The 115,343-nt window shown below is 37.2% G+C and carries 107 protein-coding genes, 17 tRNA genes, 3 rRNA genes, 1 other RNA gene, 1 pseudogene, 3 riboswitches and 1 other annotated feature (1 of these 133 only partly in view); of the genes and pseudogenes, 80 read left to right on the forward strand and 49 right to left on the reverse strand.

Features of this window, described 5'->3' with window-relative positions; genetic code table 11:
- From AB9L17_RS01210 to AB9L17_RS01305, 20 genes are all read left to right on the forward strand, one after another.
- Positions 1–983, forward strand: a 16S ribosomal RNA gene (locus AB9L17_RS01210); it begins 569 nt to the left of the window's first position.
- Between the two features lie 181 nt (positions 984–1,164).
- Positions 1,165–4,092: ribosomal RNA gene (locus tag AB9L17_RS01215) — 23S ribosomal RNA — on the forward strand.
- Between the two features lie 222 nt (positions 4,093–4,314).
- Positions 4,315–4,430 (forward strand): 5S ribosomal RNA (rrf, locus tag AB9L17_RS01220).
- The 16S, 23S and 5S rRNA genes sit together here with 17 tRNA genes alongside, the layout of an rRNA operon.
- Before the next feature lie 10 nt (positions 4,431–4,440).
- Positions 4,441–4,516: transfer RNA gene (locus AB9L17_RS01225), tRNA-Val, on the forward strand.
- A gap of 4 nt (positions 4,517–4,520) precedes the next feature.
- Positions 4,521–4,596 (forward strand) — tRNA-Asp (locus AB9L17_RS01230).
- Between the two features lie 10 nt (positions 4,597–4,606).
- A tRNA-Thr gene (locus tag AB9L17_RS01235) sits at positions 4,607–4,682 on the forward strand.
- Positions 4,683–4,688: 6 nt separating this feature from the next.
- Positions 4,689–4,772: transfer RNA gene (locus AB9L17_RS01240), tRNA-Tyr, on the forward strand.
- Between the two features lie 5 nt (positions 4,773–4,777).
- Positions 4,778–4,851, forward strand: a tRNA-Trp gene (locus AB9L17_RS01245).
- 47 nt (positions 4,852–4,898) lie between these two features.
- Positions 4,899–4,974, forward strand: a tRNA-His gene (locus AB9L17_RS01250).
- A 9-nt stretch (positions 4,975–4,983) separates the two neighbouring features.
- A tRNA-Gln gene (locus AB9L17_RS01255) sits at positions 4,984–5,058 on the forward strand.
- A gap of 15 nt (positions 5,059–5,073) precedes the next feature.
- Positions 5,074–5,146, forward strand: a tRNA-Lys gene (locus AB9L17_RS01260).
- Between the two features lie 22 nt (positions 5,147–5,168).
- A tRNA-Arg gene (locus AB9L17_RS01265) sits at positions 5,169–5,245 on the forward strand.
- Between the two features lie 17 nt (positions 5,246–5,262).
- A tRNA-Pro gene (locus AB9L17_RS01270) sits at positions 5,263–5,339 on the forward strand.
- A gap of 16 nt (positions 5,340–5,355) precedes the next feature.
- Positions 5,356–5,431, forward strand: a tRNA-Ala gene (locus AB9L17_RS01275).
- Positions 5,432–5,445: 14 nt separating this feature from the next.
- Positions 5,446–5,538: transfer RNA gene (locus AB9L17_RS01280), tRNA-Ser, on the forward strand.
- Between the two features lie 5 nt (positions 5,539–5,543).
- Positions 5,544–5,619, forward strand: a tRNA-Phe gene (locus tag AB9L17_RS01285).
- Positions 5,620–5,624: 5 nt separating this feature from the next.
- A tRNA-Gly gene (locus AB9L17_RS01290) sits at positions 5,625–5,698 on the forward strand.
- 6 nt (positions 5,699–5,704) lie between these two features.
- Positions 5,705–5,781 (forward strand) — tRNA-Ile (locus AB9L17_RS01295).
- Positions 5,782–5,785: 4 nt separating this feature from the next.
- Positions 5,786–5,862: transfer RNA gene (locus AB9L17_RS01300), tRNA-Asn, on the forward strand.
- A gap of 1 nt (position 5,863) precedes the next feature.
- A tRNA-Glu gene (locus tag AB9L17_RS01305) sits at positions 5,864–5,935 on the forward strand.
- A gap of 136 nt (positions 5,936–6,071) precedes the next feature.
- Here the strand turns inward: AB9L17_RS01305 and AB9L17_RS01310 are convergent.
- From AB9L17_RS01310 to AB9L17_RS01330, 5 genes are all read right to left on the reverse strand, one after another.
- A complete protein-coding gene (locus tag AB9L17_RS01310) occupies positions 6,072–7,205 on the reverse strand; it encodes a GerAB/ArcD/ProY family transporter (protein WP_068985835.1) in 1,134 nt (377 codons plus the stop codon).
- 21 nt (positions 7,206–7,226) lie between these two features.
- Positions 7,227–7,463, reverse strand: coding sequence for a hypothetical protein (locus tag AB9L17_RS01315; protein WP_068985836.1), 237 nt, complete (start codon positions 7,461–7,463; stop codon positions 7,227–7,229).
- Between the two features lie 84 nt (positions 7,464–7,547).
- Positions 7,548–9,116, reverse strand: coding sequence for a spore germination protein (locus AB9L17_RS01320; protein WP_083227085.1), 1,569 nt, complete (start codon positions 9,114–9,116; stop codon positions 7,548–7,550).
- Positions 9,117–9,529: 413 nt separating this feature from the next.
- Complete coding sequence (locus AB9L17_RS01325; RefSeq protein ID WP_068985838.1) at positions 9,530–9,643, reverse strand: YjcZ family sporulation protein; 114 nt, start codon at positions 9,641–9,643, stop codon at positions 9,530–9,532.
- Positions 9,644–9,852: 209 nt separating this feature from the next.
- Complete coding sequence (locus AB9L17_RS01330) at positions 9,853–10,473, reverse strand: hypothetical protein (RefSeq protein WP_375199945.1); 621 nt, start codon at positions 10,471–10,473, stop codon at positions 9,853–9,855.
- A 222-nt stretch (positions 10,474–10,695) separates the two neighbouring features.
- On the opposite strand from AB9L17_RS01330, the gene AB9L17_RS01335 reads away from it, so the two are divergent.
- On the forward strand, positions 10,696–11,742 hold the full coding sequence (locus AB9L17_RS01335) for a nitric oxide synthase oxygenase (protein WP_317853393.1): 1,047 nt from the start codon (positions 10,696–10,698) through the stop codon (positions 11,740–11,742).
- A gap of 31 nt (positions 11,743–11,773) precedes the next feature.
- On the opposite strand, the gene AB9L17_RS01340 is transcribed toward AB9L17_RS01335, so the two are convergent.
- Positions 11,774–12,982 (reverse strand): CynX/NimT family MFS transporter, encoded by a 1,209-nt coding sequence (locus AB9L17_RS01340; RefSeq protein WP_068985840.1) that lies wholly within the window; start codon positions 12,980–12,982, stop codon positions 11,774–11,776.
- Positions 12,983–13,157: 175 nt separating this feature from the next.
- Positions 13,158–13,335: riboswitch (Lysine riboswitch) on the forward strand.
- A gap of 86 nt (positions 13,336–13,421) precedes the next feature.
- Here AB9L17_RS01340 and AB9L17_RS01345 point away from each other — a divergent pair.
- The 5 genes from AB9L17_RS01345 to AB9L17_RS01365 all read left to right on the forward strand — a co-directional run bounded on the left by AB9L17_RS01345 (position 13,422) and on the right by AB9L17_RS01365 (position 18,830).
- On the forward strand, positions 13,422–14,885 hold the full coding sequence (locus AB9L17_RS01345; RefSeq protein WP_068985841.1) for an amino acid permease: 1,464 nt from the start codon (positions 13,422–13,424) through the stop codon (positions 14,883–14,885).
- A gap of 569 nt (positions 14,886–15,454) precedes the next feature.
- A complete protein-coding gene (locus AB9L17_RS01350) occupies positions 15,455–16,147 on the forward strand; it encodes a response regulator transcription factor (protein ID WP_223554771.1) in 693 nt (230 codons plus the stop codon).
- Positions 16,148–16,151: 4 nt separating this feature from the next.
- Positions 16,152–17,087 carry a sensor histidine kinase gene (locus tag AB9L17_RS01355; RefSeq protein ID WP_068985946.1) on the forward strand — a complete coding sequence of 312 codons (936 nt, stop codon included), beginning with the start codon at positions 16,152–16,154 and terminating at the stop codon, positions 17,085–17,087.
- A 137-nt stretch (positions 17,088–17,224) separates the two neighbouring features.
- Positions 17,225–18,148, forward strand: a complete 924-nt coding sequence (locus AB9L17_RS01360; protein WP_068985842.1) for an ABC transporter ATP-binding protein — start codon at positions 17,225–17,227, stop codon at positions 18,146–18,148.
- A complete protein-coding gene (locus AB9L17_RS01365; RefSeq protein WP_068985843.1) occupies positions 18,141–18,830 on the forward strand; it encodes an ABC transporter permease in 690 nt (229 codons plus the stop codon). Before AB9L17_RS01360 ends, AB9L17_RS01365 begins: the two co-directional genes overlap by 8 nt.
- 59 nt (positions 18,831–18,889) lie before the next feature.
- Here the strand turns inward: AB9L17_RS01365 and AB9L17_RS01370 are convergent, their stop codons facing one another.
- Complete coding sequence (locus AB9L17_RS01370; RefSeq protein WP_375199946.1) at positions 18,890–20,155, reverse strand: Nramp family divalent metal transporter; 1,266 nt, start codon at positions 20,153–20,155, stop codon at positions 18,890–18,892.
- Between the two features lie 486 nt (positions 20,156–20,641).
- Between AB9L17_RS01370 and AB9L17_RS01375 the strand changes: the two genes are divergently transcribed.
- The 8 genes from AB9L17_RS01375 (at position 20,642) to AB9L17_RS01410 (ending at position 29,313) form a co-directional block, all read left to right on the forward strand.
- Positions 20,642–21,337, forward strand: coding sequence for a response regulator transcription factor (locus AB9L17_RS01375; RefSeq protein ID WP_375199947.1), 696 nt, complete (start codon positions 20,642–20,644; stop codon positions 21,335–21,337).
- Positions 21,327–22,622: a HAMP domain-containing sensor histidine kinase gene (locus tag AB9L17_RS01380; RefSeq protein ID WP_068985846.1), complete on the forward strand. Its 1,296-nt coding sequence runs from the start codon at positions 21,327–21,329 to the stop codon at positions 22,620–22,622. The genes AB9L17_RS01375 and AB9L17_RS01380 overlap by 11 nt, the downstream gene beginning before the upstream one ends.
- Positions 22,619–23,290, forward strand: a complete 672-nt coding sequence (locus AB9L17_RS01385) for a PepSY domain-containing protein (RefSeq protein ID WP_375199948.1) — start codon at positions 22,619–22,621, stop codon at positions 23,288–23,290. The genes AB9L17_RS01380 and AB9L17_RS01385 overlap by 4 nt, the downstream gene beginning before the upstream one ends.
- A 169-nt stretch (positions 23,291–23,459) precedes the next feature.
- The gene (locus AB9L17_RS01390; RefSeq protein WP_223554753.1) at positions 23,460–23,987 is read left to right on the forward strand and encodes a PepSY domain-containing protein; all 528 of its coding nucleotides are present in this window, start codon (positions 23,460–23,462) and stop codon (positions 23,985–23,987) included.
- Between the two features lie 176 nt (positions 23,988–24,163).
- Positions 24,164–24,317: riboswitch (cyclic di-AMP (ydaO/yuaA leader) on the forward strand.
- Positions 24,318–24,499: 182 nt separating this feature from the next.
- Positions 24,500–26,323 carry an APC family permease gene (locus AB9L17_RS01395; RefSeq protein ID WP_068985848.1) on the forward strand — a complete coding sequence of 608 codons (1,824 nt, stop codon included), beginning with the start codon at positions 24,500–24,502 and terminating at the stop codon, positions 26,321–26,323.
- Between the two features lie 174 nt (positions 26,324–26,497).
- Positions 26,498–26,599, forward strand: a riboswitch (purine riboswitch).
- 133 nt (positions 26,600–26,732) lie between these two features.
- Positions 26,733–27,317, forward strand: a complete 585-nt coding sequence (locus AB9L17_RS01400) for a xanthine phosphoribosyltransferase (protein ID WP_068985849.1) — start codon at positions 26,733–26,735, stop codon at positions 27,315–27,317.
- Positions 27,317–28,615, forward strand: coding sequence for a nucleobase:cation symporter-2 family protein (locus AB9L17_RS01405; protein ID WP_375199949.1), 1,299 nt, complete (start codon positions 27,317–27,319; stop codon positions 28,613–28,615). The genes AB9L17_RS01400 and AB9L17_RS01405 overlap by 1 nt, the downstream gene beginning before the upstream one ends.
- A 176-nt stretch (positions 28,616–28,791) precedes the next feature.
- Positions 28,792–29,313 (forward strand): DUF2179 domain-containing protein, encoded by a 522-nt coding sequence (locus AB9L17_RS01410; RefSeq protein ID WP_068985851.1) that lies wholly within the window; start codon positions 28,792–28,794, stop codon positions 29,311–29,313.
- A 46-nt stretch (positions 29,314–29,359) separates the two neighbouring features.
- On the opposite strand, the gene AB9L17_RS01415 is transcribed toward AB9L17_RS01410, so the two are convergent.
- Positions 29,360–30,649, reverse strand: a complete 1,290-nt coding sequence (locus AB9L17_RS01415; protein WP_068985852.1) for a DUF2252 domain-containing protein — start codon at positions 30,647–30,649, stop codon at positions 29,360–29,362.
- Between the two features lie 218 nt (positions 30,650–30,867).
- On the opposite strand from AB9L17_RS01415, the gene AB9L17_RS01420 reads away from it, so the two are divergent.
- Positions 30,868–31,437, forward strand: a complete 570-nt coding sequence (locus tag AB9L17_RS01420) for a YitT family protein (protein WP_068985853.1) — start codon at positions 30,868–30,870, stop codon at positions 31,435–31,437.
- Positions 31,438–31,480: 43 nt separating this feature from the next.
- On the opposite strand, the gene AB9L17_RS01425 is transcribed toward AB9L17_RS01420, so the two are convergent.
- The 3 genes from AB9L17_RS01425 to AB9L17_RS01435 all read right to left on the reverse strand — a co-directional run bounded on the left by AB9L17_RS01425 (position 31,481) and on the right by AB9L17_RS01435 (position 33,866).
- On the reverse strand, positions 31,481–32,362 hold the full coding sequence (locus tag AB9L17_RS01425; RefSeq protein WP_068985854.1) for a DMT family transporter: 882 nt from the start codon (positions 32,360–32,362) through the stop codon (positions 31,481–31,483).
- A gap of 103 nt (positions 32,363–32,465) precedes the next feature.
- Positions 32,466–33,626: a PucR family transcriptional regulator gene (locus tag AB9L17_RS01430; protein ID WP_375199950.1), complete on the reverse strand. Its 1,161-nt coding sequence runs from the start codon at positions 33,624–33,626 to the stop codon at positions 32,466–32,468.
- A gap of 21 nt (positions 33,627–33,647) precedes the next feature.
- Positions 33,648–33,866 carry a hypothetical protein gene (locus AB9L17_RS01435; protein WP_139114468.1) on the reverse strand — a complete coding sequence of 73 codons (219 nt, stop codon included), beginning with the start codon at positions 33,864–33,866 and terminating at the stop codon, positions 33,648–33,650.
- 163 nt (positions 33,867–34,029) lie between these two features.
- On the opposite strand from AB9L17_RS01435, the gene AB9L17_RS01440 reads away from it, so the two are divergent.
- The 3 genes from AB9L17_RS01440 (at position 34,030) to AB9L17_RS01450 (ending at position 37,672) form a co-directional block, all read left to right on the forward strand.
- Positions 34,030–34,929 (forward strand): EAL domain-containing protein, encoded by a 900-nt coding sequence (locus AB9L17_RS01440; protein WP_223554746.1) that lies wholly within the window; start codon positions 34,030–34,032, stop codon positions 34,927–34,929.
- Entirely contained in the window at positions 34,889–35,845 is a 957-nt protein-coding gene (locus AB9L17_RS01445) for a GGDEF domain-containing protein (RefSeq protein ID WP_375199951.1), read from the forward strand. The genes AB9L17_RS01440 and AB9L17_RS01445 overlap by 41 nt, the downstream gene beginning before the upstream one ends.
- 498 nt (positions 35,846–36,343) lie before the next feature.
- Entirely contained in the window at positions 36,344–37,672 is a 1,329-nt protein-coding gene (locus tag AB9L17_RS01450) for an L-cystine transporter (RefSeq protein ID WP_302621809.1), read from the forward strand.
- Positions 37,673–38,006: 334 nt separating this feature from the next.
- Here the strand turns inward: AB9L17_RS01450 and AB9L17_RS01455 are convergent, their stop codons facing one another.
- The 3 genes from AB9L17_RS01455 to AB9L17_RS01465 all read right to left on the reverse strand — a co-directional run bounded on the left by AB9L17_RS01455 (position 38,007) and on the right by AB9L17_RS01465 (position 40,382).
- Positions 38,007–38,321, reverse strand: a complete 315-nt coding sequence (locus AB9L17_RS01455; RefSeq protein ID WP_068985859.1) for a hypothetical protein — start codon at positions 38,319–38,321, stop codon at positions 38,007–38,009.
- 135 nt (positions 38,322–38,456) lie between these two features.
- The gene (locus tag AB9L17_RS01460) at positions 38,457–39,011 is read right to left on the reverse strand and encodes a DUF1273 domain-containing protein (RefSeq protein ID WP_223554743.1); all 555 of its coding nucleotides are present in this window, start codon (positions 39,009–39,011) and stop codon (positions 38,457–38,459) included.
- Positions 39,012–39,212: 201 nt separating this feature from the next.
- Complete coding sequence (locus AB9L17_RS01465) at positions 39,213–40,382, reverse strand: DUF418 domain-containing protein (protein WP_068985861.1); 1,170 nt, start codon at positions 40,380–40,382, stop codon at positions 39,213–39,215.
- Between the two features lie 103 nt (positions 40,383–40,485).
- Here AB9L17_RS01465 and AB9L17_RS01470 point away from each other — a divergent pair, with 103 nt between their 5' ends.
- Both AB9L17_RS01470 and AB9L17_RS01475 read left to right on the forward strand, forming a co-directional pair.
- Positions 40,486–41,187: a response regulator transcription factor gene (locus AB9L17_RS01470; RefSeq protein WP_068985862.1), complete on the forward strand. Its 702-nt coding sequence runs from the start codon at positions 40,486–40,488 to the stop codon at positions 41,185–41,187.
- The gene (locus AB9L17_RS01475) at positions 41,184–42,827 is read left to right on the forward strand and encodes a sensor histidine kinase (protein WP_223554741.1); all 1,644 of its coding nucleotides are present in this window, start codon (positions 41,184–41,186) and stop codon (positions 42,825–42,827) included. Before AB9L17_RS01470 ends, AB9L17_RS01475 begins: the two co-directional genes overlap by 4 nt.
- 104 nt (positions 42,828–42,931) lie before the next feature.
- Here AB9L17_RS01475 and AB9L17_RS01480 read toward each other — a convergent pair whose 3' ends face one another.
- On the reverse strand, positions 42,932–43,834 hold the full coding sequence (locus AB9L17_RS01480; RefSeq protein WP_068985864.1) for a TetR/AcrR family transcriptional regulator: 903 nt from the start codon (positions 43,832–43,834) through the stop codon (positions 42,932–42,934).
- Positions 43,835–43,990: 156 nt separating this feature from the next.
- Between AB9L17_RS01480 and AB9L17_RS01485 the strand changes: the two genes are divergently transcribed.
- The 3 genes from AB9L17_RS01485 (at position 43,991) to AB9L17_RS01495 (ending at position 47,864) form a co-directional block, all read left to right on the forward strand.
- Positions 43,991–45,508 (forward strand): DHA2 family efflux MFS transporter permease subunit, encoded by a 1,518-nt coding sequence (locus AB9L17_RS01485; protein WP_223554739.1) that lies wholly within the window; start codon positions 43,991–43,993, stop codon positions 45,506–45,508.
- Positions 45,509–46,200: 692 nt separating this feature from the next.
- Complete coding sequence (locus AB9L17_RS01490) at positions 46,201–46,629, forward strand: DUF1641 domain-containing protein (protein WP_068985866.1); 429 nt, start codon at positions 46,201–46,203, stop codon at positions 46,627–46,629.
- A gap of 50 nt (positions 46,630–46,679) precedes the next feature.
- A complete protein-coding gene (locus AB9L17_RS01495; RefSeq protein WP_068985867.1) occupies positions 46,680–47,864 on the forward strand; it encodes an NAD(P)/FAD-dependent oxidoreductase in 1,185 nt (394 codons plus the stop codon).
- Positions 47,865–47,938: 74 nt separating this feature from the next.
- Here AB9L17_RS01495 and AB9L17_RS01500 read toward each other — a convergent pair whose 3' ends face one another.
- From AB9L17_RS01500 to AB9L17_RS01510, 3 genes are all read right to left on the reverse strand, one after another.
- The gene (locus AB9L17_RS01500) at positions 47,939–48,316 is read right to left on the reverse strand and encodes a hypothetical protein (RefSeq protein ID WP_375199952.1); all 378 of its coding nucleotides are present in this window, start codon (positions 48,314–48,316) and stop codon (positions 47,939–47,941) included.
- A gap of 195 nt (positions 48,317–48,511) precedes the next feature.
- On the reverse strand, positions 48,512–49,759 hold the full coding sequence (locus AB9L17_RS01505) for an MFS transporter (protein WP_375199953.1): 1,248 nt from the start codon (positions 49,757–49,759) through the stop codon (positions 48,512–48,514).
- Positions 49,760–49,826: 67 nt separating this feature from the next.
- Positions 49,827–50,091 (reverse strand) — a binding site (T-box leader).
- Between the two features lie 223 nt (positions 50,092–50,314).
- Positions 50,315–50,863, reverse strand: a complete 549-nt coding sequence (locus AB9L17_RS01510) for a helix-turn-helix domain-containing protein (protein WP_068985870.1) — start codon at positions 50,861–50,863, stop codon at positions 50,315–50,317.
- Positions 50,864–51,322: 459 nt separating this feature from the next.
- On the opposite strand from AB9L17_RS01510, the gene AB9L17_RS01515 reads away from it, so the two are divergent.
- The 3 genes from AB9L17_RS01515 to AB9L17_RS01525 all read left to right on the forward strand — a co-directional run bounded on the left by AB9L17_RS01515 (position 51,323) and on the right by AB9L17_RS01525 (position 54,987).
- Positions 51,323–52,324: a proline racemase family protein gene (locus tag AB9L17_RS01515; RefSeq protein WP_223554734.1), complete on the forward strand. Its 1,002-nt coding sequence runs from the start codon at positions 51,323–51,325 to the stop codon at positions 52,322–52,324.
- 94 nt (positions 52,325–52,418) lie between these two features.
- Positions 52,419–53,396: an ornithine cyclodeaminase family protein gene (locus AB9L17_RS01520; RefSeq protein WP_068985872.1), complete on the forward strand. Its 978-nt coding sequence runs from the start codon at positions 52,419–52,421 to the stop codon at positions 53,394–53,396.
- 376 nt (positions 53,397–53,772) lie between these two features.
- Positions 53,773–54,987 carry a dicarboxylate/amino acid:cation symporter gene (locus AB9L17_RS01525; protein ID WP_068985873.1) on the forward strand — a complete coding sequence of 405 codons (1,215 nt, stop codon included), beginning with the start codon at positions 53,773–53,775 and terminating at the stop codon, positions 54,985–54,987.
- A gap of 165 nt (positions 54,988–55,152) precedes the next feature.
- Here the strand turns inward: AB9L17_RS01525 and AB9L17_RS01530 are convergent, their stop codons facing one another.
- Positions 55,153–55,770, reverse strand: coding sequence for a hypothetical protein (locus AB9L17_RS01530; RefSeq protein ID WP_223554730.1), 618 nt, complete (start codon positions 55,768–55,770; stop codon positions 55,153–55,155).
- Between the two features lie 64 nt (positions 55,771–55,834).
- On the opposite strand from AB9L17_RS01530, the gene AB9L17_RS01535 reads away from it, so the two are divergent.
- The 3 genes from AB9L17_RS01535 (at position 55,835) to AB9L17_RS01545 (ending at position 59,737) form a co-directional block, all read left to right on the forward strand.
- Positions 55,835–56,803, forward strand: a complete 969-nt coding sequence (locus AB9L17_RS01535) for a quinone oxidoreductase family protein (protein WP_223554728.1) — start codon at positions 55,835–55,837, stop codon at positions 56,801–56,803.
- A gap of 414 nt (positions 56,804–57,217) precedes the next feature.
- Positions 57,218–58,675 carry an MBOAT family O-acyltransferase gene (locus tag AB9L17_RS01540; RefSeq protein WP_375199954.1) on the forward strand — a complete coding sequence of 486 codons (1,458 nt, stop codon included), beginning with the start codon at positions 57,218–57,220 and terminating at the stop codon, positions 58,673–58,675.
- Between the two features lie 18 nt (positions 58,676–58,693).
- Entirely contained in the window at positions 58,694–59,737 is a 1,044-nt protein-coding gene (locus tag AB9L17_RS01545) for a hypothetical protein (protein WP_375199955.1), read from the forward strand.
- A 67-nt stretch (positions 59,738–59,804) separates the two neighbouring features.
- Here the strand turns inward: AB9L17_RS01545 and AB9L17_RS01550 are convergent, their stop codons facing one another.
- From AB9L17_RS01550 to AB9L17_RS01560, 3 genes are all read right to left on the reverse strand, one after another.
- Entirely contained in the window at positions 59,805–60,617 is an 813-nt protein-coding gene (locus tag AB9L17_RS01550) for an EcsC family protein (protein WP_223554722.1), read from the reverse strand.
- A gap of 78 nt (positions 60,618–60,695) precedes the next feature.
- A complete protein-coding gene (locus tag AB9L17_RS01555) occupies positions 60,696–60,821 on the reverse strand; it encodes a hypothetical protein (protein ID WP_263297513.1) in 126 nt (41 codons plus the stop codon).
- Positions 60,822–60,997: 176 nt separating this feature from the next.
- Complete coding sequence (locus AB9L17_RS01560; protein ID WP_375199956.1) at positions 60,998–62,359, reverse strand: PLP-dependent aminotransferase family protein; 1,362 nt, start codon at positions 62,357–62,359, stop codon at positions 60,998–61,000.
- 95 nt (positions 62,360–62,454) lie between these two features.
- Between AB9L17_RS01560 and AB9L17_RS01565 the strand changes: the two genes are divergently transcribed.
- The gene (locus AB9L17_RS01565; RefSeq protein ID WP_223554718.1) at positions 62,455–63,051 is read left to right on the forward strand and encodes a GNAT family N-acetyltransferase; all 597 of its coding nucleotides are present in this window, start codon (positions 62,455–62,457) and stop codon (positions 63,049–63,051) included.
- Between the two features lie 482 nt (positions 63,052–63,533).
- Here AB9L17_RS01565 and AB9L17_RS01570 read toward each other — a convergent pair whose 3' ends face one another.
- The 3 genes from AB9L17_RS01570 to AB9L17_RS01580 form a co-directional block, all read right to left on the reverse strand.
- Complete coding sequence (locus tag AB9L17_RS01570) at positions 63,534–64,241, reverse strand: hypothetical protein (RefSeq protein ID WP_223554716.1); 708 nt, start codon at positions 64,239–64,241, stop codon at positions 63,534–63,536.
- 72 nt (positions 64,242–64,313) lie between these two features.
- On the reverse strand, positions 64,314–65,249 hold the full coding sequence (locus AB9L17_RS01575; RefSeq protein ID WP_375199957.1) for an ABC transporter permease: 936 nt from the start codon (positions 65,247–65,249) through the stop codon (positions 64,314–64,316).
- Positions 65,246–66,157 carry an ABC transporter ATP-binding protein gene (locus AB9L17_RS01580; RefSeq protein ID WP_068985882.1) on the reverse strand — a complete coding sequence of 304 codons (912 nt, stop codon included), beginning with the start codon at positions 66,155–66,157 and terminating at the stop codon, positions 65,246–65,248. Before AB9L17_RS01580 ends, AB9L17_RS01575 begins: the two co-directional genes overlap by 4 nt.
- Positions 66,158–66,358: 201 nt before the next feature.
- On the opposite strand from AB9L17_RS01580, the gene AB9L17_RS01585 reads away from it, so the two are divergent.
- A complete protein-coding gene (locus tag AB9L17_RS01585) occupies positions 66,359–68,149 on the forward strand; it encodes a response regulator (protein WP_375199958.1) in 1,791 nt (596 codons plus the stop codon).
- Positions 68,150–68,378: 229 nt separating this feature from the next.
- On the opposite strand, the gene AB9L17_RS01590 is transcribed toward AB9L17_RS01585, so the two are convergent.
- The 5 genes from AB9L17_RS01590 to AB9L17_RS01610 all read right to left on the reverse strand — a co-directional run bounded on the left by AB9L17_RS01590 (position 68,379) and on the right by AB9L17_RS01610 (position 72,701).
- On the reverse strand, positions 68,379–69,086 hold the full coding sequence (locus AB9L17_RS01590; protein ID WP_375199959.1) for an ABC transporter permease: 708 nt from the start codon (positions 69,084–69,086) through the stop codon (positions 68,379–68,381).
- Entirely contained in the window at positions 69,083–69,931 is an 849-nt protein-coding gene (locus AB9L17_RS01595) for an ABC transporter ATP-binding protein (protein ID WP_068985885.1), read from the reverse strand. The genes AB9L17_RS01590 and AB9L17_RS01595 overlap by 4 nt, the downstream gene beginning before the upstream one ends.
- 148 nt (positions 69,932–70,079) lie before the next feature.
- Positions 70,080–71,036: a LytTR family transcriptional regulator DNA-binding domain-containing protein gene (locus AB9L17_RS01600; protein WP_068985886.1), complete on the reverse strand. Its 957-nt coding sequence runs from the start codon at positions 71,034–71,036 to the stop codon at positions 70,080–70,082.
- Positions 71,036–71,626, reverse strand: a complete 591-nt coding sequence (locus AB9L17_RS01605; RefSeq protein WP_223554711.1) for a dienelactone hydrolase family protein — start codon at positions 71,624–71,626, stop codon at positions 71,036–71,038. Before AB9L17_RS01605 ends, AB9L17_RS01600 begins: the two co-directional genes overlap by 1 nt.
- 256 nt (positions 71,627–71,882) lie before the next feature.
- Positions 71,883–72,701, reverse strand: coding sequence for a methyl-accepting chemotaxis protein (locus AB9L17_RS01610; protein ID WP_068985888.1), 819 nt, complete (start codon positions 72,699–72,701; stop codon positions 71,883–71,885).
- Between the two features lie 563 nt (positions 72,702–73,264).
- Between AB9L17_RS01610 and AB9L17_RS01615 the strand changes: the two genes are divergently transcribed.
- Together AB9L17_RS01615 and AB9L17_RS01620 are read left to right on the forward strand one after the other, a co-directional pair.
- Positions 73,265–74,776: a DEAD/DEAH box helicase gene (locus AB9L17_RS01615; RefSeq protein ID WP_175401794.1), complete on the forward strand. Its 1,512-nt coding sequence runs from the start codon at positions 73,265–73,267 to the stop codon at positions 74,774–74,776.
- A gap of 17 nt (positions 74,777–74,793) precedes the next feature.
- The gene (locus tag AB9L17_RS01620) at positions 74,794–75,573 is read left to right on the forward strand and encodes a YqhG family protein (RefSeq protein ID WP_068985890.1); all 780 of its coding nucleotides are present in this window, start codon (positions 74,794–74,796) and stop codon (positions 75,571–75,573) included.
- A 41-nt stretch (positions 75,574–75,614) separates the two neighbouring features.
- Here AB9L17_RS01620 and AB9L17_RS01625 read toward each other — a convergent pair whose 3' ends face one another.
- Together AB9L17_RS01625 and AB9L17_RS01630 are read right to left on the reverse strand one after the other, a co-directional pair.
- Complete coding sequence (locus tag AB9L17_RS01625; RefSeq protein WP_068985891.1) at positions 75,615–75,935, reverse strand: ArsR/SmtB family transcription factor; 321 nt, start codon at positions 75,933–75,935, stop codon at positions 75,615–75,617.
- A complete protein-coding gene (locus tag AB9L17_RS01630; protein WP_223554709.1) occupies positions 75,932–76,357 on the reverse strand; it encodes an SRPBCC family protein in 426 nt (141 codons plus the stop codon). The genes AB9L17_RS01625 and AB9L17_RS01630 overlap by 4 nt, the downstream gene beginning before the upstream one ends.
- 174 nt (positions 76,358–76,531) lie before the next feature.
- Between AB9L17_RS01630 and AB9L17_RS01635 the strand changes: the two genes are divergently transcribed.
- Positions 76,532–77,170, forward strand: coding sequence for a LysE family translocator (locus AB9L17_RS01635; protein WP_223554708.1), 639 nt, complete (start codon positions 76,532–76,534; stop codon positions 77,168–77,170).
- Between the two features lie 390 nt (positions 77,171–77,560).
- Here the strand turns inward: AB9L17_RS01635 and AB9L17_RS01640 are convergent, their stop codons facing one another.
- Entirely contained in the window at positions 77,561–77,989 is a 429-nt protein-coding gene (locus AB9L17_RS01640; protein WP_068985894.1) for a HEAT repeat domain-containing protein, read from the reverse strand.
- An 891-nt stretch (positions 77,990–78,880) separates the two neighbouring features.
- Between AB9L17_RS01640 and AB9L17_RS01645 the strand changes: the two genes are divergently transcribed.
- The 3 genes from AB9L17_RS01645 (at position 78,881) to AB9L17_RS01655 (ending at position 80,398) form a co-directional block, all read left to right on the forward strand.
- On the forward strand, positions 78,881–79,375 hold the full coding sequence (locus tag AB9L17_RS01645) for a hypothetical protein (RefSeq protein WP_139114471.1): 495 nt from the start codon (positions 78,881–78,883) through the stop codon (positions 79,373–79,375).
- Positions 79,376–79,510: 135 nt separating this feature from the next.
- Positions 79,511–79,738 (forward strand): hypothetical protein, encoded by a 228-nt coding sequence (locus AB9L17_RS01650; RefSeq protein ID WP_223554705.1) that lies wholly within the window; start codon positions 79,511–79,513, stop codon positions 79,736–79,738.
- A 189-nt stretch (positions 79,739–79,927) separates the two neighbouring features.
- Complete coding sequence (locus tag AB9L17_RS01655; RefSeq protein WP_068985898.1) at positions 79,928–80,398, forward strand: NUDIX domain-containing protein; 471 nt, start codon at positions 79,928–79,930, stop codon at positions 80,396–80,398.
- A 112-nt stretch (positions 80,399–80,510) separates the two neighbouring features.
- Here AB9L17_RS01655 and AB9L17_RS01660 read toward each other — a convergent pair whose 3' ends face one another.
- Complete coding sequence (locus tag AB9L17_RS01660; RefSeq protein ID WP_175401795.1) at positions 80,511–80,654, reverse strand: hypothetical protein; 144 nt, start codon at positions 80,652–80,654, stop codon at positions 80,511–80,513.
- Positions 80,655–80,810: 156 nt separating this feature from the next.
- On the reverse strand, positions 80,811–82,124 hold the full coding sequence (locus tag AB9L17_RS01665; protein ID WP_223554704.1) for a short-chain fatty acid transporter: 1,314 nt from the start codon (positions 82,122–82,124) through the stop codon (positions 80,811–80,813).
- A 295-nt stretch (positions 82,125–82,419) separates the two neighbouring features.
- On the opposite strand from AB9L17_RS01665, the gene AB9L17_RS01670 reads away from it, so the two are divergent.
- From AB9L17_RS01670 to ytxJ, 6 genes are all read left to right on the forward strand, one after another.
- A complete protein-coding gene (locus AB9L17_RS01670; protein WP_223554702.1) occupies positions 82,420–83,310 on the forward strand; it encodes a LysR family transcriptional regulator in 891 nt (296 codons plus the stop codon).
- Positions 83,311–83,417: 107 nt separating this feature from the next.
- Positions 83,418–84,125, forward strand: a complete 708-nt coding sequence (locus AB9L17_RS01675) for a CoA transferase subunit A (protein WP_223554700.1) — start codon at positions 83,418–83,420, stop codon at positions 84,123–84,125.
- Positions 84,125–84,766, forward strand: a complete 642-nt coding sequence (locus AB9L17_RS01680) for a 3-oxoacid CoA-transferase subunit B (protein WP_263297512.1) — start codon at positions 84,125–84,127, stop codon at positions 84,764–84,766. The genes AB9L17_RS01675 and AB9L17_RS01680 overlap by 1 nt, the downstream gene beginning before the upstream one ends.
- A gap of 63 nt (positions 84,767–84,829) precedes the next feature.
- Entirely contained in the window at positions 84,830–85,450 is a 621-nt protein-coding gene (locus AB9L17_RS01685; protein ID WP_223554698.1) for a kinase, read from the forward strand.
- Between the two features lie 208 nt (positions 85,451–85,658).
- The gene (locus AB9L17_RS01690) at positions 85,659–86,072 is read left to right on the forward strand and encodes a VOC family protein (RefSeq protein ID WP_223554696.1); all 414 of its coding nucleotides are present in this window, start codon (positions 85,659–85,661) and stop codon (positions 86,070–86,072) included.
- A 236-nt stretch (positions 86,073–86,308) separates the two neighbouring features.
- Positions 86,309–86,638: a bacillithiol system redox-active protein YtxJ gene (gene ytxJ / locus AB9L17_RS01695; protein ID WP_068985903.1), complete on the forward strand. Its 330-nt coding sequence runs from the start codon at positions 86,309–86,311 to the stop codon at positions 86,636–86,638.
- 63 nt (positions 86,639–86,701) lie between these two features.
- On the opposite strand, the gene AB9L17_RS01700 is transcribed toward ytxJ, so the two are convergent.
- Both AB9L17_RS01700 and AB9L17_RS01705 read right to left on the reverse strand, forming a co-directional pair.
- Complete coding sequence (locus AB9L17_RS01700) at positions 86,702–87,157, reverse strand: hypothetical protein (RefSeq protein ID WP_068985904.1); 456 nt, start codon at positions 87,155–87,157, stop codon at positions 86,702–86,704.
- Between the two features lie 111 nt (positions 87,158–87,268).
- Entirely contained in the window at positions 87,269–88,453 is a 1,185-nt protein-coding gene (locus AB9L17_RS01705) for a Ger(x)C family spore germination protein (RefSeq protein WP_223554695.1), read from the reverse strand.
- 647 nt (positions 88,454–89,100) lie between these two features.
- On the opposite strand from AB9L17_RS01705, the gene AB9L17_RS01710 reads away from it, so the two are divergent.
- The 6 genes and pseudogenes from AB9L17_RS01710 (at position 89,101) to AB9L17_RS01735 (ending at position 91,988) form a co-directional block, all read left to right on the forward strand.
- On the forward strand, positions 89,101–90,282 hold the full coding sequence (locus AB9L17_RS01710) for a NupC/NupG family nucleoside CNT transporter (protein ID WP_375199960.1): 1,182 nt from the start codon (positions 89,101–89,103) through the stop codon (positions 90,280–90,282).
- A gap of 389 nt (positions 90,283–90,671) precedes the next feature.
- Positions 90,672–91,151: a DUF2975 domain-containing protein gene (locus AB9L17_RS01715; RefSeq protein ID WP_068985907.1), complete on the forward strand. Its 480-nt coding sequence runs from the start codon at positions 90,672–90,674 to the stop codon at positions 91,149–91,151.
- 8 nt (positions 91,152–91,159) lie between these two features.
- On the forward strand, positions 91,160–91,369 hold the full coding sequence (locus AB9L17_RS01720) for a helix-turn-helix domain-containing protein (RefSeq protein WP_068985908.1): 210 nt from the start codon (positions 91,160–91,162) through the stop codon (positions 91,367–91,369).
- Between the two features lie 25 nt (positions 91,370–91,394).
- Positions 91,395–91,613, forward strand: a complete 219-nt coding sequence (locus AB9L17_RS01725; protein WP_068985952.1) for a DUF3955 domain-containing protein — start codon at positions 91,395–91,397, stop codon at positions 91,611–91,613.
- 41 nt (positions 91,614–91,654) lie between these two features.
- A pseudogene (locus tag AB9L17_RS01730) lies at positions 91,655–91,744 on the forward strand (helix-turn-helix domain-containing protein); the annotation flags it as partial.
- A 25-nt stretch (positions 91,745–91,769) separates the two neighbouring features.
- Positions 91,770–91,988 (forward strand): DUF3955 domain-containing protein, encoded by a 219-nt coding sequence (locus tag AB9L17_RS01735; protein ID WP_223554692.1) that lies wholly within the window; start codon positions 91,770–91,772, stop codon positions 91,986–91,988.
- Positions 91,989–92,090: 102 nt separating this feature from the next.
- Here the strand turns inward: AB9L17_RS01735 and AB9L17_RS01740 are convergent, their stop codons facing one another.
- Positions 92,091–92,645 (reverse strand): delta-aminolevulinic acid dehydratase, encoded by a 555-nt coding sequence (locus AB9L17_RS01740; protein WP_223554690.1) that lies wholly within the window; start codon positions 92,643–92,645, stop codon positions 92,091–92,093.
- A 356-nt stretch (positions 92,646–93,001) separates the two neighbouring features.
- On the opposite strand from AB9L17_RS01740, the gene AB9L17_RS01745 reads away from it, so the two are divergent.
- Positions 93,002–93,142, forward strand: a complete 141-nt coding sequence (locus AB9L17_RS01745; protein ID WP_175401796.1) for a hypothetical protein — start codon at positions 93,002–93,004, stop codon at positions 93,140–93,142.
- A 984-nt stretch (positions 93,143–94,126) separates the two neighbouring features.
- Here the strand turns inward: AB9L17_RS01745 and ssrS are convergent.
- Positions 94,127–94,319, reverse strand: a non-coding RNA gene (ssrS, locus tag AB9L17_RS01750) — 6S RNA.
- A gap of 247 nt (positions 94,320–94,566) precedes the next feature.
- On the opposite strand from ssrS, the gene AB9L17_RS01755 reads away from it, so the two are divergent.
- The 3 genes from AB9L17_RS01755 (at position 94,567) to AB9L17_RS01765 (ending at position 96,665) form a co-directional block, all read left to right on the forward strand.
- The gene (locus AB9L17_RS01755) at positions 94,567–94,905 is read left to right on the forward strand and encodes a zinc ribbon domain-containing protein YjdM (protein WP_223554688.1); all 339 of its coding nucleotides are present in this window, start codon (positions 94,567–94,569) and stop codon (positions 94,903–94,905) included.
- A 235-nt stretch (positions 94,906–95,140) separates the two neighbouring features.
- A complete protein-coding gene (locus AB9L17_RS01760) occupies positions 95,141–95,671 on the forward strand; it encodes a sigma-70 family RNA polymerase sigma factor (RefSeq protein ID WP_375199961.1) in 531 nt (176 codons plus the stop codon).
- The gene (locus AB9L17_RS01765) at positions 95,664–96,665 is read left to right on the forward strand and encodes an anti-sigma factor (RefSeq protein ID WP_375199962.1); all 1,002 of its coding nucleotides are present in this window, start codon (positions 95,664–95,666) and stop codon (positions 96,663–96,665) included. Before AB9L17_RS01760 ends, AB9L17_RS01765 begins: the two co-directional genes overlap by 8 nt.
- Positions 96,666–96,719: 54 nt before the next feature.
- On the opposite strand, the gene AB9L17_RS01770 is transcribed toward AB9L17_RS01765, so the two are convergent.
- Together AB9L17_RS01770 and AB9L17_RS01775 are read right to left on the reverse strand one after the other, a co-directional pair.
- Positions 96,720–97,232: a zf-HC2 domain-containing protein gene (locus AB9L17_RS01770; protein WP_223554683.1), complete on the reverse strand. Its 513-nt coding sequence runs from the start codon at positions 97,230–97,232 to the stop codon at positions 96,720–96,722.
- A gap of 250 nt (positions 97,233–97,482) precedes the next feature.
- Positions 97,483–98,121, reverse strand: a complete 639-nt coding sequence (locus tag AB9L17_RS01775) for a YfbR-like 5'-deoxynucleotidase (RefSeq protein ID WP_083227086.1) — start codon at positions 98,119–98,121, stop codon at positions 97,483–97,485.
- Positions 98,122–98,296: 175 nt separating this feature from the next.
- Between AB9L17_RS01775 and AB9L17_RS01780 the strand changes: the two genes are divergently transcribed.
- Positions 98,297–98,737 (forward strand): hypothetical protein, encoded by a 441-nt coding sequence (locus tag AB9L17_RS01780; protein ID WP_223554681.1) that lies wholly within the window; start codon positions 98,297–98,299, stop codon positions 98,735–98,737.
- Between the two features lie 52 nt (positions 98,738–98,789).
- Here AB9L17_RS01780 and AB9L17_RS01785 read toward each other — a convergent pair whose 3' ends face one another.
- The 8 genes from AB9L17_RS01785 to AB9L17_RS01820 all read right to left on the reverse strand — a co-directional run bounded on the left by AB9L17_RS01785 (position 98,790) and on the right by AB9L17_RS01820 (position 108,490).
- Positions 98,790–100,634, reverse strand: coding sequence for an FtsX-like permease family protein (locus AB9L17_RS01785; RefSeq protein ID WP_223554679.1), 1,845 nt, complete (start codon positions 100,632–100,634; stop codon positions 98,790–98,792).
- Positions 100,624–101,385 carry an ABC transporter ATP-binding protein gene (locus AB9L17_RS01790; RefSeq protein WP_068985918.1) on the reverse strand — a complete coding sequence of 254 codons (762 nt, stop codon included), beginning with the start codon at positions 101,383–101,385 and terminating at the stop codon, positions 100,624–100,626. The genes AB9L17_RS01785 and AB9L17_RS01790 overlap by 11 nt, the downstream gene beginning before the upstream one ends.
- A 108-nt stretch (positions 101,386–101,493) precedes the next feature.
- The gene (locus tag AB9L17_RS01795; RefSeq protein WP_223554677.1) at positions 101,494–102,474 is read right to left on the reverse strand and encodes a sensor histidine kinase; all 981 of its coding nucleotides are present in this window, start codon (positions 102,472–102,474) and stop codon (positions 101,494–101,496) included.
- Positions 102,471–103,160, reverse strand: coding sequence for a response regulator transcription factor (locus tag AB9L17_RS01800; RefSeq protein ID WP_068985920.1), 690 nt, complete (start codon positions 103,158–103,160; stop codon positions 102,471–102,473). Before AB9L17_RS01800 ends, AB9L17_RS01795 begins: the two co-directional genes overlap by 4 nt.
- 15 nt (positions 103,161–103,175) lie before the next feature.
- Positions 103,176–103,403 carry a hypothetical protein gene (locus AB9L17_RS01805; RefSeq protein WP_223554675.1) on the reverse strand — a complete coding sequence of 76 codons (228 nt, stop codon included), beginning with the start codon at positions 103,401–103,403 and terminating at the stop codon, positions 103,176–103,178.
- Positions 103,404–103,774: 371 nt separating this feature from the next.
- Positions 103,775–106,816 (reverse strand): ATP-binding protein, encoded by a 3,042-nt coding sequence (locus AB9L17_RS01810; protein WP_223554671.1) that lies wholly within the window; start codon positions 106,814–106,816, stop codon positions 103,775–103,777.
- A gap of 317 nt (positions 106,817–107,133) precedes the next feature.
- Positions 107,134–108,255 (reverse strand): response regulator, encoded by a 1,122-nt coding sequence (locus AB9L17_RS01815; RefSeq protein ID WP_223554767.1) that lies wholly within the window; start codon positions 108,253–108,255, stop codon positions 107,134–107,136.
- Between the two features lie 70 nt (positions 108,256–108,325).
- Entirely contained in the window at positions 108,326–108,490 is a 165-nt protein-coding gene (locus tag AB9L17_RS01820) for a polyribonucleotide nucleotidyltransferase (RefSeq protein ID WP_263297514.1), read from the reverse strand.
- Positions 108,491–108,787: 297 nt separating this feature from the next.
- On the opposite strand from AB9L17_RS01820, the gene AB9L17_RS01825 reads away from it, so the two are divergent.
- The 6 genes from AB9L17_RS01825 (at position 108,788) to AB9L17_RS01850 (ending at position 115,128) form a co-directional block, all read left to right on the forward strand.
- Positions 108,788–109,597, forward strand: a complete 810-nt coding sequence (locus AB9L17_RS01825) for a 3D domain-containing protein (protein ID WP_068985924.1) — start codon at positions 108,788–108,790, stop codon at positions 109,595–109,597.
- Between the two features lie 187 nt (positions 109,598–109,784).
- A complete protein-coding gene (locus tag AB9L17_RS01830; protein WP_068985925.1) occupies positions 109,785–110,336 on the forward strand; it encodes a superoxide dismutase family protein in 552 nt (183 codons plus the stop codon).
- A 399-nt stretch (positions 110,337–110,735) separates the two neighbouring features.
- Positions 110,736–111,716: a TAXI family TRAP transporter solute-binding subunit gene (locus AB9L17_RS01835; RefSeq protein WP_139114473.1), complete on the forward strand. Its 981-nt coding sequence runs from the start codon at positions 110,736–110,738 to the stop codon at positions 111,714–111,716.
- A 207-nt stretch (positions 111,717–111,923) separates the two neighbouring features.
- Entirely contained in the window at positions 111,924–112,439 is a 516-nt protein-coding gene (locus tag AB9L17_RS01840) for a DUF1850 domain-containing protein (protein WP_375199963.1), read from the forward strand.
- On the forward strand, positions 112,436–114,475 hold the full coding sequence (locus tag AB9L17_RS01845; protein ID WP_375199964.1) for a TRAP transporter permease: 2,040 nt from the start codon (positions 112,436–112,438) through the stop codon (positions 114,473–114,475). Before AB9L17_RS01840 ends, AB9L17_RS01845 begins: the two co-directional genes overlap by 4 nt.
- A gap of 503 nt (positions 114,476–114,978) precedes the next feature.
- Positions 114,979–115,128 (forward strand): hypothetical protein, encoded by a 150-nt coding sequence (locus AB9L17_RS01850; RefSeq protein ID WP_223554669.1) that lies wholly within the window; start codon positions 114,979–114,981, stop codon positions 115,126–115,128.
- Positions 115,129–115,343 lie beyond the last annotated feature (215 nt).

The following is a 115,343-nucleotide window of genomic DNA, read 5'->3' on the forward strand; positions in this document are numbered from 1 at the left end:
TATTGGGCGTAAAGCGCGCGCAGGCGGTCCTTTAAGTCTGATGTGAAAGCCCACGGCTCAACCGTGGAGGGTCATTGGAAACTGGGGGACTTGAGTGCAGAAGAGGAAAGTGGAATTCCAAGTGTAGCGGTGAAATGCGTAGAGATTTGGAGGAACACCAGTGGCGAAGGCGACTTTCTGGTCTGTAACTGACGCTGAGGCGCGAAAGCGTGGGGAGCAAACAGGATTAGATACCCTGGTAGTCCACGCCGTAAACGATGAGTGCTAAGTGTTAGGGGGTTTCCGCCCCTTAGTGCTGCAGCTAACGCATTAAGCACTCCGCCTGGGGAGTACGGTCGCAAGACTGAAACTCAAAGGAATTGACGGGGGCCCGCACAAGCGGTGGAGCATGTGGTTTAATTCGAAGCAACGCGAAGAACCTTACCAGGTCTTGACATCCCGTTGACCACTGTAGAGATATGGTTTTCCCTTCGGGGACAACGGTGACAGGTGGTGCATGGTTGTCGTCAGCTCGTGTCGTGAGATGTTGGGTTAAGTCCCGCAACGAGCGCAACCCTTGATCTTAGTTGCCATCATTTAGTTGGGCACTCTAAGGTGACTGCCGGTGACAAACCGGAGGAAGGTGGGGATGACGTCAAATCATCATGCCCCTTATGACCTGGGCTACACACGTGCTACAATGGACGATACAAACGGTTGCCAACTCGCGAGAGGGAGCTAATCCGATAAAGTCGTTCTCAGTTCGGATTGTAGGCTGCAACTCGCCTACATGAAGCCGGAATCGCTAGTAATCGCGGATCAGCATGCCGCGGTGAATACGTTCCCGGGCCTTGTACACACCGCCCGTCACACCACGAGAGTTTGTAACACCCGAAGTCGGTGGGGTAACCTTTTGGAGCCAGCCGCCGAAGGTGGGATAGATGATTGGGGTGAAGTCGTAACAAGGTAGCCGTATCGGAAGGTGCGGCTGGATCACCTCCTTTCTAAGGATATTTTCGGAATACAAACCTAGGGTTTGTAAGATTACGTTTTGCGTTCAGTTTTGAAGGTTCATTCTTCTGAATGAAATACTTCAAAACTTGTTCTTTGAAAACTGGATAAAACGACATTGAAATTGTAACAAACACATTTATTTTTTAAGTTTTTTTATAGGCTTAATAACTTGGTTAAGTTATTAAGGGCGCACGGCGAATGCCTTGGCACTAGGAGCCGAAGAAGGACGGCACTAACACCGATATGCTTCGGGGAGCTGTAAGTGAGCTTTGATCCGGAGATTTCCGAATGGGGGAACCCACTACGTTTAATCGCGTAGTATCTTGACGTGAATACATAGCGTCTTGAAGGCAGACCCAGGGAACTGAAACATCTAAGTACCTGGAGGAAGAGAAAGAAAAATCGATTCCCTGAGTAGCGGCGAGCGAAACGGGAAGAGCCCAAACCAAGAGGCTTGCCTCTTGGGGTTGTAGGACACTCTATACGGAGTTACAAAAGAGCGAGTTAGATGAAGCGACTTGGAAAGGTCCGCCAGAGCAGGTAAAAGCCCTGTAGTCGAAAGTTCGTTCTCTCCTGAGTGGATCCTGAGTACGGCGGAACACGTGAAATTCCGTCGGAATCCGGGAGGACCATCTCCCAAGGCTAAATACTACCTAGTGACCGATAGTGAACCAGTACCGTGAGGGAAAGGTGAAAAGCACCCCGGAAGGGGAGTGAAAGAGATCCTGAAACCGTGTGCCTACAAGTAGTTAGAGCCCGTTAATGGGTGATAGCGTGCCTTTTGTAGAATGAACCGGCGAGTTACGATTACGTGCGAGGTTAAGCTTTAGAAGGCGGAGCCGCAGCGAAAGCGAGTCTGAATAGGGCGAATTAGTACGTGGTCGTAGACCCGAAACCAGGTGATCTACCCATGTCCAGGGTGAAGGTGAGGTAACACTTACTGGAGGCCCGAACCCACGCACGTTGAAAAGTGCGGGGATGAGGTGTGGGTAGCGGAGAAATTCCAATCGAACTTGGAGATAGCTGGTTCTCTCCGAAATAGCTTTAGGGCTAGCCTCGTGATGAGAATACTGGAGGTAGAGCACTGTTTGGACTAGGGGGCCATCCCGGTTTACCGAATTCAGACAAACTCCGAATGCCAGATATTTATACACGGGAGTCAGACTGCGAGTGATAAGATCCGTAGTCAAAAGGGAAACAGCCCAGACCACCAGCTAAGGTCCCAAAGTAATCGTTAAGTGGAAAAGGATGTGGCGTTGCACAGACAACCAGGATGTTGGCTTAGAAGCAGCCATCATTTAAAGAGTGCGTAATAGCTCACTGGTCGAGTGACGCTGCGCCGAAAATGTATCGGGGCTAAACGATTCACCGAAGCTGTGGATTGACATCTACGATGTCAGTGGTAGGAGAGCGTTCTAAGTGCGTTGAAGTCAGATCGGAAGGACTGGTGGAGCGCTTAGAAGTGAGAATGCCGGTATGAGTAGCGAAAGACGGGTGAGAATCCCGTCCACCGTATGACTAAGGTTTCCTGAGGAAGGCTCGTCCGCTCAGGGTTAGTCGGGACCTAAGCCGAGGCCGATAGGCGTAGGCGATGGACAACAGGTTGATATTCCTGTACCACCTCCTCACCGTTTGAGAAATGGGGGGACGCAGTAGGATAGGGTAAGCGCGCCGTTGGTTGTGCGCGTCCAAGCAGTAAGGCGTGTGTGTAGGCAAATCCGCACACTGTAACGTTGAGCTGTGATGGCGAGTCCGTATGGACGAAGTTCCTGATTTCACACTGCCAAGAAAAGCCTCTATCGAGGTGAGAGGTGCCCGTACCGCAAACCGACACAGGTAGTCGAGGAGAGAATCCTAAGGTGTGCGAGAGAACTCTCGTTAAGGAACTCGGCAAAATGACCCCGTAACTTCGGGAGAAGGGGTGCTCTTGAGCGTGCAAGCGCATGAGAGCCGCAGTGAATAGGCCCAGGCGACTGTTTAGCAAAAACACAGGTCTCTGCAAAACCGTAAGGTGACGTATAGGGGCTGACGCCTGCCCGGTGCTGGAAGGTTAAGAGGAGTGGTTAGCGCAAGCGAAGCTGCGAATTGAAGCCCCAGTAAACGGCGGCCGTAACTATAACGGTCCTAAGGTAGCGAAATTCCTTGTCGGGTAAGTTCCGACCCGCACGAAAGGCGTAACGATCTGGGCACTGTCTCAACGAGAGACTCGGTGAAATTATAGTACCTGTGAAGATGCAGGTTACCCGCGACAGGACGGAAAGACCCCGTGGAGCTTTACTGTAGCCTGATATTGAATTTTGGTACAACTTGTACAGGATAGGTAGGAGCCAGAGATCTCGGAGCGCCAGCTTCGAAGGAGGCGTCGGTGGGATACTACCCTGGTTGTATTGAAATTCTAACCCATGCCCCTTAGCGGGGCAGGAGACAGTGTCAGGCGGACAGTTTGACTGGGGCGGTCGCCTCCTAAAAGGTAACGGAGGCGCCCAAAGGTTCCCTCAGAATGGTTGGAAATCATTCGTAGAGTGTAAAGGCACAAGGGAGCTTGACTGCGAGACCTACAAGTCGAGCAGGGTCGAAAGACGGGCTTAGTGATCCGGTGGTTCCGCATGGAAGGGCCATCGCTCAACGGATAAAAGCTACCCCGGGGATAACAGGCTTATCTCCCCCAAGAGTCCACATCGACGGGGAGGTTTGGCACCTCGATGTCGGCTCATCGCATCCTGGGGCTGTAGTCGGTCCCAAGGGTTGGGCTGTTCGCCCATTAAAGCGGTACGCGAGCTGGGTTCAGAACGTCGTGAGACAGTTCGGTCCCTATCCGTCGTGGGCGTAGGAAATTTGAGAGGAGCTGTCCTTAGTACGAGAGGACCGGGATGGACACACCGCTGGTGTACCAGTTGTCTTGCCAAAGGCATCGCTGGGTAGCTATGTGTGGACGGGATAAGTGCTGAAAGCATCTAAGCATGAAGCCCCCCTCAAGATGAGATTTCCCATTACGCAAGTAAGTAAGATCCCTCAAAGACGATGAGGTAGATAGGTTCGAGGTGGAAGTGTGGTGACACATGGAGCTGACGAATACTAATCGATCGAGGACTTAACCAAAATGTTTGAAACATTCAATGTACGTTTATCCAGTTTTGAAAGAACAAAACCTTTCATATAAGGGTTTCAAGATACGATGTATATTGAAAACCGAAGAGAGCTTCAAGACACAAGTAGTACAAGGAAGCAAACGAGTGAATGAGGGAGCGTACCTCTGTACGTGACCGATTGAGCGAGAGAAGCTGACGCAGTAATACGCCGTGTATTGGAGGTCGACAATAGTCTAGTGATGATGGCAAAGAGGTCACACCCGTTCCCATACCGAACACGGAAGTTAAGCTCTTTAGCGCCGATGGTAGTTGGGGGCTTCCCCCTGTGAGAGTAGGACGTCGCTAGGCATTATACCCAGGAGGATTAGCTCAGCTGGGAGAGCACCTGCCTTACAAGCAGGGGGTCGGCGGTTCGAGCCCGTCATCCTCCACCATTATGGTCCCGTGGTGTAGCGGTTAACATGCCTGCCTGTCACGCAGGAGATCGCCGGTTCGATCCCGGTCGGGACCGCCATTTTTTTTTTGCCGGTGTAGCTCAGTTGGTAGAGCAACTGACTTGTAATCAGTAGGTCGTGGGTTCGACTCCTATCGCCGGCACCATCCCTTGGAGGGGTAGCGAAGTGGCTAAACGCGGCGGACTGTAAATCCGCTCCTTAGGGTTCGGCGGTTCGAATCCGTCCCCCTCCACCATTTTTAGGGGCATAGTTCAACGGTAGAATAGAGGTCTCCAAAACCTTTGGTGTGGGTTCGATTCCTACTGCCCCTGCCAGGTTTCGAGGTACTCGTTATCAAGAACTGCTGTGATTACATATAGTGGCGATTGTGGCGAAGTGGTTAACGCACCGGATTGTGGTTCCGGCATTCGTGGGTTCGATTCCCATCAGTCGCCCCATTTAATAATTGGGGTATAGCCAAGCGGTAAGGCAACGGATTTTGATTCCGTCATGCCTAGGTTCGAATCCTAGTACCCCAGCCATTCATTTCTTAGTTTGAGCCATTAGCTCAGTTGGTAGAGCATCTGACTTTTAATCAGAGGGTCGAAGGTTCGAGTCCTTCATGGCTCATCAAGTTTTTATACAAAATTATGCGCCCGTAGCTCAATTGGATAGAGCGTCTGACTACGGATCAGAAGGTTATGGGTTCGACTCCTGTCGGGCGCGCCAAAAAATCGTAATAGTAACGGAATGTAGCTCAGCTTGGTAGAGCACTTGGTTTGGGACCAAGGGGTCGTAGGTTCGAATCCTGTCATTCCGACCAGTTTTACTTAAATTTTGGGGCCTTAGCTCAGCTGGGAGAGCGCCTGCCTTGCACGCAGGAGGTCAGCGGTTCGATCCCGCTAGGCTCCACCATTTCTAAATATTTTGGAGGTATACCCAAGTCTGGCTGAAGGGATCGGTCTTGAAAACCGACAGGCGGGTAACACCGCGCGGGGGTTCGAATCCCTCTACCTCCTCCATTTCCGGGTCAGTAGCTCAGTTGGTAGAGCATTAGATTGAAGCTCTAAGTGTCGGCGGTTCGATTCCGTCCTGACCCACCATATTTGCGGGTGTAGTTTAATGGTAAAACCTCAGCCTTCCAAGCTGATGTCGTGAGTTCGATTCTCATCACCCGCTCCAAATAATGGGCCTATAGCTCAGCTGGTTAGAGCGCACGCCTGATAAGCGTGAGGTCGATGGTTCGAGTCCATTTAGGCCCACCATTATTCCGAAGTAGCTCAGTTGGTAGTAGCACCTGACTGTTAATCAGGTTGTCGCAGGTTCGAGTCCTGCCTTCGGAGCCACGGCCCCTTGGTCAAGTGGTTAAGACACCGCCCTTTCACGGCGGTAACACGGGTTCGAATCCCGTAGGGGTCATCAAGCATGTTGCACATTTGTGCAACATGCTTTTTTATGATTGCCATAGTTTTTGTATGTAAAAGAAGCTCAACTGGGATTAAAATGCAAAACTGCACACCCCATGTATTAGTTAGATTAATATTGAGTGTACAGTCTAGGTTGTTCCGGCATCTTTATTTTTTGATTTTTCATTTTCAGGGTTCTTAATGTTTCTCAATTTCGCGACAATAAGTAATAACAAAGGAAGAAAAAGGGCAAATATTCCAATATATAAGGGCCAAGTTTCTTGATTATATTTGCTAGAATGCATGTTATTTGGATGTACTATTTGAGAAAGTGCAACTGTAATCATCCCAAGTGGGAGAATTAATCGTCTGTGATCATTAATTTTAAGTATTTCTCCTAACCCCTTTACCGTTGCGTAAAAATACATGAAGGCTCTGACGAATATTGTGACCATCCAAATAAAAGCCATAATAACTTCAATACGTTGCAGGAAATTACCAATCGAAATTCTTTGCGCTAGCGTGTAACTAGGGAAGGTTCTAAGAGATGTATTTGTTACCCCCAATACTAAAATTGATAATGCTATAACAATTGTTAAAATTAATCCTCCTACTAATGTGCCAATATAAAACCCTTTCTTACCAGATGTATAGTTATTGATAGCTGATGGAAAAACCATTAATATAACGACTAATGGAAAAGAAAATAAACCCATAAAGTGTAAAATGCTATATATAAGAGGTTGTGCTGAAACTTCTAAAATTGGTTGTACATTTTTAATCTCTATTTCAGGGGTTATAAATAAAACAAAAATAATAAATATGAACAGAAAAGCAGGGAATAGTATTTCTAATGTACGCGCAAAAACTTCTATTCCTGAATAAGCTGCAAAAAGTATAATAAGGTTAAATAATATTGAAAATACAACGGGTGGCGTCTCTGGCATTACCTCTGTCTGAAGGAAATTTCCGATAAAATATAGTAGCTCGCCAGATGATAACAACGTTAAAATGACAAATCCAATGGTAACAATCTTCCCTAAAAAACTCCCCAATATTTTTTCTGTAATCTCTACAAAGGATAGAGTGGGCATCTTTTTTACTAAAGCCATAAACAGTGTTAGGATAGGTATACTTAATAAGGTACCTATAATGGCTACAATCCAAGCATCTTGTTTTACTTCAGTTGCGATACTTGCAGGAATAATTAAAATACTTGTCCCTACGGTAAAGAGAATTACAATTATTGTGAATTGACGTGAACTTATCAATTGCTTTTCCATAATATTCCTCCTTTCTTAAGATTATTTTTTTAATAACGTTGTTTTTAAAAAATCACTAACTGGATGGAAAATATACATAATTATATCCAGCGGACTAAATTGGATTGCTTTAAAACTTATAGCAATATTTAAGACTACACCAATCGTTAGCAAAAGGGAAAATGTCCAAACAGTTTTAGTATCTCCTTTTTTTAAACTTGGCAACTCAAAAAAAATAATACAAGCTGTAATAATTAATATTACTAATACCATAGCCATATAGATTACTCCTTTAATTGTGCGTTCTACATAGTCTCTAAACCTTGAGTTTTCACATTGACTTTGACAGTAGTTTTTTAATAGTTAATGAGCAGGTCGTTTCTTATTTTGTAATTGCTTATGTCCTCTAACATTATTAGTTTGGCTAATTAATCGCGGGCGAGTTAACAAAGATCGGCGTGGAAAAACGATTAGTGCATCTTTTTGATCCTTTGGAATTATTGGTGCAAAAGGGCTCATATAAGGTACACCAAAGGAACGTAAACTACATAAATGCATAATAAGAAACATCATTCCTATAAACACTCCAAATAACCCGAACATTGCTGCTAATCCCATTAAAGGAAAGCGTAAAATGCGTATGGAATTAGATAATCCATATGCAGGAAAAAGGAAGCTACATATCGCTGTTAATGCTACAATTATAACCATTGATGCTGAAACGATACCTGCTTGTACAGCAGCTTGTCCAATAATCAATGTTCCTACAATCGATATTGCAGGCCCTATCATTCTTGGCATACGAAGCCCTGCCTCCCTAAGTACTTCAAATGCAATCTCCATAATTAGAGCCTCAACAAACGCAGGAAATGGTACACCTTCTCGCTGTGAATAAATATTGATGAGCAAAGATGTGGGTATCATTTCGTGGTGAAAAGTCGTAAGGGAAATATAGAGAGAAGGAGCAACTAAGGCAAGACTAATCCCTAAAAACCTAATGATACGAATAAATGAGCTGATAAATGAATGTTGATAATAATCCTCTGCAGATTGCATGAAGGATGTAAATAATGCAGGTACAATTAAAACAAAGGGAGTACCATCTACTAAAATAGCAATTTTACCTTCTAATAATTCTCCTGCAATAACATCTGGACGTTCCGAATTATAAACAGTAGGAAATAGCGAGAATTTTGGGTCTTGAATTAGCGCTTCAATATAGCCACTTTCTAAAATGCCATCAATATCAATTCGATCCAATCGTTCAAAAACTTCCTGTACAATTTTTCCGTTTGCAATTCCATTTATATACATAACGGCAACATCTGTTTGAGTAACATCACCAATGACCCTAGATTTTATCCAAAGGTTTGGGCTTTTAATTTTACGCCGAATTAAAGCGGTATTAGTTCTCAAAGTCTCTGTAAATGATTCCCGAGGGCCTCTAATGACAGATTCTGTTGAGGGTTCTGTTACTGCTCTATCCTTCGAACTTTTTGTACTCGTAGCAATCCCTTTTGCCAGACCATCTAGTAAAATAACGGTGTCTCCATTTAAAATGGCACTAAACAATGCAGTAAAATCAACAATATCGTTAACATGTCCCACTGTTAAACAGTAATTCTTTAAATGTTGATTTAATTCATTGATTGTTGTTTCGGAAGTCTCCGTTAAATCAGATAAGAGAGGCTCTACGATAAAGTCTGAAATTACGGTTGTATCAGCTAAACCATCAGTGTGAATAATGGCGATTGATTGTTCCTTTAATTTTCCTATTAATGTTTCCCGTATAATAAGGTCACTACTGTTTCCGAAAGCTTCTTTTATAGTAGTAATATTTTTAGATAGTTTTATGTTTAGTAGTCCTTTTTGAATAAAATCATGGGAGATGTTAGTATTCTCGAAATCATTCACCTCAAATCTCCTCCTCATTAAGTTTTGAAACTATTAAGAGGATGTACAAATTTATATTTAATTAAACATAAAATTTTAGTTATTAAGAAAAAATCTTTTATCATATGTAAAGTTAGATTGAGATACTATATTTGGAGAAATGATTAGTAAATTTGAACAAATTATTTCAAATAATAGGGTAGGTTAGATGAAAACTAAAAGACGTAGAGTGGATTTTTAGGCATTTCATCAGGGGTGCTTTTTATTATGCTCGCAAAGTTAGATGGAAGTGTCAAATATACTTTGTGGGTTTGTAGAGGGATGAATACTTTGAAAGAAGAAAAATTAAAGGGGTCACGCGGAGGTTAGTGACCCTTATTAAATATTTGAAGGTGTAAAGGATAAGTTTGTATTATCCTAATCGTTATGAGCATTAGAGGTGTTACCGGGTATTAATAACATTTTGACATGAAACTAGCTCCAACGATAATCAGAAGAATGAATAGAACAACGATTAGAGCAAATGATGAACCAGACCCAGATCCATTACCATAGTCTTGAGACATAATTATTCCCCTCCTCTCTAAAATCTATAATATGAATATTTGTTAACAGGATTCGCGACATTCATCCACTAAAAAAATTTAACTTCTTTCAGCTGAAGTCTTATAGGTGGTGAGATGAATGCGTTTAAGTCACTTTTCAGCGCGTCCAAACATCCGTTAAAAGAAGTTCGGTGGATGTCACAAAATAGGAAAGGAGTGCTTATGGGATGTTAGCCTAAAACCATCGCATCCATGCGATAACGGCTAACTGACCTGCATCGTGTTGTTGCCGCTGCCGCTTTGCTTTCGCGCAGATAAAACCCTTTTGCCGCTGCCGCTTTGCTTTCGCGCAGATAAAACCCTTTTGCCGCTGCCGCTTTGCTTTCGCGCAGATAAAACCCTTTTGCCGCTGCCGCTTTGCTTTCGCGCAGATAAAACCCTTTTGCCGCTGCCGCTTTGCTTTCGCGCAGATAAAACCCTTTTGCCGCTGCCGCTTTGCTTTCGCGCAGATAAAACCCTTTTGCCGCTGCCGCTTTGCTTTCGCGCAGATAAAACCCTTTTGCCGCTGCCGCTTTGCTTTCGCGCAGATAAAACCCTTTTGCCGCTGCCGCTTTGCTTTCGCGCAGATAAAACCCTTTTGCCGCTGCCGCTTTGCTTTCGCGCAGATAAAACCCTTTTGCCGCTGCCGCTTCGCTTTCGCGCAGATAAAACCCTTTTGCCGCTGCCGCTTCGCTTTCGCGCAGATAAAACCCTTTTGCCGCTGCCGCTTCGCTTTCGCGCAGATAAAACCCTTTTGCTGTCGCTACGTTAGCACTACGCTTTCGCACAAAAACATTTGCAGGCCTAAGCACAAAGCCGATTCCGGACGACGCAATTATGTCGGGGCATAATTGATAATGAAAAAAGCTCACTTGCATAAGCTACACTTTTGGTATCTGATGAAATCACATGATGACCGTCTATAAATTTGAACAAAGTATTTCATATATGAAATATGTATGTTTTCCAACAGATATTTTCGTGGTGATTATAGTCCCATTCCTCTAATATGAGGGTAGATGGAGGAATTCGATATGAATTTACATGAGATACAGCAGTTTTTAGAACTTTATCAAGTAGAACAAAATGAGTCTAAAACATGGCTAGAAAATAAATTACAGCACATTAAAACAGCAGGAGAATATATACCGACTACGGAGGAATTAACCTTCGGCGCACGAGTGGCATGGCGTAATAGCAATAAGTGTATTGGACGTTTGTTTTGGCAATCACTACATGTTATAGATGCCCGTGATATTTTAAAAGAAGAGGCTGTGTTCACTGCTTTACTTGAGCATATACAATATGCAACAAATGACGGCAAAATTCGTCCAACAATAACCGTTTTTGCACCAGGGCGAGTGCGTATATGGAATCACCAGCTAATCCGTTATGCGGGCTATGAAACGGAATCTGGAATCATTGGTGATCGACATTCCGTTGAGTTTACAAAAATATGCGAATCACTTGGCTGGCAAGGTGAGAAAACAGCATTTGATGTGCTTCCACTTGTTGTGCAGGTGGATGGAAGAGAGCCGCAAATGTTTACAATCCCTGATGAATATGTACTTGAGGTTCCGATTCGTCATCCTGAAGCTCCTCAAGTTGAAAAGCTAGGATTAAAATGGTATGCGGTGCCAATGATTTCGAGCATGCGCTTCCAAATGGCAGGTATCGATTTTCAGGCGGCTCCATTCAATGGATGGTATATGGGCACTGAAATCGGAGCACGTAATTTAGCTGATCATGAGCGTTATAATATGCTGCCCGCTATAGCAGAAATTTTTAACCTCGATACAACAAAGCAGGCCTCTCTATGGCGTGATCGTGCATTAGTTGAGCTCAATATTGCGGTATTACATTCATTTAAAGAAGATGGTGTGAGCATTGTAGATCATCATACCGCAGCTCAGCAATTTAAATTGTTTGAGGAAGCGGAAGCAGCAACAAATCGTGAAGTTACAGGGAATTGGACATGGTTGATTCCACCTCTTTCACCAGCTACAACGCATATTTTCCATAAGCCATATGTCAATGTTTATAATACACCGAACTATTTTTATCAGAAACCAGCTTATTAATCGGAAAAAGGCAGTACATGAGCTGCCTTTTTTAATTTACATATTCATTTTTAGAAGCCCTAAAAGAACATAAGGAAAGTATCAATACTACGACAACAAAGAGCCATCCTACGATGTTCCAGCCGCCGAATACATCATGCAAGTATCCGAATAGGATTGGACCGATTGCAGCGAATAAATAACCTAAGGATTGTGCAAAGCCTGATAAATCAGCTGCTTCAAAAGCTGAACGGGTACGTAGTGTAAAGAACATCATCGCTAATGCGAATGAAGCACCCCCTGCTAAGCCGAGTAGCACCATCCACAGTACTGCGAAGTCTGTCCATTCCATCACTACCCCAATAAAGCCAACTATGTAAAATGACGTAAACATGAATACAAGGGGGCGTTGAGACGTCATTTTACTAGCAATAATAGGTACAGCTAAAGCCATCGGGACTTGTGAAAATTGCATGATGGAGAACATCCAGCCGGCACGATCTGCGGCTAAGCCTTGCGCTATGTATATTTCAGGAATCCAGGCAGCAGTTGTATAGAATAATAATGACTGTAACCCCATAGCACCTGTTACAGCCCAAGTAACAGGTGATTTCCATAAAGGTGTACGTTCTTTTGTAATCTTCAAAGTAGGCTCAGGCTTATTAAATTTCAACTGTGGAATCCAAATTAAAATGGTTAATCCCACTAGTACAAGCGAGATGGCCAGTGCACCTTGCCAGCCAAATGATGAATTGGCAATAGGATAGCTAATGCCAGCACCAAGCCCAGCTGTCAAATTCATCGACATTGTGAAAAATGCCATAAGTAAACCTATGTGATAGGGAAACTTCAATTTAAGCAATCCTGGAATAAGTACGTTACCGAATGCAATGGCGATACCAATTAGCACAGTACCAAACACGAGTAAAGTAGTTGTGCCAAGGGAGCGTATTATAATTCCTAATGCTAAAAGAATAGTAGATAAAAATAATGTTAATTCTAGCCCTAATTTACGTGCGACATTAGGGGCAAATGGTGATATGATTGCGAATGCTAGCAATGGGATTGTTGTTAGAAAGCCCGCGAGTACATTGGATATGCTGAGATCTTCACGGATAAAGGAAATAATGGGCCCAACAACTGTTAGTGGCATTCGTAATGTCGAGGCAATACAAATTACGCCGATCACTAGTAATAAGGTTGTTCCTCTCCAGCTGATTTTCCTGCTAAGATAAGTAGTCGAATGTTCATCAGTAGTCAAATAAATCCCTCCTGTTAGAACAATTATAATCGAACTACTATGCCATTGTATTAAATTATTTAAAGTGATGGAAAATTCGAAAAAAACGGAACATTAATCGAGTTATTGAAATGTCAAAGGTCGTATGTTAAACTAATACACATCATAAATTTAATAATTATATGCCTCAAGTTTGTATTGAGGTAGAGGTCGCGGTATTTAAGAGTATACTAATGGAAATGACAAGCATTAGAGATGTTAGTGGAAAGGAAATATCGCCGAAGTGTGAGGGGACTTGAAAACCTCATGCTGGGGCTGTCTCCGAAAGGAACAGAACTGTCACGTTTGGAACAACGTGTTGAGCTATCGTTTTTGAAAGAACTGAGGATTAACTTAGCCATCACTACGTTCATGTGATGGCATTTTTTTTGCCTCTTTAAAGAAGGAAGGAAGCTATATCGTGAGTGAAATAAAAGTGAATCAGCTCGGTAATAAAGCGCCGAAGCTGAAAAAAGAATTAAAAAGCCGTCATATTACTATGATTTCATTAGGCGGTACAATCGGTACAGGGTTGTTTTTAGCTAGTGGTGGTGCCATTGCGCAAGCAGGCCCTGGCGGAGCACTGCTCGCCTATGCATTAATTGGTATTATGGTGTACTTTTTAATGACGAGCTTAGGCGAAATGGCGGCTTATATGCCATCATCGGGCTCATTTAGTACGTATGCTACAAAATTTGTAGATCCGGCTTTAGGTTTTGCCCTTGGTTGGAACTACTGGTACAACTGGGCAATCACCATTGCGGCAGAGATTTCTGCTGTATCATTAATTATGAAATATTGGTTCCCGGATAGCTCATCAGCACTTTGGACTGCTTTATTTATCATTATAGTTTTAACGTTCAATTTACTATCGGTAAAAAGCTATGGTGAAAGTGAATATTGGTTTGCAATGATCAAGGTTGTAACTGTAATCATCTTTATTATCGTCAGTTTCTTAATGATTTTTGGTATTTTAGGTGGACAAGCTCCTGTAGGCTTTACGAATTTCTTTATTAGTGATGGACCATTCCACGGTGGTTTCCTTGCTACATTTGGTATTTTCTTAGCTGCGGGATTCTCTTTCCAAGGGACAGAGCTACTAGGAATAACAGCAGGGGAAACGGATGACCCTGGTAAAAATATTCCGAAAGCTGTTAAGTCTGTTTTCTGGCGAATTCTTTTATTCTATATTTTAGCGATTGCTGCAATTGGGATGCTGATTCCATTTACAGATGAACGTTTGTTGTCTGAGGATATCGCTGTATCACCATTTACACTAGTATTTGACCGTTTAGGAATTGCCTTTGCAGCGTCATTGATGAATGCCGTGATTTTAACGGCTATGCTGTCAGCAGGGAATTCAGGGCTCTATGCATCTTCTCGTATGCTGTGGCAATTAGCAGTAGATGGCCATGCACCAAAAATTTTCACTAAACTAAGCCGTCGAGGTATTCCCATTTATGCATTATTGGCGACATTAGCTGTAGGCTCCCTAGCATTTTTAGCTTCATTCTTTGGTGACGGTGTAGTCTATATGTGGCTTCTAAATGCCTCTGGGATGTCTGGCTTCATTGCCTGGCTAGGAATTGCATATAGCCATTATCGTTTCCGTCGAGCGTTCGAGGCACAAGGCTTGGATCCGAAATTGTTGCCATATAAAGCAAAGCTATTCCCATTCGGTCCGCTATTTGCTTTTACAGTTTGTATGATTGTTGTGATCGGTCAAAATTACACTGCCTTTATGGGTGACAAAATTGATTGGTACGGAGTCTTTGTTTCATATATTGGTATTCCACTGTTCTTACTGTTATGGCTTGGCTATAAAATCAAGCATAAAACAAAAATGCTTCCACTAGAGGAATGTGATTTAAAAGTAGAACAATAAAATTAAAACTGCCCTGTGAGTCATAGAAAATGACTTGCAAGGCAGTTTTTTAAGTTAAATAATAAATTTGTAACCCTAGAGTTCAAAATACTGCGAGGGAACGATTAATCTTTAAGCTCCAAGACCTCGTATCCCCATAATTGCAATCATCGATTCGTAGACTACAAGAATAAGCAAAATGATGAGTAATCCTAGTTAATTAAAAATACCTGTTTGTACTGGAGAGAAGAAGAAAGGGGACTTTAGTTTCTCAAATCGTCCTTCACTTTTGGTGCACAACCTTAATATGGTAAACTAATTGAGAAATGACACATCACCAAATTTCAGGTATAACATTTGTTGAAACGTATACCATGCATATAAGTTGATTGGAGTGGAGGCTGGGCGACTCCTTGGGGATTAGCGTCACAGATGAGACCCTGGAGCGAGCCCAGCGAGTGAAGCGGCTCATCGGACGCCCCCAGGAAAGCGCCCAGCTGGAACGGAAATCAACCCCTCTTTGTGGTGATGATCATAGTAATGACCAAGTCATATATAGACTGCTTTATATTAGGAAGAGGTGCATGAAAGTGCAAAACAATATATTACTAGTAGAAGATGACGAAGCCATTCGTGAAATGGTGGAAAACTATTTAACGATGGAGGGATTCCTTGTCACCTCTGCGGTAAATGGTGAGGAAGCATTACAAAATTGTTTAAACAATCCCTTTGATTTAGTGATCTTGGATATTATGATACCGAAACTTAATGGATTAGAAGTTTTAAAGATTATAAGAGAGCAAGCATCACTTCCAATTATCATTATGTCAGCCAAGGATAGTGATGTTGATAAAGCGTTGGGATTAGGATTAGGGGCAGATGATTATATCGCTAAGCCATTCTCTATGCTGGAATTTTCAGCACGTGTCAAAGCCGCAATTCGAAGAGCTACAAAATACTCCAGTCAAGTAGAGGAGAAGAAAGATACAGTAGAGATAGACAACTTATCAATCGACCTTGTTAATTTTTCAGCTGAGAAGAATGGACAACAAGTAAAGCTCACGTCAAAGGAATTTGCCATCTTGAAATTATTCGTGACAAATCGTAATCGCGTTTTTACAAAGCAGCAAATTTATCAACTAATCTGGAATGATGCTTACTATGGAGATGAAAACATTATTAATGTACATATAAGAAGATTACGCGAAAAAATTGAAGACGACCCATCCAACCCTCAATATATTATAACGCTTTGGGGAATTGGCTATAAATTTGAAGGATAAACAGATGATTATATTTCTACTATTTATAATTGTATTGCTCCTAGGTATTATAATTTTTCAGGTGAGAGCAAAAAAACAACAAGATGCTACTATTCAATACATGCATCAAAAACTGCAAGCAATCGTTGATGAACAATCGAGCGAGAAGATTTTAGTATCGACAGCTAATCAAGAAATACAGCAACTACTTATTGCGATGAATACCTTGTTGGATCACAATCAAAAAGTACTAGCAACACATCGAAAAATGGAAAGCTCTATGAAAAAGATGTTGGCGAATATTTCGCATGATCTTAAAACACCTTTAACAGTTGTATTAGGTTATACTGAAATGCTGCAGCTTAAGAACTCACTTTGTGAAGAGGAGCGGCAACGATTGCTTACTGGTGTTCATTCGAAAACATTGGAAGTATTAAAAATAATCCATACATTTTTTGACTTGGCAAAATTGGAGGCTGGAGATACAGATTATCCAATGACTAAAATCAATGTCAGTGAAATTTGCCGTAAAAACATTTTATCATTTTACGATATGGTCACCTCTATGGGGCTAGAAATTGATATTGCCATACCAGAGATATCCTTGAATGCACTTGGAAATGAGGAGGCATTAGATAGGGTTCTGAACAATTTACTGTCTAATGCTATTGCCTATGGGGCAGCTGGAAACGTAATCGGACTTTCAGTAAGAAATGATGATACTAACATCTTTATTGATGTATGGGATCGTGGTAAAGGCATTGACGAATATCATATTGATAATGTTTTTGAAAGAATGTATACGCTTGAGGATTCCAGAAATAAATCCTTCCAAGGTAGTGGCCTTGGCTTAACCATTACAAAACGTCTTGTAGAATTAATGGATGGCTCCATACAGCTCTCAAGTATTCCATATGAGAAAACCATTTTTACGGTTTCTTTAAAACGAATAATGTACTGAACAGTCATGCTTGTAGAGCATTTTAATTGCTTTACAAGCTTTTCTTTTGTGCTTAAGAAATTTGTAAGAATCCAGTAATAAATTTGAGAGTTTCGTTTTTTATAATAAGGTTAGCTAAATTTAAGGGAGAGATCTATATGACATATATTGTGAAAACAAATCAGCTTACAAAGGTGTATGAGGGAAAAGAAGTGGTTTCTGCCGTCAATATGCATGTGAAAAAGGGAGAAATTTATGGCTTTTTAGGTCCTAACGGTGCCGGAAAAACCACAGTCATGAAAATGCTGACAAATCTTACGAAGCCAACGGGTGGAGACATTGAAATCTTTGGTGAAAAATTAACTGATCAATCCTATGAAGTGCTGAAAAGGCTAGGTACAATTATTGAATATCCGATTTTCTATGAAAATTTAACAGCAAAGGAAACCTTAGAATTACATTGCGAATATATGGGCTATTATGACAAGAAAGAAATTACTCATGTCCTAGATCTAGTGAAACTGACAAACACAGAGAAGAAACGTGTAAAAGACTTTTCTCTTGGGATGAAACAGCGGTTGGGTATCGCGCGTGCGATTATTACTAAGCCGGAATTACTTATTTTAGATGAGCCGATTAACGGACTAGATCCTGTTGGAATTAAAGAACTTAGAGAGCTTTTCAAGATGCTTTGCAAAGAGTATGGAATTACAATTATTATTTCTAGTCACATTTTGGGTGAAATTGAACAAATAGCTGATACCATTGGCGTTATTAAGAATGGAAGATTAATTACAGAAGTCTCAATGGACGCTGTCAATCATAGTCAGGCAGAGTATATTGAAGTGATTGTTAACGATGGGAAAAAAGCAGCCTTTATTATAGAAAAGGAATTACATATTACTAATTTCAAGCTAATGGATGATAACTCTATTCGAATTTATGAATCAACAGCTTCTCAAAAGGTGCTAACTAAAACATTGATTGAGCATGATATTGAAATTGAGGGCATTAGCAAAAAAACAAGCTCATTAGAGGATTATTTCTTGAAGTTAATCAATGGAGGTGTCGTTAATGCTTAATTTAATGCGTCTGGAAATGAAAAAGTATCATTTAGGTTCCTATGTAAAACGAGCTATATTCGCAAATTTTGTGATATTAGGTGTCATGTTTATGCTTTTATTTATCACTAAAATAGAAGAAGATCCAGGTCTTGAAAATTATCAGATGGCACTAACCTTCATAGATGCAATGGTAAGAGCAGTATTTATCATTTTTGCATCTGTTTTAATCGCTAAACTTATTATTGGAGAATACAAATATAAAACGATCACTTTGGCATTTATGTATCCAATAAATAGAAAAAAATTGATTGCTTCAAAGCTAGCCATAGTTATTCTTTTTACCTTTAGTGCAATTATCTTATCAAATGCATTAGTAACGACGATTTTTTGTGTTATTACAGAAAGTTTTAGATTAATTCCGGATACATTAACGACTACTTTAATTATGCAGCGTATTCCAGTTGTATTAATGAATGCCGTGGCAGCATCAGGCATGGCATTGATCCCATTGTATTTTGGTATGAGAAAATACTCCATTCCAACAACGATTTTATCATCAATACTCATTGTATCGGTCGTATCCTCGAATACAGGGAACTTTTCATTGAATGATATTATCTTCGTTCCAATAACATTAGCAATAATCGGAATCAGCGTTGCCTATTTAGCGATTCGAAATATTGAAAAGGTAGATATATAAAGGGGCTTTTTAGAAAAAAGTAGATGCCAGGCATTCGAAATGAGTGCCTGGCATTTTTTCTAACCAAATATCGTTTCCCATATTAAATATATATTTAAAGCTACAACAAGTACGACTATACACCAGCCTAAAAATGTTGTAATACGATGGTTGACTAGGCTTCCCATAATGTCCCGTTTACTTGTAAACATAACAAGAGGTATAAGGGCAAATGCAATACCAAAGGATAGAACAACTTGACTTAGAACAAGGGCATAGGTTGCGTTAACTCCAGATGCAATGATAACTAGTGGAGGTAACATTGTAATAGCTCTGCGCAAATAAAGCGGTATTTTTCTTCGGATGAAGCCTTGCATCACAACGTCACCTGCTAGTGTACCAACTGAAGAGCTTGCAAGACCTGCGATGAGAAGTCCAAGACCAAAGGATACTGCTGCCATTGGACCGAGCGCCTCTTTTAAACCGTTATAAGCGACATCTAGATCCTCCACTACTATACCTTGTGTATGGAATACTGCTGCTGCAATAACTAGCATACTCATATTGATGGCACCAGCAATAATCATCGCAATCACAATATCAATAAACTCAAAACGGAAAATACGTCTTTTTTCATTGTCATTACGTCCAACAATACGACTTTGTGTTAATGAAGAATGTAAATAAATAGCATGTGGCATAACCGTTGCTCCTAATATTCCTGTTGCGAGTAACAGGGAATCTACCCCTTCAAATTGCGGCGTGAACATCCCAATTGTTACTTCGCCCCAATTTGGTTGTGCTAAAAACGTTTGGAATGCAAAGGCTAGTACGACAATTAGCACCATGCCAGAAATACCTGCTTCAAATGCTCTAAAGCCTCTGCGTTGTAATTCTAAAATGGCAAATGAACCGACTGCTGTAATAAGTGCTGCAGGTAACATTGGAATATTAAATAACAAGTACAGCCCTAGTGCTGCCCCAATAAATTCTGCAAGATCTGTTGCGATAATCACCAATTCAGCCTGTATCCATAAAAATATAGATGTTCTTTTAGAAAAATGCTCCCGTGCTACCTCGGGCAAATTTTTACCAGTCGCAATACCAAGCTTTGCTGACAAAGATTGAATTAACACCGCCATCAAATTGGAAAAGACAATTACCCAAAGAAGTAAATAACCATATTGTGAACCAGCTGTTATGTTTGTCGCAAAGTTGCCTGGATCAATATAGGCAACTGCTGCGATAAAGGCTGGACCAAGAAACGGTAAAATTCGTCGCCAGCCTGTTATATCTCCGTCTAAAACCGCCTCAGCAGACGGTTTTGTTAGTCGTTTGTAAACCATGTTGTTCCCTCGTTTCAAAAAGTATCGTAGAAGAAATAAAGTTTCCTTTAGGAAAATAGTATATTACTATTTTATAACTTGAGCAAAAAAATGTGAAGACTTTTGCCTGTTTTTTGTAACGCAATATTTATTCTGCATTAACTGCGGGTAAAAGTACGATTGGTTAGGGGCAACAGGATGTTGATCACACAAGCGTTTTCACAGGATGTGAAGGTTTTAGGTTTTAGCTTGTGTTCCTCTATCCAGTAGGGATAAAGAAACCCCCACTGATTACAGTTTCACTTTATGTAGTTAAAGTATGCATGGAACCAAGACTATCAGAAATTTTAAGTTAAGAAATTTTGTTGAGAGTATGCCTGTTGTTCCCTAAATGAGTAGTTTCGTTTTGGAGGTAGAAGCATATGTTTTATTCTCATCATTTTCTAATTAGACTTTCACCCCTTGTATCGTTTACGATGAGAAGAAAATGATGGGGAATGATTCGGCATGACCAAGCGAATTTTAATAATAGAGGATGAAGAGAATATTGCAAGGGTCCTACAGTTAGAGCTTCAATTTGAGGGTTATCAGGCTGACACAGTACATACAGGCACAGATGGTTTGCTTAAATACCGTGAGCAGCAATGGGATTTAATCTTATTGGATGTTATGCTCCCTGAGATGAGCGGGATTGATGTGCTAAAGCGTATTCGTGCAACAGAATCACAGACGCCAGTAATTATGCTGACCGCAAAGAGTGAGGTTGAAGATAAGGTAAAGGGTCTGGATCTTGGAGCGAATGATTATGTAACAAAGCCGTTTGATATTGAAGAATTACTTGCTCGCATTCGAAATGCTTTAAGATTTTCTCAAAGAAGTAACCACCAACAAGTTCAACCGGCATTTGAGCAATTATCCATTAATGAGCAAACACGAGAGGTTGTTTATTATGGGGAAGGGGTTCAATTGACACCTCGTGAATATGATCTTCTCTTATATTTATTGAAACACCCAAAGCAGGTACTATCGCGTGAGCAAATTTTAGAGGCTGTATGGGGGTATGACTATTATGGGGATACGAACGTTGTGGATGTTTATATTCGTTATGTTCGACAAAAACTTGAAGCTGCTAATGATACACCCATTATCCAAACGGTGCGTGGTGTTGGCTATGTGCTGAAGGAGCACAAACATGAGACTTAAAACAAAAATTCATTTGCTAACGACTTTATTAATGCTTGTTATGTTAGTAGCAACGAATAGTGGAATTTATTTTTTGTATGAAAAGTTTTCTTATAGTACCGAATATAAACAGCTCCAAGCACGAGCAAATGAGCTAAGTTCTACATTGAGTCAGTTAAATGAACAAACTAACTTACAGCAAGTTTTAAGAGCTTATATGCCAACAGATGGAGCAGTGTATATTTATGATGAACAGCACGTAATCATGAAGGTTCAGGCTACACTAGAGATGCCTGATGTCCCATACATTAGCTTCACTATGCCAGCTATTTGGATAGACGGAACAGTTGTGCAAATAAAATTAAAGCAGTCAGTGGAGGAAGTGGCAAGCACATTAGGTTTGCTGAAAGCGATATTGGTGGTTGTTTCAATTGTTGCAACAATTCCTATATTTTTAGCGAGTTTAGCACTTGGTCGCCTTATTCTATTGCCACTTGAACGCTTAAATAAAACGATGTTAAAAAGTACAACTACTGGAAAGTACGAAAAAATTGATATTCCCGACAAAGGCCGGGATGAGTTAACAAATATAAATCGTACTTTTAACATAATGATGGAGAAGCTTGAACAGCATTACCAAAAGCAACAGCAATTTGTGTCAAATGCTTCCCATGAATTAAAAACGCCTATTACTGTGATTGAAAGCTATGCAAAATTACTATTGCGCAGAGGCTTTGACAATAAGGAGGTAGCGCAGGAATCGCTACAAGCCATTGTGAATGAATCATCGCGCATGCATGAAATGGTGTTGCAATTGCTGGAGTTAGCCAAAAACAAGGAGCATCTTGACGTACATTTTGTTCAGTTAGAGCTTGCTCCATTCTTAAATAAGGTGGCCACGCAAATGCAACAGGCTTATCATCGCGGATTCATCGTCGATGCTGAAATGCCAAACTATATTTATAGCGATGAAAAAATGTTGAAACAGTTGCTCTTTATTTTACTTGATAATGCTCGAAAATATAGTGAGAGAGAAGTCCACATACATACTACAGACATTTCTGAGTATGTTCTCATTACTATTCAAGATTTTGGGGTTGGGATTCCAGCTGAGCATATTCCCCATTTATTTGAGCGTTTTTATCGTGTGGCGGAGGACCGCAACCGTAAAACTGGAGGCTCAGGCTTAGGGCTCGCTATTGCCCATGAACTTGCAGGGCAGCTTGGTATTACGATTGATGTTGAAAGTACAATTGGCGAGGGCTCAAGCTTTACCCTACGTGTACCAAAGGGGGAGCAACAATGAAAAAATGGCTATTGATAATTGGTGCCATCATCCTTCTCTGTAGTGGAACGCTATGGTTTGTTCAGTATCGCTTCTTTCATGTTGAGCCTCTTAGTAAAGAACAGGCAATTCATCATATTGAAAAAATCTACAACGGTCATGTAACAAAGGCTAAAAATCAAGGAAATGAGTATGAAATGCTATTTACACGAGATGGTGCAACTTATATGGTGATGCTAGATGCAACTACACAGCAAATTACAAATTTAAAATTGAAGGAAGTGGAAAGTAAATTACCGTTAACAGAAGAGCAAATACGACATATGGTTGAGAAGGATTATGGGGATATTAAGAGTGTCGTGTTAGTAGATAACATTTACACTGTACGTGTTGAAAAAGAGGATCAACAAAGGGATCTCACACTCGATGCCTATACAGGTGATGTCTTGTCTAAAAAAAATGTTCAGCCAGTTGGTCAACCAGAAATTGTCAATGTTATTTCTAAAGAACAGGCAATGAAGATTGCTCTCCAACAACTAAATGGTGAGGTAGATTCCATTGATTATAAGGAAACAGAGGATGGTGGCTATTATTTAGTTGAAATTGAAACTAAGAATGAAGAAGCTGTTTTCCAAATACATGCAATCTCTGGGAAGGTGATGTCCGTCACATGGGATGAAGATCATTAAGTAATTCTAATGAAATTCTAATGTTTCTCTTATTGTTCTATCATCTTCGCTTGATAAGCTAAGAATAGATAAAGTACAACCCCGCTTAACTTTTTGGTTACCTCAGCTGCTTGACTTGAGGGGCGTTCAGCCAGATGTATGCGGGATAAAACAAAGGAGAGATGAACAGATGAAGATGAAAAAAATCATTTTAATCCCAGCGTTAGTCGGTGTACTTGGCGTTGGAGCTGTTATTGGATCAACAACTTTATTAACAGGTAATGCCCAAGAAAAAAAGGTATTATCAATGCAGGAAATTGAGAAAAAAGCACTAAAAGTTGTCAACGGTACCGTAACTGATATTGAGTTTGAGCAGAATCAATACCGCTCAGTTTATGAGGTAGAGGTGTACACGGATACTGAAGAGCATGACTTAAAATTTGATGCCTATACAGGTGAGCTATTAAAGCAAAAGAAGGAACGTCGAGATCAAGATGATACGTATGACAAGATGACTGCTTCCACTACAACAACTAAAATCACAAAAGAGCAGGCTATTGAAAAGGCCTTAACAAAGGCAAAGGGTACAGTGACTAAAATTAAACTTGATGATGGGATTTACGAAATCGAAATCAGAAACGGACAGCAAGAATACGAAGTTGATGTTGATTCATCTACAGGTGAAATTATAGGCTTTGAACAAGATATTGAGGACTAATGTGCATAAGCTATCTTAAAAGTGGGACAATACTTTTAAGATAGCTTTTTTAGTTCTGTGAGTAATTACATACTACCTGAGAGAATATCTATGCTTTTCACTTATAATAATAAAAAATTTTCTTCTTTACTTTTTTTTAATACGAGCGTAATATGACATCATTATAAAGGTTTCAAATTTCTAAATCGCTGAAGCAACTGAACGCGGGGGACCCAGTTTTTACGGATTGTTTAACAATAATCCTTGGGGTGAATCTCTTCATTTTTTGAAGGGTAGGGCTACTCAGGCCCGAATCCGACAGCTAACCTCGTAAGCGTTAAGAGCAGAAAAGTTGGAGCTTGGCAGACGAATGAGCGTCTACAAGTCGTATTTAGTGATGACTTGTGGACGTTTTTTTATCTTCATTCAAAAACGAAAATAAGCCCCAGTGGACTACACAGATACCGATTATGCGAAGGTGTAATCGATTTAGAAATGCGAAACACATCCCATGAAACTAGAAGGTGTTGTATATGAAATCCTCATTAAAACGTTATGTTATCGGAAAACCGTTGAGATCCGATACATTGGGGGAGCAAAAGCTTAATAAAAGAAAGGCACTTGCCATACTGTCGTCAGATGCTTTGTCATCAGTAGCGTATGGACCTGAGCAAATTTTAATTGTGCTCATGACAGTAAGTACTGTTGCCTTTTGGTATTCTCTACCGATTGCTGCTGGGGTAGTTGTGTTACTGGCAGCACTTATTTTTTCGTATCGTCAAGTTATTTTTGCGTATCCACATGGTGGTGGAGCATACGTAGTTTCTCGGGAGAATTTAGGTGTCAATGCCGGTCTCGTCGCGGGTGGTTCATTACTTGTCGATTACATTCTAACCGTTGCGGTAAGTGTATCGGCCGGGACAGATGCGATTACTTCGGCATTTCCAAGTCTGCATCCTTATAACGTGTTTATCGCTGTGTTTTTTGTTATATGTTTAACGCTTTTAAATCTACGTGGTGTTACAGAATCTGCATCCATATTAGCGTATCCAGTATATTTGTTTGTAGCTGTCATGCTGATATTAATTGGAGTGGGGATTTATAATGTAGCAACAGGGCAAGTTCCAGCAGAGTTGAGTCCAAAGGTTGGTACACCCGTTGCAGGAATTAGTCTTTTTATATTATTAAAGGCATTTGCATCAGGAAGCTCAGCTTTGACTGGTGTAGAAGCTATTTCAAATGCTATTCCTAATTTTAAAGATCCAGGACCAAAAAATGCGTCTAAAACGTTACTTGCGATGGGCGGTATTTTAGCGGTACTATTTATCGGTATTGTGAGTCTAGCTTATTTTTATGGAATTGCTCCAAATGCAGAAGAAACAGTTGTTTCGCAAATTGCGGAGGCAAGTGTAGGACGCAATTTCTTTTACTATATAGTGCAGGGTACAACAGCAATGATTTTAGTACTCGCTGCAAATACAGGTTATTCAGCCTTTCCTTTACTAGCAGTCAATTTATCGAAAGACCGTTTTATCCCAAGAATGTTCCAAATCCGTGGGGATCGTCTCGGTTATTCAAATGGAATCTTGATGCTTGGTTTAGCTGCCATTGTCTTAATCATTTTATTTGATGGGGCAACAGAACATTTAATTCCACTTTATGCAGTTGGTGTTTTTATTCCGTTTACGTTAGCGCAGGCCGGAATGATGCGGAAATGGTGGCGTGAAAAGCCAAAAGGTTGGGTTGCAAAATTTGCAATAAATACGATTGGAGCGGTTATTTCCTTTATTGTTGCCATGATGTTTTTTGTGACGAAATTACCTCAAGTATGGCCAGTATTTATCTTTTTACCAATAATTATTTTGACGTTTCATCGAATTAAACACCATTATCAAGCAGTTGGTGAGCAGTTAAGATTAAATAATGAGGAGCTACCTATTATTGAGGGGAATGTTTTCATAGTCCCTGTCGCTGGTATTACGAAAGTAGTTGAAAACACTTTGCATTACGCACATTCATTAAAGGTCGACAAAATTATTGCCTTTTACGTAGCCTTCGATCAAGATGACGCAAAAGCTTTTGAAGAGAAATGGAAAGCTTGGCAGCCAGATGTACGGCTTGTAACATACTATTCACCATATCGAAGTATTACACAGCCGTTGATGAAATTTATTAATAAGGTTGAACATCAATGTGCGAAAACAGGACATCAAGTAACAGTTGTTATCCCACAATTTATACCAAAAAAAGGATGGCATCATATGTTACATAATCAATCAAGTCTATTAATTCGCGCTACGCTGTTATTTAACAAAAATGTCGTCATTATGACAGTGCCTTTCCATTTAATAAAATAATGACTAGCCTGCTGGAAAATTGTCTGATATAATCAGTACGTTGGTTGTAAAACACGAACATTTACAATTGAAATTAATTAAAATTCCAGCAAATTCCGAAAAATCAATCTTTATTTAGTGAGTCATTTAGCACATTGCCGAATGAAGTACTGATTTAAATAATTGCTATGTATTACAGCTTCATACTGTTTCACTCATATAATAGCGAGAATATGGCTCGCAAGTTTCTACCGATTTACCGTAAATAAATCGACTATGGGTAGCAATGCTTTAGAAGATCTCATATAAGATGATGATGTTTTCTATTTGTTTCGACGTTTTTACGCTGAATGCTTTGCTCCACTCGTAGATGAATGGATCAAGGTATTCAGCGTTTTTTATTAAATTAAGAAAGAAGGAAATAAAGGAAATGAAGTTATTACACGATAAAATTATGCAAGAAGGAAAAGTTTTATCTTCATCTGTATTAAAAGTAGATTCATTTTTAAATCATCAAATCGACCCAATGCTTATGAAGGAAATTGGTCATGAGTTTGCCAATCGTTTCTCTGATCAAGTTATTACAAAAATAGTGACGATCGAATCTTCAGGTATCGCACCATCTGTTATGCTAGGGCTTGAAATCGGTGCACCTGTAGTATTTGCACGTAAACGTAAATCTTTAACATTATCAGATAATCTTTTTTCTTCAAAAGTACATTCTTTCACAAAAAATGAAACAAATGATATTTCAGTATCACGAAATTTCTTAAATGAAGATGATAACGTCCTAATTATCGATGATTTCTTAGCTAATGGAGAAGCTGTCAAAGGCTTGCTTGATATTGCAGCACAAGCTGGTGCAAATGTTGTGGGCGTCGGCATTGTTATTGAAAAAGGTTTCCAAGATGGTGGGAAATTATTACGCCAGCAAGGGATTCGCGTGGAATCATTAGCAATTGTAGAATCTCTTGAGGATGGCAAAGTTACATTTGCTGCGGAGGCTAATGCGTAATGAATGCCTTTAAATCGACTGCGCTAGCGATTCAACATTTACTTGCGATGTATGCAGGAGCCATTTTAGTGCCATTGATTATCGGTGGGGCAATCGGCTTTGATTCAACACAAATGACGTATTTAGTGGCGATTGACATTATGATGTGTGGAATCGCAACTCTTTTACAAGTGTATTATGGTAAATTTATCGGTATTGGTTTGCCAGTTGTCCTAGGTTGTACATTTACAGCAGTAAGGCCAATAATTGCAATCGGTACAAATCCAGAGCAAGGTATTACTGATATTTATGGTTCAATTATTGCATCAGGTGTAATCATTATGATTATTGCCGGCTTCTTCGGAAAGCTAGTAAAATTCTTCCCGCCTGTTGTGACAGGTTCGGTAGTGTCGATTATCGGTATCTCTTTATTACCAGTAGCTTTAAACAATATGGCGGGTGGACTAGGTGCAAAAGATTTCGCATCTGGCTCGAATATAGCTTTAGCGTTTATTACACTCGTTATTATTTTAGTAGTTTATCGTTTTTCTACAGGGTTCGTCCGCGCAATCTCCATTTTAATTGGACTAGTTGCTGGGACAATCTTAGGCGCATTCATGGGTAAAGTTGATTTTAGCCCAGTTTCAGATGCAGACGCGTTACACATGGTTCAACCATTCTACTTTGGTATGCCAACATTTGATGCTACAGCGATTATTACAATGACACTCGTAGGAATGGTTTCTTTAGTAGAATCAACAGGAGTCTATTTTGCGCTAAGTGATATTTGCAATAAAAAGCTAGACTCAAAAGATTTAGCTCGTGGGTATCGTTCAGAAGGTCTTGCTTCGGTTATTGGTGGTATTTTCAATGCCTTCCCATACACAACGTTCTCACAAAACGTGGGTCTAACTCGTATGTCTGGCGTAAAAGATCGTAAAGTCATTTACATCACAGGTGGATTACTAGTAGCACTTGGCTTTCTACCAAAAATCGCAGCATTAACAACGATTATTCCAACACCAGTACTTGGTGCGGCAATGCTAGCGATGTTCGGCATGGTCATTACACAAGGTATGGGCATGCTAGTACCTGTAATGAATGAGTCAGCGGAAAATGCGATGATTGCTGCTGTAGCAGTTAGTCTTGGTGTCGGTGTATCGGTTGTACCAGGAATTTTCGATGCACTACCAGAAAGTATATCTCTTCTAACATCTAACGGTATCGTCTGTGGTTCGGTTACAGCGATTATCCTGAATATTTTATTCAACATGATCGGGCCAAAGCATAAGGAAGACCCGATGCATGGGGAAGTTTAAAGGTAATCTACAAAAATGTCATCTACTTCTATAGTAGGTGGCATTTTTTTATGAGACCAGATGGTTAATTCTTTTATTGGTAGGAAATCTATAAAATACATTTCATTAGAATTTAAATCAATATATCGACATACATATATAGTATATAAAACTACTCTCTGAAAGGTCTCTGACAAATGCAAAGTATATTTCTGATATTAATACTTCAATTAGTGTATGTACCTTTTTTAACGTTACGGACAATATTTTTAGTAAAGAATATTACTGTCCTTGCTGCTATATTCGGTATGCTGGAAATGTTAGTGTATGTATTTGGCCTTTCGCTTGTTTTTAACGGGGAACAGAGTATTTTAGCCATGAGTGTTTATGCATTTGGTTTTGGTCTAGGTATTTTCCTAGGTGCCAAAATTGAACGGAAACTGGCGATCGGCTATGTCTATACGACAATCAATACGCAAAATAAAAACGAAGAGCTCGTGAATTTCCTCCGTAATGAAGGCTTTGCAGTGACTATTTATATTGGTGAAGGTCGAGATAGTAACCGTTATAAATACGAAATATTAACTAAGAGAAATCGTGAGATGGAGCTGTTCCAAATTGTAGAGCAATTTGAACCAAATGCGTTTATTATTTCTTACGAGCCTAAATCATTCAAAGGTGGATTTTTGCTCAATCGAATGAAGGCAAAGCAAAAATAAAAAGGACTTCCGCTTTATGGCAGAAGTCCTTTGTTCTTTCCACAGGTCAATTAAAACGCTCTTTGACCAACTCTTTAAACAACTCGAAATCCGAATAGACTATTTCTTTGTAGCGCATTGCCTGTAAAATCGTGCTTTCAACAAATACGTTACGCTCCTTACCAATAGCTTTTAATATTTCATCTTCACTATGGTAGGTGAAAACATCGGAGTAGTCGATATCGGCACGTGCATGGTTTTTGGCAGCAATTTGTCCCATCGTCGATGTTGTTGCAAAATAATCCTCTACATCCTTGTAGTTTTTAGGCTTCACCTTTTTCTTATAAGGGGAACGCTCACGGATATAGTATTCTTGCCCCTCCATCGTAACATAAGCTAAATGAGGGTCCTCTAAATGATGCATGGCTTTTTGAGTACCTACTACACGTGCTCCTTGGTGCACATAAGTTTCCCAGAATGTCTCATTGTACGGAAGGAAATATGCAGGGATTGCCGTGCGCACTTCCTTCATTTCAAGAACTAAATCGCATACTCCCTGTGCATTTGTTTCGTCCTCTACTAAAATATAATAGCGTTTTAAGCCGATGGATGCTGTCCCTGAACCGTATTTAATGGCGATATCTTTAATCTTATAGTTGGGTAGCGCAGTAGAGATTGCGGCATATTCTTCTGAAGTGACAGGCTGTACTTCTTCATTCCATAGGAAAACACGCTGTTCTTCATCGTTAATGTACGTGATATCCTGTACAAACTGTGAATGCTGACGTTTCTCTAATTTTTTCAAAACCTTTTTGATTGGTCCCTTTGTATTATCCTTTGTAAATGTTAATGTCAGTGGATCATCTTGTTTACGCTGAAACCGTTTTAGTTGGCTGACATAGCTATGTAGAAAATGATGAATGGCCTTTTCTTGAGCTTCATGATCTAAGCCTTGCTCCTCAAGATATAAAGCGATACTAACACTCATGCGACTAACATCATACAAGTAAGAGCCAACATAGCCTTCATCAAAATCATTAATATCGAACACAATGTCGCCTGTTTCATTTTGAAATGCACCGAAGTTGTCCATATGCATGTCTCCCTGTATCCAAGTAGGCATGACATCAGATGTATGGAAAATGGAAGGGGATTTCGTGACATCAAAATAAAATAAATAGGCACTTCCTCGGAAAAAACGGAAAGGACTATCTAGCATGGTGCGATACTTTTCTATACGTTGCTCCTTAGTTAATCTCATACGTTGACCATCAAATTCCTCGAAAATCGTCTCTAACAGTGTTCTTCTTAAAATTGTTCGTGTGTTCTTCACTTGTTCTAATAAAGTATGCTCCATAGCACATTCTCCTTTGTTCATCTAGTGATTTTACATGAATATACGGAAAATACAGGAATAAAGTTTCACCCGAAAAACCAAATAGAGCTTTAGAGAAATTTATCGAGCGGGCTCGATAAAAAAAGTAGGGTTGACTTTTGACCAAGCCGTATTTGATAACATGTTCGATTCCATATTATCATACTATAAATACATGCTCAGTCTCGGAGGGGGGTTGTATGTATTTTTTTACGAAAGGCTTGATTATTCTTATTGGAAGTACTGCGGTTTCGCTAGGAATTAATCTTTTTTTAACGCCCTATCAAATTTTGGATGGGGGAGTTGTGGGGATAGCGCTTATTTTACACTATTTGTATAAGCTTAAAATAGGTTTAATGATCATCATTATTAGCATTCCAGTTTTTATTATTGCTTGGTATAAATACAGAGCATATTTTTACAATAGCATTCACGGATTAATTGCATCTTCTCTTATTATTGACTTACTAAAGCCTGTTCGGAATCTTGTCCAAATCGATGCTATTTATAGTGCCATATTTGGAGGGATACTGATGGGATTTGGTATTGGCTTGATGCTTAGATTTCAGACAAGCACTGGTGGCACAGATTTGATTGCACAGTTTTTGTGTGAGAAAACAGGGATTAATGTTGGGATACTTATTTTTATGATTGATTCGATCGTCATTGTGGTAGGGAGTCTGTTTTTATCTTCCAGTACATTAATGCTGTCAATTATTACAGTTTTAGTAGTAGGGATTACGACCAGTATTATGACTAGTTATGCATAATAAAAAAATAGCTTCAGCATGACTGAAACTATTTTGAAATTCGTTATCGAGAGCTCTTCATCATTCTTTTTTTAGGATGTGCAGGCTTTACTTCGGCAATTAATATGGCGAGTAAAATCAGTACTGCCCCTACAACCATGCGACTTGTTAATACCTCATGTAAGAAAATTACGGATAGTACCATGCCGAAGAATGATTCTGTCGACAGGATAATAGCTGCCTTTGTAGCAGACGTATATTGATTCGCAACATTTTGAAAAAGATAGGCAAGAGTAGTTGAAAAGATTCCTAAATAAATAATTGAATAGATTGCTTCTTTTTCAAGGTTGGTTGGGATGTCGCCTTGACTGACTACGACTAAGACACCTAAAAATGCTGCTGTGATAAATTGAATAATCGTAAGGGCGATGGCATCTTCCTTTTGTACAAAAAGATTTGTACAAAAAATATCAAATGCAAAGGCGACAGCACAAGCTAAGGAAAGTGCGTCTCCGATATTCATTGTCAGTGATCCTTGTAATGATAAAAAACCGATTCCAATAATAGCTATAATTGAACCGATAATTTCATAGCCATCTATACGGCGCTTGTAAACTGCAAACGCAATTAAGGGAACAATAATGACATTTACAGCGGTTAAAAATGCATTTTTAGATGGTGTTGTATATTGTAATCCCACTGTCTGAAGGGCAAAGGCAACATACAAAATGGTCCCTAACAAAACACCTTTCCAGATCACTGATTTTGAAGCTTTTTTTAATCTGTATCCAAATAAGACTATCAGTATAATCGAAGCTAATAAAAATCTACCTGCCATTACTTGATAAGCTGTTAAATATTCCAATGCAATCGCCGTTATTACAAATCCGCTACCCCAAACGATTGCAGTAACTAATAGCATGCCATCAGCTATGTATTGTTTCATCATTCTTCCTCCTAACTACAATAGAATAGCATGAAATGGAAGAAAAAAAATTGATGTTAATTCTAAATATTCGGGCGTTTTTTTGTACTTATTCCAATGCTGATCATTCAACATCTATTTTGCTATGTAATAAGTACAATTTAACGGCTGCAGCTATACGTTCGTAAAAAACATAATCATTTTCTAAAGGAGCTACTAGTTGACGTATTTTTGACAAACGATAACGGATTGTGTTTGGATGACAAAAATGAGCAACGGCTACTTCCTTTATATTTCCTTGTTTTACAACGTAGGTGATGGCTGTGTTCATTAAATCTGGATCAACCTTTTCCTCAAGTAGGGGACCGAGATAGCTATTTACATAGTTCATAGTAAATTGAGGGTCCTTGCGATGTAATTCAATTAACAAACAATCGGAAGCGAGATTTTCATAATGACAGATAGGAGACGATTCAATTTCAGCCATGATGCGTGCATAGAAGGCTTCCCGAACAGCAAGAGGGAGTTCAACTTGTGTTACATGACAACGACTATAGCCAAAGGTCAATGAATCAGTTGAGATTGCATACATGGTTAACCATTCATTGAGAAGTTTTTCAAATTGAAATTCTTGCGATGGATGGGTCATTAAAATAAAGAGGCTCTTTTTATAGGTACAAATCATACCCGATTTTAAAAGAGGCTCTAAATGAAAAAGAGACTGCATCCACTGACTATTTTTAAGCTCTTGCGTTTGAATATTAGCAACAAATACATATTTTTCAAAGGGCTTATTTACTTGTTGTAAAATGGACTTTATTTGTTCAGCTGTAACATCTTCTTCCATTAAACGTCGCATAATCGTTTCTAAAAAGAATGAATAATCCTGTGTTTTTGCATAGGCCATCGTTTCTAAAATAATTTTTTCAAAGAATTCATCTCCACCAAATCGTAAGATCGGGAAATTGTGCTCATCTGCATACACTAGAACTTCCTCTGGTAAGTCCTCATAGATGACAGGTTTATAGGCTAAAGCACTGGCCCCTAGCTCAATAAGATTTTTCACGGCATTCCATAAATATTCTGGCTTGTGCTTTGCAAATAATAAACTGCTCAGAACCACACTGTTCGGTGTGAAAATCGTTTCTCTCACAGTTTGAATATCGGGCGAAAATTCAAAGTCTAGAATTTCGACATTGTGGACGGGTTTATATAAACCATTGCGACCAGCAACAACTGTAAAATCCTTTGTTATGGGCAGTTGTAAAAAGTTCTCTACGTTCATTAGGATATCAAGCAACCTTTCTTATGATTGTGCTTCTATTCTTATTATAAAAGTACTTGTCAGTAAAATACCATTAGTATTGCTGAAAGAAGGGGCGTGAATCGCTGATAAACCAGCCAAGATCGCTGATAAAGGACAACGAATCGCTGATAAATCAGTCAAGATCGCTGATAAACCACAACGAATCGCTGATAAAACAACCAACCTCCAGTAACCTTTGCTCGAACTGCCTTCTCCCATCCTGAATTTATACCCACTCTACCAAGTGATCAAAAATGATTACTTTTATACACTATTGAAAAGGGAATCTAGTGCTAGAGCCATCTATTTTACATACTATTAACAATGAATTTACAATAAAAGGGTACAATGGATTGTAATAACCAAATTAAGAGGTGCTAGTATGGAGTCTGTTGTGAGACAAAGCATAAAAACAAATAATTTATTTTCCTATTTCAAGCATTTATATGGGCAGCATCAAAACAATACTTTATATATAAAACGTTTAAAAGCGTTGAAGCAAATTATTCAGGACAAGAATTTGGATACATATTTTCAGCCTATCGTCGATTTACAGACGAGGCAAACGGTGGGTTTTGAGGCGTTGAATCGTCCGTGGAGTTCAGAATTATTTAATAGTGTCGATCAGTTTTATGAATTTGTTGGACAAACGGACTGCGTATTTTTATTTGAGTGCTTTTGTCGTAATCTTTCATTGCAGCGCTTCCAAGAACGACTGCACGAAGATTGGATAAACAGAGGCTTTTTAGTATTTGTTAATATACATCCGAATGTCTTACTTGATAAGAACTACCATAGTGGTGAAACCTTACAATTATTAAAAGAGCTGGGTATTAAACCACAACAGGTAGTATTTGAGCTAACTGAACGCAGTGCCGTAGTAGATTTTGTGGAGTTTGAACGTGTGTTATCACATTATCGATCACAGGGTTATCGAATCGCAGTGGATGATGTGGGTTCAGGATACAATAGCTTAAAAACACTTGTTTATTTAAAGCCAGAATTTATTAAACTAGACCGTTCTTTAATACAATTTATTGATAAAAACAGCGAGCAACAGCAGCTGGTCACATTGCTCATGAGATACGCCGAGCAGGCTGAGACAAAAATTATTGCAGAGGGTATTGAACGTCAGGAAGAATTAAACTATTTACATAATATTGGTATTCACTACGCGCAAGGTTATGCGATAGGGAAACCCGCAAAGGAAATACATTTGGGGAAAATAAGGATGGATGACCATGAAAATAGGGGAAGTCATAGAAAGTGTTCCTTGTATTGATGAATTTGTGAAAAATAAAGAAGTGGATTTGCTTTTTACAAACGATCCGTCATTACGTAGTGTCGTTGTTGTTCGAGATGACAAACCAATTGGGCATATTACACGCACACATTTTTATCAAAAAATTGGTACACGTTATGGCTATAATTTATTTATGGGACGGCAAAATCAACTTATTATGAAAGAGAATCCTTTAATTATAGATCGTCATACACCTATAACAGAAGTCAGCACGGAAGCGATGCAAAGACGACCAGAGGACTTATATGATGATGTGATTGTAACAAAAAATGGCTTATATTATGGTGTCGTAAGTATTCGAGAATTACTGTTAAAGCTTGTAGAAACACAAGTAGCTATTGCAAGCTTTTTGAATCCGTTAAGCAGTCTTCCAGGCAATAAATTAATTGATGAAAAGCTCGAAGAAGCATTACAGCTACCGCGATATAGTTTAATATATTTTGATTTAGATCATTTTAAATCCTATAATGACACGTATGGTTTTAATAAAGGGGATAAAATTTTACTGTATTTAACAGACATCTTAAAAAGAAATATAGTTGGTACAGAGGAATTTTTAGGGCATATTGGTGGAGATGATTTCGTTGCTATTCTTCCTCATTTTGAGGCTAACTCAATTTGTCAAATAATTATTGATGAGTTTGATGCATTCATTTTGAGCTTTTATGAACTAGAAGATTTAGGGCAATTACAGATTCATAATAGGGCTGGTACACTTGAGCCGTTCACATGCACTTCACTATCCATCGCAGTTATAACAAATCAATATCAGCAATTTGAATCTGTTGATCAATTGTCAGATGCGGTGACGCGTGTGAAAAAACAATGTAAAACAATTTCAGGAAGCTCTTATCTAGTTAATGATCATGAAAAAGAAACCTATCTCGTTCACTAAACGAAGTAGGTTTTTTATCTTTTAGTAAGTACTCCACAAAAGCATCTTCGTATTTACTGCTGCTTGCAGATCGTCACCAATTCTAGCGTTGTCGACTAAAATATAAATAAGACCTAAATGAGTAATGGTTTTAATCATCATTTCTTGAATCTCTTCTTCTGCAGCAACATCTACTTCACATCGAATGCATTAGCGGTGTCCTTGTTTAATGCATCCTCATTAAAGTCGGCAATTACCACTCTTGCTCCTTCCTTAACGAAAAAAGTCTACTGTTAAATTTAAATTATTATATTTCGTTTTTGGGGAATAATCATAAGAAATAACAGCTTTCATTATAAGAAAATATTAATCTAAACAAAACATACTTGAATTATAGGGATTATAGGTATATAATTCGATTTACATTAAACAAACTGGTTGGGGGGCTTTCCATTGTCTACATTACAAATCGTTCTTAACGTAGCCGTTTTACTTGTGTTCGTTGGGATTTTATATCTTATGAATAAAAAACACGTTAAGTTTTCAAATCGTGTTTTTACAGCTTTAGGTTTAGGTATTGCACTTGGTCTTGGACTGCATTTAATTTATGGTATTGATTCTGAAGTTTTAGCTAAAACAACAAGTTGGTACAATATTATTGGTACTGGTTATGTTAAATTGCTACAAATGGTTGCAATGCCATTAATTTTCATTTCAATCTTAATAGCCTTTACGAAAATGAAAGTTGGCAAAAACTTTGGGAAAATGGCAGCACTTATTTTGGCGATTTTAATCGGTACAACTGCTGTTTCAGCTGCGGTTGGTATTTTTTCAGCAACAGTTTTCGATTTAGATGCTTCCCACATTATACAAGGGTCAGCAGAAACTGAGCGTGGAGCATATTTAGAGGAAAAAACTTCTGGATTAACTGCGCCGGATTTACCAACGCAAATTATTGAGTTATTCCCAGCAAATCCATTTTTAGATTTAACAGGTGCTCGTTCGACATCAACGATCGCTGTTGTTATTTTTTCAGCGTTCTTAGGTTTTGCATACTTACGTATAGCACGTAAAGATGAAGCTACTGCGGCCACTATTAAAAAGGGCTTGGATGCAATCTATGCATTAGTAATGGGCGTTGTAACAATTGTCTTACGTTTAACACCATATGGTATTTTAGCCATTATGGCTCGTACAGTGGCAACATCTGATTTCGGGGCAATTTATAATTTAGGTAAGTTTGTTATTGCGTCTTATGTAGCGTTATTCATTGTGTTTATAGTACACTTATTAATCCTTACATTAAGTGGTTTAAATCCATTTACGTATTTAAAAAAATCTGCAGAAACATTATTGTTTGCTTTCACTTCACGTTCAAGTGCAGGTACTTTACCGATGAATATTAAAACGCAAACAGGTCGTCTCGGTGTACCTGAGGGGATCGCGAACTTCTCAGGCTCATTCGGATTATCTATTGGTCAAAATGGCTGTGCCGGTGTTTATCCTGCGATGCTAGCGATTATGATTGCACCTACAGTAGGCATTAATCCGCTTGATCCAGTATTCATCATTACTGTGATCGCAGTCGTAGCAATCAGTTCATTTGGTGTAGCTGGTGTTGGTGGAGGTGCAACATTCGCGGCAATTCTTGTATTATCAGCACTCGATTTACCGATTGCACTTGCTGGTGTATTAATCTCTGTTGAGCCATTAATCGACATGGGGCGTACTGCTCTTAATGTAAGTGGTTCAATGATGGCAGGTGTGACAACAGCACGTGTCACAAAAGAGTTGGATACGGAAATGTACAATAATAAAGAATTAGGAGCTCAAGTAGCGGACCTATAAACAAAAAAGAGTTACTCTCGTTTGAGAGTAGCTCTTTTTGTATCAGATCAGGTGTGTTGGCTTTTATCCATCTTAAAGGCTCTGAGCGACGAGCCGCTTCCTTCGCTCCGCTTCGTGCAGGGTCTCGTCTGTCTCGCTTTCCCGCGGGAGTCGAGTAGCCCTACGCTACAATTAGTCAAAATGGGAATATATAGACGAAACAGTAACGAAAAAATCCTTTTTTTCGCTCAATAATAAACCTATTTTTTCCTAATCAAACGCCTGGTATCAGATATAAAAGCGGGTTGTGATGTAAGTAATAGCCACTTTAATGATCAAGAATCAATTCAACCCTCTAAATTAATTTCACATAAAAGTCTTTGCCATTCATGAGTTCGTTAATCTCGATGTCGTAAATGTTTTTATAGTAATCATAAATATTACGTGCTAACCCTGAGTGTCCATTTAAATATGTTCCCTTTTTAATCTCTTTACGTGGATTATGGAAATCAAAATATAAGCGTGAATCGTGGCACATTGAATCTAAAATAGCTTTAAACTCTTGTTCTTCAATATGAATCCCGCGTGTATATTTGCATTCTCTGCGGTATGTATCGTGAGAAACATTCACCGGCGCAGACTCAAGAATCATTTCGATTTTTTTACTCAAATGTTAACAGCTCCTTATAGGATAGTAGCAACAAAGGATCGTAAAGCAACAAGCAAAGAACTTAGATAAACTCTTCCAACTACAAGTGTCTATTTATTCTAGTATATAATTATCAGAAAATTATAGCAATATTTCTCACCAATCTTGTTGTTGCATTTCTTCTGCTATTATTTGTAAATCATAGGCTGTGATCATTAAAAGTGTATAGTCGTGTGTTTCCATATATTTTTCTGCTAGACGCTTCATATATTTAGGGGAGCCTTCATTTTCTTCGTCATAAACTAGCAGTAAACCATCTGTATTTTGAATAATGAACTTGTCTTTTTCGATAAATTGCCACGGAGCCTCATATGGCTTTTTCGTAACGCTCGTTACAAAGTCTGCTTGAGCTACTAATGATTGATACTTTTCTTTTTTTGGCTCTTGCCAGTTTTTCTCCTGCTCTAAAAAAGGAGTAATAACAGCATATTTTACATGCGGAAATTCTTTTTTTAACATAAGAACAACATCAGCACCCCATGATTCTACCCCTTGCTGACCACTAATAATCACCCATTCTAACCCTTCATCAATCAGAATCCGTAGACGGTCTTCGAGTGCTTTTTTTATGATGGCAATGCCAGGATGCTTGTCGTTGAAAATTCCTAGTTCGTGTGGTTTATAGCCAGTGATCATAATTCGCTGTAACAATAAAACGCCCCCTAAGCTGTATATTATGTAGTACTAGTATACAGTAGGGGGCAGGTAAAACGAATTTCAATATGTTGTATAGTTGTTCCCAAGATGAGTGAATGATTAGCTTATTAAAACGCAAATAGTGTTAAGACTGCAGCTACAGCAGCACATATGCCTAAAAACCACCATGTGTCTGTAAAGTCCTCTTTGGAGTCACTATTCATGTGAAGTACTTCCTTTCTGTTTGATTTTAACCTGTCCGTTCCAGGACCAATTCGTCCAAACGCGCAGTACAGTTTCGAAAGGTCCGCGTTTAAATTTCTTTAAATAGGCAAGGCTGAAAACACATTGTAAGCTATACAAAACGATTCCAAATAAAATACCGCCGAACACGCCTAGCTTGCCGAATAAGCCTAGACCATATCCGTAAAATACTGTTGTACAAATAATCGTTTGCATTAGATAATTGGTTAATGATAGTTTACCAACACTCTCAAAGGCAGGAGCTAACAGTTGTACTGGGCGAGTGTTATATAATAAAGCTGCAAGGCAGACATAGCCAACTGACAGTAACTGTGAACCACCCATCATCAACATGTCAGAAAAATTACTTTCTATAAAACTTAAACTTTTACATGCTAGCCCTATTGGAACGAGCAATGCACCTAGCTTATACCATTTCTTTTCGTCCTCCATATTTACAAAAGCTTGCTTTTTAGCGAGCCCCATGCCGAAGAGGAATAATGACGCATAAAATACTGGTCCAATAATAAGAAGAATGAATATGAGAGCAGGATCATCCATTCCAGGAGGGGTAACATTTGAGCGGAAATCCTGTATTTCGGAATAGCTGCCATTAGCATATACATCGTCGGCCTTTTGAATATAAGTTTGCATTTCTTTTTGTTCTTTTTCGGATTCTGTCATAGAACCGAATGAAAAGGCTATTGTAAGTAATAATAAGATACCAGACCAAATAAATAACGTTTTTGGTTTGCGATTAATAAATGGAATTAAAAATAAAGTCATGCAGCCATAGGAAAATAAAATATCACCTTCCCATAAAAACGTTGAATGTAGTAAACCTAAGCCTATTAACCCGGTAGCACGACGTAAAATAGACCATCGACTCTTATCCTTTTTTTTACGAATAGACTCAATCAATTTAATAAGAGAGAAGCCGAATAAAATGGTGAAAATCGGCATAAAAGAGCCTTCTATAAAGACTTTTACAAAATACAAAGCCCCGTTATCAAGGGCGGATAGATCTTTTAGTTCATCTTTGCCATACATGCCAAACTGGAAAATCAGCAAATTCGCCATTAAGATGCCAAATAAACTAAAACCACGCATTGTATCTATGAAGGTAACACGTTTTGTTGTCATTGCGTTTTATCTCCTTAATTGGTTATCTTATACATAGTGTAGTTTACAAAACTTATGGTGAAATAATGACAACCTTAAAGTAATCTTAAAAGTAGGTGATAGAATGCGAGATGCATCGATTTTAGTGTTAGAGGACGAACTTGCAATTGCGGAAATGATTGAAATTATATTAAGAAAAGAAGGATTATTAAACATTACACTCTGCGGCACTGTTCAAGAAGCAAAAAAGAAAATTGAAACGAAGGTTTTTGATTTTTACCTATTAGATATTATGCTTCCAGACGGTAGCGGGCTTGAAATGGCGAATATGATTCGTGAGCAAAGTGATGCACCTATATTCTTTTTAACGGCTAAAGGTAGTGATGCAGATAAGCTTCGTGGTTTTATGAACGGTGCAGACGATTATATTACGAAACCATTTAATCCACTTGAGCTTGTTGCGCGGGTGAAAGTACAGCTTGCGAGATATATAAAGAAAAAGGGTGTGCCAGAAAGTAATTTATTTACTTGTAGTCGATTTACATTTGATATCGATGCAGCGGAGATAACTGTAAATGATACAAAGGAAATTATTAGTGGGCGATTATTTCATTTATTGAAATATTTATGTGAGAATGTAGGGCAAGTATTATCAAAGGAACAGATTTATGAGCGAGTCTGGGGCGATTGTTTGTTTGATGATAATACAGTGATGGTTCATATTCGAAAACTACGAGAAAAAATTGAAAAGAATCCAGGTAAACCAACGTGCATTATAACTGTGAGGGGGATTGGTTATAAACTAGTTGGAGATGTTCAATCATGAAGCCAGCTGGAAAATTATCACTTCGTTTTGTATCTTATTTCACTATATTTTACTTACTAATTATCTCTGGCTTTATTATTAGTTTGGTGTTTTTTGCGATCTTTATCAACGGTCATGTCGGTGACAATATTCATATAATGACTTCTTCTGAAATAAAAGATGATGCTGTCGTAGAAAAAGGAGAATCCATTAAGATTGCTGATTATTTAGTGAAGCGAGCTAAGGAGAACGCAGGGCAACTATATTTGTTCGATCAATCGATGGACATTGTTGATTACACGGGAGAGAGTTGCGAACTCTGTGAAATGACAGATAACGAAATCATCGCTCTTAAACGTCCAGGAATGCACACGTGGGAGATTCCTAACTACTATTTGCTATTCCTCCCGACATCACCTGTCCAACCACTTTTTGAGGAAGTATATCAGAGTTGGAAGGATAAAGGGGAGATCTCTTCAGAACTGCTTCAACGTTTACAAGATAAGAAGGCTTCTGTTGAAATCTATAACGAGCAGTGGGACCGTGTAGGAGTCATTGGTGAGGGCTATGAAAAGCTACATAAGCCCCAGTTACTAGAAGAACAATATGATATTTTCGAGCATGAAGAGCTTACACAAAGTGCTGCTTTAGAGGATGGCTCGACATTAGTTGTACGCATGCCCAATCCATCCTATAAGCCATTTGAAGAACCTTTTTATAAAGCGATGGTTTTATTTGCTTCCATCTTCTTTGGTGGACATTTTATATTGTTAATAGGGGTTATCTTTTTATCGATTAGCATTTCACGTCAATTTGTTCGTCCGCTTGTTTATGTGATATCCCGTATAGAGCGACTGACACAGTTTGATTACAGTGAAGTGAGAGATAAAAATATCCATCATCGGAAGACGGGTAAGTTGAAAAGGAAATTTAAATTATTTCAGCCAGTGGATGAATCCCTCAATAATTTATCGATACGCCTTTCCTCTAATGAAAGGCAAATTAAGCACGCGGAGCAATTACGTGAGGAGTGGATTACGGGCTTATCACATGATTTAAAGACACCGTTAAGCTCTATTTTTGGTTACTCAACAATGCTTGCTTCAGAGGATTATGAGTGGACAAAGGAAGAAATGCGTATCTTTGCGAATACGATGCAGGAGAAGGCGACGTATATGGATGCCCTTATACAAGACTTAACATATACGTACCAATTAAAAAATAAAGCGATCCAGCTTGAAAAAGTGTTGTTACCACTTAACGTATGGTTACCTCAATTTGCAGACGAGCAGGTGTCTGTGAAGGTTTATGGGAATGTCATGCTCGAAGCGGACGATCTTCTATTAAAGCGCATTTTAGATAATTTAATAACTAATGCTAAGAAATATACTCCTGTTGGTACAAAGGTAAGTGTAGAAGCGCAAAATATAGGCAAGGGAGTTATGCTAACTATTGCTGATCAAGGTCCGGGTATTCCACAAGAAGAGTTAGATAATCTCTTTGAACGTTATTATCGAGGTACTAATACTACAGATGATACAACGGGTACAGGCCTAGGATTGGCGATTACTAAGCAGTTAATTGATTTACACGATGGTACCATTAGTGTCCGATCGGGAGCAGAAGGTACAGTTTTTGACTTGAAATTTAATTGTAAATAGCAGGTCCTTAGTTAAAGAGTAAGTTAATTTTGGCAGTACAAGTGATGAATCTTTCACTTTGTACTGCCTTTTTTATGCATTGATGAGTTTGCGCGGCTATTTTTCTATATACATCTCTCTGATGGTCGCTCAATTTTTACATAGCGCCATAAATTATTGGCGATGTCACGTGCTTCAGCAGCGTGTTCCGTCCCAACAAATGCTTTTCGGAAAGGAGTAAGTAGTGATTCGATGATGAAAAGCTTTGGTTTCTCACATTGTAATTCTTCCATCAAAAATTCAGTGTATTCCAAGCCTTCAAGGGTTTCATCCTTAGACAATCCTTTCATAAATCCTTGCAATTGTTCAACAATCATTTCCTTGTTAATGGATTGATAGTTCGCCACATTTTGAATAGCGTTAATCATTTCAACATTTATAATGACTTCTTTGGATTCTAACATGACAGGAATGATTGCTTTAATATTACGCAATGCTACACGGACAATTGTTTCACGACTTATAAATTGGAAATCCGAAATTAAAACTGCGCGTAATGAGAGGTTAATCATTCCGAGAGCTTGTATAGCGCATTCATAGCTCAGTGTACTAATTTCTTCACCGAAAACTTGTACAAAACGATTCGCAAGCCATTCTAGCTCCTGTAAGTAATAGTTCAAAATAATCTTTTTAAGTTCTTTGTCACGAGAATGGGTGACCGATTCAAAAATTTGAATTAGATTGTGCTCGCGATTGACATACATGAGTACGGCAACTTGCTGTGTTAATACTTCCAAATCAGTAGGGTCTTTACCGTATAGTAATTCGTGACGGCGATTGCTCGCTTCCTCACGTCCCTCATCTAGTATGGCGATTAAGCATTCATTTTTAGAAGAAAAATGATTATAAAACGTGCCCTTCGAAATTTTAGCTGCACTAATAATATCGTTAATGGATGTGTCCACTAATCCTTTTTCGATAAAAAGCTCACGAGCGGCTGTAATGATTTGTCTTTTTCTTTTATTCATAACCTCACCTTTTTTAAGATATTATACTACCATTCTACATCGAAAATGCCTATATATCAATGTTTATGAATTTTTTAATCTTAATTCTTGAAAAAAATAGACTGCGAGTATAAAATAAGTTTTATTGAAAAAACAAGAAGGAATTGAGGGATATAAATGAATAGTGAGCAAACAATGAAAAAGCCCCCCTATGGCATGATTGCTATTTTATTTGTGGGTGCTTTTGTTGCCTTTCTAAATAACACATTGTTAAACGTTGCATTACCAACAATCATGAAAGATTTTGGGATCACAACGTATTCTAAGGTACAATGGCTTGCGACAGGATATATGCTTGTAAGTGGTATTTTGGTACCAGCTTCGGCATTCTTTGTAACACGCTTTAAAAATAGACATTTATTTATTGCAGCGATGTCAGTCTTTACGATCGGTACAATTATGGCAGGTTTTGCACCTAACTTCGGTATGCTATTAGCAGGACGTATGGTGCAAGCTGCAGGTGCATCGACAATGTCACCACTTTTAATGAATGTCATGTTAACTAGCTTCCCAAGAGAAAAACGTGGGGCAGCGATGGGGATATTTGGTTTAGTCATGATTATGGCACCAGCAATAGGTCCAACATTATCAGGATATATTGTTGAGCACCATGATTGGCGTATGCTATTCCAAATGATTATTCCGTTTGCTGTAATTAGTTTATTGTTTGCTGTTTGGAAATTAGATAACGTGATGGAGACACGTGAAGTTCATTTAGATTTCCCATCCGTATTATTATCAACAATAGCATTCGGTGGTATACTGTATGGATTTAGTGCAGCGGGGGATAAGGGTTGGTCAAGTCCTTGGGTATATGGCACGATTTCAGTTGGCTTTATCGCATTAATAATCTTCGTGTTAAAACAATTACGTATGGATCAGCCTTTGCTAGAATTACGTATTTACAAATATCCAATGTTTGCATTGGGATCGGCTATTTCTGTTATCGTATCAATGGCTATGTTCTCAGGGATGATTTTAACACCTGCATATGTGCAATCAATTCGTGGCATTGAACCTTTTGAAGCGGGCTTAATGATGCTTCCTGGGGCACTGATTATGGGGCTTATGTCGCCGATTACAGGGAAGCTTTTTGATAAATTCGGACCGCGAGTGTTAGCGATGATCGGTTTAACCATTACAACACTAGCAACATTCGGCTTAACGAAGTTAGAAATAGATTCAAGCTATACATTTATCGTGTCAATGTACACAATTCGTATGTTCGGTTTGTCTATGGTTATGATGCCAATTATGACAAACGGTTTAAACCAAATACCACAAATGATGAATCCACATGGTACAGCCATTAACAATACTGTACAGCAAGTGGCAGGGGCAATAGGTAGTGCTTTGATGGTATCGTTTATGAATACCCGTACAAAAGCAACAGCACAGGATTTAATTGCAGAAGCGAAGGTAAATGCGGCACAATCGGGTGCTGCACCAACGCCTGAGCAAATGCAACAAATGCAAGAACAAATTATGCAAAATGCTTTATTGGATGGTATTACTCACTCATTCCTAATTGCTGCAGGTCTTACAGTGGTGGCACTTGTGCTAGCACTTTTCCTAAAACGTGTGAAAGTTGAAAGTGCTGCGGCTTCCATGGATTTGAAAAAACCAACAAAATAATTTGTGATATGGACCTGTTAGTAGAATATTTCTTCTAACAGGTTTTTTGATGACGCAATAATTGTTATCGATAAATGAGGAGATTTGGGTAATAAATCATAATTAGTTTTCGGTATACTCGAATAATTGGTCGATAAATCCTTTTATATCAGAAGCAATAAGGTAAAAGAGATTGTTGATTTTTTTATATGAAAATGAATTCCTACATTATATATATAAAATAGAAAGTATTACACGAACGATGGTGGGGAAGATTAAAAACAAAACGAAGCAAGAACAATTATTATTAAAAATCAAATATTTTGCAGAGATAGTTACGTTTGATAATATTGTATTTTTTAACAATGTGGATGAAAAGCAAACTTAAATACAATATATAGTTGACAAAATCAATGAATATTGAAAAGATTGTCGAAATTGTGATTTAGCTCATTGAAATAATATGCAAACAGTCTTATAATGGAGTTTGTAATGTCACCAAGACAAGATAAGGATGGAATTATGATGCACTTTTTGCAAAGTAAAGTTAACATTGTAATAACAAATCATATGAATTGCTGTCCAGCTCTTAGACTGGTGATTTGTAAGACATACGCGCTGTAACGACTGTTAAGAAGTGCCTTAATGGTCTTTTTTACATGGAAGCAATATAAAATTAAAATAGTAATAGTGATGGCAAAGGAGAGTTCAAAATGTCAGAAACGAATAACCAAACACAGTCTGAACAATTAACTGTAAGTCAAGAACAACTGGATGTGCTAGATCAATTATTAAAGCCTGAGGTTCAGGAATCACTTACAACTTTAGTTGAGCAATTACCAAAGTTAACTGAAATGATGACGTTATTAACAAAATCGTATGAGTTCGCTCAAGCTGTTGCAACTGACGAAGTGCTGAAAAATGATACTGTTGGTGCTGTAACAGAAATGGCAGGCCCAGTAGTAGGCTCAGCAAAAAATCTTGCAGCTACTGCAATTGAAGCGAAAGATCGTGCTTCTGAAAGCCAAGAAGTAATTGGTTTATTCGGTCTTATGAAAATGTTAAAAGACCCACAAGTTCAAGGTGTTTTCCGTTTTGTTAATGCTTTCTTACAAGTAAGCGCTGAACGTAAATCTAAATAAGACTCGACTCGAGATATATTCAATTCGTAAGGACGGAGGATTAATTAATCATGTCAAAAGAAATCGTCATCTTAGGTGCTGGTTACGCTGGCGTTTTAACTGCATTAACTGCACGTAAGTATTTATCAGCTGATGAAGCTAAAATTACTGTAGTAAACCAATTCCCAACACACCAAATTATCACTGAGCTTCACCGTTTAGCTGGTGGTACTATTGCTGAAGGTGCTGTTGCTTTACCACTTAAAAAAATCTTTAAAGGTTTAGATATCGATTTACAAATTGCTAAAGTAACGAAATTCAATGTAGACACTAAAAAAGTTGACCTAGATACTGGTTATACTTTAGATTACGATACATTAGTAGTATCTTTAGGTAGCCAAACTGGATTCTTCGGTATCCCTGGATTAGAAGAAAACTCTATGGTACTTAAATCAGTGAACGATGCAAACAAAATTAACAGACACATCGAAGACCGTATTAAAGCATATGCACAAACGAAAGACGAAGCAGATGCGACAATCGTTATCGGTGGTGGCGGTTTAACAGGTGTCGAGCTTGTTGGTGAAATCGTGGACAACTTCCCGAAAATTGCAGCAAAACACGGTGTTAACTTTGCTGATCTTAAAATCAAACTTGTGGAAGCTGGTCCAAAAATCTTACCAGTACTTCCAGATACATTGATCCAACGTGCTACGGAAAGCTTAGCAAAACGTGGTGTTGAATTTATTACAGGTACTCCTGTTACAGGCGTTGAGGGTAATGTCATCGCTCTTAAAGATCGTGAACCAATCGTTGCCAATACACTTGTTTGGACAGGTGGGGTAGCTCCACTTCCACTAGTAGGAGAATCTGGCCTTGCTGCTGACCGCGGTAAAGCAACGATTAACGAGTTCTTACAATCTACATCTCACGATGATGTATTCGTAATTGGTGACGCATCTGTTGCATTACCAGCTGATGGCGGACGTCCACTATACGCACCAACTGCTCAAGTTGCATGGCAAATGGGTGAGTGCGCTGGCTACAACCTATTCGCACAATACAAAAACCAAGAGATGAAGTCTTTCTCTGCAGTTAACTCTGGTACACTTGCAAGCTTAGGTCGTAAAGACGCTGTTGCGACAATTGGTGCTAGCAACACAGAACTGAAAGGTCTTCCTGCAACACTTATGAAAGAAGCGTCTAACATTCGCTATCTTACACATATCAAAGCGCTATTCGGCTTAGCGTACTAATATTTTTAGGGCATGATTCAATTGTTATATTGAATTCATGCCCTTTTTTAATTTTATTAGGGTATACATACGATTTAGGGTGAAGTGAGTGCTCGGCATTTCAGCTGGATGGGAGAGTCAGAGTGGCGGATAGAAATCGGGACGATGGAAGGAAGAGTCGGAGCGACGGGTAGAAATGCCGAAGCGACGGGAAGAAGTCGGGGCGACGGATAGGAAGGCCGAAGTGACGGAAAGAAGTCGGGGCGACGGATAGGAAGGCCAAAGCGACGGAAGGAAGAGTCGGATCGACGGAAAGAAATGCCGAAGCGACGGATAGGAAGGTCAAAGCGACGGAAGGAAGAGTCGGAGTGACGGATAGAACCATCAAAGTCGTGGATAGAGCGGCCGAATTCGTGGATAGAACCATCAAAGTCGTGGATAGAACAGCCAAAATCGTGGATAGCCCCGACCAAGCGATGGAAAGAAGAGCCCTAGTGACAGATAGAGAAGCCGAAACTATGAATAGAGCTATCGATACAACGGTAGAAACTATTATGTCTTAACCCACACATTTTACGTAGCGCCCCTTCTAATAGGAGGCGCTACGATTTTTATATCGCTATTGCTTCCGTTTGCATAGCGAAGCGGCGACAGTATTAAAATTCCCTCTACTCATTGAGTTTAGAAATATTTCTATAGAATCTAGCCTTCGAGGGTTGAATATTCAAAATTAGCAATGTAGATGCTACTAAAAACATGATGATGGATGCGGATATAACAACATTTCGAATAGATATAATTTCAGCTGCAACTCCAAAGATGGCAGTTATGATGATTACGAACAAAGCTTCCACAAAACCGTAGATACTTCCTATTCTCCCCATACTGTCGACAGGAATATTGTTTTGATAAAAGGTATAGAAACCTGTATTGGCAAAGGCTGTCGCAAAGGACAAAAGAAAGCATCCAAAAGAAGCGATAAGAAATGTGTAAGAGGATGTGAAAGTTAAATAGCCTAATGCTGTTATTACCGAACCCATTCCTATTAGCCAAGCAGTTGACACTTTTTCTACGATTGCTGTATTCGTTAAAGAACCAACTAATACTCCAGCACCTGCTATGCTTACTAAAATACCATATTCACCTTCGGATAATGAAAGTACTTGAGTAGCAAAGGCAGCCTCTAAAGAATCCGTCGCTGTCATCATGACAATCATCGCACTAAATAAAAAATAGATTATCATAATATAGGAATTTTTAAGGCTAAATCTTATAACAAGTTTCCAATCATCTACTAATAACTTGAAGGAAAATGTATGATCGGTTTTACTAGTAAGTTCTTCATTGGCTTCAACATTAGGCATACCTAATGTGATACAGGCTGATAAAAATAAAGCAATGGCATTCAAATATATGGCCGTATTAGGCGTTCCAATCGTAAATAGCATTCCTGCAATGGCTGGACCAGTTATGAATGCGCCTGAATCGAGTAAGCTACGAAGTGAGTTAAAACGTTTCCTTTGTTCTATGGGTATCAATTTCGTAATGTAAGTCATGGAAGTTGGGTGATACATAGAACTCGCTATGGTGATTACGAAGACTAAGACGTAAATCCAAGCTAAAGTAGAAAAGAAGGGAAGTATGATAATTAGTAAAGATTGAAAAATGTTAAGAACAAACATTAGATATTTTTTATTTAAACGATCTATCAAACTACCTGACCAAAAACTGGAAAATAGTGTGGATGACGCTCTAACGATATATAAACCGGACACAGCTATAGCTGACCCTGTAAGGTTTAAGACAATAAGATTTAAAGCGATAAAATATATCCAACTTCCAACACTGGAAACACCAATACTAAACAATAATATAGCCGGATAACGCCACGCTTCTAATAATTTATTCATGCTCATATAAATTCCTCCTAGTGTTTGTTTACAAGCAACTAAACAAAAAAATCCCACCTCCAAGACGATTTGTCTTAGGGACGAGATTGTGGAATTTATATTCACGTGGTGCCACCCTAGTTCACTATTATGTCATCATAATAGCCTTTTCAGTACGGCATACATACTTATGCTTATACTGTTACTCTGTAACGGGAGTTCCCGTCGCACCATCATTCAAGTAGAAATCCAATGCGCTACTCCGAGGCTTGTTTCAATAATTCGTTCCTACTCGTTTTCAGCAACTCGAGCTCTCTGGGAAGAACAGCCTTATTTACTTTTCTCTTCAATGTATTTTCGCTAGTGTAGCATAAATTTGTATTTTTAGTAAAGTGTTACTTTTGGAATATTCCGATAAACCGAAAAGTATTTTTAAAAATATAAGCCAGTAGCCTTTCATTTCAATATAAAGGGCTGCTGGCTTGTTTAATTAAAATAGGTGAATAATTGACTCTTGCCATCTATTAAGTTTTATCAAAATAAACGAAGCAATGCGTCAGTTAGTGGATTTATGGTATTAATTTAAACTTTGATGGTAGTTGAAGTAATAAATATAAAATTTGTAGGTTTATCTGTTTTATTAAACCAGTTGTGGGGGATGGTCGAATTCATATGAATACTATCCCCAGGATATAGATCATATTCTGTATTATCAAGAATGATTGTCAAGATTCCATCGGTGACATATATAAACTCCTGTCCTGCATGTGAAAAAGGGGTCTCTCGTTGGTCTCCGGGTAATAAGGTTACTAAAATCGGCACAAATATAGGATTTGATACATTTCCAGAAAGGTCCGAATAAATAAACGATGACTTATGTTCGGATTGTTTATAAGTTCCTCGCCTAATCATATCTTTGTCCATTTGTATTGTATCCGGAAAGAAATAACTAGGACTAACACCAAGAGCTTCAGATATTTTGCGCAAGGAATGTAATGTGATAGAACAAAGAGATCGTTCTACTTGAGATAAAAAGCTTATCGATAAATCTGTTTTTTCAGAGACTTCCTTTAATGTCATTTTTTTTGACTTACGAAGTCTTTTTATTAAAATCCCTATATCTTGATCCATTTTATCAACCTCAAATATAGTCTTATTGTAATAAAGTATATATAATACTTAAATTCTTGTAAAGTTATGGTAGCCTTTGGGTTTGAGTTGTTTTTAACTGCGAGATCTGTTGACGTTTAACTTTTTTAGTAGAAGTCTTTTGGGAAAAATATTGAATCTTCAGAAATTGGATGTATAATAATTGTAAACGCTTTACATTTCTAATTTTATCTTTTGATAAAATTTAAGTGGTATTTAAATTTTACTTACATAAACTTTATGAAGTTGAATTTTTTATGTAATAATCAAGTTCATATCTAGGTGAATCATGAAATAGCATTTAATAAATGCAATTTTTTTAGGTGAAAATTTAAGTCACATTTAAATTTAGAGGGATATTTGCAGATAATTAAAGCTAAGATTAAATAACGTGTTTATTAACAAATGTATTAAATATCAAACAAATTGGAGGGAAGAATGATGGAATTCAAAAAAATGTTTACTACGATTGATCTCCATGTATCTGGAGAACCGTTGCGTATTATTACTGGAGGTTTACCAGAAATTAAAGGAGGCACGCAGCTAGAAAGACGTGCCTATTGTATGGAACATTTAGATCATATTCGAGAAGTTTTAATGTATGAGCCTAGAGGTCATGATGGCATGTATGGTTGCATTATTACTCCACCAGCAAGCGAAGGCGCAGATCTAGGTGTGTTGTTTATGCACAATGAGGGTTGGAGTACAATGTGTGGCCATGGCGTTATTGCGGTAGTGACCATGGCTATTGAAACAGGCATGATTGAGGTGAAAGATGAAAATGATAAACTGATCATTGATTGTCCGTGTGGGCCTGTAACAGCGTATGCAAAGTGTAGAGGAACTAAAGTAGAATCTGTCTCCTTTGAAAATGTACCTTCTTTTGTCTATAGAAAAGATTTTCCGATTAAAATTGATGGTTACGAATTTGATGTGGATATTTCATACGGTGGTGCTTTTTATGCCGTGGTTGATAGTGAAAAAATTGGCTTGAAAGTGAACAACAAAGATTTATGGGATTTACAAGTATCGGGTGACAAAATTAAACATTATATTGAAAGTCAAATTGAAGTAAAACATCCATTTGAAGATATAACGGGGATCTATGGTGTAATTTTCTCTGATAATCCAAAAGACAGCCATGCGGATTTACGAAATGTCACAATCTTTGCTGACAAACAGGTAGATCGATCTCCATGTGGTTCTGGTACTGCTGCAAGAGTAGCTACTTTATACGAACGTGGCGTACTGAAGGAAAGTGGAAGTTTTATTCATGAAAGTATAACAGATGGACAATTTGTTGGTGAAATACTTTCTTTAACGAAAGTGGATGACTATAAAGCTGTTATTCCAAAAGTTACTGGGAACGCCTTTATTACAGGTTTCCATCAATTCGTGATTAGTCCAGAGGATCCCCTTAATAGAGGGTTTTTATTGAAGTAAATTTGCTGCTGATTTTGCACCTAATGTAGTAGCCAAAAATTTAATTTTTGTACCGAATGCGATGGATATAAAGTTAGAAAAAGGGTGGGGAATTATGTTAGTTATAAGTACGGATGAACAAAAAAGTTTAGTAGATATGAATGAAGTTATTGAATGTGTGGCTGTTGCCTTGAGGGAATTTTCAGCAAATAGAACTATTACACCTATCCGCGCTGCTCTGCCTTTCGATAACGGCCAAAATACAGCATTGATTATGCCATCGGTAGCAGAAGAACTTAGTAGTGTCGGATTAAAGATAGTAACAGTAGCACCTAATAATAAAGAATTAGGTAAGAAAACGATAACGGGCGTAGTAATGCTATCAGATTTTAAAACTGGCGAACCAATTGCTCTACTAGAAGGTTCTTATTTAACAATGATTAGAACGGGTGCTTTATCAGGTGTTGCAACGAAGTATTTATCTCGTGAAGATTCAAAAAAGTTATGCATCATCGGCACGGGGGAACAAGCAAAAGGTCTAGTTGAAGCAATAGTAGCTGTACGAAATATTGAAGAAATTCTTCTTTATAATAGAACGGAGCAAAAAGCACATGAATTCGCGAAGTATATTAGAAATAAATTCGATAAGCATGTACAAGTTTATTCAGATCCGAATGAAGCGGTACTTAAAGCTGATATTATTGTGACCACAACCAATTCTTCAACACCAGTTTTTTCTGAACCGTTAAAGCCAGGTGTTCATGTAAATGCGGTTGGTTCATTCAGACCTACGATGCAGGAATTGCCGTCTCATGCTCTTTCTTCAGCTCACAAAGTAGTAGTTGAATCTAAAGAAGCAGCCATAGAAGAGACTGGTGACATAATAATTCCAATAAATGAAGGAGTCTTTGATTCGGGTGATATCTTTGGAGAGCTCGGACAAATTATTGACGGGCAACTAAAAGGAAGAGAAAGTGCAGAAGAAATTACGCTATTTAAATCGGTAGGATTAGCGGTTGTAGACATTGTAGTTGCAAAGTATTTTTATGACAAGGCTATTAAACATAAAATGGGGACTTACATTAACCTTTAAAATTATAGTTAAGTGTCATTTAAATAACTAAGTTGGTACGGAACTATCAAGATGTTGAAATATTTTAATTGAGTCCATTTTTTGGCTCATCATTATAACGTGGGGTTGATTTCTATTCCGACTGGGCGCTTTGACGCTGACGCTTCGCTTTCGCGCAGAGCAAAGCTTCCTAGGGGTGTTCAGTCTTCACTCCAATTCAACCGCATACGTTTTAACAAAAATACTGCCCTATATTTTGGTAACAGATCGTTTTTTACACAAAAATTTAAGTCCCACTTAAAAATAATGAAGATTAATACAGATGTTAGTTAAATATTGCGGATTTAGTTAACTGAATATTTTGTCTTTTGTGCTTAGAGAATAAGGAGGTGTTTGCATGAAGTGGTGGAGGAATCAAAAGCTATATGTAAAGATTTTCATCGGGGTATTAGTAGGGATTGTGTTAGGTTTTGTCTTTGGACCCAAAGTTGCCATTATAAAACCTATCGGGGACATTTTTATTCGCTTGTTACAAATGCTCATCGTTCCATTGGCCTTTTTCAGTATTGTATCGGGTATTACTAAGCTTGAAGATATTAAAATGTTAAAGTCTATCGGTGGTAAAATAATGATTATTTATGTTCTTACCACTTTATTAGCGACGATTATTGGTGTCGTTACGGCCCTTTTGATCAGCCCAGGTAAAGGAGAGGTAGGGCTTCTCGGTAAAACAGAAGCTATAGATCAAGAGGAATTTAGTTTTCTTGATAATATTGTTCAATGGTTTCCGTCAAACGTTGTGCAATCAATGGCAGAGACCAATATGCTTCAAATTATTATCTTTGCTGTTTTTGTCGGAGTTGCCATAGTACTTCTTGGAGACAAAGTGAATAGAATTAAGGAATTAGCTCATGAAGGCGCGGATTTGATGATTAAGATTGCTGAAATTGTTATTAATTTTGCTCCATTTGGAATTATGGCATTAATCGCAAACGTTGTCGGAACGCTTGGGTTTGGGGTAGTGATCGAAGTTGGTCGATATGTATTATCAGCATTTATCGGGTTTTTAATTATTCTCTTAGTGGTCTATCCGATTATGTTAAAAGTATTAGGAAAAACCAGTCCAGTTTTCTTTTACAAACAAATAAGTCCAGCTATGCTTGTAGCTTGTAGTACAACATCAAGTAGTGCAACACTTCCTGCGTCGATGGAGGTTTCAAAAAGGGGACTTAAAATACCAGAACATATATATGGTTTCACGCTTCCACTTGGCGCTACACTTAATATGAATGGATTAGCATCGACATTAGGTGTTCTAGCAGTATTTGCGGCAAATCTATATGGGCTCCCTATTACGTTCAGTATGATTTTACAAACTGCTTTTTTAGGTGTTGTTCTTGCAATGGGCTGCGCAGGAGTGAAAGGGGCGGATGTTGTGACTGCATCACTATTGCTTTCTACAATGGGTCTTCCTCTTACAATAATCCCAATCATTGCGGCTGTTTCTCCAATTGTAGATATGGGGAATACCGTGGTCAATATTACTGGTGATATAGCAGGAACACAGATTGTTCATCAAAGAAACCCTGAATACTCAAATGAAGGAGTTTAAAAAAGTCTAAAAGTGGCTTGAGCCTTATTTTAATGGGCTCAAGCCATATTTTTTCGCTTATGAAAAAGTGTTCCGATAGATTTGAGAAACATTCCGATAAACGATGAAATTGTTCCGATAAATCTTAAAAACATACCGATATTTCACGAAAAGGTTCTGATAATCTTATTGAAGATATGCTTTAAGCGCTATTAATAGTGACTGGCAAATGATGATTGATTCTATTGCATTAGTAGCTATTTCAAGAGAATGGTCAGCATTTTCTACAATAGCAAGCTCATGGGAAGAGAGTTGTTCTAAACGTTCTTTAGAGTAATGAGGATCAGCTGTACCAATTGCTAAAAACGTCTGCTTTTCTAATAAGTTTTGCATGATATGTTCAAGAGATAATAAGGGAGTTAAAAGTACATAACGAGAAGGAACAAGTGAAGGCTGTTGCAAATAAAAATCTATGATAGCCAATGTTCCAAGTGATTTTCCTATATATACAGCTTCCGTATAAGATTTGGTGCTTAAAATATAGTTTACAATAGGATTTGCAGCATTATAAACCATTTCTGAAATAGCTTCTGGCTCCTGTTCGAATTGTTGCGGATCAAATGTATAGCATACCTGTACAACATCATAGCCAAGCTCTAGCATCAGTGCAGTGGAATAATAAAGAAGTGGTTTTTCATAAGTATAGCCTGTGCCAGAGAACATAAAGCAAACTTTATCGCTAGTGCTGTCAAAGTAATTGTATGCAATGCCATTATGTTGTTCTTTTTTAAGTTTCATTTTCATGGAAATACCTCCATTTATTTCTTATTTGTTTTATAATCTTACTATAACAAGGAGGGGGAATTTTATGAAGGCGGTTATCATCAATGAGTTTGGCACTTCTGATGTTTTAAAGTATGTGGAATGTCCAAAGCCTACTATTTCGGCAGGGGAGGTATTAATACGCACGTCATATACGAGTGTGAATTTTGCTGATATTAAAAACCGAACAGGTAATAAGGCAAAAGCGAATTTTCCGATGATACTTGGTTTAGATGTAGCGGGTGTAGTGGAAGAAGTTTTTGATGAAAGTAGTGTTTTTAAAAAGGGGGACCAAGTAATTGCATTCCCGAAAAATGGAGCCTATGCAGAATATGTGGTGGCGAAAGAGCAGCTTGTCTTTAAAATTCCAAATGATGTCCCTTTGGAAAAGGTAGCTGCTGTGCCAACAGTTTCATTTCTATCCTATCTTTTGACACATCAAATTGCTCCAATTAGTAAGGACGATCGTGTATTAATTCACGCTGCATCCGGTGGGGTAGGGACAATGCTTATTCAAATGGCGAAAAGGCTAGGTGCAAAGAAAATTATTGGCACGGTTAGTAATATGAAGAAAGCGCCAATTGCCTATGAACTAGGTGCACATCATGTACTGACATATGATAATTTTAGTGAACAAGTTAATGAATATACGGATGGTCAAGGTGTTAACATTATTTTTGACTCAATTGCAGGCAATATTACGGAAGAGAGTTTTAACTGCTTAGCTCCTTATGGTACGCTAGTGCAATTTGGAAATAGTGGTGGCAAGGCAGGAAATATAAAAACATCTGATTTACATAGTAGCTGCCGCAATGTGAAAGGCTTTAGCTTAGGAACGACTCGAGCTTTCAAACCAGAAATGCTACAACAAGTTGCACAGGAGATGTTTACTTTATTGAAAGATGAAAGCTTCCAAGTACCAATTGCCAATGTTTTTGCATTAGAAGACATGCAGAAAGCCCATGAATTAATGGAAAGTCGTCAGCATCAAGGGAAAATTTTAATTAAAATATAAAACATTGACCCTGTATAGATACACACTATACAGGGTTTCATAGTGTAAAAAAACAAAATGGTCAAGGGGATTTTGGTGATGTTGTAGCTCTTTAAATGAGGGTGATTTTCGATCCAGGCTACTCGCTTTCCTGTGGGCGAGCGTCGATCTGCTTCCTCCGCTTAAGTTGTTGCTGACGCTTCGTTAACACTCCGCTTTCGCACAGATTTGCCGAAGGGCCTACATTCTATAATAGTACGGAAATCTCTTCAAATATTTGTTAAAATACGATATTATTATATGGATTTTTGTATTTCTTTACTTTATTTTGATATTGTTATTTGTTTTAGGTCAATTTTAAAATATAATGTTATGTTTGGCCTCTTGTATAATTAAGCGCGAATATAAAGGAATGGCTAATAGGAGAGTGATGGAGTGCTTTTTAATTCCTTTGAATTTATTTTTCTATTTTTACCAATTACATTTGTAGTCTATTTTTTCTTAAATCGATTCAGTAACCAACAATATGCGATTTATTGGTTGGTACTGAGCTCTTTGTTTTTTTATGGTTATTTTAAGTTAACTTATTTAGCAATCATCACGGTCTCAATCATTGTGAACTTTGCTTTAAGTCGGATCATTAATAATAGCAATCATCGTCTGAGAAAGACTTATATGATTATCGGAGTAGTCTTTAATGTTTTAATACTTTGTTACTATAAATATACAGATTTCTTTATTACAAATATTAATAGTTTATTCGATACAGATTTTGCAATGTTGCATTTATTGCTACCATTAGGGCTTAGTTTTATTACATTTCAACAAATTGCTTTTATTGTTGATAGTTATCGAGATGGAACAGCTCATTATAAATTTAGCAATTATGCGCTGTTCATTTTGTTTTTCCCACAATTAGTAGCGGGGCCAATTGTTCAGCATGATGAAATGCTTCCACAGTATGATATTAAAGAAAATCGAAAAATTATTCATGACAATGTTGCACGTGGCTTATTTATCTTTGTCATCGGTTTAGTCAAAAAGATTGTTATTGCGGATACGGTGGGCATATGGGCTAATGCAGGTTTTGAAAATTATAGTAACTTAAGTTTTGTAGAAGCGTGGATTACTTCCTTATCGTATACCGTACAACTTTATTACGATTTTAGTGGATATTCCGATATGGCGATTGGTTTAGCCTTATTATTTAATATTAAATTACCAGTAAATTTCTTCTCCCCCTACAAAGCACGTAATATTCAGGAGTTTTGGAAAAAGTGGCATATGACCTTGAACCGGTTTTTAACTACATATGTATATTTTCCGTTAGGTGGTAGCCGAAAAGGGGAATTTAGGACTTATATAAATATTTTAATTATTTTCTTCATCAGTGGATTTTGGCACGGCGCTGGATGGAATTTTATTTTATGGGGACTCATGCATGGTTTTGCGTCTGTTGTGGTAAGACTTTTTAGTAAAACAGGTGTTAAACTTCCTTATTTACTTTCGTGGTTTATAACTTTCCAATTTGTTAACATTGCTTGGGTATATTTCCGTGCAACAAGCCTCGAGCAAGCAAATACTATCATATCTAAAATGTTTACGCCAAATATGGAATCTATAACGAGCTTCTTTACTGAGCCACTTACTAATTTTGCTCAAGCGGAAGCATTTAGTGTTATGGGATTAACATTAAGTGATCCAATCGTGATTGTTGTAGGACTTTTAATCACACTTGTATTTGCATTTACTGCCTTAAATTCTATTCAGTTAATGGATAAGATGAAATTTAATTGGGGAGCAATCATTTATATGCAATGTATGATTGCGCTAGTTCTTATATCGATCTACTATATGCAGAAAAATAGTATATTCTTATATTTTAATTTCTAAATAAAGGTGTGAATTAACTTGGATCCGAAAAAATGGTTAGTAAAATTGTTTGCCACATCCTTCATCGTAATAGGATTACCTGTTTTCGGAATTATGGGTTTCAATTATTATATTGATCCTCTATGGAATTACACACATGCCAATGACTTTAACGACTATCAGCTTGGCTTTGATGAAAGACAATTAAAAACAAATTATATTAATAACCATGATTTCAATTATGATAGTTTGCTAATTGGAACGAGCAGGATTACGTATCTTGATGAAAGGGCCTTTACAACAGAAAGTGTCTATAATTATTCATTAAGTGGGCTGCAGATAGAAGAATACTTGCCTTATATGAAATATGCTGAAAAGAAAAATGGTAAGCCTTTTAAGAAGATTTTTATTGAGTTATATTTTGATTCAGCTAATACTAGCAAACCTAATACATTGAATCCGCCGCAAACTTATATTGAGACGTCTGAGGCACCGTTTTATGCAATAAAATCTTTATTTTCAGAAAGCACTATGCATTATGCTCGTTTTAATTATGATATCTCTAAGGCAAATCATTATGATGGTGCTCGTAGTTACATGCGTAATAATATTGCACAAACTACATATCCGAATGATGATATGGAGCAGTCGTGGCAAGAATTTAAGAAAAATTTTAAAGCAGAGTCAACCAAGCCTTTTATGTATGATCATGACTATCGGAAAAAGCTTCAAGCTATAAAAGAGGCATTTCCAAATACAGAATTAGTTGTCTTTACGGAGTTAATGCCTGCCAAACGACTTCAAACAATTTTGCATAATGATAATCGTTACGAGGCATATAGCAGATGGATGAACGAAATGGTGGATGTGTTTGGTACCGTCTATAGCTTCCATACTGTGAATGAAGTAACAACAAATGTGGATAACTTTTTTGATTGGCTTCATTACTATCCAAATGTGGGATATTTAATAATAAAATCTTTAGAGAACAGGGAAGATCAATCAACTATTATGCAAGCTGTAAATAAAGGGAATCTTGATGAGTACCTTGAAAATGTAGTGGTAGATATAGATATTGAATAAGAGATGAAAAGATGACTCCGACCTGTACGGTCAGAGCCATCTTTTTTCAATGTTGATATTGTTAGTGTTATTGCTTGTGTAGTTCATTTATTTTTTCATAAATACGTCGCTTACGATAGAGCATAATACCTGCTTCGGCAACATCTTGCATCATGCCTTTATTGGCAAAGGCACCGAAAATCATCCCGGCAATCGGAATCATTTGGAACAGCTTTTTCCAACCAAACTGATCGCGATACGTAAAGAATACTTCCTTCCAACCTTGAAGCTGTGAAATCACATTTTCTGCTGCGTTATTATGAGTATCATACATGGACGAAAGTTCCTTCAATATCGCTTCTTTGCCGACAATATCGGCGGAGCTGAATTGGAGACATTTTACGATGAAAATACGCTCCATTTTATCGTTCGGATCATAGCCATGAATGATCGCAATCTCTTGCAATGTTTTTAAAGCCATCCCTAAAATAAGAGGAATATCAATAGCCAATGTGAAAATACCACCAAAGCCAGTAGAAGCACCTTGCACTGTTGCGAATTTCACACGCTCATTTTGTAATTTGTCACTTAGCGCAATCATATCCTCTAGCGGCATTTGACTAATATCGGATATAGCAAAAATATTTTGAAACGAAGATTGGTTACGGATTTTCTGCATCATTGCTTGTTCATTAATTAAATATTTACCACCTGTTTGAATATAGCTTCCTAATTCATCAACTAGTAATGCTATTTTATTTTGCAGGAAGGTAGGTGTCATCTTATCTAAGATTTTAAATGGGATGCGACCTAATTTATCAAAAAACCACAAATCCTTTTGATCTTTTTCCCATGCTTGAATTTCCTGTAAATGCTTTTCTAATTGCTCGACATTCTCCATTTTGTCTATTCCCCTTATTTTTTGCATTTAATTAACTTCTTTCAGCGGGTGTTCAAACACCCACTGAAATAGAGGAACTCAGTCTAAGAACGCCATGTCCTGTGGCAATGACTGAGTGACCACATCATGCTGTGTTGCTGCCGCTACGCTTTCGCACAGACAAAAACACGTTGCTGACGCTGCGTTAGCACTGCGCTTTCGCACAAAAAACATCTGTTGCTGACGCTACGTTAGCACTACGCTTTCGCGCAAAAAACATCTGCAGGCCTAGGCACAAAGCAGATTTCGGACGCAATTATGCCGAGGCATAATTGATATACGTAAGGAATTTAAAAAAGGTTTCGTTAGTTTTTGAAAAATTGCGACATTAATGCGGGGGATTATTGCCAAACTGTTGCAAGTAACGCGATACCTTCTTTGATTTGCTCAAAGGTCAGCCCGCCATAGCCTATAATAATCATGGCGTGTTTAGAGACTTGCTGATAGGAGGTTGAACATGGATAGACTTTGATTCCTGCCTCCCGTGCAAGACTAATCGCAGTCTGTTCAGCAAGCCTTTTTGGTAGCTTCATAACAATGTGTAGCCCAGATTTTTCCCCAATTACTTCGAAATCCTCGGAAAAATTTGTGTTAATAGCTGCTAGTAAGGTCTGTTGCTTTTTGCGATAAATAGTGCGCATTTTAGCTAAATGCTTATCGAAAAAACCTTGAGCAATAAAATCGGCTATCACAAGCTGGTCTATTTTTGAGACAACAGACTTTTGTTCCTGATTAAAAAGAATAAAATCCTCGACTAGTGATTTAGGCAAAATCATGTAACTTATGCGTAGCGATGGGATAAGTGTTTTTGAAAATGTTCCGGAATAAATAACACGCTGAAGCTGATCCATTTTTGCTAATGAAGGGATAGGGAGCCCCTTATAGCGAAATTCTGAATCATAATCATCTTCAAAAATATATGCTTTCTCAGAAATTGCCCATTGCATAAGTGCTGCACGCCGTTCAACGGGCATGACCATGCCGAGCGGAAACTGATGTGCGGGTGTTGTGTATAACATGTGGATAGGTTTTTTCGGTATTGTAACCCCTGAGTGATCAACAGGAATAGCGTGAGTTGTTAATCCACATTGTTGCAATATTGCACGTACTCTTTTAAAGCCAGGCTCCTCTAAGCCAACATGTGTTTTTGGGCCAAAAAAGTGACATAGAGCTTGAAGTTGACTTTGTGTACCACTATAAACAAACACTTGTGATGCTTCACAAGTAACGCCTCTTGAACGTTCAACGTAGCGAGCGATTTCCGTCCGTAATAGAGCCTCTCCTTGCCAAGGGCTTGTCGTTAAGTTATTCACATTGAAGTGCTTTTTCAACAGCTTATGCCAGATGGAAATTGGAAAAGCCTCTTTATCCACATGTCCGTTGTTAAAATCAAATTTTATATCATATGTAATTGGTGTTATAGCAGGGGATGTATGCGGCTTCAGCTGCTGTCCCCATTCGAATTCAAAGGGAGCTATGAAATAACCTGAGCGTTCCTTGCTATAGATATAGCCTTCCGCTAGCAATTGCTCATATGCTTCCTTAATCGTATGAACACTAACATCGAGCGTTTTAGCAAGTGTTCGTTTAGAAGGTAACTGCTCATGGGCCGGTAGTTTATTGTTGATAACTGCTTGTTTTATTTCTTCGTAAATTTGCACGTATTTCGATGTATCCCCAGTAAATGAAATCGATAACTCCAAAATATTGCACCTCCTGGTATGGTGTGTTTTTTGAAAATTGGTTATATTCATCATATCAAAATTACCGTTAAATAGTGAAAAAGGAGTGAATGAAAATGAATTTTGTAGCGTTAGAAAATGAAGTAGTATTACTTAAACCATTAGAACAAAAGGACTCTCAAGGGATACTGGAGGCTGGTAGTTATCCAGAGATTTGGCCTTATTTGTCCACAATGATAGAGAAAATGGATGATGTGCATAACTTTGTGGACAAGGCACTATCTGCAAAAAACGCGAAAACAGAGTTTCCATTTGTTATTGTGGATAAAAATTCTGGGCAAATCATTGGTTCGACTAGGTTTATGGATATTGATGAGAATCATAAACGGCTTGAAATAGGTACGTCATGGATTACACCTGTTTTTTGGCGTACCACTATAAATACGAATTGCAAATATTTATTACTACAATACTGTTTTGAAGTGTTAAATCTACAACGTGTACAAATTAAAACAGACCATGAAAACGTGCGTGCTCAAAAAGCAATTGAACGTATAGGAGGAAAAAAGGAGGGTGTTTTACGTAATCATATGGTGCGCAAGGATGGCACAACTCGCCATACTGTGATGTATAGTATTACTTTACAAGAATGGCCTGAAGTGAAAAAACATTTACAGCAGTTGCTAGTTGATTCTACTAAAGAATTAGGATGAAAATGGTATTTATTTAATTTCTTTCAGCAAATGTTTTTTGTAGCAAGAGCAAAGCGGCAGCTACAGTAGTCTCCCATAGGCGGTGTCAAAAATAGATAAGAAGGGGAAGAGTACCTAAAATTTGAGAGAGTGAAAGGAGAGAACGACGGTTAATGCTTGGTTGATAGATGTGAACCGACTAATAACGGTAGAACAATATGTAGCACTAAATCATAAATGATGGATTACAAGTCATTTTGAAAAATTTTTATTCAAAGTTACAAAGCAACCTTACAATGTTTGATCAAAATAAATTTCACCCTAAATCCACTGTTGCATAGCTAGAAACAAAAGAAAAGTCTGCTTTTTGACAGCGCTTTTCTTTTGTTCTTTATCCCGATCCTTGAATAGTTTCTCTTTTATCTATTTGGAGAAGAATCCTTTTTTTCTTCTGAACTAAATCTATTTTTATCAGATGAATCGAGACAAGGGTCGTTCATTCACTATTCTTTATTCTTAAGGATCTTGCCCTTTACTTCACCAATCCTGACTTCTCCGTTACCTGACTGAGTAATAGAAGCATCTTTCGCCACGTGGTTGATATCTAGACTACCATCACCTACGTGTATCTGTGCTGAGCCACCTATCTGATCAATCGTAATATGTCCATTGATATTGTTAATAACTACATCCGAACCGATATCACGAGCGGTGATGTCACCATCTCGATTATCAATTTCAAGTGAGTCGGTTAGATTCGATATTTGAATATCACCATTGATATTTTCAATCTTGGCGCTGGACGCTAGCTCTGATACTTGGATATTGCCGTCACGATGGGATTTAATATCCAGCTTAAGCTGCTTTGGAACTTTGATTTCCAGATCGACTGCCCCCGATCCCATAGCGAGGAATTGCCCTCTAAAACGTGCATCTAAATAAGCAATATCTTTCTGTGCTTCTAGATTTAATTCCAATTTATCCATGCTGACCCCGTTGCTCTTGGCCACAGCAACGACTTCGATTTTATCTGAATCAGAGTTCCCTGAAACCTGAATTTCCCCATTCCGATGATCAATGACAAGCTTTGTCAGACCGACCACCGATAATTCTAGGTCCTTCTCTGATGATTCTTCTTTCGCTCCGCAAGCAGCAATCAACAGCAATAACACTACAAGCATAGCGCCCTTTATTCTCTTCATTTTGTTCATATTTATCCTCCTTTTTCTAGCAGAGATTGATCTAAAATTCCGCTTTTGTTGCTCAATTTCGAAGTTCGCCACTCAGACCACATCACGTTTTACAAATATAGGGTAGGATACTAAATACATGACTGCTAGATGGATACCAATAAATACGAGAGAAAAGCCCAACGTTACCCCATCAACAGAAGGATTTCCGTATATGTACGGAGTAAGGTCAGTGTGGGAGAAGACAAAGTATTTCGTCCAGCTCCAGCCGTCCATCGCAATCGCAATAATAAACCCAGTTAACGAGACGAACAGGGAAATAACGATGGAGAAAGTTGTGCTCCGAAAGGCGGCAGAAATCATAAATGCCAACGTAATCACGATGAGCAAGAATGGAATATTAAGCACATATCCCACAAGTAGAGCTTGTAGCATCGGAACTTCCTCTACAGCTTGGTTCTTTACATAGAAATAACTGTCCGCTAATCCATCAAAGCCGAATATGAAGCCACCAAGGAAAATCGATGTTAATATTCCAGCCACTGATAACATAAGGCCGAACAAGATAGCGGCGACATACTTGGAGATGTAGATTTTGGTGCGACTAGCCGAACGGGTCAATAAAAGTTTAATCGTACCGGATACGAATTCAGCAGCAACAATCTCGCCAGCGATAATAATGGAGATAAGGGAAACCGCAAAAATGATATTCCTTACTAGGCTCACTGCAAAGGTCCATGCATTGGTGCTAGGTGGAATGTCTTTGTCTAAATAGTACTGGTTCAGCACTATGTGTTTCTCAGCCTGCTTGATTTCAATGTTCAGCGCGTCCGACTTGCTTGCTTCCTGGCGGAGTTGAACGTTCTTTTGTTCTAACTGTACTCTCCAATTATCGTTTACAGCGTCACTTCCGGCTGTTTTCAAATTCACGATTTGAAGTACTACGTATAACAAGACGATTGCAATCATAACCCACGTCCGCTTTCGTTTATAAATCTTCATGTTTTCATTGCGAATGAATGAAATCAATGGTCTTCCCCTCCTGTTATCTCGATAAATATGTCTTCCAGCGTCTTTTTGAGCGTGTGGACGCCATATACGTTAATTCCGGAAGCCATTAGCTTTTGGCTAATCTCCGGAATATCCGACTTGGCGATGCGGATTTGTATATGTCGTTGATCGGTCGTGATTTCATCGCCAGACATTAGCGTTTGGAGAATTTGTACAGCTAGATCCGGTCGATCGACTTCAAATCGAACTTGCAGTCGTTCATCTTCTTCCATATCTGATATTTTGTGAGTACTAATCAGTTTTCCTTTCTGCATAATAGCGACCCGATCACACATCATTTCCATCTCGGACATGAGGTGGCTGGAGATCATAATTCCCACACTTTCTTTTTGAGCTAGATGCTTCAAGTGACCTCTCAGTTCACGGATACCAGCCGGATCAAGTCCGTTGGTAGGTTCATCGAGTATAAGTAGGGAAGGTTTATGGACGAGAGCGACGGCAAGACCTAGGCGCTGACGCATGCCCAGGGAGTAGGTCGCAACCTTATCACTGATACTATGCTCCAAGCCAACGAGTGAAATGACTTCTCGGATTCTTGCTTCTGTCACGCCTGGCGTCATACGAGAGAAGTGAAGTAGATTGTCATAACCGGATAAATATTTGTACAAATCCGGATTCTCCACGATTACGCCTACATGCTTCATAGTTTGTTCAAAGTGGGTATGAGCATCTGTACCGTCAATTAGTACTTGGCCTCTTGTTTTGGACATGAGACCGACAATCATCCGAATCGTCGATGTTTTTCCTGCACCATTCGGACCGAGGAGCCCCAGGATTTCTCCCTTTTCTATATTTAGCGTTACCTGATCAACAATGATCTTGTTTCCTACTTTTTTCGTAAGATCACGAATTTGTAGCAGCGACAATGCCTACCACTCCCTTTTATTAGTAATTGGAATGAGATATACTTTTCTGTATTCTAGTGGAATCTCATCTATCTTCAAATTAGCAGAACGATTGTCATAAAGCCGAGTGACAAGAAGTCATAACCTTGATATGACAAGGGAAATTAGGGTTTTTCAGGCTGCTTTTTTTCTCAGTTCAATAAGATGAAAGGAGTTGTACATATGCGTTTTTTAATTAAAAATGAAAATCGGTGGTTATGGCAGGACTGGAATATGCTTGTTATTCGTTGTCTATGGGTCGTCGCCGTTATCATTTTTATGTATCAAGATCAGCCAACCTTTTCTTTTTGGATGGTGTTTGTTCCTCTTTTGCTGTGTAACCTTGTCCCATTTTTATTTGTGAAGGGTCATTATTATCAATACCTGATATCAGAGTGCTTGTTTGCGGGTGGAGTATCATTATTTCTTGCTTATGATTTTGGACTGATACGTCTGTTTCCACCGGCTCTCTTTATGATTGCGTTCTATACCCGAGGGCTATCCCATTGGTTCTCGCTTCCTATCGCCGTCACACTGTTTGTTCTAAGTACAGGGGATTCTTTCAGTTCATCGCTGTCACACCCTGTCATATGGCAAAGCATAATCGATGCGCTTATCTTCTACGGGGTAAGCTACGCGCTGCAAAAAGGAGCCCTAGCGATTAATGCTATCAAACAGAAGCTTTCGTTGATAAAAGAGCAATACACGATTTTGGAGCAGTATTCATCACAGATTGAAAGAATGACGCTGTTAGAGGAACGTTACCGTATGGCTCGTGAGCTACATGATACGATCGGTCATACCTTTACTTCCATGATTTTAGGAATGGAGACGTTAAAATCCCATATTCATTCGGAAGAGGGAGAAGCCAAGCTGCAGGGAATGCTCAAGCTGGCGAGAACGGGATTAGATGACATTCGCCGCCAGGTGCATCAAATGGATCCAATCGAGGAGGCGCTGCCGTTGGATCGAGCGCTGCTTCAGATTATGGATGAATTCAAGATGAATACCGGGATTCGAATCGTATTCCGTACAATGGGTGAGCCTTATCCTGTGATGAAGCAGGCCAAGCTTGCCTTGTATCGCTGTCTGCAGGAGGCTCTAACTAACGCCAGCCGTCATGGGCAAGCCAGTACGATTCAAGTTCTTTTGCAATATGATCATACGCAGATGATGCTACAGGTACAGGATAACGGCAAGGGTGACGACAACCTCGAGTATGGATTCGGACTGACAGGTATGAAGGAACGTCTAGCCCCATTGCAAGGCAAACTCTTTATCCATTCGCAGACGGATGCTGGCACGATGGTAACTTGCACGATTCCGAATTCATCTCATGAGGGTGGACAGAAAATCAAAATCTTGTTGGCCGATGATCAGCCATTAGTCAGTGAGAGTCTGAGATTGCTGTTAGGAGAAGAACAGGATTTTGAAGTGGTGGTTGTTGGAGATGGCAAGCAAGCTATCGAAGAATGTAAGAAGAACCGTCCTGACATTGTATTAATGGACATCAACATGCCCGAAATGGATGGTATCGAAGCTACAAAGTTTATTAAAGAGACGTGGCCAAACATTCGGGTCATTATGATTACAACAATAGAGGATGTTGCCTTGGCAGCGGAAGCGCTTCGTATTGGAGCAGAAGGCTACATGTTGAAATCGATACACCCTAAGGAATTGGCCGCAACCATCCGACTTATATATAGCGGGGGGACGATGATCTCACAGGATATAGCTCATCAATTGTTTCAACACAAGATAGGGGATAAGGTGCAGAATCGGTATGAACTAACCGAGCGGGAAATCGAAGTTCTCGGGTGCTTGACTGAAGGGCTTCGCAATAAGGAAATTGCACAAAAGCTACATCTGTCGGAAGGTACGATCCGAAATTATATCTCCTCTATTTACCTGAAATTGCAAGTGCATAGCCGTGAAGAAGCGGTGGAGAAGGCAAGGATTGAGTGTCTAATTTAACGAAGTGAGAGGGAATCTAAGTCAAACTATCGAATGGCACATTCTTTCTAATTCATTAGGTGTTAAAAGTACTCATAAAATCACTTCCATTTATATTTTAATTGTATGTAAAATAATTACATTTATATAAGTGTTCTGAAATGTAATTATAATCAAAAGTAAAGCTGAACTAATTAAAATAATTAGTTCAGCTTAAAAATATAACGTTAGCCCTTGTCTTTAATAGAAATTAATCGACCATTCTTTTTTTATAGATAAATCCTGCTACAATCCAAGTCACTAGTGACCATACGATGATAGTAGCTATTGGAATAATGACGTCCATTGTTGTGAATGTTCCTTCTAAAGCCTCTGCTAATAGTACCAATTGAGAACTTGGTAACCACTCTGCAACTTTTAAAATAGGGAAGGCTTCCGATAATCCTAGGATAATAGGAGCGAATGAGAAAATAAAGATAACAGGTAGAACAATAATAGATCCTTCCATAATCGATTTGGCGAATAATCCACATACTGTTCCCATTGCAATATAGAACACAGCTGAAAACACTAAAGCAATAGCTATGATGAAAAAATTAGCAGGTTCATAGCCAACAAGAAAAATAGTCAAGGCTACAACTACTATTGTAACGATAAAGACAAACAAGCTTTTACCAATTAAAATATCTCCAAGTGAAGCGGGAGAAAGCATTAGACTGCGAAGTGTATTTTTTTCTTTCTCCTCTGCAATTAAACAACATTGTACATAGGTAGTCACCATAGAAAACGCCATATTTATTGGAAGAAAATAGGTTATTATAGCATTTGCACCTGTTTGATTGTATAGAATAGCCATAATAAGTGGCATTAATGCCATTGTTGATACCGCATAGTTACGTGAAAATTCCTTATAATCCTTCATAAAAATAGCTTGAATACGTGTCATTGAAATGTTCATAGTAAATCACTCCCTGTTATTTGCATAAAAATATTACCTAGTGTTGGTTCATTTGTATAAATGCGAGACACTTCGTTCGACTGCATCCAATGAAACAGTTTTTGTGCATCCTGTTCTCCAGTTTGAATGATTTCACAAGCACCATTTTTTAACTCAACAGTAATAGAATCATCACCGAATTCTTTTTTTAACTGTTTCGGTGCACCGATTGCCCGAATTTTTCCTTTATGTAAGAAGGCGACACGATCACAAAGTATTTCTGCTTCACTCATATCATGTGTTGTTAAAAATATTGTCGTACCCATTTCATTTAACCTACGCAAGCCATTATATATATGCTGTGTATTAACAGGGTCGAGTGCAGAAGTTGGTTCGTCTAAAAATAATAATTCTGGTTTATGCATGATGGCACGTGCAAGTGTAACACGTTGAAGCATCCCTTTAGAAAGCTGACTAATCTTCTTTTTACGCTCGCTATTTAAGTTAACAAAGTCCAGTGCTTCTTTTACTGCTGATTTTGGTAATTGGTATAAATTACTATATAGTGATAAATTCTCTTCAATTGAAAGTCGTGTATACAGACCACTATTATCTGTTAAAATACCAAAGCGTTTACGATTTTGACTTTGTTTCATTTCATCTGCTGGGCGACCAAACAATAAAACCTCGCCAGCAGTTTTTTCAGTTTGTGCTGTTAATATTTTAATAGTAGTAGTTTTTCCGGAGCCACTAGGGCCAAGAAAGCCGAATATTTCTCCTTTTTGAATAGTAAAGGAAACATCCTGTAATGCTGCTTCCTTATTAAATGTTTTTTTCAAATGCTGAACCTCGATCACTGCGTTCATTTGAAAACCTCCCTGTGTTGTTGTTGATATCTACACTATAAGGGACAATGGAGAGCTCAACATTAAAATACAGGTGAAAGGCAGTAAAATGACCTTTAGTGGAGAAATATTTCACCTGACAGGAGTCGTTTATTTCCTGGGAAATCTACTAAATTCCGAGTATTTCCTTTAAATCTGCAAGCTTATTTTTCGACAAAGGTACTACAGCTCTTTCATTACTATTTAAGGCTAGACTGTAACTATTGCGAGTCCATGTAATGATTTCCCGTACCTTTTGCAAGTTAACGATATAAGAGCGATGACTTCTAAAAAAGCCGAACGGTGTCAATTTCTGCTCAAGCTCATTCAGTGATAATGTACATGGATAGGTTTCGCCTGCAACATACACAGAAACGACCCCTTCAACACTTTCGATATAATCAATTTCAGGGGGATTAAATAAAATGATTTTGTCATTTTTCTTCGTAGGGATTTTATCAAGCCGAATAGGTGCATTTTCAAGCGAAGGAGGAGCTGGCTCTGTCTCATCTTCTTTAACGTCTAATGCATGTAAGCCCATTGTATCTAGTCTATGTATGGCTGTACTCGAAACAATTAAATCCTCAAAATTATTAGACAGTAATATAACTGTTTTATCTTGTTTTTGAAGGGCACCCAATAACTGAATGACTTTTTGCTTGGAAAACTCATCTAGATTTTGAAATGGCTCTTCTAAAACTTGTATTTGTGCTGAACTGAGATATGTATGAATCAATTTTAAACGTTGTTTTTCTCCATTTGAAAGCTTGCTGATTTTAATGTTTTTTTGCTCCGTTAAAGCGATTAATGGCAATAAATCCTCCATCTTTTCAGAAGTAGCATTGAAAAGCCTTAAGCAAAATTGGATATATTCTCGAACCGTAAGTCGCTCATACAAAGCACTTTCACGAAGATGTGTATACGTATTGCCTTGTTTCATAAACCATTTCATCAATGTATTGATTTTAGTCACATCTGTATAAATGCCGATAATAATACCTGTCTGTAAGGAAAGGTGAAAGCTTGGATAAATAACATTGCCTCCTTCTATATAAGGTTCAATAATCATATTTTCATTTTGATCCATTATTTTGTTCTCCTTGATCTCTTTTGGTTTGTAAATTGTGAAATATCACCTTGTGCCTGTAAAAAACTTTCATGACAATAGTTCGGATTATAATAGTCCATAAAACCATGCTGACCATTATATTGTTTCGTGTGAACTGCTGGTAATGTATCGAGTTTTTTCTTTAATTCAAGGACATCAAAGCTTTTCTCATGACTTGGTAAAATGACAAGTGTTGGACAAGAGGGGATGACCTCAAGATATTGGCGGATGCGAGAACCATAAACGCAAACGATCCCTTGTAATGGGAGTGTAGATAGTCTCCAAGCTAAAGTTGCCCCTACACTAAATCCTATTAATAGCACTTCATCATAAGTTGTCCTAGCTTCCAATAGTTTGTTGCTTAGTTTTTTGAGAGGAGCATCAAAGCCAACTTCATTTATGAAATAACCATAGGCTTCCTGTTCTTGTTCATATGTAAATACTGTATTTTCTGAATATAAGGAAATGTACTCAACAGTAGTGTTAGCGGTACTGTATGTTGCAGCTTGCTTTTTTATAAAATCGTTTACACCGTATATTTCATGTAAAATAAATATTTTCCTTTTCATATAGGCCTCATTTTCTTTTTCCAATAGTGTACCAAAAAGTAACCATATCGTATATTTTAGAAATTTGCGGCACTAATTTTATTATATTTATATAATTATTTTGGAGTTAAAAATCCAATTGTAAAAAGTGTGTAAAACTAAAAATGGAAAAATTTTTAAACTCCTTTTAGCTGGGAGATGACTTAGGAAGACGCTTAAATACCACAAAAATAAAAGCTGTTCAGTCTAAAAATTATGCTGAACAGCTTTTTTAAGTTTATTTTTTAGACATAAAACCCTTCATTTCCAGACTAAGCGAATTAAGCTCTTCAATGATTTCACTAAAGTCCTGAACAAGTTGTGCCTGTTCGTTTGTGGCACCATTTATTTGAGTCATGTTTTGCTTTAAATTTTCAAGATTATGATTGATGCTTCGAAGCGAGGATTCAATGTTATCAGTAGCAGTAGTTGTTTCAGTAGAAAGCTTGCGAACTTCTTGTGCGACTATATTAAATCCGGCACCATGCTGACCTGCTCGTGCGGCCTCAATCGATGCATTTAATCCGAGTAAATTGGTTTGACGCGAAATATTTTTTATTAAATCGGTAATACCATTTGTTTTTTCAGCATCCTCTAAAGCAAATTGTGTCTGCTTATTAATCTCCTCACTAGTTGCAGCTAGCTCCTCCGAATGAGAGGCAATTGTATGTACTTTATCCTGTAGGTTTTGGATAATTTCATTCATAGTAAGAATATATTTCTCCATTTGGAGAGAATGATCAATAGGTATTCCAAAAGCTAGCGCACCTACGATTTGCCCATTTTCACGAACGGGAAAAGAAAATGCGTTAAAAACCACACCATAATATTCTTCTGGTACAGGCTCATCCGTACTTTTTCCTTTAAGTGGGAGATGTAAAATTGCATCATCTGGATGAAGTTTTTGCCCGACTTTATAACCAGAATCTATCCGTTTCCCAGGTAAATAAGCAATAATACGCTCACTTTCTTTATCTACCAATCCAATCATGGACTCGCCCTTCATAGCTAAATGAATGTAAGGCAATGACATTGTTAATGCTTCAAGAATTTTCATAGTAACCTCCTCGGTATATGTACGCCCTATTAAATTGGGGCATAATATAGTTCTTTTAAAAACGTAATTTTTTGGTAAGTAATACTTCTTTAATTGTATGAAAAAAGGAAGAGAATAAAAAGACTATATTAATACCATTATCCTTTTAAATTGTACAATATTAATGGTCCTATATGTTTAATTTTTAAACAGGGATTGGATTTGTTTAGTAACGAATATTGCAGACGTGGTAATCATGGAGTATGTGCAATAGAACTTTGCAGAAAATAATACGGTATTAGATAGTGTTAATAAATAAGGTATACGGATTTAAAAAGAGGCAGGTTTAACAACGAAAGGCTGAAGTGTCATTTTGAAATGTATGTAATGTAAGTTGATTGGAGTGAAGGCTGGACGACTCTTTGGGGATTAGCGGCTCATCGGACGCCCAGACGGGACGGAAATCAACTACTAGCTTTGCCGGAGAAAACTTTAATTATTTTATTTTTCTTTCGCAAAACCTTAACATAGCTTTCTCTTTTTTGGACAACCTAAACTAGAAATAATGGCATGAGGTGTTGATCATGAAAATAGAAAGGTCGTCTGAATGGGAAGAAGGCTTTATAAAAAAACTAGATCATCTTGAAAAATGGGATAGTTGGACATTGTACAAGATGAATTATGACATTGTGAAAATGAAGTTAATTACTGATTTCACAGGTTTACAAGCGACGAAGTATTTACCAAATTTAAAGCCACTTACGCACCAGTTAGAAGCAGCAGAAACGGTGATTGAACGTATGAATGGAAAAGCGATTTTAGCTGATGAGGTGGGACTTGGTAAAACAATTGAAGCGGGTTTAATTTTAAAGGAATATCTGATCCGAGGACTTGTCAAAAGAGCATTAATATTAGCGCCAGCATCTCTTATTAATCAGTGGATTGAAGAATTAAACATAAAATTTCATATTCCTGCAATCGCTTATAAAAAAAATGTTCCAATAGAGCGCTACGATGTCCTTATTATGAGTATGGATACTGCTAAAAAAAGTCCGCACAAAGAGCGTATTTATGAGCAGGATTATGACATGATTATTATTGATGAGGCGCATAAGCTAAAAAATCATAAAACTCAAATTTATGAATTCGTACAAAGTTTAAAGAAGAAGTTTTGTTTATTATTAACCGCAACGCCAATTCAAAACGATGTCTTTGAATTATTTTATCTTATTTCCTTACTTAAGCCTGGCCATCTGGGCAATTATGATACATTTCAATCTGCATTTTCGGCAAGTAAGCATGATTTAGAGCATAATGATTATTTAAAGGAATTAGTTAATCAGGTAATGGTGAGGAATAGGAGAGAGGATACGGGTATTGAATGGACAAATCGCCGTGTTCAAATTGTCCCAATCCAATTTACGAAGGAAGAAGCGGAAGTTTATGATTTGCTCGGAACGCTTCAAAATACTGGCTCTTTTTCATTAATTACATTGAGGAAGGAAATGTGTAGTAGCAAAGAAGCGACAGCTTTAACATTATCTAAAATGCTTGAAGAAGATAATGCACAATCACAAGAAGTAGAAGCTATACTAGCAAAATTAATGGCTTTGGAAGTGAATTCAAAGGCAAATAAGACACTTGAAATAATCGAACAAGCACAGGATAAAGTGATAATTTTTACAGAGTATAGAGCTACTCAAATTTATTTGCAATGGTATTTACATTCTAAAGGTATAACGAGCGTCCTATTTAACGGTAAATTTAATAAAAACAAACGTGATTATATGAAGCATCTATTTAAGGAAAAGGCACAGGTTCTAATCGCAACTGAGGCAGGTGGCGAAGGGATTAATCTTCAATTTTGTCATCATGTCATTAACTACGATTTGCCTTGGAACCCTATGAAGCTAGAGCAACGGATTGGACGTGTACATCGTTTAGGGCAAGAGCATGATGTTCATATTTACAATCTGGCTATTGCCAATACGATTGAAGAGAACATATTAGCATTACTTCATACGAAAATTGATGTTTTCGAAAAGGTAGTAGGGGACTTAGATGCGATTCTATCTAACTTTAAGGAATCTGTATAGTGTAAGGGAGAAGGGCCATGTATCCACAGCAAGTTCATAGTTATTTACGACAATTTTTCACTGAAAATGATTGCTATATTGTAGGGGAAGAACACCATTATCTTACGGTGCAATTAACGGTTGATATTGATAAAAAAATAATGAATCGACCATTTTATTGGCAATACGTAGAAGCTACAAATAGCGAGCCAAATCCAGCCCAAGTAACATTCATTACAAATCAAACAGCATCAGCTGGCAGTCTTTACGGCGAAGTTATTCATTTCGGTTCTCCAAGAATGAACCAGCTTTTTCAAGCAACAAGGGAGTTAGGAGCTTATGTTCAAATGTATGAGAAGGTCGACACGGCAATAGGGCAGGTTATACTAACACCGTGGTTAGGGGTGAATTATAAAGTATCCTATTGTTGCGACCGAACGAAAGAAATGCTTTATTCCTTTGGTATCAATCTATTAACAGGAATTATTAAAGAGGATTTTCACGAAACCTTATTTGCAACTGAGCTAGATACTGTTCCGGCAGAGCATGTTTTTCATGTGCAATATATTATTAAGCCTATCCGGGGACTTCAAAGATTAGATGCAGCCATTGATGCAATCATTGCACAGGATGACCATTCGTGGGCTACTGAAGCAAAAAAGAGATGGCAACGTGATCAACGCGTACTAGATTACTTTTATGAAGATGTCGATGACAAACCAGAATGTTATAACATTGAAAAGAAGGCTTTAGAGGAACAATATGATGCAAAAATTAAAATAGAAATTATTAATGGTGGATTATTTTATCTTTATTAAACGAGGAGCTGTCCTAAAAGTCGGGACAGCTCCTTACAATTTTAATCTTCTTCGAGAAGGCTTTGTAGTTGTGCCAATTTATTATCCCAAAATAAATCAAAGTACTGTAGCCAATCTTCAATTTCTTTTAGTTTTTCAGCATGTAATGTATATATTTTTTCTCGTCCTTTTTTCTTGGCAGAGACTAGTTCAGCCTGTTCAAGAACTTTTAAATGCTTCACGACAGCAGTTCGGCTTATAGAAAAATTCTCAGAAATAAGTGAGATGGGCTGATCACTTTCGGCAAGCAGCTGTAGGACATGACGTCTTGTAGGATCAGCAATTGCTTGAAAAACATCATATTTTACAGCAAGCTGTGTCATTGTGATTCCACTACCTCTTTTAATTTTTGACCGACAATCATTGTCCAGCCGCCATCCATTTTTGTACGAACAGCTTCCGTAGGTACGTTAGCTTTTGGAATAATATGTGATGCTTCTTTCCAACCACCATGTGTTAACGTAAATTCTGTTTGATCCCCAATTTCTTTTAATTCAAAAGTGACAAACCATCCATCTGTATCCCATGCAAAACGAACAAAATGTGGTGCATCTATTTGTTCTACTTGACATGGTGAAGGGCCAAACGGTGATTGTAGTGTAAATTCATGACCTTCAATTGGTTTAAAATCATTTGGCATAAACCAAGAAGAAATCTTTTCAGCATCCGTTACGGTTTCCCATACTTTCTCAATAGGTGCTTTAAAGGTAATTGTTTTAACGATATTCTCTAGTTTTTCAGTCATTTACAATGAACTCCTTTTTAAAAATATAACCTTAAGGTGTTATGAGTATATAACACCTTAAGGTTATATGTCAATTATAAATACCTGAATAAATTTTCTTTGGTGTCTTTTTGTAAACCTATACATATGGTAATATTATTTTTATAATTTTCTGACTAAAAAAGGAGGGTTAACATGGTGAACATATCTGTTTTTTTAGTAATGTGTATTTTGTTAATTATTTTACCTGGTCCAGATACAGCCATCGCAACAAAAAATACACTTACAGTAAGCAGAAAAGGGGGGGTACAGACTTTACTTGGTTCGTGCTGTGGATTGCTAATTCATACTTTTGCGGCAGTTGTGGGGCTCTCAGCAATTATTGTAAAGTCAGCATATGTATTTGCCATTTTAAAATACGTCGGAGCGGTCTATTTATGTTATTTAGGTGTTAAAACACTATGGGCATTACGAGCAATACGCACGCAACCTCCTGTTGTGCAAGACGAGACCCAAATGGATCACAAATATTCGCATCAATCATGTTTTAAGCAAGGCTTATTAACGAATGTTACAAACCCAAAAGTGGCTGTATTTTTTCTGACATTTTTACCGCAGTTTGTAGATGGCACGAGCGGTACATTTATGCCGTTTCTTATAATGGGGCTTATATACACAGCTTTAACAGGATTTTGGTTTGTATTCTATGTTTACTTATTGGATAAAATTAGTGCATTTATGAAAAAGCCAACTACGAAAGCTGTTATTGAAGGATTGACAGGAGCAGTACTAATTGGCTTTGGCATTAAGCTAGCATTAGAAAATGCCCACTAAAATTTTATTATAAGTCAAGAGTTAAAGTAATTCACTTGTTACATCAGTATCCTTTATGAAATGTGCAACATTATTAAGAGTTATTTTTAAGCTGAACTAATTTTTTTTATTAGTTCAGCTTTTATTTGCGATTAAAGATATTTTTAGGAATATTTGTTAAATGAAAGTGTAGTATAATTGATATGTAAAATTATACCTTATTAAATTAACAGGGCAGCAGGTTAGAATAAGGCGTTTGTTTTATCATTAAACAATAAAGATAGATGATCAAAGAAAAGAAGTAATACAATTTAATATTAGTTTCGATGAACCGCAGCGTAAGATAAGAAAAAGCCATTCCCTCCACAAACGGAGAGAATGACTTTCCTTCATAAATTGCAAAACTACTGATTATAGTTTTGCCCAACGTTCCTCTAACCAGTTCATAAATTGTACACCTTTGTCGCCTTCATACGCATCAAAGACATCTAAACGCATACGTTTTAGTTTATCCGCAAAGTCTGCCACTGTATGGTCCTTCGGCAAGCTCTTTTTCACCCGCAGGAAAATTTTGTCTGTGCCTTTGATAATATCAAAACGTGCAGGTGATGGCTTCTCTACGTCCTCACCAAACGCCACGAGTGCTTCATAGGCTGCTACTTGCACCTTGTTGACAGTATCATGCTGCATACGATTTTTTAATAAATCTATGATTTTGTCATGTTGATAAGCCGATAACATTTCGACTGCGTCTAAACGCTCTCGCCAGCTAGACGTATAATTGGCCTGTTTTTTTAATGTTTCATACTGCTCAGGTAATGCTGTTTCAAACTGTTTCAAGTAATTGCACCTCTTTTTTTAACTAGAGGAAAAATGAATTCTTCTTCTGCTTCTCTTATTATACGTTGTCTGGGTGAAAATAGCGATGAATCGCTGGTAAGGATATATATATGGAAACTAACTACATTAAGGTGAACCGTATTATAAGTATGTACTATTCTTTATTAGATTTGCTTTTCTTATTAAACTAACGGGCTGCTTTAGTTGAAGATCATTGAGTTGCATAGGAAGCTCTTTTTTTCTTTATTGAACTAACGTAAGCAGAATAGTTGAATAGATTAAGTGTTTAAACCCTTTACGCAGTCATATATTCAATGTGAAAAAGGAAGTGTCCATAATGAAAAAGGGTAAAATCACTTTAATCGGAACAGTTTAATTTTATTCGTTGTAACCTTTCTATTTATCAATAATTCCTCAACAAAAGGAGAGATATCTGAACACCCCATTTCAAAAAGCACTGAAATAAAAGTTGACAACGAAAAGAAATTAAAAGAAGCAGAGGAAATTCAAGCCCAACTTTATCAAGAAGATGGCTTTTTTGAATATGTAAGCAGCAAATTAACAGAGAAAGGCTATGTTTTCCGTATGTTGCTTGTAGTTAATTCAAAAGATGATATTAGGGTGAAATATATCTTAGCAAATAAAGAAGCTACAGAATCAGTACAAGACGAGGTAAAATCAATTTTCTATGGGGCAGTTGAAAGTAACAATCTAGATCCCAACTCATTTTATCTTAAAGTGAGTGATAATAATGACGGACCAGATTGGTAATATAGTACTTTCACTAAAGGAGTGCTTTACTTAAAGATTATTTAGTTGCATATGCAGCTCTTTTTTCTTATTGAACTATAGGGCTAGATTGTTTAAGAGAACAGAGGGGTGAGAAAGCTTTTGGTTCATAAAATCGTTTATCCAGTACTGATATTCATTGTTTTCGTATTATTAGCCATGGTTATCTACTTGAATCATCGAAATGCCACAAATGACTTTTATCATTTAAGATTATCGGGAGAAAGTCCCCATTGGGAGTTAGATGGTTATCAAGTAGATCTGATTTCAGGGATTCTTAATTCGGGAAATGGTAAGCTTCGTTTTAAAACAAGAGAAAATGATTACACTACTAATTATTTAGTCTTTGAAATGAACGCCGTTATAAACAAGAAAGATATAACCCTGCAAAGTAAAGCAGTCTCAGGACCTGAAGATTTTAAAAACGAGATTGATACTGGAGCTATCGAAGGACCACCACCAATAACGGAAGACGGAAAGTCCATAACGTTTAAAGATATAGATAAAATATATGCGGTGATTCATTGGGAAGGACAAGACGATGGAATAGCACACAAAGAAATTATAGATTTGTATGAGCTAGACAACAAAAACTAAGCAAAGATTCGCGATTGTTTAATAAGCGTCGCTATTCTTATTAAACTAACGGTGCAGGTTTGTGTAATAAGAAGAAAGACCATATGCTGTTATAAAAGGCGAATCCATGAATGATTAAAATAGGAGGATAAATTAATGGGTAAAACCGTTACTTTTTCATTTAGTAGTACCAAATATAAAGGCACAGATGCTAAAGAGACATTCACTTTTGAAAATTTAGGTATTAACGAGGATATGGACGATAAAGCATTAAAAATAGAAATAGATAAAATTTTCCACGCTTGGGTTTGGGATAAACTTAATATTTCTTATAGTATAGTCATAGATGAAGTGAACGCACATGGTTCAGATGATATTCAGTAGTGAAAGGGAAGTTGGTTATTTGACTAACTGGTTGCTTTACTTCAAGAAGGAGTGAAGCTTTTTTCTTATTGAACTAACGACTTAGTTTGGTTGAACAAGGACTATCCAAAATTTATAGGTTGAATAAATGAGATACAAAAATAAGTACCAAATGTATTTTAAATAATCATATTGTAGGGGGAGAATTTCTTGTCTAATCCATTTCATCATTTAGCAAGGGGAATCTTTATAAAAGATAATAAAGTTTTACTTGCACAAGCCACTGGACATTCAAATACATTTTTACCTGGTGGCCACATTGAATTTGGCGAAAGTGCAAAAGATGCACTGATAAGAGAGATTGATGAGGAATTAGGAATAACATGTACAGTGGTTAGTTTTCTTGGGTTAGTAGAACATAAGTGGGAGGAAAAGGGTATATTACATTGCGAGATAAATCAAGTGTTTGAGGTTACAAACGAAGAATTAACAACAGGTTTTAACCCAGAATCAAGGGAATCTCATCTTAAATTTTTTTGGTGTAATGCAGATGACTTGGATACCATAAACTTACAACCTTACCCATTTAGGAATCTGATAAAAAATTATCTAAACGGAAATAAGGATGTTTGGTGGGAGAGTACTGTAAACTCTGAAATTGATGATACAAACAGAAGTTAGAAATTTCTTATTCAACGAACGGGGTGCTTTAGTTTAACAAAAAAAGTTAAGGTAGCCTTGTTAAAACAATCTAACAAGGCTATTTTGGTATATTATTAACTCTCTATTTAAACTATTCAAAATGACCTGCCACCCATCTTTTATGATTTTCTGCTACATACACGAATGTATCTTTCTCACGAATTTTACAAGCCATTTCCTGCATTAAATAATCTTCAACATGTGCAACATTATAAACGATGTAAAAAACTATCATGTTTACTTGTTTTTAATATTACAGGGTAAGGGCTTTTTGCCAAAAGATGTAGATAACAATTGTGATAACCTATGCCATTTATTTTCATTCAAAGTGCACATAAAAACTTCACGGAAACGTATGTATGGCATTCCGTGAAGCTTAAATACTCGATATCTAGATGAAAAAGAAGCCAATACTAATAATAATTCCTGTAAAGAATAAAATGAATAAACAGAAGCCCATAATATCCCTAGCCTTTAAACCGGCGATTGCAAGGGCTGGCAGTGCCCAGAATGGTTGAATCATATTTGTCCAAGCATCTCCCCAAGCGATAGCCATAGCTGTTTTAGCATAGTCGGCACCTAGAGTTGTAGCAGCATCTAGCATAATAGGAGCCTGCACTGCCCATTGTCCACCGCCTGATGGAATAAAGAAGTTAACAAGTCCGGCTGAGAAAAAAGTGAATAAATAGAAGGTATGTTCATTGGAAATACTAACGAACCATTCTGAAAATACAGCAGCTAAACCAGAAGCGGTCATCATGCCCATAATCCCTGCATAAAACGGAAATTGAAAAACAATGCCCGTTGTTGTTTTAATAGCATCTTGTGCGGCTGAAAGGAAACGCTGCGGAGTCCCGTGGAATATGATACCTAACACAATAAAAATTGTATTTACAACATTTAAATCAAGAACAAAGCCCTTGGTAATAAAATGATAGATTAAATAAGTAAGTCCGATCATACCAATTAAAATCGTTAAAATATAACTGCGCTCAGAGCGACTGGCAAAATTGTTTTCAGGCTTTGGTAACTCCGTTTTTTCTTCCACTAATAAAGCAGGGTTAACCACAACCGTATCTTCTTCCTTTGGCATCATCCAACGATTAAATAACGGTAAAGTGAAGAGTATCACTAGGACTATAAATAAGTTATAAGTTGAAAAAATTGTAACATTGGTTGGTACGACGCCCATTATGTCAGCAAACTTATGACCTTCAGTCGCAATGGATAACGGAATTGAGCCAGCTAATCCACCATGCCAAATAACCATGCCTGAATAGGCACTGGCGATTAATAAGCGATAATCTACCTTCTTTACATGCCGAGCAATTTCCTTTGCAAAGAGGGCACCGATTACAAGTCCGAATCCCCAGTTAATCCAGCAAGCTATTAGTGATACGAATGTAATAACGATAATAGCCATGCCTGGTGATTTTATTTTACTTGCACCGGCTGATAATCCTTTTTTAAAGATAGGACTATTCGCTAAAATGTGGCCTGCAGCTAAGACAATTACCATTTGCATTGTAAATTCTAATAAACTCCAAAAGCTACCTCCCCAATATGTCACCATGTCGAGTGGAGAAGAATCTGTTAATGTAACCCCTAATAATAATACTAATACTGTGAGTATAGTGACAAAGATGTATGGATCAGGTAAATATTTTTCCATGATAGCATTTGAAATTCTTGTTAACGTTTTCATATTAGACATCCCCTTTCCTTTTCAGTCATTCTTTATTGCTAATTGTACCTAGAGAAATGAATAAATAAAGATAAAAATAGAATTAAGAACAATAATTGGAACTTAGAGTAGAAAAAGTCCGTGGTTGTTGTCGCTGTTATTCCATAATTAAATATTATTGGCACCAAGGAGAAAATAGTACTGCTATTGTATTTGTCTCTAGAAGAAGGATTAGGAGAAAACGAGGAGAATTTATTACTAAATATGGATTTTGGAATAATTTTTATAACAAATTAGAATAAATGGAGGTGTCTATATGGAGCTACGAGATTTAAAAGCATTTATGGCTGTTGTTGAATATGGGAGTTTTACAAAGGCAGCTAGTGAATCCTTTGTGTCACAGCCTTCATTAAGTAAAAGCATTAAAAAATTGGAGGATACTCTTCATGTGGAGCTATTAAACCGAACTACACGCAATGTAGAATTAACAGACGCAGGTAGTATTGTTTATAAACAAGGACAAAAAATAATGCGGTCTGTACATGATTTACATATTTTACTGGATGATTTATTGAACATTAAAACAGGTTCTATTAAATTGGGGATTCCACCGTTAATTGGCACACTATTCTTTCCTGAAATTGCTCGAAAGTTTCATAAGCAATATCCAGAGGTACATTTAGAGCTCGTGGAACGTGGGGCTAAAACGATCGGAACATTAGTAGAAAATGGAGATGTGGATATGGGGATTGTTGTTATACCTACAGATGAAAGGAAATTTTCTGTTCAATCATTTGTAGAAGATCAATTTTGTGTCTTTATTAATGATTCCCATCCATTAGCACAGCAAGAACATATTTTATTACAAGATTTAAAAAATGAAACATTCATTATCTTTACAGAGGAATTCACACTACATGATTATGTCATTAAATCATGTAAAAGCGTAGGGTATACACCAATAATCGGCTATAAAAGCTCGCAATGGGATTTAATAGTGGAGCTAGTATCCTCGAATTTAGGAGTGACACTTTTACCGTATTCAATTGCCGCAAAGCAGACCAATAAAAATGTCAAAATTATTCCATTATATAATTTCGACATGCCATGGCGATTAGGCGTTATTACGAAAAAAAATACATATCAATCATTTGCATTAAAGCAATTACTGAATACAATTCGTACAGAAGAAGGGAGCGAAAATTAATTTATGCCCTTTTGGAATAAATAGTATTCTAATTAATTCCTTTACTTGTAAAATGATTCTGAGGTAGAATTTTTCTTAATAAACGAGCTATTTTAGGGGGTTTCGATATGGGGGATGGGAAAGTGTGGAATTCGTTTGAGGAAGCCGTTGCAGATATTAAAGATGGGAATACGTTAGCGGTAGGGGGCTTCGGGCTATGTGGTATTCCTGAAAAATCAATTGCAGCGCTAGTACAAAGGGGAACTAAGGACTTAACAGTTGTCAGCAATAACTGTGGTGTGGATGATTGGGGCTTAGGGCTTTTATTAGCAAATAAACAAATTAAAAAAATGATTGCGTCCTATGTAGGTGAAAATAAAATTTTTGAGCAGCAGTTTTTAAGTGGGGAGCTAGAAGTAGAATTAACACCACAAGGTACTTTGGCGGAACGTATGCGAGCTGGAGGTGCCGGAATTCCTGGGTTTTACACGGCTACTGGGGTTGGAACGCCGATTGCTGAGGGGAAAGAAGTAAAGGTTTTTGATGGCAAGGAATATATTTTAGAAAAAGGAATTGTCGCAGATTTTGCACTTGTTAAAGCATGGAAGGCAGACAAGCTAGGTAATTTAGTTTTCAGAAAAACATCGCGTAACTTTAATCCACTAGCTGCAATGGCGGGGAAAATTACAATTGCAGAGGTGGAGGAAATTGTTGAAGCAGGAGAGCTAGATCCAGATCATATCCATACGCCAGGAGTATTCGTTCAACGCGTTTTACTAGGCGAAAATTATGAGAAGCGTATTGAACGTTTGACGGTGAGAAAGGGGGAAGCATGATGGTGGATACAAGACAAAGCATAGTAAATAGAGCGGTAAAAGAAATACAAAACGGCATGAACGTCAATTTAGGTATTGGTATCCCAACGCTAGTTGCTAATGCAATCCCGGCTGATTATGACGTCCTTCTACAATCGGAAAACGGGCTTCTTGGCATTGGTCCATACCCAGCACAAGAAGCGGTTGATCCTGATTTAATTAATGCAGGCAAAGAAACGGTAACAGCTGTTCCAGGTGCTTCATTCTTTGACAGTGCCGAATCGTTTGCCATGATCCGCGGAGGCCATATCGATCTTGCTATTTTAGGTGGTATGGAAGTATCTGAAACGGGTGACCTTGCGAACTGGATGATCCCAGGGAAAATGGTGAAAGGTATGGGAGGCGCCATGGACCTTGTAGTCGGTGCCAAAAGAGTTATCGTCGTAATGGAGCATGTCAATAAAAACGGTGAGTCAAAAATTAAAAAGCAATGCGAGCTACCGTTAACAGGGAAAGGCGTTGTGCATCGATTAATTACAGACCTAGCCGTTTTCGACTTTACTGAAGAAGGTATGCAGCTAATAGAATTAGCAGAGGGTGTTACTTTAGAAGAAGTAAAAGAGAAGACAGCTGCTTCATTTAGTGTAGCTTTGACGGAATAAATAGGAATAACCAGTTCTTTTTCTAGGAGCTGGTTATTTTAATGTTGTTAGGAGTGTCAATCAATGGATCTACGCGAAATTAAGAACGATATCATGAAGCAAATTGAAATGAGGTCTGCTAAAGAGAGACCTTTCATTGTCGCCATTGATGGACTAGGTGGCGCAGGTAAGTCTACTATTGCTAACAAGCTTGCAGAGGAGCTTAAAACTAGTTGTGTTGTAGAACTGATCCATTTAGATAATCATATCGTAGAAAGAAGCAAACGTTATAATACTGGGTACGACGAATGGTATGAGTATTATTATTTACAATGGGATATCAACTTTATTAAAGATAATGTCTTTTCACAATTACATAATAATAATTTAGAGCTCCAACTTCCATTTTATGACCAATTAGCAGACGCCAGTTGTGATAAAAAAATTACATTAGTAGCTAACGGTATACTTATTGTTGAGGGAATCTTTCTTTTCCGCAGTGAGTGGAGAGGTTTTTATGATTATCGTTTATATATAGAATGCCCTAGAACTGTTAGGGCGGAGCGGGTATTACAGCGAGATGTGTATATTGGAGATTTTCAAGCACGATTCGATAAGTATAAAAGGAGATATTGGCCGGCTGAGGAGTATTATTTAGAAAAAGAAAATCCATTAGCAGTTGCAAATAGAATTTGTGATTTTTAAGGTGAAATTGGTGCTTCGCGGATATTCGCGTGGCTTGCGCGGGTATTTGTCTCTAATTCGCGGATATTTTAACCAATATCGCGGATATTTTGCTTGTCTCCGCGGGTATTTAAGTATTTCTGTCAAAGAGTAGCATTTTTTCAGACCAATGGCTGTTCTCTAGCTTTAGTTTTCAATTATACAATTGATAAAAAGGAGAAAAATAACTATGAGACAACAATGGTCGGATGAATTACAGGTGGCACAAGTACGTATTGCTAGGCCAACTGATCAATTAAAGGAAATTGAAAAATTTTATTGTGAAGGCGTAGGGTTAGAAAAAATCGGTTCTTTCACAGGGCATCGTGGCTACAATGGTATAATGATTGGTCTTCCAAATGCTAGTTATCATTTAGAATTTACAGAGCATCTTGAGGGGAGCCCATGTCCAGCACCAACAAAGGATAATCTGCTTGTACTGTATATTCCAAAGTTTGTAACCATACAGCGTATTGCGGAACGCTTATTGCAAATGGGTTATCCAGAAGCAGAGCCAGAAAATCCATATTGGGCTGACAAAGGTGTCACAATTGAAGATCCAGATGGCTGGCGTGTTGTATTAATGAACACGGAAGGTATTTAAATATTGTGAGAAGAGGTACGAGCTTTCGTTATAGTAGGCTCGTATTTTTATCTTAATTCAGCAAATGATTTTGTATCGAAAGCGTAGCGACAGGTGCAGAAGATTTTCTTACCTCTGTTGCTTCACTTTCGCACAGTTGAACCCCTCTTGCTGACGCAATTACGCCAAGGTAAAGTTGATTAATACCCCGCGTGGTATATAATGAATGGGAAGTTTACAAATTGGGGGTTCAAAGTATGGAAAGAATTAAAACGGCTGAGCAATGGAGAGATACTATACAGCAATCTAAGGATAAGGCCTGTCTAGTGTTAAAATTCAGTATGACATGTTTTAGTAGCATTTCAGCGTTAAAAGAGTTGAAAGCACTGGAAACAAATTTGCCTAAGTATTTAGTTATTGTGCAGAAGGATAGGGATGTCTCAAATATTATTGAGAACGATCTAAAGGTGAAGCATGAATCACCACAGCTATTAATTTTGAAAGATGGAAAAGGCGTCTGGCAAGCGACGCATTATAAAATAAAACAATCTCTTCTGTCGGAAGCAATTAGTATGTATGTTAAGTGAGCGGTTAATAAAAAAGATACCCATTCTTTTATACATGAAGGGGTATCCTTCTGAGAAAGTTTTCTAATGACCTAAAGCTTCATTTTGATGGTAATGAGTAGCAATGGATTCAATATCTAGCTGCTCATAGTTTGTCCAATTAACTTTTCTAAAATCTTCCTCACTAAAATAAATATTTAAAACCTCTGTCATATCTTTGTTTCCACCAGGTTCTGTTAATGGTGCGTACCAGGAAATAGATGGTGTTTTAACGCTTTTAAGCTTGGACAGCTCTGCAAATATCTTTGTAGAGTCCTTCAGCATTTGACTTTTTACACCTTTTGTAACATCTGCATCCTGAATGGAAATAGTGACAATCCCATTCTTTTCTTCAACAGTAAATTTATTTTTGACGGTAGCTCCCACTATATCTTCAACGGAAGTATTTTTATCGACAGCTACTTCTTTTGGAGCGGTATTTTTTCCGCAAGCTGATAGTAATAATGTGGCTAGTAAAAACAGATAAAATAACTTCTTCAATGTAATGACCTCCCTTGTTACTACTTATATGCGCAAAATAGAGGTGAATTATACAGGACGGTAGCAGGTTATTTGAAAGAAGGGTAGAAAATGCATCATGTTAATTTTGCCTTATTCTTTTTCGATGGAATTAACTAAGGTCGCTGTCCCAGTCGTCTTGACATTAACGTCAACATTGACTTCTAACTCTGGAAACATTGTTAACCAGTCATCTTTAATAGTATCCCATGCTTTGTAATCTTCTTTATGAAGTACTTCTCCAAAGTTCAAAATATCAACTTGATAATTATCTTTAATCGTATTAATGGTTTTTTCAATATTTTCTTTAATAAAGTTAGCGGTTTTTTTATCAATCATTTTTAAAGTTTTCTCTTTTGATAAATCAATGGCACATTTAACTTCTGCAACATTTTGTTCAACATCAATTTTCACATTTATTTTTGGGATCCCTTGTTCAAATTCCCCTTGAATAGTTGTTTTAGATTTTCCTATTTCAGTCGTAATAGATCCTTCATTAGGACAAGCGGTATTAATGACTGTGTTTTTAATATTATTCATTAAAAAATTATAATAGATACTTTCTGATTCAGTTAAATAACCTAGTAATTTATCCTTTTTAAATACCCCTAGTCCAGTGAAATGTAATACTGCCGATGTTTCAATTCTTTCAACATTATCTGGACGTTTACCTAATTCTTTGTCCCCAACTAACTCTATTGCTGATAAAACCGTACTTTTGTGTTCACCTCCCAACTCAGAAATTAAATCTTCAGTATCAACAAATTTTGTTGAGCCCCAAGCATCTTGGGAAGCAAGTGCGGAATTTAGAATCTTTTTTGCTGGTAATTTTTCTATAGGAGTTAAGACATTTAAAATATCTTTAGCCGTAGAGTTATAGGCTACAACAAAGTTAAAGTCACTTCTAATTGCTTGGTCTCTAGCCATAAAATCTAGAGCATCCGCAATTCCCTCAGATGCAAATTTTTCCCCGAAAACAACTAGTTGCATGTGAGTGAAATAGGCTCTTCTTGGAGAAGATGCAGTTAATTTCCTAATAGCTTCAAATAAGGATTTTCCAGTTACATGATAGGTAGTAACTGGCGCTTGACTACCAGATTTATTTTCAGACATTTCACCAGCATTGATAATTTGAACAGAGATAGAATATCCATCATCAACTTTATCAATACCTAAAGCCGAAACAATAGCTAGTTCGCTTAATTCACGCTTACTCCAACAGCCACTTAGCAATAGCGTAAATATGACTAGAAAAATTACTATTAAAGATTTTTTCATTTTATATTCACCTCTTCAAGTAAACTATTAAGAGGATGAACAAGTTTTTAAAGAAATATACTAAAAAATTAGATGATCAGAATATTCTAGAAAACTAGCGTACAACCTTACAACGAGTTACAGCTTTCAATCTATAAAGTTCATGTAATACAGGTTGATTAATTGTTATCTCTTGTCTCTTCGAAATTTTTCTCGCTTTATTTGAATCCTCTAAAAACGCCATTTCGCCATTCCAAAAATTTATCGTAGGTGATGGCTATTTTTTTTGTTATTAACAATAAGGGATAATTAATAATTATGGTGTATTGTGGAATATTACACTTAAACGAACGGAACCTATTTGTTTTAATATTACTTATTTGAGTTTTCTTTAAACGACGGACATAATATATCAAAAATTTCACACAATAAAGAAGGTTCTAACATGATGAAAGTGAATACATAATTTTTTTCTATTAACTATTGAATAGGTAGTTAAAAAACTGTATAGTGAAATTGTTTGTCTGACGTCTGACTACTTTTTAAATTAAGATCTATGACTGTTTCTTCAAGTTTCGATATTGAAACATAAAGAAGCGAAAGAATGGCTTTGTAGTTTTAGGGTCGAACGTCTAAAAAAATTATTATTGAAATTTATGGAGGAACTTATGAGATACTTAATATCCATTTGTGGATTGCTACTTGTTTTTGGTTTAGCTCTGATAATGAGTAAAAACAAGAAAGAAATAAAATATACAAACATAGTTCTTATGTTAATCATCCAATTTGTATTGGCAGTGGTACTTCTAAATACAAAATTTGGTTATGTTCTAATCAAAGGAATAACAAATGTATTTGATCATTTATTGTCTTACGCAAATACTGGCGTATCATTTGTTTTTGGAGGTGTACTGAATGAAGGAGAATTTTCCTTCTTTCTAGGTGTATTATTACCGATTATCTTTATATCTTCATTGATAGGGATCTTGCAGTATTTTAAAATTCTTCCTTTCTTCATGAAATGGATAGGTTTATTTTTAAGTAAAGTAAGTGGTATGGGGAAATTGGAATCATATAATGCTGTTGCCTCTGCGCTGGTAGGCCAATCGGAAGTATTCATTACTGTAAAAAAACAATTAGATAAGATTTCTCCACAACGAATGTATACATTATGCGCTTCAGCAATGTCTACCGTTTCTATGTCAGTTGTTGGAGCATATATGACTATGATTGAACCAAAATACGTTGTAACGGCGATTGTATTGAACTTGTTTGGTGGATTTATTATTGCTTCAATCATTAATCCGTATAGCGTAGAAGAAAGTGAAGATATCTTAACGATTGAAGATGAACATAAGCAAACTTTCTTTCAAATGCTTGGCGAATATATCTTGGATGGATTTAAAGTAGCTGTTATTGTTGGAGCTATGCTTATTGGTTTCGTAGCATTAATGGATTTAATCAATTCACTATTTGAAATGAGTATCGGTATATCTTTCCAAGAATTATTGGGTTATATCTTTGCACCAGTAGCTTTCCTAATGGGTGTACCATGGGCAGAAGCTATTACTGCCGGTGGAATTATGGCAACCAAATTAGTAACGAATGAATTCGTTGCAATGGCAAGCCTTGGAGAGGTAGCTAAGTCTATGAGTGCACATACACTGGGTATTATTTCTGTATTTGTTGTATCCTTTGCAAACTTTGCATCGATCGGTATTATTGCCGGAGCAGTAAAAGGTTTGAATGAAAGGCAAGCAGATGTAGTTGCTCGTTTTGGCTTAAAGTTGTTGTACGGAGCAACACTTGTTAGTATCTTAACGGCTACAATTGTTGGTATGGTTATTTAATTTAGAAAAAAGATATCGATTGTACTTTATAAAATCACAAACGTTTGAGTTTATGCCTTCCACACATCTGTGGAGGGCTTTTATTATGCAAAAAGGAATTGTTCAAATGGAAAAATGGATTGCTACAGTATTGGCACAATCATCTCTTTTGCTGTAGATGGTCTAGTGGATATGACTGTGTTAAATCAGCTTTATGGCTATTGACTACATCTCAAGAATAATGGGTGGTATTGTAAACTGTAATTTATTGTGAGCGTCTGGTCTTTTGATTTAAATAAATTGCTTATATTATAAAATAATAATTATTTATCGTTTTACAATAAAAAAGTATTGACTAAGGATGTGTTTTCAATTATTCTAGCATTAGAAAGTTGAGAAGGCGGTGAAATATGAAGCAGAAGGAATTAGCAAAGTGGTTAAAAATAATTATTGTTTTTTGTTGGTTATTTGGTTTGTTGTTCTGTAGCTATGTTGGACCAGAGACAGGGAAGAATATATTGCTAGATTCTGGTTCATTAAAAGAGGTATATAAACCTTTCATTGCTTTTATTTGGATCACTGGCATTCCTTACTTTTTTGCTTTATGTATAGGTTGGAGTATCTGTTCAGATATTAATGTAGGTAACGATTTCACATTAAAAAATGCAAATAGGTTAAAGCGTGTAACTGTTTTAGCAATGACAGAAGGAGTTTTATATGTCATCGCACTGCTTTATATATTTATTAGTGGGAACTACAATACTAATCTTTTAATGATTCTTTTGCTTATTCTATTTTTTGCAGTAGTTATTGCTGTATTCACTTCTTTACTTTCTTATTTGATGGGTAAAGCAAGTGAACTTAAACAGGATAACGAATTAACGATTTGAGGTGTAACATGGTTATCATGGTTAATCTTGATGTGATGCTGGCAAAAAGGAAAATGAGTGTTACCGAATTATCGGAAAAACTGGGTATCACAATGGCAAACGTCTCGATTCTAAAAACTGGAAAAGCAAAAGCTATCAGATTTTCAACATTAGAAAAAATATGTGAAGTTTTAGATTGTCAGCCAGGTGATATCTTTGAATATCAAAAAAATAATTAAACTAATTTTAATGGAGGAAGATAGGATGAAAACAAAATATGTAATTGCATCTACACCAATTCTTTTAGGAGTAATCTGTTTTATTGCGAAGGCAATCATTGGGAGTAATGTAGCTGCAGATGGCACTTTAGAAGAACCTTTCTTTTTGATTCCAATTGGATTTTTATTATTCTTCTTAGGGATTGTGTCACTAGCAGGTGTGGCATTGATTTCACTGTTTAAGAAAACACAAGTTTCAAACTAATAAAATTATATTTTGCTTAAAGGCTACCAACCATTTAAACAAAAGCTATCAAATTATCAACATTAGAAAAAATATGTGAAGTATTAGACTGCCAACCAGGTGATATCTTTGAATATCAAAAAAATAATTAAACTAATTTTAATGGAGGAAGATAGGATGAAAATAAAATATGTAATTGCATCTACACCAATTCTTTTAGGAGTAATCTGTTTTATTGCGAAGGCTATTATTAGAAGTAATGTAGCTGCAGATGGCACTCTAGAAGAACCTTTCTTTTTGATTCCAATGGGCTTTTTATTATTCTTCTTGGGTATTGTGTCATTAGCTGGTATGGCATTGACTTCAATGTTTAAGAAAACACAAGTTTCAAACTAAAAAAGTTAATTTGTATAAAAGGCTACTAACCGTCCAAAAAAATAACCAGGCGCTCATCGTGAGTACCTGGTTATTTTTTGTATGACATTTAGATATAAAAGATTACGATAAATAAAGTTGATACATTGAAGTGTCTTCATCCAAAGATTTTGCAATGTCAAAAGCCTCTTGTTGAGTTTTAGTATTATTAATTATTTCATACATAAATCGTATTAAAAACATTAGATTTGCATTGCCGTCTATGTAATCATTTGGAGCGATATAAGAATGACAGCCACTTTTTAAAAATGCTGATGCTAATTGTTCAACACCTAATGTACAGCCTGCAGCAATAACTTTTATATCATTTAATTTTGAATAACGCATGACTTCCTCAGGACCAAAAAATTCCCCGCGGGGCTCGTTTCTTTCATAAATATCTTCTCCTAGCTCATTCATACATAATCTCCCTTCATCTCCATGGAAATTTAGAATTAAATAATCGATCTTCTCGTCTCGATCTTCTCCAGATAACAAATCAATAAGATCGTTTGGTCTGCCTATCCAATGTACTGTAACTCTTGCTCCAAAGTACTCAAGGGTTGAACGTAAGGCATGCGCTTCCATACCCGTATCAGGACCAACTGCTAAACTAACATACAATTCTGGTTTGCTCATTCTAATAACTCCTTTTATTATATTTTCTATTTGTATAAAACACTGAATATATAACAGTATTTTACAATTATGAATTATAATTGTTTGGAAATTATTTTACAAATAATCGTACATATAAATAGGGAACTTAGGAGACAAAAGTACATAAAAAATTGATAACCTTACTTAATTTGCTGTACGTTAAGAGCCGTATTTGTAAAGGCCAATAGAAAGTCTATAGGGTGTTTAAGTAATAAATCGAATAAATCATCATATATAGAAGAAATAGCATATCAAGCTTAATGAGCGTGATAGTCTTACACAAATAGACTAAATATAGAAAATTGGCTGGAATGGTAGAGAGGGGAGTAGAAGATATGAAAGAACAAAAACAAATGACTATGTATGATATTTTAGAACAACCAATTAAAAAGCCTTCCACAGATGTTAATAAGACTATTGATAAGAAATTAAAAGGCCCCCGTAAAAAAGGGTATATTGTTCGGAGATCGTATTAATATGTGTAAGTTATAGCTTTAATTCAGGCGTAATGATTAGGGAAAATAGGTTTATTATTGAGCGATAAAAGGAATTTTTCGTTGCTGTTTTGCACTATAAAAAGTCCAATTTCTCAACATTAAAACTAAGAAATTGGACTTTATCATTACTTCGGAATAGCGCCGGATTGTAGAATATTGAAAAACACGATGACTATAAAATAACCCCACAGTCATTTGCTAAAGCCTCTTTTGATTTAATAAGGAAATTTTAAGAGCCAACTTTCTAGTCCCAATCCATATAAAAACTCACCTCTAGCTTTTCTTGCCCACAATCTGGACAATCTAGAACATCACTTTGATTAATATCGTCAAAAGGCTTTGTCGGCATTTTAGTATTACATCGAGGACAAGTAGGAGTATTCGTGTAAGATTGGATTCCTGACTTCATGTGTAAATGTACTTTATTTAATAGGTAACAACACTTCTGACAAACATATAGACCGTCGTAACACTCAAAAGATGTTTCCTTGTTATTAATAAACTTTCTGATATATTGCCGACCTTCTTCTTCCTCATACCATTCTAAAATCGAACTCAAGTTTATATACCTAAATCCAATTCCTAAAAAAACATTTTGATTGTAAGAGCAATGTCTGCAGTTCAAATTACAAGCTTCTCCCATAAATCTCAATACCTCTCTTGTCCAGTTTAGATGGAAAACAATACAGAGGGATTTTAACACAAATATCCAGATATTAGAGGTGTTATCCCATAAAATGGACCTAATCTTGAAATAGACGCAATCATTTTTAAATAATTGAGCCATTGAATACGAAGTGCCTACTCTCAATAAAGATGGACTTTCTAATTTAACTTTGTCGGCTTATTTTTTTTATGTATTGTTTTAAATTTTTGCACACGAGAGAAAACTGCATAAAAAAATCACCCTCCAATAATGGAGAGTGATTCGTTCAAAAGCCATGTGGCTAGTAAGATTAAATTTAAAAAGCCGCGTATGCCGTAGTTATTATAGAAAGTTTTAAACCACCACTCCTCAAAGTGGGTGTTCGCAGAAGCTTTCCTGCTTATCCTCATGCACCATGGTGTGAGGCCCGTCATTCCAACTCCAATAATAAAACTCCCTTTTACAGCTTAAAGGTTAAAACTTAATATTGTACGAACAATGCAGCCTTTAAGGATATAATAAAGGATGATAAACAAACTTGCAAGTAAGATGGTTTTTGCAAAAAAGTCAATGGGCAAGAGTTCCAAATCATATAGGATTGGAATGAACAACGCCCAAAATACTTGAAACTCCTCCATACATTATTCACAAATGAGAACGAAAAATACGAACAACCTTTGCTAAATAGGATAGATTATGTAAAGATAGGAGCATAAATAGGGTTTACCTAGTAAAAAAATAAAAGGAGGAAGCGGAAATGGCAGCTTATCCAAATTGTCCGAAATGTAATTCTGAATACACATATGAGGATGGATCGAACTTTGTATGTCCAGAATGTGCGCATGAGTGGAGCACAGATGTTACAGAGCAGGAGTCAGATACACTAATTGTGAAGGATGCACATGGCAATCTACTTGCAGACGGTGATTCCGTAACAATTATTAAGGATTTAAAGGTTAAGGGTAGTTCTTCAACATTAAAAATTGGGACAAAGGTGAAAAGCATTCGTCTCGTTGAAGGAGATCACAATATTGACTGTAAAATCGATGGCTTTGGTGCAATGAAATTAAAGTCAGAGTTCGTAAAAAAAGCATAATAACTATAAAAAGAGTCGTAATATGAAGCGCCCCAAACTTGAAGTTGGAAGGCTATTCAAAACCGACTCTTTTTTATTTTTATTCAGTAGGTGTCTAAACACCTATTGAATAAAAATAAAGCCTCCGGACGCAATAACGCCAAGGCAAAATTGATTTCAATATTTTTTAGTAATTACTGTAACATTTAGAAAAGATATACGTTTTACTTGTGGAATTGCAAAGCGAGGGGATGGCATGGACAGACAGCGGAAAAACGAGCTTGAGCAACTTTATGAAAAATACGCGAAATCGTTATATTATTTTCTGCTGAAGATGTCTGGGTCAGTGCATGTAGCGGAAGATTTAGTGCAAGAAACATTTGTACGAGCTACGATATCGTTGTCGTTTTATAAAGAGGAGGATGTGAGAGCATGGTTATTCAAAGTAGCGCGGAACACGTATTTAGATGAATGGCGTAAGCAGAAAAGGCGAAGGACTATTCCGTTCGCACACTTATTTTGGAAAGATGAAATGCTAAGTCCGTATGGGCTTCCAGAAGAGGATTTTCTAATGCAGGAAGTGACGGAAGATGTACAGGCGTTGCTGAAATTTTTGCCTGAAAATTACCGAACGATTTTATATTTACGTGAATATGAACAATTCACCTACTTAGAATTACAGGAGGCACTGGAGCTTTCGGAGGGGCAGGTGAAAATACTTTTGCATCGTGCCCGCAAAAGGTTGGAGGAAATAGTAAAAAAGAATGGAGGTTTTCAACATGAATGAGTGGTCGCAGGAGAATGAAAAAAAGATTTTAAGAAAATACCGTTTTACATTAACATTTCAAGTCCTACGTGTATTGCTAATATGCTTCTTTATTTATGCTCTCTATATAATAGGAGTGTCCGTCGTTTTTGATAAAGCGCGTCCAGATCTTAAACATATTTATAACTCTTTAATAGCACTTCAATGGCAGCATCCAAATATTACGGGTCGAGATACTTCAGGTTTGTCGTCAGAAATAACACCATTTTTGACGCAAAAATTTAGCTATCCTCTTGAGAAGCAGGTAGGAAAGGAAAAGGTAGTAGTCGGCGAAATGCATGTTGAAAAATCTATATTGGATTCTAATTCATCTCTGAGTATGGATTTACCGTCGACAAATACATCACAGCAATTTAATTTTAATTTACCCGAAGATCCTGTAACCGGAAAAGCAACAGCATCTCATCTTAATAATAATATATGGAAGACGTTAGAAAAATTACCTGAGGGAACTGTAGCGGAAATGGCATTTTCGATTTCAACCTATAAAGAACCTATAGAATTGGTAAAAATGATTGCTCCGTACGATGTCCAAATCGTTTGGATGCCATTATACACAGGTGAGTTTAAATCCTTTGAACCAGCTTCTTCTAGCTACAACAGTGGTTCAATTACAATTTATGATAGTTTCGGGTTATCAGGAGGCTTAAAAGTTAGTGATGATTATTCACATATATCGCAAGCACAAGAAATAGAATATAATGTGAAAGATAGCCAGCGATGGATGTTAGAAAATATGGAAAGACTTTTAACTGAAAAGGAAAGCTATTATGAGGGATTTCTAGGTTTACATCATTTGCAAGAACGCTATGATTATATAAAAAAGAATGGATTTCAAGCTTATGGCGCTGTTGTAACAGGACCGGCAAAGCGACTATGGATGCTTCAAGATTTAGAAGGTATTTCTAATGAAATGCTAGGGGATGTCGAACTTATGAATGGATATAATTGGTGATTAAAGAAGTTGTCTCAGGTTACGTTGAGACAACTTCTTTCTGCTGATGTAACATTATTTTGTAAACCTGCGCAACATAATAGCAAAAGCAGCACCGACTAGTGCAAAAATAGTATGTAAAATAGCTATGTAGCTAGCTCCAATTAGCAGTGTCCCAATTTCCGTAAAGGAATAGTCGATGACATAGAGTGGATTATTAATATTATTAATGACGGCCCAGACGAAAACAGGCACAAAGCTAATGGCGAAAACAATCCAAATGTTTTTGTAAAAAAAGTAAGTAAGACAACCGAAAATTGCGTATGATACAACAAAGCTTTTATGATTGCCTAGTAAGGATGAGTTAATGGCAAACATAAAGGATAGCACGATAAAAACAAGATGAAAAAATGTTAAGGTACTTTTCATAGGGAATTTATAAACTAGTGATTGCTCTGAAGTGTCGAGCTGACGACAATGCTCACAATTAGCTAAATGTTGTTCAACAAATTCTATAGTACTTGCTTGGAGCGCTTGTTTTTTATACAACGGTATTAAATCCTCTACAATTGAACATTCCTGTGACAAAAGCTTCCCTCCAATCGATCTCCTTCCATTATACGACTTTTTAACTTCTTTCAGCAGATAAATACGGGTTTAAGTTAATTTTCAGCGGGTGTCCAAACATCCGCTGAAATAGAGGAACTCAGGGTAAGAGCTTCACATCCAGTGAAAACACCTGAGTGACCAACGTCGTGTTGACCTAAAGCTCCGGCGAATGAAAATAAAAAAAGCCTTCCGTGAGTTAATTCATCGGAAAACTTGTGCATGCACCATATTAATTTGATGTTAATACTTCATTTGTCAAAGCTTGAATATCAATATGTGTTTTTTCCTTCACAGCATCTTTCAAAATCTCAGTACGGAAATAGTGAACTGAAGCTTCGAGGGGGATTACTAAAAGCTTGGTAAGAGCTGTTTGATACATATACACAAATTCTTTGTCTGTGTTTCCACGTTTTAATTCAGCAAAGGCTTCATAAAATTGGTCAAGCTTATCCGCAAATTCAAGTAGACGGCCTTCTAACGTGCTGTCCTTGCCTTCTTTCATACGCTCAAAGAAGATGGCCTGAAACTCTTGTGGGATTTCATTAATAATGAATTTTTCCATCATTTTTTCTTCGACATGTGCAAGTAATTGCTTAAGCTCTGGGCTCGCATGCTTTACTGGGGTTTTAATATCGCCGATAAATACTTCAGCAAAGTCGTGATTGATGGTTTTTTCATATAACGATTTCCAATTTACAGTAGCTCCATTCATTTCTTCGAGTGTGGCAAAGAACATAGCATACTGTGATACCTTCCAAGAGTGAGCAGCCACATTATGCTCTTCAAATTTAAAGCGTCCAGGGCAACGAATAATACGCTCTAGGTCATTAAGACTTGTAAAAAATTGATGAATTCCTATAAAAATCACTCCTTTTCGTTCTATATGTGCATGTTACTATAATCAATACCCTCTTTGTGTAGATTTCAAACAATTTAACAATGATTCAATTTGCGTTTACAAAGGATTCACAATTGCCGATAAGGCACGCATATGTTGAGTGCTATAATGAGGGGGACTGAGTAAAAGGGGAGTATGCACAATAATGATTTCAATTTATACACTTCTTCTTTATATACATATTTTAAGTGCCATCCTTTCGATTGGGCCATTGTTTGTAGTTTTACCAATTGTTAAGAAAATGCGTACAGCATTCTATGTTGAGATGTCACCGTATATTGAGGCTTTTAAAGGAGCAATTACAATCGTCAAGCATTCAGGACATGTTCTTGTTGCATCGGGTATTATATTAATGTGGCATGCGGGCTATCATTGGAGTACCTCGTGGATTGTGCTTACATTTCTTGTATTGCTTGCCTCTATCGTTTTTTTAGCAAGAGCGTTTAAACCGACTTTACGAACATTTAATACACATGCCTATGACCAACAAAAATTTGCTTCATTGTTACATAAGAAAGCATGGATGTACATTTTGTTATTGCTCATCATGTTATGGTTAATGGTAGCAAAGCCTGTATTATGGTAAAGGATTTCTCCATAGCAAAAATTCGCACCCTAAGTGGAGTGCGAATTTTTTTTCAATTGCTAAGTAAACGTTTAAAGTAGTTTTTACGAATAAATAAGTAACTAACGAAGAACAGGATAAAGAAACATACAGAACTCATCAAAGAGACTTTTAAAAATGTGGTTGAAACCATTGTTCGCATAGCAAATAAAGTAACAAACAACATCGTAATCGCTATCGCAAATGGCACAAATATGAGGATTGCTAGCTCCTTAGAAACTACAGTGAATAACTCTTTTTTGGATAAACCAAGCTTCCGTATGCCTAAATACTTTTCTTTTTCCTGGAGAAGTGTCGTTTGTAAATAGAAGTAGAGTATACTCATAGCGGCACTTAAGAAAATCAAACTCAACATAGAGCCGATAAAGAACATGACACTTTTTACAAACAGTTCTGAGTCATATAAGTCGATTTTTGAAGCTACATACCGTTGCTGAGATATAGTTGGGAGATCCTCAGTAATTTTTCTCGCAAGTTCTGTATGCGTTGTCCAATTGTCGAGCTCAAATATATAAGTTTTATAAACAGGATAGTCGATACTATTATAAAGAAGATCGGGTACAATAAAATATGTTTGCTGGAACCCAGTGGATAATAAGTTTCTCTCATCTACAGACGCCAGCTTTAAATGCTTAAGATAATGGTCTTCATCAATATTCGTTATTGGTGCTAGTTTATGATTACCAGCGACAGCTATAAATTCATTGTTATTTAAGCTAACGGTTTGATTTTTTAACAGATTATAGTTTGAAACTGACATATAACCAAGTCGTTTATCTTCATTCGATTTAAATTCAATAAAGTATTTTTGCGAATCCACTGTAGATAATTGTTTTTCAAGATATTCAACATCAGCTTTTACCATGCTTGCATCAGCCTTAGGATCTGCGATGTATTGAAAGCTATAGGGATAGTTCGCTTCGCTGTCCTTTGCAACATTATAGTAGGAGCTAAATAAAATGCTTGTACATAAAAATACACCGCTTATTAAAATCGTTATTAAAAATAGCATATTTGCGTGCGACTTCATTTTTGCATTGAGGTTGGAAGCCAGTAACATATTTGTTTTCCGCATATAGGCTGGCGATTTCTCAAAGATTTTTAGCAGGAAGCACATTCCTTGTGAGATGATTAGATAAATTGTAGAAAGAATACTCGCGAAAAACACGATGTAGTAAAGAATACCAAAGCTAACTACAATATCATGATCAATTTTTAATAAATAGGCTAAAGTGGTGGAAATAGTAATACTAATAATTAATAAAAGATAATGAGAATTTATCGATTTTTCGATGACAATATCACTTTTTAAAAGCTGAATTGACGCTTCTTTATTAATAAATCTTGTCATTATTTTTGAAATAACAACAAATAATACAAGGAATAAACCAACAGTTAAAACGATTGCTTTAATCGGAATATACATGCCGAAAGTTTCTGCTTTTAACACAGCCTTGGCACCCATTAAGAAGAGCGGTGTAATGACAAGCCCAAGAATAATTGCTGCAATAATCGCCATTACACCAATAAGAATATTTTCACGAAAAACTAGTGTACGAATTTGTTTCATGGATGCACCGGTAATCATAAAGATGCCTAGTGTTTTTGTTTTTTTCTTCAAAAACGCCATTATGGAGTACGCAATGAAAATAAATGAAAATAAATAGACGAGCATACTCGCCAACATTAATGAAATGCCAAGTGTTGAGCCTGGGTCCATACTATTAAGACTGGGATGAAAAGCGATAACTGTAAATAAAAAGAAAATAATGATAGAAAACATACTGCTAAGGAAATAAGAAACGTATGTCCATTTGTCACGTAAAATATTTTGTACAACGATATGATTAAAGCTCATGTTGTCCACCACCTAAAAAAGCAAGCGTGTCCATGATTTCCTGGTAAAATTGTTTACGGTTATTGCCACGATGAATTTCGTTATATAATTTACCATCTTTAATGAATATAATACGATTTGCGAAGCTTGCTACATAAGGGTCATGCGTCACCATTAAAATGGCCGTTTTCAGTTCGGTATGAATAGAACTAAATAAGTTCATGACATCATTTACTGCCTTTGAATCGAGATTTCCTGTAGGTTCATCGGCTAACAATAAACTCGGTTCATGAATAACCGCACGTGCAATAGCTACACGTTGTTTTTGTCCACCAGAAATTTCATAAATTCGTTTTGGAAGAAGCTCCTCAATGCCAAGAAATTGAGATATATGTGTAAGTCGTTGATGCATTTTATTGGCAGGTAAACTATCCAGAGTTAGTGGCAATAAAATATTTTCTTTCACTGTTAATGTGTGTACAAGGTTAAAATCTTGAAAGACAAAGCCTAATTCTGAACGGCGGAATTTTGCAAGCTCCTCATCATCTAATGAATAAGGATTTCTGCCATTTATAAGAATTTCACCAGCAGTAGGGCGATCGATTGTTGATACGCTATTTAAAAATGTAGTTTTACCACTTCCAGAAGGCCCCATAACGGCCACGAATTCGTTCTCACCAAGTTTAAAATCTATACCATTCAAAGCCTTATATGTGATTTCTCCGATATATTCTTTTTGTAGATTGGTTACTTGTAGAATTGAGTTTCCCAACTTTGAACAACTCCCTTACTTCGATTGAATAGCTTAAGTATAAAGAAGGAGCAGCATTTTACCTATTTGGCTATATGACGTCAATATGACAAAGTTGTCATATAATACTCATGATTTTTTCACGCTATTTGAAAAGTCTATAGAAAAGGTAGTGAAGCGTTCGTGGGACTGTAAGGTAAAAGGGTGCTCTAGTGCAGTCAAAATCTTTTTAACCAAATATAAGCCTATACCTGTTGCTTCACCGCTCGTTCTTCCTTTTACACCTGTATAAAAAAGATCAAAGACACGTGAAATTTCGCTATCGGGAATCGTATCTCCGCAGTTTTTAATTTTTAAAATAGCTTCGTCATAACTAATTTGAATGGAACTTTCAGACTCACCGTATTTAATGGCATTATTGATGATTTGATAAAGCACGATTTTTAACCATTTCCGATCTGAATAAATAATATTATTTTCAGCAAGTATCACTTTTGGGAAAACCACTTTGGCAATAAAATAATCCTTTAACTCGTTAATGACCTCCTGAATAATCTCTTTTAATGAGAGTGCCTCTATTTTTAAATCAGCTACTAGATTGGATGTGCGTTCATAAGTTAGCAGCTGGTTGAGGGTAAAGGTCAGCTTATCACATTCTTTATTAATAGTTTGCCAGTGCTCGGATTGACTATTTGCATCAGATTGAATAATCAGTTGAATGACCGACAATGGGGTCTTCATTTGATGAGCAAAATGTGAAAGGACAAGCTGCTTTTCTTTTCCTTGCTCCTCTAAAATTTGCTGTTGTGTTAAGTGCAGATATTGCATTTGTCGTAGTTTTTGGCTATAGGCTTGCTCAATCATTGCCTGTGGTTCATACAGATGGAGGTCATCGCTTGTTAATATGCCTTTCTGTAAATGAGCATAGAGCTTTTTTCTACGATAATAACGACCAATTAGCCAAATAATAAATAGAAAGCTAACGAGAAAGATAAAATAAAAATAGTGTGATGATAAATCATCCAATGTATGAATAATCCAAGGTAATAATAGGAAGCTTACACAATAAAGAATAATTACACTTACATGATCTCGAAAGAAAAGCTTCATTCTTCTGCCTCCACTAATTGATAGCCAAGTCCACGAATTGTTTTAATTTCTAAACAGGATTGAATAGCTTCAAACTTTTTGCGGAGCCGACCAATATTAACAGATAAAGTGTTTTCTTCAACGAAGGATTCATCATCCCAAATAGCACTTAACAACTTTTGGCGAGATACAACATTTGGGTAAGCTTCAAATAGTAACTTGCTAAGCTGCATCTCTTTTAACGTTAACAGGCTCTCGTGTTCCTCAGTATGAAGCCGAACAGTATCTGGATTTAATGTAGTATTGGTAATTGTTATAGAATTAGAATCGGAGGAAGCATACTCTCCATATGTACGACGAATAAGGCCATTCACTTTTGCCATAAATACATCTAGCGAGAAGGGCTTTGTAATAAAATCATCTGCACCATTTTCAATACCATACACTTGGTCGATATCATTCACACGCGCTGATACAATGATAATGGGGCATGTTGACAGCTGGCGGATTTTGCGTGACCAGAAGTACCCATCATAAGTTGGGAGGTTAATATCCATGACTACTAGATGGGGTTGAATAGCTTGAAATTCTTCTACTATACGATTAAATTGTTGGACAGTGTAGCATGCAAATTGATATTTCGATAAATGCTCGGCAATAAGCTTTGAAATAGTAGTATCGTCCTCTATTATGTATATTTTGTACATAGTATCGACCTTTCTTTATTTATATACTTTTAATGTACCCTGATATTTAAGAATCCATAAATACGGCTCATAATTATAACGTGGGGTTGATTTCCGTTCCGACTGGGCGCTTTGTTGCTGCTGTCGTTGCACTTTCGCACAGATAAAACATTGTTGCTGTCGTTGCACTTTCGCACAGAGCAAAGCTTCCTGGGGGCGTCCGATGAGCAGCTTCGCTTGCGCTCCAGGGTCTCGGGCGGCCAACAGATGTTTTTTGCGCGAAAGCGAAGCGACAGCAGCACGATGTTTTTTGCGCGAAAGCGAAGCGACAGCAGCACGATGTTTTTTGCGCGAAAGCGAAGCGACAGCAGCATGATGTTGGTTACGAAGGCGTTATCACAGGACGTGATGGTTTTAGCCTTCGTTCCTCTATCGCTGATCCCCGAGGAGTCGCCCAGTCTCCACTCCAATCAATTTATATACATGGCATACGTTTTAAAATGTCATCTAAACTTTTGGTGATGAGCTATAAATATTTTCATATATATAGTAATTGTATCTTGAAATAATAGAGAAGAGCCACTACAAACTCAATTGAGAAGGTGATGGCTCTTTGATAATCATGAATGGGCCAATTAATTTTTTGGAATGTGGAAGGTGACATTTGTTCCTTCATTTAGGATGCTTTGTATTTGTAATCGCTGTCCGTAAATCCTCTTAAGACGTAAATCAGTATTACGTAATCCTACGCCACAGCTTGTTGAATAACTACCTGAATGTAGCTCCTCTAATTTACTTTGATCTATCCCAACGCCATCGTCTATAATACTTACTGCTACATAATCTGGGAAATCCTTTATGCGGATACAAACGGTTCCACCTTGTTCCTGTTTTAAGACACCATGACGAATTGCATTTTCTACTAAAGTTTGTAAGGAGATAGGGGGAATTTCAATGTTTATAATTTCATCGATATCCCATTCGATGTTTAACAATTCCCCAAAGCGTTGCTGTTCAATATAGAGAAATGAGCGCACTAGCTCTAGTTCATCCTTAAGTGGTACTACTCGTTGTAGATTCCGCACATCAAAGCTTGCATGTAGATATTCACCAAAATGATGCATTAAGTCAATCATCCGATCTGTATCAATCGTACTAAGTGATGCAATTGTATTTAATGTATTAAATAAAAAATGTGGCTGTATTTGAGCTTGAAGCCAAGCTGTTTCCAAATGTAGTCGTTGATTGATGCTATATTTTAAATCGATTAAGGCTTTGCTCCTTACTTTTAGCTCAAGAGAATTAATGGGCTTTGTAACATAATCATTAGCTCCACGAACAAAACCAGTATAAACATCTTCAGGATTATTACGTGCTGTTAGCAATAAGATCGGTAATTCAAGTAATGAGTAATGCTCTCGAATAATTTCAATTAATGCATAGCCAGAAATATAAGGGAGCATCGCATCAACAATGACTAAATCCCAATCCTCTTGCTGTAATGCTTTTAATGCCTTTTCACTGCTAGTAACAGTGGTAACCGCATATGCTGTTGTTGCAAATAAACTACGCATAATGGTTAAGTTTATAGGATCATCATCAACCATTAAAATTTTAAATTGTTTTTCCACTGTCTTTAAAGACGTATTTCCTTCAACATGAGAAAATATATCTTCTTGCTCTATGTAGGATTGCTCCTCATTTAAACTTTCCTCTGCTAATGGTAATGTGAAATAGACATCTGAGCCTTTGTTAGGAACGGAATGTATTTGCAAAGTCCCTCCGTGTAATTCGATAAGCTTCTTTGAAACTAATAACCCGAGACCGATTTGATCGTCGTTATCAGTTCCTTGTTCGTAAGGGGAAAAAAGACGACTTTGGATCTCATCATCCATTCCTAATCCAGTGTCACGAATATGGATTACAACCAGACTATTATCTATATGTGCACTGATTTCTATAGAACAAGCATTTGTATATTTAATGGCGTTGTATAAAAAATTAAAAAGAATTTGAATCAATCGGTTTTCATCGGCCACTACATTAGGAAATGTTTTAGAAATGGTAGAATTCATTTGAATTTGCTTTCCATTTGTTATAAAGCGTAACATATCGAAAACACCATAAATGACACCTTGAATGCTGACGTTTTTTTTATTGAGATGTAAATTACCGTCCTTTAAACGAGTAAAATCAAGTATGTCATTTAATGTAAAGGACATGCTTCTCCCAATATCAATTAACAGCTTTAGGTTTTGTTTATCATCAGCGGCAAGCTTATTGTTTGGATTTTCATAAATGGTCTGTCCTAAGGTAATCATTTTATTCATGGGATCCCATAGCTTTTGTGAACTACTGGATAAAAATTCGTCCTTTAATTCATCGTCCGTTTGTAATTTAGCAATCAATTGATTAATTTGCTCTTTATTTTCAAAAAAATGTTTAAACCAATAACCTGAAAAACCAAGCATGATAAATAAATAGTCTAATGGATAAACGGGTATATCAAAGACATAAATGGATTTGATGAATCCCCATATAATTCCATTTGTTGAACCAAGAGCCGTCAGGGCAATAAAAACGGAACTTTGTTTTTGATTTTCAAGATACTCTTTTAAAGCGAGTGCTGCTACATATAAAAATGAAACGCCATAAAGTATGAAGAAAAGAGGATTTAATGTGTATAACCAATCAATCGGTAAAACGACAGTTAAAAATGCTCCAAGGACATAGATAGCAAAGATCCACTGTAAGCATTTAGCATTACGATATTTCACTAGTAAAATACGCAAAAATTGAACAAAGAAAAAAGAAGAACCGAGATAGATGATAGAAGATAATTTAAATGACCATACATAATCAAGATGTAGCCAGGCAAGTATCGATCGATCATAGGTAATTAATTCATCGGTTAATGGTAAAAGAAAACCTACTGTGAAAAGTAATACAATTGGCTTCCGATAGATGAATAGGAACACAAGAATACTAAAGAGTGCGAACAATACGAGCATGACTGAAATAGTAGAAAGAGATATCTCAGTAATTATTTCGTGATGTACCATAGCTGGTGCAGAGCTAAATAGAACTCGTTTAGCAATGATAGGACTTGCTGGTGTATCAAAATTTGATACATGTAAAATTAAGTCAATTTCAGGTTGCTCATTCGTAAAATATACAGTGTATGGAGCGGCTTGCCCTTTATGATTATTTGAATCAGTAGCGACTTTTCCTGACTGACCAGCTAGCTCCCCATTAATATATAATGTTGAAGCAGTTGATACTGCAGGAATTCGAATGGCATAACGATTATCTTTGGGGGCATTTTCATTGAGTAAAATTTTTAAACGGTATGTACCATATCGTTGTGTCGTTGCCTCAGAATTTCGCGTAGGTATCGTTCGGATAGTTTGCTCGAATAATCGAGGATATTGGTTATTGTCTGTGTTTAAAGGGTCTATTAATGACCCAGGATAGTAGAGCCATTCACCATTTAAGTGAAGCATTTCTTTATCGGTTAGCGGCTGATCACGAATGTCAAATACACCTTCTTGAGCAATCGGTTGATTACTCAAAGGGAGAAAGTATGCTAACCATAGTAAACGAAGGATAGTAAGAACTATAAAAATTAAGATAATGAAAAGTGAATGTCGAATTGTCGCTTTTTTTAACAGTGACATAAGGACCTCCGGGATTTCCTTTTATATTAGAAGGACTATATTTACCATGCCGTGAAGACAGAAAAAAGATAAAAAGGCATCGAGAGAGAACTGTCTCGATGCCTTTTGTGGATGGCCTGAGTATGTCTTTGATTTGATCTTTATTGTAATTTATCAGGCGTGATGGTTAGGAAGAAATAGGTTTATTACGGGCTACTCGCTTTCCTGCGGTAAGCTTTGCTCTGCGACGAAAGAGAAGCGACAGGAGCACTAGCGGAAATCAGCCTCTTCAAATTAATCCGAGTGTATAAAAAGGATTACTCAACACACCTGGCAATTTATACTTCTACTGATATAGCGTTAAATAGCTCAGTTGTTTCGTGCTCTGGTAAAATATCGAGATCAGCTACCAAAGTACTTCTAAATGTATTGTAAACTTTTACAGCACTTGCTCGATTATCCACGTCGATATAGTGTTTCATTAGCTGTTGGATAGCTTTATCGGAATATGGATTATGCTCGAGTGTTATAAGTAATATATGCTCTAGGTTTTTTACGTCCTTTATTGCTGTATAATGCTCTACTAAATCATGAAGTAGAAGAGTAAATTGGGTATTCATGAAATTTGCCTTACTAGTAACCCAAGGATAATCTAATGTGGCCATATATTCACCCTGATAGTTTTGTATTAGTGCCTCAGCCTTCTTTATATCAAGCTTTCCGGTCTCCATTTTACTATTTAAAATATGCTCTAAGTTATGAGCGTCACATTGAAAATCCTCTAGTTGTAAAATATAGCAGCCATTTGCATACTGTATGACTTCTACATAGCCTAATGTAGAAAGTGTAGTGCGTAGATAAGAGACTGTTGTATGTAATTGCACTCTTGCCTTTTTATAGTCTGTCTCTGCCCATAATGCATCGAGGACTGTATCACGAGGTACATGGCTATTAAGATTGGAAAAAAGAAAGGCAAATAATTCTTTTGTTTTAACCGTTCTCCAATGGATGGCTTTGTCATCATGTAAGACAACGAATCCTCCAAAACATTGTATCTTTAGTGTAGGTTTATGCTGTATTCGTATAGGAGTCGAATTTTTTTCTAGGTGGGGGAGTTCTTGGATTCTATTAATAGTTGTCTCTAGACGAGCTTTTGAAATAGGCTTTAATAAATAGTCAAGGGAGTTAATTTCAAATGCTTGGACAGCATAGTCTCGATACGCAGTGACAAATACAATATAGATATTTTTGTTCCATTCTTTTAATAGTTTTGCGATTGCTAAACCGTTCATACCAGGCATTTCAATATCTAAAAATGCTACTTGAAAATCCAAGCTAGGACCCTCTGCAAGCAAATCTTTTACATTTGTAAAGGATCTAATGACCTCTAGTGAATTAAATTCCTTCAACTTTTTCTCCATGTTTACAAGAGCTAATGGCTCATCGTCCATTACTATCACTCGAATCAAAAAGGGCACCAACTTTCAAATATTAATTAACTTGAATTGAAGAAACTTAAAGTGAAATTGGTTAAAGTGAAATATCAATAACTGACCCTTTATACAGATGTGCGGCCACTTGCTGTTGAGGCAGATCTTCTAGTAAGTCGACAGCAGCTACCATATCTAGATTGAGTGCACTTTGCATAACAGTCATTTGTACAGTTTGTTGTAGCTCTATAATCTGAGAAGACATTATTGGAATTTCCACCCTATATTCCTTCATTAACATATTATCGGTTAAAAATATTGATTTTCCAACGTATAAAAGTTGCAAAAAAAATTATGGGTATTTTTCCATGAAACTATTTGATTTACTAAAAAAATGATTGATATTGTATATTTTTCCGTTTTTATAGAAATAATTCGTAATATCAGGTCCATTGTCCTGAGTGATTAATTGCATTCTCTAGCATTGCTTGCATAAAAGAGCCTAACTCTAGTGAGCTAGCAGCAGATTGCAAAATTATAAAATATGGAGGTATTACGAAATATGAAGAAACGAGCATTAGCTTTAGCTGTAACATTGACATTGGGTTTAAGTTTGTTTGCAAGTCCGTCATCTGCTGAGGACAAACTCAATGTTATACCAATTGACCCGTTATGGGGGATCTCGAAGATATACGAATTAGCTGTAGGAGAAATAGGGCTACTAGACGAAATAGATCCGAAATGGTTTAATTTAGGGAAAAAATCAAATGTAGATGACACGAAAAATGAAAAATCATCGAAAGACCAACATCACATTGTGCATGGGGATACATTATTTTCAATTGCACGTGAAAATGGTGTATCAGTGGAAAAGTTAAAAGAATGGAATAACCTTACTTCTGATGTGATTTATGTAGGCGAATTGTTAGCTACCAAAGCATCAGCAGCAAAGCCTAAAACTACTGTGAGCGAAACTAAAAAGGTAGCAACAGCTTCCAATACAAAGCAAGTAACGACATCGAATACAAAACCAGCAACAAAATCAAGTACAAAACAAGTAAGTGCTCCAGCAAATGCGACAGGCCAAACGCTAACAATGCGAGCGACTGCTTATACAGCGTATTGTGAGGGATGTTCGGGGATTACAGCGAATGGAACAGATATAAGATCTAATCCGAACTTGAAGGTAATTGCGGTAGACCCACGTGTTATTCCTCTTGGTACTAGGGTTTGGGTTGAAGGTTATGGCGAGGCAGTCGCAGCAGACACGGGCGGAGCAATAAAAGGTAATAAAATTGATGTGTTTATTCCTACTGAGGGACAAGCTCGCCAGTGGGGTGTTAAAACAGTTACTGTTAAAATTTTGAATTAATGTATGGAAAGGGATGTCTCGCTGACTTGGAGATATCCTTTTTATTTATAACAGTCACCGAAATGCTAATCTCTATAGTTTACAGGTTGCTAAATTTACTGCTTTTCCAATGATTCACAAAATTCCAATCAAAATTGCATAAGTAGGAGGATTGTTGGCAACCATCAGAAATAGAGGAGGTATTTTTATGAAAAAAATGAGTTTAATAATCATTTCCTTATTAGTATTTGTCGGTGGTTGTAATTTCTTCGAAAAGAAGGAGAAAAAAGTGGAAGTTAACGCAAATTCAGCACAAACTGCAACCGCGAAAGTAATAGGAAAAAATAATGAAAGCTATGGAAATGCATACTTTCAGGAAGAGGATAATGGGGTCAGGGTGACACTCGCGCTATCAGGATTGCCATCCGGAACGCACGGCATTCATATTCATTCAGTTGGGAAGTGTGAACCACCAACGTTTGAATCAGCAGGTCCACATTTTAATCCAACGAGTAAAGAGCATGGGAAGGATAATCCTAAAGGCTATCATATGGGAGATCTTCCGAATTTAGAAGTTGGTGAAGATGGTAGTGTAGATATGAATTTCTTAGCGGAAGGGCTAACATTAGATAAAAATGCTGCAAATTCATTATTGGGTGGAAAAGGTACTTCATTAGTCATCCATGAGTCAGAGGACGATTATAAATCAGATCCTGCTGGTAATTCTGGTGCTAGAATTGCTTGTGGTGCTATTCAATAAGGAAAATGAATCGACTGTATCTGAAGTAAATCACTTTAGATGCAGTCTTTTTTTAGTGGTTAGAAATCGGCTCATAGGACGCCCTCAGTTGGAACGGAAATCAACCGCACGTTATGGTAATAAGCCAAAAAGAAGAAGTGAGTGGTCTTTTTTTATAATTCGACATGCAATTTTCATACATTTTGTAACTAATTTTATTTTGTTAGAAAAAGAATTTTATAGTATTGGATAGATAAAAATGGTGTAAATAAGTAATTGTTGAAATTCGTAAATAATTGTCGTTTTATAGAATTGTATAATTATAAAAGACTGAATTTACTATAAATTTATTGACATTATTATACTGTGTTTGATAATTTTAAGTAGATTCTTATTTTTAACCAAAGGGGGAAGGTTACTTTGAAGAAAAAACAATTCAGGCTATTAATGCTATTAAGTGCCTTTGCGCTATTGATTTTAGCTGCATGTGGAACGGGTTCTAAGGACACAGATAAGGGAGATTCGACAGCATCTGAGAAGCCAAAATTTTTAAACTTATTAACAGGTGGGACACAAGGTACTTACTATGCATTAGGTGGAACATTTGCTGATTTAATTTCTAAAGAAACAGACATTAAAACAACTGCTGAAGTATCTCAAGCATCTGCAGCCAACATGACTGCATTACAAGAAGGTAAAGGTGAAATTGCTTTTGTACAATCAGACATTGCTTATTACGCTACTGAAGGAACAATGATGTTTGAGGGTAAAAAAATTGACTCAATTGCTGCTCTAGGTGCACTTTATCCAGAAACAGTACAATTAGTAACGACTGAAGCGTCAGGTATTAAAACTTATGCTGATTTAAAAGGGAAAAAGGTATCCGTAGGTGCGCCAGGTTCTGGGACTTACGCAAATGCTGAACAATTACTTGAAATTCATGGTTTAAAAATGGATGATATCAAAGCACAAAACCTTGATTTTGGTGAGTCTACTGACGGTCTTCAATCAGGCCAAATTGATGCAGCGTTTATTACTGCGGGTACGCCAACAGGTGCTGTTGAGGCTTTAAATGCAACAACTAAAGTGAATATTATCGGTATGGATGCTGGTAAAGCAGATGAGTTAATTGCTAAATACCCTTACTATGCAAAAGATACAGTAAAAGCTGGTACGTATGGGCTTGCAAATGATACTGAAACAGTTTCGGTACTTGCGATGTTAGCGGTGAAAAAAGATCTTCCGGAAGATGTTGTTTATTCGATGACGAAAGCTATTTATGATAACACAGATAAAATTTCCCACGCTAAAGGTGAGTTTATCAATGCGAAGACAGGTTTAGAGGGTATTAGTATTGATGTTCACCCAGGTGCTCAAAAATACTTTGATGAAAATAAATAACAGAACATTCGGAGTTTAATTAAAAGAAGTGGTTGCTGCGGGTAGTGCTTGAATCTTGCTTGTGGTGAAGTGAAAAATCTGCAGCGGAAATCAACCTCACGTTATGAAATACGAAGGGGCTCGGATTGCGTAAAGCTTCGGGCCTCTTTTCTTCCTGTTAAGTCGTGAACGATAGCGAATAGCTTTTTAAGTGGGGGAATAGATGTAATGCGAAAGAGGAAATTAATCATTGTTTTAGTTTTTTTATGTTTAATCTTCAGTATGGTCATTTTTCTTCCTCTTCAAAAGGTATTCGCATTTACTGAAACGCGCATAGATCATCCAATAGTGCACTATATACCATTGAAAACTGAGGATACATTTCAAATTAGATACACCCATTCCATCCATAAATCGGATGTACTTGAACATTATCAATGCGTAGATGGAACACGTATTCAAATGTTAGGGATGGAGTATGAGGATTTAGCGATTGGCATGCCGAGCTATGCAGAGGAAAATCAAACATTAACAAAACGAGATGGTAAATATTTTTTGCAGTTCGATAACGAAGTCATTGAAAATTTTACGATCTATATAGCCGATTTGGACTTAGATCTTGTATTAGGTTACGAGCAGTACGAATATGATTTAAAAAGAAATTTACAAAGGGGAAAATCCTATTTATTTGAGGTGAAGCGTATATCGCTTTATGAACAATGGAAAGGAGTAAGGATGAAATGACGACTCAGCATAAATCAAATAACGAAGTAAAAAATGAAGAATTCGAACAAATATCGGCTGAAGAGCAACAAGCAATACTTGAGAAATATGATATTGAATCGAATGTACGAAACATATCAGGCATTATGAAACATGTCATTTTCTTTGGACTACTAGCATTTTCATTGTTCCAACTATATACAGCCATTTTTGGTCAATTTCCAGCGCAAATCCAGCGTACGATCCATTTGGGTTTTGGTTTGACCCTTATTTTCTTGCTATTCCCAGCTCGAAAAAAAGCAGCAAAGCATAAAATCGCATGGTTCGATTATATTTTAGCGATATTATCTATTGTAGTAGGCTCGTATTGGACGATGAATTATACAGAGCTGATTAACAGTAATGGTACCATTACACAAATGGATTTTATCGTTGGTTCAATAGCTGTTGTATTGGTACTTGAGGCAGCTCGCCGTGCAGTAGGATTACCAATTACAATCATTGCTATATGTTTCTTAATTTATGCATATTTTGGACCGTATTTCCCGGCATTTATGGCACATAGAGGGCAAGATTTCGAGAGTATTGTTAATCTCATGTATTTTACGACGGATGGTATCTTTGGAACGCCAATTAGTGTTTCGGCCACATTTATTTTTGTGTTTTTACTTTTTGGGGCATTCCTTGTCAAAACAGGTGTTGGTCAATATTTTAATGATCTAGCTGTAGCTCTTGCGGGTAAATTAATTGGTGGTCCAGCAAAAGTAGCGGTATTTTCTAGTGCGCTTCAAGGTATGATTTCAGGAAGCTCGGTAGCGAATGTAGTAACATCGGGATCATATACAATTCCGATGATGAAAAAGCTTGGGTACCGTAAAGAGTTCGCGGGTGCAGTTGAAGCGGCTGCTTCTACAGGTGGACAGTTAATGCCGCCGATTATGGGGGCCGCAGCGTTTTTAATGGTTGAGTTTATCGGGCGCGGAATAACGTATTGGGATATTGCCAAGGCGGCTGCGATACCTGCACTGTTATATTTTACAGGTATTTGGATTATGACTCACTTCGAAGCAAAACGTGTAGGGTTAAGAGGCTTACGTGAAGATCAAATGCCAAATCGTCGAGAGGTATTTAAGAAAATTTACCTTCTATTGCCGATTATCGCAATCATCGTTTTAATGTTAACGGGTACACCAGTAATGCATGCTGCACTATACGGTATTCTTATTTCTATTGGTGTTGCCATGTTTGATAAAGAAACGCGTTTAAAACCAATGGATATTATTGATGCATTAGTTGAAGGTGCTCGTACAGCACTTGGGGTAGTAGCAGCAACGGCTTGTGCAGGTATTATCGTAGGTGTAGTTGTAAAAACAGGTTTAGGCTTAAGTTTAGCTAATAGTTTAGTAGAATTAGCAGGCGGTAGTATTATATTAACACTGATTTTTGTTATGATTGCCTCCCTAATTTTAGGAATGGGGGCTCCGACAACAGCAAACTATGTAATTACGTCAACAATTGCTGCTCCAGCAATCGTAGCATTATTAGCGCCGAATACACCACAGGAACTAGTACCAGTAGTTGTTTTATTATCGGCACATTTCTTCGTGTTCTATTTTGGTATTATCGCCGATATAACACCGCCAGTGGCACTTGCTGCTTTTGCGGCTTCAGGCATTTCCGGTGGAGATCCTATTAAAACGGGTGTAAACTCAGCGAAACTTGCTATTGCTGCGTTTATCATTCCTTATATGATTGTGTTCTCTCCAGCGTTACTAATGATAGATACAACTGTTCCGCAAATTTTATGGGTAGTATTCACGGCCGTTACAGGAATGGTAGCTATTGGTGCAGGAGTAATAGGTTACTGGTATCGCAAAATGCTGTGGTTTGAACGTATTATTTCTATTGCAGCTGGTCTACTACTTATCTATCCAGAAAAATTCTCGGATTGGGCTGGTTTAGCAATCTTTATTGTGATGTTTGTCATTCAATATGTAACACAATATAAAGGGGACAGTGATGACAATCAAAATGGTAAAACGAGTGCTATAGCTTAGGTAAGAGGTAAAAAGTGCTTAGGTCCGACGTAATATTAAGAATCTGCTCATTTTCTGAGTTAGTAAGTGCATGCCTTGTAATGTCTACAAGGAATTTGCTTAACTTACAAGCTGCAGAAACGAGCAGATCTTTTTTTCTTTTTAAGTGAGCTATCTACAACACGCCGCATATTGGGCAAATTGTATTCCTAAGTAAAATGCAAGGAGCTTGGGCAAGTAAACGCAGCTTTTAAAAAGGATTTTCCTATTGTGAAATTCCTTTTTTGACATTGGATTAACGAAAGAACATTATTAAATGTACGTGAAAGGTGATAGGTTTTGTATTTGATGAGAGGTGGAGATTTATGAAAGTACACGATTGTCCTAATTGTAATACCTATAGTAGAGAATGTATTATTGTCATCCAAAATGCTCCGAACTTTTCAGGAGAGATATTAAAGTGCAGTATTTGTTCCTGGAGCGGAAAGTGGTCGGAAATGACAGTGCGGGAGGTTAAATTGCCGGTGATTCCAGGCGGGATCGTGATCCCTGGGGTCGAACCAATTACTGATTATTATGTACTGCATTCAGATCAAATTAGAGTTACTTATACAGGGGGATGTTGCCCTCATTGTGGTGGAAGTGATCCGTTTTGCTGGTGCATGACGTTATAAATGATTGCGATGAGCCTCTTGCTCGAAGTTGATGATTAGGCAGTGCACTTACATTTACCTTATTGTTAATGTGTGACATTATATAAAACCAACTACTTGCAAATAAATGTAAGCATTTGCACGACTTTTAATAAAAGTAATTTGATACATCTCTTTTTTTGATAAACCTCAAGCTTTAATCTAAAAAGTAGATTGTTTTTATACTTTTTATGCAT

The organism is Lysinibacillus sp. RS11, from assembly GCF_042019215.1.
In the GTDB taxonomy this organism is placed as follows: Bacteria; Bacillota; Bacilli; order Bacillales_A; family Planococcaceae; genus Lysinibacillus; species Lysinibacillus xylanilyticus_A.

What these genes read in the sequence shown, in the direction of transcription:
- AB9L17_RS01310 (WP_068985835.1), bottom strand. Translation starts at nt 7,205, where the DNA reads ATGGAAAAGCAATTGATAAGTTCACGTCAATTCACAATAATTGTAATT.
- AB9L17_RS01315 (WP_068985836.1), bottom strand. Translation starts at nt 7,463, where the DNA reads ATGGCTATGGTATTAGTAATATTAATTATTACAGCTTGTATTATTTTT.
- AB9L17_RS01320 (WP_083227085.1), bottom strand. Translation starts at nt 9,116, where the DNA reads ATGAGGAGGAGATTTGAGGTGAATGATTTCGAGAATACTAACATCTCC.
- AB9L17_RS01325 (WP_068985838.1), bottom strand. Translation starts at nt 9,643, where the DNA reads ATGTCTCAAGACTATGGTAATGGATCTGGGTCTGGTTCATCATTTGCT.
- AB9L17_RS01335 (WP_317853393.1), top strand. Translation starts at nt 10,696, where the DNA reads ATGAATTTACATGAGATACAGCAGTTTTTAGAACTTTATCAAGTAGAA.
- AB9L17_RS01355 (WP_068985946.1), top strand. Translation starts at nt 16,152, where the DNA reads ATGATTATATTTCTACTATTTATAATTGTATTGCTCCTAGGTATTATA.
- AB9L17_RS01360 (WP_068985842.1), top strand. Translation starts at nt 17,225, where the DNA reads ATGACATATATTGTGAAAACAAATCAGCTTACAAAGGTGTATGAGGGA.
- AB9L17_RS01365 (WP_068985843.1), top strand. Translation starts at nt 18,141, where the DNA reads ATGCTTAATTTAATGCGTCTGGAAATGAAAAAGTATCATTTAGGTTCC.
- AB9L17_RS01370 (WP_375199946.1), bottom strand. Translation starts at nt 20,155, where the DNA reads ATGGTTTACAAACGACTAACAAAACCGTCTGCTGAGGCGGTTTTAGAC.
- AB9L17_RS01375 (WP_375199947.1), top strand. Translation starts at nt 20,642, where the DNA reads ATGACCAAGCGAATTTTAATAATAGAGGATGAAGAGAATATTGCAAGG.
- AB9L17_RS01380 (WP_068985846.1), top strand. Translation starts at nt 21,327, where the DNA reads ATGAGACTTAAAACAAAAATTCATTTGCTAACGACTTTATTAATGCTT.
- AB9L17_RS01385 (WP_375199948.1), top strand. Translation starts at nt 22,619, where the DNA reads ATGAAAAAATGGCTATTGATAATTGGTGCCATCATCCTTCTCTGTAGT.
- AB9L17_RS01390 (WP_223554753.1), top strand. Translation starts at nt 23,460, where the DNA reads ATGAAGATGAAAAAAATCATTTTAATCCCAGCGTTAGTCGGTGTACTT.
- AB9L17_RS01395 (WP_068985848.1), top strand. Translation starts at nt 24,500, where the DNA reads ATGAAATCCTCATTAAAACGTTATGTTATCGGAAAACCGTTGAGATCC.
- AB9L17_RS01400 (WP_068985849.1), top strand. Translation starts at nt 26,733, where the DNA reads ATGAAGTTATTACACGATAAAATTATGCAAGAAGGAAAAGTTTTATCT.
- AB9L17_RS01405 (WP_375199949.1), top strand. Translation starts at nt 27,317, where the DNA reads ATGAATGCCTTTAAATCGACTGCGCTAGCGATTCAACATTTACTTGCG.
- AB9L17_RS01410 (WP_068985851.1), top strand. Translation starts at nt 28,792, where the DNA reads ATGCAAAGTATATTTCTGATATTAATACTTCAATTAGTGTATGTACCT.
- AB9L17_RS01415 (WP_068985852.1), bottom strand. Translation starts at nt 30,649, where the DNA reads ATGGAGCATACTTTATTAGAACAAGTGAAGAACACACGAACAATTTTA.
- AB9L17_RS01420 (WP_068985853.1), top strand. Translation starts at nt 30,868, where the DNA reads ATGTATTTTTTTACGAAAGGCTTGATTATTCTTATTGGAAGTACTGCG.
- AB9L17_RS01425 (WP_068985854.1), bottom strand. Translation starts at nt 32,362, where the DNA reads ATGAAACAATACATAGCTGATGGCATGCTATTAGTTACTGCAATCGTT.
- AB9L17_RS01430 (WP_375199950.1), bottom strand. Translation starts at nt 33,626, where the DNA reads ATGAACGTAGAGAACTTTTTACAACTGCCCATAACAAAGGATTTTACA.
- AB9L17_RS01435 (WP_139114468.1), bottom strand. Translation starts at nt 33,866, where the DNA reads ATGGGAGAAGGCAGTTCGAGCAAAGGTTACTGGAGGTTGGTTGTTTTA.
- AB9L17_RS01440 (WP_223554746.1), top strand. Translation starts at nt 34,030, where the DNA reads ATGGAGTCTGTTGTGAGACAAAGCATAAAAACAAATAATTTATTTTCC.
- AB9L17_RS01445 (WP_375199951.1), top strand. Translation starts at nt 34,889, where the DNA reads ATGAAAATAGGGGAAGTCATAGAAAGTGTTCCTTGTATTGATGAATTT.
- AB9L17_RS01450 (WP_302621809.1), top strand. Translation starts at nt 36,344, where the DNA reads ATGAATAAAAAACACGTTAAGTTTTCAAATCGTGTTTTTACAGCTTTA.
- AB9L17_RS01465 (WP_068985861.1), bottom strand. Translation starts at nt 40,382, where the DNA reads ATGACAACAAAACGTGTTACCTTCATAGATACAATGCGTGGTTTTAGT.
- AB9L17_RS01470 (WP_068985862.1), top strand. Translation starts at nt 40,486, where the DNA reads ATGCGAGATGCATCGATTTTAGTGTTAGAGGACGAACTTGCAATTGCG.
- AB9L17_RS01475 (WP_223554741.1), top strand. Translation starts at nt 41,184, where the DNA reads ATGAAGCCAGCTGGAAAATTATCACTTCGTTTTGTATCTTATTTCACT.
- AB9L17_RS01480 (WP_068985864.1), bottom strand. Translation starts at nt 43,834, where the DNA reads ATGAATAAAAGAAAAAGACAAATCATTACAGCCGCTCGTGAGCTTTTT.
- AB9L17_RS01485 (WP_223554739.1), top strand. Translation starts at nt 43,991, where the DNA reads ATGAATAGTGAGCAAACAATGAAAAAGCCCCCCTATGGCATGATTGCT.
- AB9L17_RS01490 (WP_068985866.1), top strand. Translation starts at nt 46,201, where the DNA reads ATGTCAGAAACGAATAACCAAACACAGTCTGAACAATTAACTGTAAGT.
- AB9L17_RS01495 (WP_068985867.1), top strand. Translation starts at nt 46,680, where the DNA reads ATGTCAAAAGAAATCGTCATCTTAGGTGCTGGTTACGCTGGCGTTTTA.
- AB9L17_RS01505 (WP_375199953.1), bottom strand. Translation starts at nt 49,759, where the DNA reads ATGAGCATGAATAAATTATTAGAAGCGTGGCGTTATCCGGCTATATTA.
- AB9L17_RS01510 (WP_068985870.1), bottom strand. Translation starts at nt 50,863, where the DNA reads ATGGATCAAGATATAGGGATTTTAATAAAAAGACTTCGTAAGTCAAAA.
- AB9L17_RS01515 (WP_223554734.1), top strand. Translation starts at nt 51,323, where the DNA reads ATGGAATTCAAAAAAATGTTTACTACGATTGATCTCCATGTATCTGGA.
- AB9L17_RS01520 (WP_068985872.1), top strand. Translation starts at nt 52,419, where the DNA reads ATGTTAGTTATAAGTACGGATGAACAAAAAAGTTTAGTAGATATGAAT.
- AB9L17_RS01525 (WP_068985873.1), top strand. Translation starts at nt 53,773, where the DNA reads ATGAAGTGGTGGAGGAATCAAAAGCTATATGTAAAGATTTTCATCGGG.
- AB9L17_RS01530 (WP_223554730.1), bottom strand. Translation starts at nt 55,770, where the DNA reads ATGAAAATGAAACTTAAAAAAGAACAACATAATGGCATTGCATACAAT.
- AB9L17_RS01535 (WP_223554728.1), top strand. Translation starts at nt 55,835, where the DNA reads ATGAAGGCGGTTATCATCAATGAGTTTGGCACTTCTGATGTTTTAAAG.
- AB9L17_RS01550 (WP_223554722.1), bottom strand. Translation starts at nt 60,617, where the DNA reads ATGGAGAATGTCGAGCAATTAGAAAAGCATTTACAGGAAATTCAAGCA.
- AB9L17_RS01565 (WP_223554718.1), top strand. Translation starts at nt 62,455, where the DNA reads ATGAATTTTGTAGCGTTAGAAAATGAAGTAGTATTACTTAAACCATTA.
- AB9L17_RS01570 (WP_223554716.1), bottom strand. Translation starts at nt 64,241, where the DNA reads ATGAACAAAATGAAGAGAATAAAGGGCGCTATGCTTGTAGTGTTATTG.
- AB9L17_RS01585 (WP_375199958.1), top strand. Translation starts at nt 66,359, where the DNA reads ATGCGTTTTTTAATTAAAAATGAAAATCGGTGGTTATGGCAGGACTGG.
- AB9L17_RS01590 (WP_375199959.1), bottom strand. Translation starts at nt 69,086, where the DNA reads ATGAACATTTCAATGACACGTATTCAAGCTATTTTTATGAAGGATTAT.
- AB9L17_RS01595 (WP_068985885.1), bottom strand. Translation starts at nt 69,931, where the DNA reads ATGAACGCAGTGATCGAGGTTCAGCATTTGAAAAAAACATTTAATAAG.
- AB9L17_RS01600 (WP_068985886.1), bottom strand. Translation starts at nt 71,036, where the DNA reads ATGGATCAAAATGAAAATATGATTATTGAACCTTATATAGAAGGAGGC.
- AB9L17_RS01605 (WP_223554711.1), bottom strand. Translation starts at nt 71,626, where the DNA reads ATGAAAAGGAAAATATTTATTTTACATGAAATATACGGTGTAAACGAT.
- AB9L17_RS01610 (WP_068985888.1), bottom strand. Translation starts at nt 72,701, where the DNA reads ATGAAAATTCTTGAAGCATTAACAATGTCATTGCCTTACATTCATTTA.
- AB9L17_RS01615 (WP_175401794.1), top strand. Translation starts at nt 73,265, where the DNA reads ATGAAAATAGAAAGGTCGTCTGAATGGGAAGAAGGCTTTATAAAAAAA.
- AB9L17_RS01620 (WP_068985890.1), top strand. Translation starts at nt 74,794, where the DNA reads ATGTATCCACAGCAAGTTCATAGTTATTTACGACAATTTTTCACTGAA.
- AB9L17_RS01625 (WP_068985891.1), bottom strand. Translation starts at nt 75,935, where the DNA reads ATGACACAGCTTGCTGTAAAATATGATGTTTTTCAAGCAATTGCTGAT.
- AB9L17_RS01630 (WP_223554709.1), bottom strand. Translation starts at nt 76,357, where the DNA reads ATGACTGAAAAACTAGAGAATATCGTTAAAACAATTACCTTTAAAGCA.
- AB9L17_RS01635 (WP_223554708.1), top strand. Translation starts at nt 76,532, where the DNA reads ATGGTGAACATATCTGTTTTTTTAGTAATGTGTATTTTGTTAATTATT.
- AB9L17_RS01650 (WP_223554705.1), top strand. Translation starts at nt 79,511, where the DNA reads ATGGGTAAAACCGTTACTTTTTCATTTAGTAGTACCAAATATAAAGGC.
- AB9L17_RS01660 (WP_175401795.1), bottom strand. Translation starts at nt 80,654, where the DNA reads ATGATAGTTTTTTACATCGTTTATAATGTTGCACATGTTGAAGATTAT.
- AB9L17_RS01665 (WP_223554704.1), bottom strand. Translation starts at nt 82,124, where the DNA reads ATGAAAACGTTAACAAGAATTTCAAATGCTATCATGGAAAAATATTTA.
- AB9L17_RS01670 (WP_223554702.1), top strand. Translation starts at nt 82,420, where the DNA reads ATGGAGCTACGAGATTTAAAAGCATTTATGGCTGTTGTTGAATATGGG.
- AB9L17_RS01675 (WP_223554700.1), top strand. Translation starts at nt 83,418, where the DNA reads ATGGGGGATGGGAAAGTGTGGAATTCGTTTGAGGAAGCCGTTGCAGAT.
- AB9L17_RS01680 (WP_263297512.1), top strand. Translation starts at nt 84,125, where the DNA reads ATGGTGGATACAAGACAAAGCATAGTAAATAGAGCGGTAAAAGAAATA.
- AB9L17_RS01685 (WP_223554698.1), top strand. Translation starts at nt 84,830, where the DNA reads ATGGATCTACGCGAAATTAAGAACGATATCATGAAGCAAATTGAAATG.
- AB9L17_RS01690 (WP_223554696.1), top strand. Translation starts at nt 85,659, where the DNA reads ATGAGACAACAATGGTCGGATGAATTACAGGTGGCACAAGTACGTATT.
- ytxJ (WP_068985903.1), top strand. Translation starts at nt 86,309, where the DNA reads ATGGAAAGAATTAAAACGGCTGAGCAATGGAGAGATACTATACAGCAA.
- AB9L17_RS01705 (WP_223554695.1), bottom strand. Translation starts at nt 88,453, where the DNA reads ATGAAAAAATCTTTAATAGTAATTTTTCTAGTCATATTTACGCTATTG.
- AB9L17_RS01710 (WP_375199960.1), top strand. Translation starts at nt 89,101, where the DNA reads ATGAGATACTTAATATCCATTTGTGGATTGCTACTTGTTTTTGGTTTA.
- AB9L17_RS01715 (WP_068985907.1), top strand. Translation starts at nt 90,672, where the DNA reads ATGAAGCAGAAGGAATTAGCAAAGTGGTTAAAAATAATTATTGTTTTT.
- AB9L17_RS01720 (WP_068985908.1), top strand. Translation starts at nt 91,160, where the DNA reads ATGGTTATCATGGTTAATCTTGATGTGATGCTGGCAAAAAGGAAAATG.
- AB9L17_RS01725 (WP_068985952.1), top strand. Translation starts at nt 91,395, where the DNA reads ATGAAAACAAAATATGTAATTGCATCTACACCAATTCTTTTAGGAGTA.
- AB9L17_RS01735 (WP_223554692.1), top strand. Translation starts at nt 91,770, where the DNA reads ATGAAAATAAAATATGTAATTGCATCTACACCAATTCTTTTAGGAGTA.
- AB9L17_RS01740 (WP_223554690.1), bottom strand. Translation starts at nt 92,645, where the DNA reads ATGAGCAAACCAGAATTGTATGTTAGTTTAGCAGTTGGTCCTGATACG.
- AB9L17_RS01745 (WP_175401796.1), top strand. Translation starts at nt 93,002, where the DNA reads ATGAAAGAACAAAAACAAATGACTATGTATGATATTTTAGAACAACCA.
- AB9L17_RS01755 (WP_223554688.1), top strand. Translation starts at nt 94,567, where the DNA reads ATGGCAGCTTATCCAAATTGTCCGAAATGTAATTCTGAATACACATAT.
- AB9L17_RS01760 (WP_375199961.1), top strand. Translation starts at nt 95,141, where the DNA reads ATGGACAGACAGCGGAAAAACGAGCTTGAGCAACTTTATGAAAAATAC.
- AB9L17_RS01765 (WP_375199962.1), top strand. Translation starts at nt 95,664, where the DNA reads ATGAATGAGTGGTCGCAGGAGAATGAAAAAAAGATTTTAAGAAAATAC.
- AB9L17_RS01780 (WP_223554681.1), top strand. Translation starts at nt 98,297, where the DNA reads ATGATTTCAATTTATACACTTCTTCTTTATATACATATTTTAAGTGCC.
- AB9L17_RS01785 (WP_223554679.1), bottom strand. Translation starts at nt 100,634, where the DNA reads ATGAGCTTTAATCATATCGTTGTACAAAATATTTTACGTGACAAATGG.
- AB9L17_RS01795 (WP_223554677.1), bottom strand. Translation starts at nt 102,474, where the DNA reads ATGAAGCTTTTCTTTCGAGATCATGTAAGTGTAATTATTCTTTATTGT.
- AB9L17_RS01800 (WP_068985920.1), bottom strand. Translation starts at nt 103,160, where the DNA reads ATGTACAAAATATACATAATAGAGGACGATACTACTATTTCAAAGCTT.
- AB9L17_RS01810 (WP_223554671.1), bottom strand. Translation starts at nt 106,816, where the DNA reads ATGTCACTGTTAAAAAAAGCGACAATTCGACATTCACTTTTCATTATC.
- AB9L17_RS01820 (WP_263297514.1), bottom strand. Translation starts at nt 108,490, where the DNA reads ATGTCTTCTCAGATTATAGAGCTACAACAAACTGTACAAATGACTGTT.
- AB9L17_RS01825 (WP_068985924.1), top strand. Translation starts at nt 108,788, where the DNA reads ATGAAGAAACGAGCATTAGCTTTAGCTGTAACATTGACATTGGGTTTA.
- AB9L17_RS01830 (WP_068985925.1), top strand. Translation starts at nt 109,785, where the DNA reads ATGAAAAAAATGAGTTTAATAATCATTTCCTTATTAGTATTTGTCGGT.
- AB9L17_RS01840 (WP_375199963.1), top strand. Translation starts at nt 111,924, where the DNA reads ATGCGAAAGAGGAAATTAATCATTGTTTTAGTTTTTTTATGTTTAATC.
- AB9L17_RS01845 (WP_375199964.1), top strand. Translation starts at nt 112,436, where the DNA reads ATGACGACTCAGCATAAATCAAATAACGAAGTAAAAAATGAAGAATTC.